At 61.7% G+C, this 96,873-nt stretch carries 101 protein-coding genes and 2 pseudogenes; 66 read left to right on the forward strand and 37 right to left on the reverse strand.

Annotated elements, in window-relative coordinates; all coding sequences use genetic code 11:
* The first annotated feature begins 526 nt into the window (after positions 1-526).
* From NPS46_RS23180 to NPS46_RS23370, 39 genes are all read left to right on the forward strand, one after another.
* A complete protein-coding gene (locus NPS46_RS23180; protein ID WP_274111392.1) occupies positions 527-877 on the forward strand; it encodes a flagellar protein FlaG in 351 nt (116 codons plus the stop codon).
* A gap of 82 nt (positions 878-959) precedes the next feature.
* Positions 960-2,321: a flagellar filament capping protein FliD gene (fliD, locus tag NPS46_RS23185; RefSeq protein ID WP_274111394.1), complete on the forward strand. Its 1,362-nt coding sequence runs from the start codon at positions 960-962 to the stop codon at positions 2,319-2,321.
* A 142-nt stretch (positions 2,322-2,463) separates the two neighbouring features.
* Positions 2,464-2,853 carry a flagellar export chaperone FliS gene (gene fliS, locus NPS46_RS23190; protein WP_274111396.1) on the forward strand — a complete coding sequence of 130 codons (390 nt, stop codon included), beginning with the start codon at positions 2,464-2,466 and terminating at the stop codon, positions 2,851-2,853.
* Between the two features lie 24 nt (positions 2,854-2,877).
* Positions 2,878-3,174 carry a flagellar protein FliT gene (gene fliT, locus NPS46_RS23195; RefSeq protein ID WP_274111398.1) on the forward strand — a complete coding sequence of 99 codons (297 nt, stop codon included), beginning with the start codon at positions 2,878-2,880 and terminating at the stop codon, positions 3,172-3,174.
* Positions 3,175-3,343: 169 nt separating this feature from the next.
* Entirely contained in the window at positions 3,344-4,819 is a 1,476-nt protein-coding gene (locus NPS46_RS23200) for a sigma-54-dependent transcriptional regulator (protein WP_274111400.1), read from the forward strand.
* Positions 4,820-4,915: 96 nt separating this feature from the next.
* Positions 4,916-6,118 carry a sensor histidine kinase gene (locus NPS46_RS23205; protein ID WP_274111402.1) on the forward strand — a complete coding sequence of 401 codons (1,203 nt, stop codon included), beginning with the start codon at positions 4,916-4,918 and terminating at the stop codon, positions 6,116-6,118.
* 5 nt (positions 6,119-6,123) lie between these two features.
* Complete coding sequence (locus tag NPS46_RS23210; RefSeq protein ID WP_274111403.1) at positions 6,124-7,524, forward strand: sigma-54-dependent transcriptional regulator; 1,401 nt, start codon at positions 6,124-6,126, stop codon at positions 7,522-7,524.
* A 131-nt stretch (positions 7,525-7,655) separates the two neighbouring features.
* A complete protein-coding gene (gene fliE, locus NPS46_RS23215) occupies positions 7,656-7,985 on the forward strand; it encodes a flagellar hook-basal body complex protein FliE (protein ID WP_274111404.1) in 330 nt (109 codons plus the stop codon).
* Between the two features lie 15 nt (positions 7,986-8,000).
* Entirely contained in the window at positions 8,001-9,788 is a 1,788-nt protein-coding gene (fliF, locus tag NPS46_RS23220; protein WP_274111405.1) for a flagellar basal-body MS-ring/collar protein FliF, read from the forward strand.
* A complete protein-coding gene (fliG, locus tag NPS46_RS23225) occupies positions 9,781-10,800 on the forward strand; it encodes a flagellar motor switch protein FliG (RefSeq protein ID WP_274111406.1) in 1,020 nt (339 codons plus the stop codon). Before fliF ends, fliG begins: the two co-directional genes overlap by 8 nt.
* A 10-nt stretch (positions 10,801-10,810) precedes the next feature.
* Entirely contained in the window at positions 10,811-11,605 is a 795-nt protein-coding gene (gene fliH, locus NPS46_RS23230) for a flagellar assembly protein FliH (protein WP_274111407.1), read from the forward strand.
* A complete protein-coding gene (gene fliI / locus NPS46_RS23235; protein ID WP_274111408.1) occupies positions 11,595-12,953 on the forward strand; it encodes a flagellar protein export ATPase FliI in 1,359 nt (452 codons plus the stop codon). The genes fliH and fliI overlap by 11 nt, the downstream gene beginning before the upstream one ends.
* 6 nt (positions 12,954-12,959) lie before the next feature.
* Positions 12,960-13,409: a flagellar export protein FliJ gene (gene fliJ / locus NPS46_RS23240; protein WP_274111409.1), complete on the forward strand. Its 450-nt coding sequence runs from the start codon at positions 12,960-12,962 to the stop codon at positions 13,407-13,409.
* A gap of 108 nt (positions 13,410-13,517) precedes the next feature.
* Positions 13,518-13,823 (forward strand): STAS domain-containing protein, encoded by a 306-nt coding sequence (locus NPS46_RS23245; RefSeq protein ID WP_274111417.1) that lies wholly within the window; start codon positions 13,518-13,520, stop codon positions 13,821-13,823.
* Positions 13,823-15,535 (forward strand): ATP-binding SpoIIE family protein phosphatase, encoded by a 1,713-nt coding sequence (locus NPS46_RS23250; protein WP_425312783.1) that lies wholly within the window; start codon positions 13,823-13,825, stop codon positions 15,533-15,535. The genes NPS46_RS23245 and NPS46_RS23250 overlap by 1 nt, the downstream gene beginning before the upstream one ends.
* A 31-nt stretch (positions 15,536-15,566) precedes the next feature.
* The gene (locus NPS46_RS23255; RefSeq protein WP_274111419.1) at positions 15,567-15,911 is read left to right on the forward strand and encodes an Hpt domain-containing protein; all 345 of its coding nucleotides are present in this window, start codon (positions 15,567-15,569) and stop codon (positions 15,909-15,911) included.
* A gap of 91 nt (positions 15,912-16,002) precedes the next feature.
* Entirely contained in the window at positions 16,003-17,301 is a 1,299-nt protein-coding gene (locus NPS46_RS23260; protein WP_274111421.1) for a flagellar hook-length control protein FliK, read from the forward strand.
* Positions 17,302-17,465: 164 nt separating this feature from the next.
* Complete coding sequence (gene fliL / locus NPS46_RS23265; RefSeq protein ID WP_274111423.1) at positions 17,466-17,957, forward strand: flagellar basal body-associated protein FliL; 492 nt, start codon at positions 17,466-17,468, stop codon at positions 17,955-17,957.
* A gap of 9 nt (positions 17,958-17,966) precedes the next feature.
* Positions 17,967-18,935 carry a flagellar motor switch protein FliM gene (gene fliM / locus NPS46_RS23270; RefSeq protein WP_274111425.1) on the forward strand — a complete coding sequence of 323 codons (969 nt, stop codon included), beginning with the start codon at positions 17,967-17,969 and terminating at the stop codon, positions 18,933-18,935.
* A gap of 56 nt (positions 18,936-18,991) precedes the next feature.
* Complete coding sequence (gene fliN / locus NPS46_RS23275; protein ID WP_274111427.1) at positions 18,992-19,459, forward strand: flagellar motor switch protein FliN; 468 nt, start codon at positions 18,992-18,994, stop codon at positions 19,457-19,459.
* Complete coding sequence (gene fliO / locus NPS46_RS23280) at positions 19,460-19,894, forward strand: flagellar biosynthetic protein FliO (protein ID WP_274111429.1); 435 nt, start codon at positions 19,460-19,462, stop codon at positions 19,892-19,894.
* A complete protein-coding gene (fliP, locus tag NPS46_RS23285) occupies positions 19,894-20,643 on the forward strand; it encodes a flagellar type III secretion system pore protein FliP (RefSeq protein WP_274111430.1) in 750 nt (249 codons plus the stop codon). The genes fliO and fliP overlap by 1 nt, the downstream gene beginning before the upstream one ends.
* A 21-nt stretch (positions 20,644-20,664) precedes the next feature.
* Positions 20,665-20,934: a flagellar biosynthesis protein FliQ gene (gene fliQ / locus NPS46_RS23290; protein ID WP_274111432.1), complete on the forward strand. Its 270-nt coding sequence runs from the start codon at positions 20,665-20,667 to the stop codon at positions 20,932-20,934.
* Between the two features lie 3 nt (positions 20,935-20,937).
* Entirely contained in the window at positions 20,938-21,714 is a 777-nt protein-coding gene (gene fliR / locus NPS46_RS23295) for a flagellar biosynthetic protein FliR (protein ID WP_274111434.1), read from the forward strand.
* Between the two features lie 3 nt (positions 21,715-21,717).
* Positions 21,718-22,854, forward strand: coding sequence for a flagellar biosynthesis protein FlhB (gene flhB, locus NPS46_RS23300; protein ID WP_274111436.1), 1,137 nt, complete (start codon positions 21,718-21,720; stop codon positions 22,852-22,854).
* A gap of 193 nt (positions 22,855-23,047) precedes the next feature.
* A complete protein-coding gene (flhA, locus tag NPS46_RS23305; RefSeq protein WP_274111438.1) occupies positions 23,048-25,177 on the forward strand; it encodes a flagellar biosynthesis protein FlhA in 2,130 nt (709 codons plus the stop codon).
* Positions 25,178-25,188: 11 nt separating this feature from the next.
* Positions 25,189-26,514, forward strand: coding sequence for a flagellar biosynthesis protein FlhF (flhF, locus tag NPS46_RS23310; protein ID WP_274111440.1), 1,326 nt, complete (start codon positions 25,189-25,191; stop codon positions 26,512-26,514).
* Between the two features lie 117 nt (positions 26,515-26,631).
* On the forward strand, positions 26,632-27,465 hold the full coding sequence (gene fleN, locus NPS46_RS23315; RefSeq protein WP_274111442.1) for a flagellar synthesis regulator FleN: 834 nt from the start codon (positions 26,632-26,634) through the stop codon (positions 27,463-27,465).
* Entirely contained in the window at positions 27,462-28,202 is a 741-nt protein-coding gene (gene fliA, locus NPS46_RS23320) for an RNA polymerase sigma factor FliA (RefSeq protein ID WP_274111445.1), read from the forward strand. Before fleN ends, fliA begins: the two co-directional genes overlap by 4 nt.
* Before the next feature lie 171 nt (positions 28,203-28,373).
* Positions 28,374-28,745 carry a chemotaxis response regulator CheY gene (locus tag NPS46_RS23325; RefSeq protein ID WP_024012118.1) on the forward strand — a complete coding sequence of 124 codons (372 nt, stop codon included), beginning with the start codon at positions 28,374-28,376 and terminating at the stop codon, positions 28,743-28,745.
* Positions 28,746-28,768: 23 nt separating this feature from the next.
* Positions 28,769-29,557, forward strand: a complete 789-nt coding sequence (locus NPS46_RS23330; RefSeq protein ID WP_274111447.1) for a protein phosphatase CheZ — start codon at positions 28,769-28,771, stop codon at positions 29,555-29,557.
* 11 nt (positions 29,558-29,568) lie between these two features.
* Positions 29,569-31,806, forward strand: coding sequence for a chemotaxis protein CheA (locus NPS46_RS23335; RefSeq protein WP_274111449.1), 2,238 nt, complete (start codon positions 29,569-29,571; stop codon positions 31,804-31,806).
* Between the two features lie 49 nt (positions 31,807-31,855).
* The gene (locus tag NPS46_RS23340) at positions 31,856-32,983 is read left to right on the forward strand and encodes a protein-glutamate methylesterase/protein-glutamine glutaminase (protein ID WP_274111451.1); all 1,128 of its coding nucleotides are present in this window, start codon (positions 31,856-31,858) and stop codon (positions 32,981-32,983) included.
* Positions 32,983-33,723 carry a flagellar motor protein gene (locus NPS46_RS23345; RefSeq protein WP_274111453.1) on the forward strand — a complete coding sequence of 247 codons (741 nt, stop codon included), beginning with the start codon at positions 32,983-32,985 and terminating at the stop codon, positions 33,721-33,723. Before NPS46_RS23340 ends, NPS46_RS23345 begins: the two co-directional genes overlap by 1 nt.
* Positions 33,724-33,735: 12 nt before the next feature.
* The gene (gene motD / locus NPS46_RS23350; protein ID WP_274111455.1) at positions 33,736-34,623 is read left to right on the forward strand and encodes a flagellar motor protein MotD; all 888 of its coding nucleotides are present in this window, start codon (positions 33,736-33,738) and stop codon (positions 34,621-34,623) included.
* Between the two features lie 51 nt (positions 34,624-34,674).
* A complete protein-coding gene (locus NPS46_RS23355; protein WP_274111457.1) occupies positions 34,675-35,463 on the forward strand; it encodes a ParA family protein in 789 nt (262 codons plus the stop codon).
* Between the two features lie 84 nt (positions 35,464-35,547).
* Positions 35,548-36,408, forward strand: coding sequence for a CheW domain-containing protein (locus NPS46_RS23360; RefSeq protein WP_274111459.1), 861 nt, complete (start codon positions 35,548-35,550; stop codon positions 36,406-36,408).
* Between the two features lie 76 nt (positions 36,409-36,484).
* A complete protein-coding gene (locus tag NPS46_RS23365; RefSeq protein ID WP_274111461.1) occupies positions 36,485-36,964 on the forward strand; it encodes a chemotaxis protein CheW in 480 nt (159 codons plus the stop codon).
* Entirely contained in the window at positions 36,965-37,357 is a 393-nt protein-coding gene (locus NPS46_RS23370; protein ID WP_274111463.1) for a DUF2802 domain-containing protein, read from the forward strand.
* 99 nt (positions 37,358-37,456) lie between these two features.
* Here the strand turns inward: NPS46_RS23370 and NPS46_RS23375 are convergent, their stop codons facing one another.
* The gene (locus NPS46_RS23375; RefSeq protein WP_274111465.1) at positions 37,457-37,786 is read right to left on the reverse strand and encodes an EscU/YscU/HrcU family type III secretion system export apparatus switch protein; all 330 of its coding nucleotides are present in this window, start codon (positions 37,784-37,786) and stop codon (positions 37,457-37,459) included.
* A complete protein-coding gene (locus tag NPS46_RS23380) occupies positions 37,783-39,354 on the reverse strand; it encodes a flagellar hook-length control protein FliK (RefSeq protein ID WP_274111467.1) in 1,572 nt (523 codons plus the stop codon). Before NPS46_RS23380 ends, NPS46_RS23375 begins: the two co-directional genes overlap by 4 nt.
* A gap of 208 nt (positions 39,355-39,562) precedes the next feature.
* Here NPS46_RS23380 and ccmA point away from each other — a divergent pair, with 208 nt between their 5' ends.
* The 11 genes from ccmA to NPS46_RS23435 all read left to right on the forward strand — a co-directional run bounded on the left by ccmA (position 39,563) and on the right by NPS46_RS23435 (position 47,487).
* Positions 39,563-40,198: a cytochrome c biogenesis heme-transporting ATPase CcmA gene (ccmA, locus tag NPS46_RS23385; protein WP_274111469.1), complete on the forward strand. Its 636-nt coding sequence runs from the start codon at positions 39,563-39,565 to the stop codon at positions 40,196-40,198.
* Entirely contained in the window at positions 40,195-40,863 is a 669-nt protein-coding gene (gene ccmB, locus NPS46_RS23390) for a heme exporter protein CcmB (RefSeq protein ID WP_274111471.1), read from the forward strand. Before ccmA ends, ccmB begins: the two co-directional genes overlap by 4 nt.
* A gap of 77 nt (positions 40,864-40,940) precedes the next feature.
* Positions 40,941-41,696: a heme ABC transporter permease gene (locus NPS46_RS23395; RefSeq protein ID WP_274111473.1), complete on the forward strand. Its 756-nt coding sequence runs from the start codon at positions 40,941-40,943 to the stop codon at positions 41,694-41,696.
* Positions 41,693-41,869 carry a heme exporter protein CcmD gene (ccmD, locus tag NPS46_RS23400; protein WP_274111475.1) on the forward strand — a complete coding sequence of 59 codons (177 nt, stop codon included), beginning with the start codon at positions 41,693-41,695 and terminating at the stop codon, positions 41,867-41,869. Before NPS46_RS23395 ends, ccmD begins: the two co-directional genes overlap by 4 nt.
* Positions 41,866-42,321 (forward strand): cytochrome c maturation protein CcmE, encoded by a 456-nt coding sequence (ccmE, locus tag NPS46_RS23405; RefSeq protein ID WP_274111477.1) that lies wholly within the window; start codon positions 41,866-41,868, stop codon positions 42,319-42,321. The genes ccmD and ccmE overlap by 4 nt, the downstream gene beginning before the upstream one ends.
* A gap of 3 nt (positions 42,322-42,324) precedes the next feature.
* Positions 42,325-44,313, forward strand: coding sequence for a heme lyase CcmF/NrfE family subunit (locus NPS46_RS23410; protein ID WP_274111479.1), 1,989 nt, complete (start codon positions 42,325-42,327; stop codon positions 44,311-44,313).
* Entirely contained in the window at positions 44,310-44,846 is a 537-nt protein-coding gene (locus tag NPS46_RS23415; RefSeq protein ID WP_274111481.1) for a DsbE family thiol:disulfide interchange protein, read from the forward strand. The genes NPS46_RS23410 and NPS46_RS23415 overlap by 4 nt, the downstream gene beginning before the upstream one ends.
* Complete coding sequence (locus NPS46_RS23420) at positions 44,843-45,313, forward strand: cytochrome c-type biogenesis protein (RefSeq protein WP_274111483.1); 471 nt, start codon at positions 44,843-44,845, stop codon at positions 45,311-45,313. The genes NPS46_RS23415 and NPS46_RS23420 overlap by 4 nt, the downstream gene beginning before the upstream one ends.
* The gene (ccmI, locus tag NPS46_RS23425; RefSeq protein ID WP_274111485.1) at positions 45,310-46,509 is read left to right on the forward strand and encodes a c-type cytochrome biogenesis protein CcmI; all 1,200 of its coding nucleotides are present in this window, start codon (positions 45,310-45,312) and stop codon (positions 46,507-46,509) included. Before NPS46_RS23420 ends, ccmI begins: the two co-directional genes overlap by 4 nt.
* A gap of 15 nt (positions 46,510-46,524) precedes the next feature.
* Entirely contained in the window at positions 46,525-46,917 is a 393-nt protein-coding gene (locus NPS46_RS23430; protein ID WP_274111487.1) for a hypothetical protein, read from the forward strand.
* Positions 46,918-47,088: 171 nt separating this feature from the next.
* On the forward strand, positions 47,089-47,487 hold the full coding sequence (locus NPS46_RS23435; protein WP_274111489.1) for a RidA family protein: 399 nt from the start codon (positions 47,089-47,091) through the stop codon (positions 47,485-47,487).
* A 98-nt stretch (positions 47,488-47,585) separates the two neighbouring features.
* Here the strand turns inward: NPS46_RS23435 and NPS46_RS23440 are convergent, their stop codons facing one another.
* The 8 genes from NPS46_RS23440 to gcl all read right to left on the reverse strand — a co-directional run bounded on the left by NPS46_RS23440 (position 47,586) and on the right by gcl (position 56,957).
* Positions 47,586-48,581, reverse strand: coding sequence for a sulfate ABC transporter substrate-binding protein (locus NPS46_RS23440; RefSeq protein ID WP_274111491.1), 996 nt, complete (start codon positions 48,579-48,581; stop codon positions 47,586-47,588).
* Between the two features lie 93 nt (positions 48,582-48,674).
* Positions 48,675-49,499 (reverse strand): ion transporter, encoded by an 825-nt coding sequence (locus tag NPS46_RS23445; protein WP_274111492.1) that lies wholly within the window; start codon positions 49,497-49,499, stop codon positions 48,675-48,677.
* Positions 49,500-49,542: 43 nt separating this feature from the next.
* The gene (locus NPS46_RS23450; protein ID WP_274111493.1) at positions 49,543-50,454 is read right to left on the reverse strand and encodes an urea transporter; all 912 of its coding nucleotides are present in this window, start codon (positions 50,452-50,454) and stop codon (positions 49,543-49,545) included.
* 88 nt (positions 50,455-50,542) lie between these two features.
* Positions 50,543-51,958 (reverse strand): pyruvate kinase, encoded by a 1,416-nt coding sequence (gene pyk, locus NPS46_RS23455; protein ID WP_274111494.1) that lies wholly within the window; start codon positions 51,956-51,958, stop codon positions 50,543-50,545.
* Positions 51,955-53,229, reverse strand: coding sequence for a glycerate kinase type-2 family protein (locus tag NPS46_RS23460; RefSeq protein ID WP_274111495.1), 1,275 nt, complete (start codon positions 53,227-53,229; stop codon positions 51,955-51,957). Before NPS46_RS23460 ends, pyk begins: the two co-directional genes overlap by 4 nt.
* A gap of 105 nt (positions 53,230-53,334) precedes the next feature.
* The gene (locus NPS46_RS23465) at positions 53,335-54,225 is read right to left on the reverse strand and encodes a 2-hydroxy-3-oxopropionate reductase (protein WP_274111496.1); all 891 of its coding nucleotides are present in this window, start codon (positions 54,223-54,225) and stop codon (positions 53,335-53,337) included.
* A gap of 107 nt (positions 54,226-54,332) precedes the next feature.
* Complete coding sequence (hyi, locus tag NPS46_RS23470; RefSeq protein ID WP_274111498.1) at positions 54,333-55,115, reverse strand: hydroxypyruvate isomerase; 783 nt, start codon at positions 55,113-55,115, stop codon at positions 54,333-54,335.
* 66 nt (positions 55,116-55,181) lie between these two features.
* The gene (gcl, locus tag NPS46_RS23475) at positions 55,182-56,957 is read right to left on the reverse strand and encodes a glyoxylate carboligase (protein WP_274111499.1); all 1,776 of its coding nucleotides are present in this window, start codon (positions 56,955-56,957) and stop codon (positions 55,182-55,184) included.
* Positions 56,958-57,222: 265 nt separating this feature from the next.
* On the opposite strand from gcl, the gene NPS46_RS23480 reads away from it, so the two are divergent.
* Positions 57,223-57,663, forward strand: a complete 441-nt coding sequence (locus tag NPS46_RS23480; RefSeq protein ID WP_274111500.1) for a GlcG/HbpS family heme-binding protein — start codon at positions 57,223-57,225, stop codon at positions 57,661-57,663.
* A 51-nt stretch (positions 57,664-57,714) separates the two neighbouring features.
* On the opposite strand, the gene NPS46_RS23485 is transcribed toward NPS46_RS23480, so the two are convergent.
* The 8 genes from NPS46_RS23485 to puuE form a co-directional block, all read right to left on the reverse strand.
* Positions 57,715-58,320 carry a TetR/AcrR family transcriptional regulator gene (locus NPS46_RS23485; RefSeq protein ID WP_274111502.1) on the reverse strand — a complete coding sequence of 202 codons (606 nt, stop codon included), beginning with the start codon at positions 58,318-58,320 and terminating at the stop codon, positions 57,715-57,717.
* Positions 58,321-58,737: 417 nt separating this feature from the next.
* Positions 58,738-59,523 (reverse strand): outer membrane protein OmpK, encoded by a 786-nt coding sequence (locus NPS46_RS23490; protein ID WP_274111503.1) that lies wholly within the window; start codon positions 59,521-59,523, stop codon positions 58,738-58,740.
* 464 nt (positions 59,524-59,987) lie between these two features.
* The gene (locus NPS46_RS23495) at positions 59,988-61,343 is read right to left on the reverse strand and encodes a nucleobase:cation symporter-2 family protein (protein WP_274111505.1); all 1,356 of its coding nucleotides are present in this window, start codon (positions 61,341-61,343) and stop codon (positions 59,988-59,990) included.
* Between the two features lie 151 nt (positions 61,344-61,494).
* Positions 61,495-62,748 (reverse strand): urate hydroxylase PuuD, encoded by a 1,254-nt coding sequence (locus NPS46_RS23500; protein WP_274111506.1) that lies wholly within the window; start codon positions 62,746-62,748, stop codon positions 61,495-61,497.
* Positions 62,749-62,800: 52 nt separating this feature from the next.
* Positions 62,801-63,304 carry an ureidoglycolate lyase gene (locus NPS46_RS23505; RefSeq protein WP_274111507.1) on the reverse strand — a complete coding sequence of 168 codons (504 nt, stop codon included), beginning with the start codon at positions 63,302-63,304 and terminating at the stop codon, positions 62,801-62,803.
* Positions 63,305-63,388: 84 nt separating this feature from the next.
* The gene (gene alc, locus NPS46_RS23510; RefSeq protein ID WP_274111508.1) at positions 63,389-64,384 is read right to left on the reverse strand and encodes an allantoicase; all 996 of its coding nucleotides are present in this window, start codon (positions 64,382-64,384) and stop codon (positions 63,389-63,391) included.
* A 90-nt stretch (positions 64,385-64,474) separates the two neighbouring features.
* Complete coding sequence (gene uraD, locus NPS46_RS23515; protein WP_274111509.1) at positions 64,475-64,990, reverse strand: 2-oxo-4-hydroxy-4-carboxy-5-ureidoimidazoline decarboxylase; 516 nt, start codon at positions 64,988-64,990, stop codon at positions 64,475-64,477.
* The gene (gene puuE, locus NPS46_RS23520) at positions 64,987-65,913 is read right to left on the reverse strand and encodes an allantoinase PuuE (protein ID WP_274111511.1); all 927 of its coding nucleotides are present in this window, start codon (positions 65,911-65,913) and stop codon (positions 64,987-64,989) included. The genes uraD and puuE overlap by 4 nt, the downstream gene beginning before the upstream one ends.
* Positions 65,914-66,351: 438 nt before the next feature.
* Between puuE and uraH the strand changes: the two genes are divergently transcribed.
* Complete coding sequence (gene uraH / locus NPS46_RS23525) at positions 66,352-66,705, forward strand: hydroxyisourate hydrolase (RefSeq protein ID WP_274111513.1); 354 nt, start codon at positions 66,352-66,354, stop codon at positions 66,703-66,705.
* 178 nt (positions 66,706-66,883) lie between these two features.
* Here the strand turns inward: uraH and NPS46_RS23530 are convergent, their stop codons facing one another.
* The 3 genes from NPS46_RS23530 to NPS46_RS23540 all read right to left on the reverse strand — a co-directional run bounded on the left by NPS46_RS23530 (position 66,884) and on the right by NPS46_RS23540 (position 69,624).
* Positions 66,884-67,510 carry a LysE family translocator gene (locus tag NPS46_RS23530; protein WP_274111515.1) on the reverse strand — a complete coding sequence of 209 codons (627 nt, stop codon included), beginning with the start codon at positions 67,508-67,510 and terminating at the stop codon, positions 66,884-66,886.
* Positions 67,511-67,572: 62 nt separating this feature from the next.
* The gene (locus tag NPS46_RS23535) at positions 67,573-68,922 is read right to left on the reverse strand and encodes an NCS2 family permease (protein ID WP_274111517.1); all 1,350 of its coding nucleotides are present in this window, start codon (positions 68,920-68,922) and stop codon (positions 67,573-67,575) included.
* Between the two features lie 261 nt (positions 68,923-69,183).
* Positions 69,184-69,624: a MarR family winged helix-turn-helix transcriptional regulator gene (locus tag NPS46_RS23540; protein ID WP_274111519.1), complete on the reverse strand. Its 441-nt coding sequence runs from the start codon at positions 69,622-69,624 to the stop codon at positions 69,184-69,186.
* 82 nt (positions 69,625-69,706) lie between these two features.
* Between NPS46_RS23540 and NPS46_RS23545 the strand changes: the two genes are divergently transcribed.
* Both NPS46_RS23545 and NPS46_RS23550 read left to right on the forward strand, forming a co-directional pair.
* Positions 69,707-70,873 (forward strand): PLP-dependent aminotransferase family protein, encoded by a 1,167-nt coding sequence (locus NPS46_RS23545; protein ID WP_274111521.1) that lies wholly within the window; start codon positions 69,707-69,709, stop codon positions 70,871-70,873.
* A gap of 14 nt (positions 70,874-70,887) precedes the next feature.
* The gene (locus tag NPS46_RS23550) at positions 70,888-71,490 is read left to right on the forward strand and encodes a glutathione S-transferase family protein (RefSeq protein WP_274111523.1); all 603 of its coding nucleotides are present in this window, start codon (positions 70,888-70,890) and stop codon (positions 71,488-71,490) included.
* A 50-nt stretch (positions 71,491-71,540) separates the two neighbouring features.
* Here NPS46_RS23550 and NPS46_RS23555 read toward each other — a convergent pair whose 3' ends face one another.
* From NPS46_RS23555 to NPS46_RS23575, 5 genes are all read right to left on the reverse strand, one after another.
* Positions 71,541-71,912: a glutathione S-transferase N-terminal domain-containing protein gene (locus NPS46_RS23555; RefSeq protein ID WP_274111525.1), complete on the reverse strand. Its 372-nt coding sequence runs from the start codon at positions 71,910-71,912 to the stop codon at positions 71,541-71,543.
* A 100-nt stretch (positions 71,913-72,012) separates the two neighbouring features.
* On the reverse strand, positions 72,013-72,558 hold the full coding sequence (folE, locus tag NPS46_RS23560; RefSeq protein ID WP_212760558.1) for a GTP cyclohydrolase I FolE: 546 nt from the start codon (positions 72,556-72,558) through the stop codon (positions 72,013-72,015).
* A 672-nt stretch (positions 72,559-73,230) separates the two neighbouring features.
* Positions 73,231-73,788 (reverse strand): Smr/MutS family protein, encoded by a 558-nt coding sequence (locus NPS46_RS23565; protein ID WP_274111527.1) that lies wholly within the window; start codon positions 73,786-73,788, stop codon positions 73,231-73,233.
* Between the two features lie 75 nt (positions 73,789-73,863).
* Positions 73,864-74,184 (reverse strand): hypothetical protein, encoded by a 321-nt coding sequence (locus tag NPS46_RS23570; RefSeq protein ID WP_274111529.1) that lies wholly within the window; start codon positions 74,182-74,184, stop codon positions 73,864-73,866.
* A 120-nt stretch (positions 74,185-74,304) separates the two neighbouring features.
* Positions 74,305-74,895 carry a cysteine hydrolase family protein gene (locus tag NPS46_RS23575; RefSeq protein WP_274111530.1) on the reverse strand — a complete coding sequence of 197 codons (591 nt, stop codon included), beginning with the start codon at positions 74,893-74,895 and terminating at the stop codon, positions 74,305-74,307.
* Positions 74,896-75,132: 237 nt separating this feature from the next.
* On the opposite strand from NPS46_RS23575, the gene prmB reads away from it, so the two are divergent.
* On the forward strand, positions 75,133-76,041 hold the full coding sequence (prmB, locus tag NPS46_RS23580; RefSeq protein WP_274111533.1) for a 50S ribosomal protein L3 N(5)-glutamine methyltransferase: 909 nt from the start codon (positions 75,133-75,135) through the stop codon (positions 76,039-76,041).
* Positions 76,042-76,095: 54 nt separating this feature from the next.
* Here the strand turns inward: prmB and NPS46_RS23585 are convergent, their stop codons facing one another.
* Both NPS46_RS23585 and NPS46_RS23590 read right to left on the reverse strand, forming a co-directional pair.
* The gene (locus tag NPS46_RS23585; protein WP_274111535.1) at positions 76,096-76,899 is read right to left on the reverse strand and encodes a hypothetical protein; all 804 of its coding nucleotides are present in this window, start codon (positions 76,897-76,899) and stop codon (positions 76,096-76,098) included.
* 100 nt (positions 76,900-76,999) lie between these two features.
* Positions 77,000-77,962 (reverse strand): alpha/beta hydrolase, encoded by a 963-nt coding sequence (locus tag NPS46_RS23590; RefSeq protein ID WP_274111537.1) that lies wholly within the window; start codon positions 77,960-77,962, stop codon positions 77,000-77,002.
* Between the two features lie 140 nt (positions 77,963-78,102).
* Between NPS46_RS23590 and aroC the strand changes: the two genes are divergently transcribed.
* From aroC to NPS46_RS23605, 3 genes are read left to right on the forward strand one after another with little or no spacing between them, the layout of a single operon-like run.
* Entirely contained in the window at positions 78,103-79,194 is a 1,092-nt protein-coding gene (gene aroC, locus NPS46_RS23595) for a chorismate synthase (RefSeq protein ID WP_274111539.1), read from the forward strand.
* Positions 79,195-79,222: 28 nt separating this feature from the next.
* Complete coding sequence (locus NPS46_RS23600) at positions 79,223-80,398, forward strand: MFS transporter (RefSeq protein WP_274111541.1); 1,176 nt, start codon at positions 79,223-79,225, stop codon at positions 80,396-80,398.
* Positions 80,395-80,940 (forward strand): 1,2-dihydroxy-3-keto-5-methylthiopentene dioxygenase, encoded by a 546-nt coding sequence (locus NPS46_RS23605; RefSeq protein ID WP_274111543.1) that lies wholly within the window; start codon positions 80,395-80,397, stop codon positions 80,938-80,940. Before NPS46_RS23600 ends, NPS46_RS23605 begins: the two co-directional genes overlap by 4 nt.
* Positions 80,941-81,010: 70 nt before the next feature.
* On the opposite strand, the gene NPS46_RS23610 is transcribed toward NPS46_RS23605, so the two are convergent.
* Positions 81,011-81,289 (reverse strand): DUF3509 domain-containing protein, encoded by a 279-nt coding sequence (locus NPS46_RS23610; protein WP_274111545.1) that lies wholly within the window; start codon positions 81,287-81,289, stop codon positions 81,011-81,013.
* Positions 81,290-81,742: 453 nt separating this feature from the next.
* Here NPS46_RS23610 and NPS46_RS23615 point away from each other — a divergent pair, with 453 nt between their 5' ends.
* The 4 genes and pseudogenes from NPS46_RS23615 (at position 81,743) to NPS46_RS23630 (ending at position 85,032) form a co-directional block, all read left to right on the forward strand.
* On the forward strand, positions 81,743-83,518 hold the full coding sequence (locus NPS46_RS23615) for an AMP-binding protein (RefSeq protein ID WP_274111547.1): 1,776 nt from the start codon (positions 81,743-81,745) through the stop codon (positions 83,516-83,518).
* Between the two features lie 94 nt (positions 83,519-83,612).
* Positions 83,613-84,146 carry an ankyrin repeat domain-containing protein gene (locus tag NPS46_RS23620; protein ID WP_274111549.1) on the forward strand — a complete coding sequence of 178 codons (534 nt, stop codon included), beginning with the start codon at positions 83,613-83,615 and terminating at the stop codon, positions 84,144-84,146.
* Between the two features lie 90 nt (positions 84,147-84,236).
* A complete protein-coding gene (locus NPS46_RS23625) occupies positions 84,237-84,767 on the forward strand; it encodes a hypothetical protein (RefSeq protein ID WP_274111551.1) in 531 nt (176 codons plus the stop codon).
* A 74-nt stretch (positions 84,768-84,841) separates the two neighbouring features.
* A pseudogene (locus tag NPS46_RS23630) lies at positions 84,842-85,032 on the forward strand (PLDc N-terminal domain-containing protein).
* Between the two features lie 7 nt (positions 85,033-85,039).
* Here the strand turns inward: NPS46_RS23630 and NPS46_RS23635 are convergent.
* Complete coding sequence (locus NPS46_RS23635) at positions 85,040-85,501, reverse strand: methylated-DNA--[protein]-cysteine S-methyltransferase (RefSeq protein ID WP_274111553.1); 462 nt, start codon at positions 85,499-85,501, stop codon at positions 85,040-85,042.
* A 369-nt stretch (positions 85,502-85,870) separates the two neighbouring features.
* Here NPS46_RS23635 and NPS46_RS23640 point away from each other — a divergent pair, with 369 nt between their 5' ends.
* Positions 85,871-87,955: an LTA synthase family protein gene (locus NPS46_RS23640; protein ID WP_274111555.1), complete on the forward strand. Its 2,085-nt coding sequence runs from the start codon at positions 85,871-85,873 to the stop codon at positions 87,953-87,955.
* Between the two features lie 76 nt (positions 87,956-88,031).
* On the opposite strand, the gene NPS46_RS23645 is transcribed toward NPS46_RS23640, so the two are convergent.
* The gene (locus tag NPS46_RS23645; RefSeq protein ID WP_274111557.1) at positions 88,032-88,184 is read right to left on the reverse strand and encodes a DUF3309 family protein; all 153 of its coding nucleotides are present in this window, start codon (positions 88,182-88,184) and stop codon (positions 88,032-88,034) included.
* A 341-nt stretch (positions 88,185-88,525) separates the two neighbouring features.
* On the opposite strand from NPS46_RS23645, the gene NPS46_RS23650 reads away from it, so the two are divergent.
* The 3 genes from NPS46_RS23650 (at position 88,526) to csrA (ending at position 90,070) form a co-directional block, all read left to right on the forward strand.
* Positions 88,526-89,341, forward strand: coding sequence for an SDR family oxidoreductase (locus NPS46_RS23650; protein ID WP_274111559.1), 816 nt, complete (start codon positions 88,526-88,528; stop codon positions 89,339-89,341).
* A gap of 65 nt (positions 89,342-89,406) precedes the next feature.
* A complete protein-coding gene (locus tag NPS46_RS23655; protein ID WP_274111561.1) occupies positions 89,407-89,739 on the forward strand; it encodes a YnfA family protein in 333 nt (110 codons plus the stop codon).
* Positions 89,740-89,881: 142 nt separating this feature from the next.
* Positions 89,882-90,070, forward strand: a complete 189-nt coding sequence (gene csrA / locus NPS46_RS23660) for a carbon storage regulator CsrA (RefSeq protein ID WP_274111563.1) — start codon at positions 89,882-89,884, stop codon at positions 90,068-90,070.
* Positions 90,071-90,076: 6 nt separating this feature from the next.
* Here csrA and NPS46_RS23665 read toward each other — a convergent pair whose 3' ends face one another.
* The 6 genes and pseudogenes from NPS46_RS23665 to NPS46_RS23690 all read right to left on the reverse strand — a co-directional run.
* Positions 90,077-90,304 (reverse strand): YheU family protein, encoded by a 228-nt coding sequence (locus NPS46_RS23665; protein WP_274111565.1) that lies wholly within the window; start codon positions 90,302-90,304, stop codon positions 90,077-90,079.
* 79 nt (positions 90,305-90,383) lie between these two features.
* Positions 90,384-91,568 (reverse strand): osmoprotectant NAGGN system M42 family peptidase, encoded by a 1,185-nt coding sequence (locus tag NPS46_RS23670; RefSeq protein ID WP_274111567.1) that lies wholly within the window; start codon positions 91,566-91,568, stop codon positions 90,384-90,386.
* Complete coding sequence (gene ngg / locus NPS46_RS23675; RefSeq protein WP_274111569.1) at positions 91,565-93,355, reverse strand: N-acetylglutaminylglutamine synthetase; 1,791 nt, start codon at positions 93,353-93,355, stop codon at positions 91,565-91,567. The genes NPS46_RS23670 and ngg overlap by 4 nt, the downstream gene beginning before the upstream one ends.
* A 3-nt stretch (positions 93,356-93,358) precedes the next feature.
* Entirely contained in the window at positions 93,359-95,131 is a 1,773-nt protein-coding gene (locus NPS46_RS23680) for an N-acetylglutaminylglutamine amidotransferase (RefSeq protein WP_274111571.1), read from the reverse strand.
* A gap of 36 nt (positions 95,132-95,167) precedes the next feature.
* On the reverse strand, positions 95,168-96,352 hold the full coding sequence (locus NPS46_RS23685; RefSeq protein ID WP_274111573.1) for a tyrosine-type recombinase/integrase: 1,185 nt from the start codon (positions 96,350-96,352) through the stop codon (positions 95,168-95,170).
* Between the two features lie 250 nt (positions 96,353-96,602).
* Positions 96,603-96,873 (reverse strand): annotated as a pseudogene (locus NPS46_RS23690) (hypothetical protein); the annotation flags it as partial.

The following is a 96,873-nucleotide window of genomic DNA, read 5'->3' on the forward strand; positions in this document are numbered from 1 at the left end:
ACAGGCTTCGACTGCGATCCTGTCCCAGGCTAACCAACTGCCATCGTCGGTACTGAAACTGCTTCAGTAATCGCGTAACAGGCTGGATCAGAACGGAAGGGCGCCTTGTGCGCCCTTCCGTTTTTTTATGGTCGTTGTTCTTGGATGGCCACTATGGCTATCGGCCGACACCATCCTGATGGCGGAATCACCTGCCTCCTGCTCGGTCGCCAGGATCCACAACTGGCTCCGTACATCTGCAATCCTGTGGTTTGTCGCGGCTAAATCCTTGAAAAATCACACACAAACCCGTGTCAGGGAAAAAAACCGCAGAAAATGCTCAAGCTGTGTACGTTGGCGACGATAACCTTTACGAAGCTTTGTAAAAACACGTCAGGCGGTTGCCGGGCTGCAAGCGGATATCCTGCATTGGGATGGCCGAACTGCCTGCCCTGGAGCTGAAGCTGCTTCAGTTGGGCAGGCGTGGCAATTGGCTGGCAAGCGCTGAGGCGCGGCCTTCTACTATTAGCTTGGTTAGGTGACAGACATGGATATGAGCGTGAAGCTGAACTTGTCTTACCCGGCGGCCGCACCGGCTCAGGTCGCAAAGGCGCCTGAAGTCGTTCCTCAGCCGCCCAAGGTCGAAGCATTGGCCAAGGCCTCCGGGGAGTCGACGCGTGACGACCTGGAAAAGGCGGTGACTGATATCCGCGAATTCGTCCAGGCGGCGCGGCGCGAGCTGGATTTTTCCATCGATGACTCCACCGGTAAGGTGGTGGTCAAGGTGATCGCAACCGGTAGCGGCGAAGTTATCCGCCAGATACCCTCGGAAACGGCATTGAAACTGGCTCAAAGCCTGACGGATGCCAGTAGCCTGCTGTTTGAAACGAATGCCTGAAGTGGCATGAAAATTGTTGCGGTCTTCGCTTCAGAGGCTTTTTGTCAAGAAAGCGGCGGCTGCGGGATAAGGAGTAAGGGAAATGGTCGGTTTAGTAAGTCAGGGCCTGGGATCGGGCGTCAAGGTTGGCGATATCGTGACGGCGCTGGTCGGGGCCGAGAAGGCACCCAAGCAAGCGCAGATCACCAGCCAGCAGAAAGATGCGACGACCCAGCTGTCTGCTGTCGGCACGGTGCAGGCGGCCCTGGAAAGCTATCGTTCGGCAATCGCCAAGCTCAATACCGCGACCGCCTTCAACGGGTTGACCGGTAGTTCTTCCGACGAGAAGACGGCCAAGGTCACGCTGGGCGATTCAGCGTCCAGTGGCACTTATGCGTTGGTGGTCGATAAGCTCGCCACAGCCTCCAAGACCACGAGTGACGTGTTCGCGGATGGCGCCTCCAGCGTCGTCAATGCGGGCAAGGAGTCTCAGGTCCTGACCATTAGCCAGTCGGGTAATGGCTATGATGTGACCATTCCCGCCGGGGCGACCCTGCAGCAGACCCGTGACCTGATCAACACCCAGTTGGCGTCCAAGGGTATCAGCGCCAACATCCTGACCGACGCCAACGGTTCGCGGATGGTCCTGACCTCGCAGAAAACCGGTAAAGACACCGAAATCACGGTGAGCGGTGCCGCAGCAACGGGCGGTTTCGGCGCGTTTACCGGCAATGTGCCGCAGAATGCGGAATACAGCATTGATGGCATCAAGATGGAATCGACCAGCAACACGGTGACGTCGGCGATCAGTGGCGTAAACCTGGAGTTGGTGGCGGCAAATACGGATAAGAATGTGCCGACCATGATCAAGGTCGGTAACAACACTGAAACGCTCAAGACTTCCGTGCAGTCGTTTATCACCGCCTACAACGCGCTGATGACGGCGATCAACACCCAGACCAAGGTCACTGCGACCGGTGACTCGGCGACCACCAAGGCGGGTACGCTGACGGGTGATGCGACCATGCGGCAGTTGGTCTCGACAGTCCGTGGCGAGTTGCTCAATGGCGCGGGCGGGACGTTGTCGCAGATTGGCATGAACACCGATCAGAAGACCGGCCTGCTGTCGCTCGACAGCAAGAAGTGGGATGCGGCAATCGCCGGCGGCAAGGTTGATGTCGCGGGTATGTTCACCGGCGAGACCGGCCTGGTGTCGCGCATGACCAAGGCCACCGCCGGTTATGTGGGGACCACTGGTATCCTGGCTTCGCGTTCGACCAACCTGAACAACAAGCTGACCGACCTGGACACTCAGCAGAAGGCCCTGGACCGACGTATCGAGACCCTGACCAAGACGTTGAACGACAAGTACAACGCCATGGACAGCCTGGTGGCCAAGCTGACGGCCAGCAGCAGTAGCATCATGACCACGCTCAACTCGCTGAACAATCCTAAGTCGAGCTGACCTGGGCGAGTAGGTTTTGGGCTCGGGTCTGTTGTCTTCAGCGGCCTGGGCCTTTTTATTTCGTGCTTAAAGTTTTTTGCAACACAGTCGACACAATGGTCAGAGCAACCTTTCAGTTATTGCCGGTAATAGAGGTAGAAACATGAATCCCATGAGAGCCCTTCGTCAGTACCAGAAGGTCAATTCCCACGCACAAATCTCCGAAGCCAGCCCACATCGCCTGGTGCAGATGCTGATGGAAGGCGGGTTGGATCGCATGGCTCAGGCCAAGGGCGCCATGGCCCGTGGTGATGTCGCTCAGAAAGGCCTGATGCTGGGCAAGGCGATTGAAATCATTTCCGGTCTGCGTGAAGGCCTGGACCCGGAGAAAAGCGAAGATCCGGCGTCGCTCAAGCGCCTGGATGAGCTGTATGCCTATATGACCGCACGCCTGGTCGAGGCCAACAGCGCCAACGATGCGCAGATGATCGATGAAGTCCAGGGTTTGCTGGTGACCGTCAAGAGCGGTTGGGATGCCATTGCGGATCAATAGGCCCGCGGGTCTGAGGAATGCGTTATGAGTCACGCACTGCAACGTATTGAAGAGAGTCGCGATGCCTTGATCGGTGCTTTGGAGCAGCGCGATTGGGATGCGATCGGCGAGCTGGATATCGCCTGCCGCTCCTGCATTGATGAAGCGTTGAGCGAAGCGCCGGTGGATGAAGCGGTGCTGCGTGAGCAGTTGGAGAGTCTGCTGGCGGTTTACCGACAGTTATTGGAGGTAACGAAGGGCGAGCGTCAGGCGATAGTCAACGAAATGTCGCAGATCACCCAAGCGCAGAGCGCGGCAAAGGTTTACCATCTGTTCGGTTAATGTCCCATTGACCGACACGTAGTGCGCCATAAATTTGACTATGTGCGGATTTTTGACTTAACTAGTGCTGTTTTCAGAATTCAGACGTTTATATGTAGGAAAATGCCTGTAGGCGTCTAGCTTGCCCTGTACTGACGGGCATTGAGTTGACTAGGGAAGTTGCTATTGCATGTGGCGTGAAACCAAAATTCTGCTGATCGATGACGATAGCGTGCGCCGCCGGGACCTGGCGGTGATTCTGAGTTTTCTCGGCGAAGACAATTTGCCCTGCGAGAGCCATGTCTGGCAGCAGGCGGTCGGCGCGTTGTCGTCCAGCCGCGAAGTACTTTGTGTGTTGATCGGCACAGTCAACTCGCCGGGCGGTCTGACAGGGCTTCTTAAGACACTGTCCGCCTGGGATGAGTTCCTTCCGGTTTTGCTGATGGGCGAAAATTCTTCCGTCGAATTGCCCGAGGACCAGCGCCGCCGAGTGCTTTCCAGTCTCGAAATGCCGCCCAGCTACAGCAAGCTGCTCGATTCGCTGCACCGGGCCCAGGTCTATCGCGAGATGTACGACCAGGCGCGCGAGCGTGGTCGGCAGCGCGAGTCGAATCTGTTTCGCAGCCTGGTCGGCACCAGTCGGGCGATCCAGCATGTGCGCCAGATGATGCAGCAGGTGGCCGATACCGAGGCCAACGTGCTGATCCTGGGCGAGTCCGGCACGGGCAAGGAAGTGGTTGCACGCAATCTGCATTACCACTCCAAGCGCCGAGACGCGCCTTTTGTGCCGGTCAATTGCGGGGCGATTCCGGCCGAGCTGCTGGAAAGTGAACTGTTCGGCCATGAGAAGGGCGCCTTTACCGGCGCCATCACCAGTCGTGCCGGGCGTTTCGAACTGGCCAATGGCGGCACGCTGTTCCTCGACGAGATCGGCGATATGCCGCTGCCCATGCAGGTCAAGCTGCTGCGGGTCTTGCAGGAGCGTACGTTCGAGCGGGTTGGCAGCAACAAGACCCAGAGCGCCGATGTCCGCATCATCGCTGCGACTCACAAGAACCTCGAGAGCATGATCGAGGTGGGCAGTTTCCGCGAAGACCTCTATTACCGCCTCAATGTATTCCCCATCGAAATGGCGGCCCTGCGCGAGCGAGTCGAAGATATCCCGCTGTTGATGAACGAGCTGATCTCGCGCATGGAGCACGAGAAGCGCGGCTCGATCCGTTTCAACTCGGCGGCGATCATGTCCCTCTGCCGCCATGGCTGGCCGGGCAACGTACGCGAGCTGGCCAATCTGGTCGAGCGCATGGCGATCATGCATCCCTATGGGGTGATCGGGGTGGCGGAACTGCCGAAGAAGTTCCGCTACGTTGACGATGAAGACGAGCAATTGGTCGACAGCCTGCGCAGCGACCTGGAAGAGCGTGTGGCCATCAACGGGCATGCGCCCGACTTCTCGGTCACGGCCATGCTGCCGCCGGAGGGACTGGACCTCAAGGACTACCTTGGCGGTCTGGAGCAGGGCCTGATCCAGCAGGCGCTCGACGATGCCGGCGGTATTGTGGCGCGTGCCGCCGAGCGCCTGCGGATCCGGCGTACGACCCTGGTGGAAAAAATGCGCAAATACGGCATGAGTCGCCGTGAGGGTGATGAACAGTCGGAGGATTGACGCCGGTTTTCCAGGTTCCTTCGATAAAACCCTTTTTTAGGCACGGGTATTGCTAAGCCTCACTCAACGTTCCGTTTACTGACGCGAGTGAGCACGATGCCCCTAGCCGCCCAGATATCTCCAGTCCCTGATGCCGAAAGGTCCGTCGAGCAGGCTAGCCGGCTTGGCCTGGAGCAGGCGTTCGCGCTGTTTAACCAGATGTCGAGCCAGCTGACCGATTCCTACGGGATGCTGGAAGCCCGGGTGACCGAGCTCAAGGGCGAGCTGGCGCTGGTCAGTGCTCAGCGTATGGAAGAGTTGGCCGAGAAAGAGCGCCTGGCTAATCGTTTGCAGCATCTGCTCGACCTGTTGCCGGGTGGGGTCATTGTGATCGACGGCCAGGGCATGGTGCGCGAGGCTAATCCGACCGCCTGCGAAATGCTCGGCCTGCCCCTGGTGGGCGTACTCTGGCGTCAAGTTATTGCCCGCTGTTTCGCCCCGCGTGAAGACGACGGGCATGAAATCTCCCTCAAGGATGGTCGACGGCTCTCGCTTGCTACCCGTTCGCTGGATGCCGAGCCGGGGCAACTGGTGTTGCTCAATGACCTGACCGAAACCCGTCATCTGCAGGATCAACTGGCCCGCCACGAGCGTTTGTCTTCCCTGGGGCGAATGGTGGCTTCCTTGGCCCATCAAATTCGCACACCGCTTTCCGCCGCGCTGCTGTACGCCAGTCATTTGACTGAGCAGGAGCTGCCGCTGGAAACCCAGCAGCGCTTCGCCGGGCGTCTGAAAGAGCGCCTGCACGAGCTGGAGCATCAGGTGCGCGATATGCTGGTGTTTGCGCGTGGCGAGTTGCCGCTTAACGATCGTCTCAGTCCCAAGCTTCTGTTGCAGGCCTTGCAGGCGGCCGCAGCGCCCCATGTCGAAGGGCTGCAGGTTCGCTGGCAATGCGACATCCATGCAGGCGAGTTGCTCTGCAATCGCGACACCCTGGTCGGTGCACTGCTCAACCTTGTCGAGAATGCGGTACAGGCCAGCCAGGGTGTCGTGCGCCTCAAGGTCCACCTTTACCGACGGGGCAGTAATCTGCGCCTGGTGATCAGCGACAGTGGCAGCGGCATCGAGCCGCGCGTGCTGGCGCGCCTCGGCGAACCCTTTTTTACCACCAAGACCACGGGGACCGGCCTCGGCCTGGCGGTGGTCAAGGCCGTAGCCCGGGCGCATCAGGGCGAGTTTCAGCTGGTTTCCAGGCTTGGGCGCGGCACCTGTGCGCAGGTGACCTTGCCGTTGATCTCGGGTCTGCCGGGGGGGCAATGATGGGCATGCCAATCAATGTACTGCTGGTCGAGGATGATCGCGCCTTGCGCGAGGCGCTGGGCGATACCCTGGCTTTGGCCGGGCACTCGTTCCAGGCCGTCGGCTCGGCCGAGGAAGCCTTGCAGGCGGCTTCGGCGCAGCCATTTAGCCTGGTGGTCAGCGATGTGAACATGCCGGGCATGGATGGCCATCAGTTGCTGGGGTTGCTGCGCCTGCGTCAACCGCAGTTGCCGGTGTTGTTGATGACGGCCCATGGCGCCGTCGAGCGTGCCGTGGATGCGATGCGCCAGGGCGCAGCGGACTACCTGGTCAAGCCGTTCGAACCGCGCGCCTTGCTCGACCTGGTGGCTCGGCATGCGCTGGGCTGCCTGGGCGCCAGCGAAGGCGAAGGGCCGGTGGCTGTCGAGCCGGCCAGCGCCGGGCTGCTGGATTTGGCCACGCGGGTGGCGCGCAGTGATTCCACGGTGCTGATTTCCGGCGAGTCGGGGACCGGCAAGGAGGTGCTGGCGCGGTTTATCCATCAGCAATCACAGCGCGCCAATCAGCCGTTTGTTGCGATCAACTGCGCGGCGATTCCCGACAATATGCTCGAGGCCACGCTGTTCGGGCATGAGAAGGGCTCGTTTACCGGGGCCATTGCCGCCCAGGCGGGCAAATTTGAGCAGGCCGATGGTGGCACCTTGCTCTTGGATGAGATTTCCGAGATGCCGCTGGGGTTGCAGGCCAAGTTGCTGCGGGTATTGCAGGAGCGCGAGGTTGAACGGGTCGGTGGGCGCAAGCCGATCAGCCTGGATATCCGCGTGGTGGCCACCACCAACCGGGATCTGGCGGGCGAAGTGGCGGCGGGGCGTTTCCGTGAGGATCTTTACTATCGCCTGTCGGTGTTTCCGCTGGCGTGGCAGCCGTTGCGCGAGCGTCAAGCCGATATTCTGCCGTTGGCCGAGCGTCTGCTCGCCAAGCACGTCAATAAAATGAAGCATGCGCCAGTCAGGCTGTCGCAGGAGGCGCGCGAATGCCTGGTGAGCTACCCGTGGCCGGGCAATGTTCGCGAGTTGGATAACGCCTTGCAGCGCGCATTGATTCTGCAGCAGGGCGGATTGATCCAGGCCGCGGATTTTTGCCTCGCGGGAGTGGTAAGCTGCGCGCCGCTCGCCGCCGTGCAGGCTGCGCCGATGCCGGGCGGGGCGGTGCAATTGCCGTTGCCCCAGGCTGAGCCGGGTAGCGGGTTGGGCGACGATCTGCGTCGGCGTGAATTCCAGATGATTATCGATACCCTGCGCGCCGAGCGCGGGCGGCGCAAGGAAGCGGCCGAGCGCCTGGGCATCAGCCCGCGCACGCTGCGTTACAAGCTGGCGCAGATGCGCGACGCGGGCATGGATGTCGAGGCGTATCTGTTTGCCAATTGAGGGGGCGCGTGGGTAGTGGCTTGTATTGTCTTTTGTTTAAGGGCGAGGCGTAGCTGGCACCCTTGTTGCTAACACCCTATCAATCGTTGTGTAAGCGTCAAAAAAATGCAGGCCGCCGAAGAGAGAAATCCATGAGCCAAGGTGTTGAGTTCAATCGATTGATGTTGGATATGCGCTCCATGCAAATGGAAGCCATGGCCAAGACCAAGTCGGTTACCCAGGTCCCCGAAATGGGCGCCAGCAGCTTTTCCGATATGCTCGGCAAGGCTGTAAACAAAGTAAATGACACGCAGCAGGCGTCGAGTCAGTTGGCCAGTGCCTTCGAGATCGGCAAGAGCGGCGTGGACCTGACGGACGTGATGATCGCGTCGCAGAAAGCCAGTGTGTCGTTCCAGGCATTGACCCAGGTGCGCAACAAGCTGGTTCAGGCGTATCAAGACATCATGCAGATGCCGGTATAAGGACGAGATTGAGTCATGGCAGAAGCAGTCGCCGATAACGTTCCGGCCAAGTCCGGCTCAGCAGATGGCAAGCCGCCGCTGTTTGGGTTGTCCTTTCTGGAAAACCTTTCCGAGATGACCATGCTCCGTCAGGTCGGCCTTATGGTCGGTCTGGCTGCCAGCGTGGCGATTGGTTTTGCCGTGGTGTTGTGGTCGCAGCAGCCTGATTATCGGCCCCTTTATGGCAGCCTGGCGGGTATGGACGCCAAGCAGGTCATGGACACCCTGGCTTCGGCCGACATTCCTTATACCGTTGAACCCAATTCCGGTGCCTTGCTGGTCAAGGCCGATGATGTGGCCCGCGCGCGGCTCAAGCTGGCGGCGGCCGGCGTCGCGCCCGGCGACGGCAATATCGGTTTCGAGATCCTCGACAAAGAGCAAGGTCTTGGCACCAGCCAGTTCATGGAAGCCACCCGTTATCGCCGTGGTCTGGAAGGCGAGCTGGCACGGACCATCGCCAGCCTGAACAACGTCAAGGGTGCGCGCGTTCACCTGGCGATCCCGAAAAGCTCGGTATTCGTGCGTGATGAGCGCAAGCCCAGCGCTTCGGTACTGGTCGAACTGTACTCCGGGCGCTCCCTGGAGCCGGGCCAGGTCGTGGCCATCGTCAATCTGGTGGCGACCAGCGTTCCTGAACTGAGCAAATCCCAGATCACCGTGGTCGACCAGAAGGGCAATCTGCTCTCCGACCAGGCCGAAACATCGGCCCTGACCATGGCCGGCAAGCAGTTCGACTACAGCCGTCGCATGGAAAGCATGCTGACCCAGCGCGTCCACAACATCCTGCAGCCAGTGCTGGGCAATGATCGCTACAAGGCTGAAGTCTCCGCCGATGTGGACTTCAGCGCGGTCGAATCGACCTCCGAACAGTTCAACCCGGACCAGCCGGCGCTGCGCAGCGAACAATCGGTCAATGAACAGCGCTCCAGCAGCAACGGCCCCCAAGGTGTACCGGGCGCTTTGAGCAACCAGCCACCGGCACCCGCGTCTGCACCGCAGACCACGGGCGGCGCGACGGCCTCGGCGGGCATGGTTCAGCCGGGCCAGCCGCTGCTCGATGCCAATGGCCAGCAGATCATGGATCCGGCCACCGGCCAGCCGATGCTCGCGCCGTATCCGGCCGACAAGCGTCAACAGTCGACCCGCAACTTCGAACTCGACCGTTCCATTAGCCATACCAAGCAGCAGCAGGGCCGGCTCAATCGCCTGTCGGTCGCGGTGGTGGTCGATGATCAGGTCAAGGTCAATGCCGCCAACGGTGAAATCACCCGTGCGCCCTGGACCGCCGACGAATTGGCGCGCTTTACCCGCTTGGTCCAGGACGCAGTCGGTTTTGACGCGAGCCGTGGCGACAGCGTCAGCGTGATCAACGTGCCGTTCTCCAGCGAGCGTGGCGAAGCCATTGCCGATATCCCGTTCTACTCGCAACCCTGGTTCTGGGATGTGGTGAAACAGGTGATGGGTATCCTGTTTATCCTGGTACTGGTCTTCGGTGTCCTGCGTCCGGTGCTCAACAACATCACCGGTCACGGTAAGAACCGTCAGTTGGTGGGCGCCGATGGCGACCTCGAACTGGGTGGTATGGGCGGTCTCGACGGCGAGCTGGCCAACGACCGCGTCAGCCTGGGCGGGCCGCAAAGTATTCTGTTGCCGAGCCCGAGCGAAGGCTATGACGCTCAACTGAACGCAATCAAGAGCCTCGTGGCTGAAGATCCGGGCCGTGTTGCCCAGGTCGTGAAAGAGTGGATCAACGCCGATGAGTGATAACCGAGCTGCCACGATGAAACTCACGCGCGTCGACAAGGCCGCGATCCTGTTGCTCTCCCTGGGTGAGACCGATGCCGCGCAAGTGCTGCGGCATATGGGCCCCAAGGAAGTGCAGCGGGTCGGCGTGGCGATGGCGCAAATGGGCAACGTGCACCGCGAGCAGGTCGAGCAGGTGATGAGCGAGTTCGTCGAGATCGTCGGCGACCAGACCAGCCTGGGCGTCGGCTCCGACGGCTATATCCGCAAGATGCTCACCCAGGCCCTGGGCGAGGACAAGGCCAACGGCTTGATCGACCGGATCCTGCTGGGCGGCAACACCAGTGGTCTGGACAGCCTGAAATGGATGGAGCCGCGGGCGGTGGCCGACGTCATCCGTTACGAGCACCCGCAGATCCAGGCGATTGTCGTGGCCTATCTGGACCCCGACCAGGCTGGCGAAGTGCTGGGTAATTTCGACCACAAGGTACGCCTGGACATCATCCTGCGTGTCTCCTCGCTCAACACCGTACAGCCGGCGGCGCTCAAGGAGCTCAACCAGATTCTGGAGAAGCAGTTCTCCGGCAACTCCAACGCTTCGCGTACCACCCTGGGCGGTATCAAGCGTGCGGCCGATATCATGAACTTCCTCGACAGTTCGATCGAAGGCCAGTTGATGGATTCGATCCGCGAAGTCGACGAAGACCTGTCGGGTCAGATCGAAGACCTGATGTTTGTCTTCAACAACCTGGCCGATGTCGACGACCGCGGTATCCAGGCGTTGCTGCGCGAAGTGTCTTCCGACGTACTGGTCCTGGCGCTCAAGGGCTCCGACGAAGGCGTCAAGGAAAAGATCTTCAAGAACATGTCCAAGCGCGCTTCCGAGCTGCTGCGCGACGACCTCGAGGCCAAGGGCCCGGTCCGTGTCAGCGACGTCGAAACTGCCCAGAAGGAAATCCTCACCATTGCCCGCCGTATGGCCGAAGCCGGGGAGATTGTTCTCGGTGGCAAGGGCGGCGAAGAGATGATCTAAGGATCGTGCCATGACTGATCCAACCGATCTGATCCGTGCCCGTGATGTCGAAGGTTTCGATATCTGGGCACTGCCCAGTTTCGACCCGCATGTGCCCGAACCCGAGCCTGAGCCGGTCGAAGAACTGCCGGTGGAAATGGAAGAGGTGCCGCTGGATGAAGTCCAGCCACTGACCCTCGAAGAGCTCGAGAGCATTCGCCAGGAAGCCTATAACGAAGGCTTCGCCACGGGCGAACGTGAAGGCTTTCACAGTACCCAGCTCAAGGTTCGCCAGGAGGCCGAAGTGGCCCTGGCCGCCAAGCTGGGCAGTCTTGAGCGGCTGATGGGCCATTTGTTCGCGCCGATCGCCGAGCAGGATACCCAGATCGAGAAGTCGCTGATCGAGCTGGTCCGCCATATGACTCGTCAGGTGATCCAGCGCGAACTGGTCCTCGATTCCAGCCAGATCGAGCAGGTCCTGCGCGAAACCCTCAAGTTGCTGCCCCTGGGTTGCGAGAACATCCGGCTATACATCAACCCGCAGGATTTCGCCCAGGTCAAAGCCCTGCGCGAGCGCCATGATGAAAGCTGGCGCATCGTCGAAGACGAAAGCCTGCTGCCGGGCGGTTGCCGGGTCGAGACCGAGCATAGCCGTATCGACGCCAGTGTCGAGACGCGCATTACTCAGGTCATGGCTCAGTTGTTCGATCAGTTGCACGAGCAGGCCCTGCATCCCGCTGCACCGGACCTGAGCGTCGATCTGGATGCGCCGGTGCCGCCGGATACCGCAGCGGATACCGTGCCGGACAGCCCCGATGCGCCTTGATCGCACCAGTTTCGCCAAGCGCCTGGGCGGTTACGCCCCCAGCATCGAGTTGCCTGGCCAGCCGATCCTCGAGGGTCGGCTGTTGCGTATGGTCGGCCTGACACTGGAGGCCGAAGGCCTGCGGGCCGCCATGGGCAGCCGCTGTATGGTGATCAATGATGACAGCTATCACCCGGTGCAGGTCGAGGCTGAGGTGATGGGGTTCTCCGGTTCCAAGGTCTTCCTGATGCCAGTCGGCAGTGTCGCCGGCATTGCCCCGGGTGCGCGGGTTGTGCCGCTGGCCGATAACGGCCGCTTGCCGATGGGCATGGGCATGCTCGGTCGCGTCCTCGACGGGGCTGGTCGGGCCCTGGACGGCAAGGGCGGAATGAAGGCCGAAGACTGGGTGCCCATGGATGGGCCGACCATCAACCCGCTCAATCGTGACCCCATCAGCCAGCCGCTGGACGTGGGGATTCGCTGCATCAACGGATTATTGACGGTAGGCCGCGGCCAGCGGCTCGGGCTGTTTGCCGGTACCGGCGTCGGTAAGTCGGTATTGCTGGGGATGATGACCCGGTTTACCGAGGCCGACATTATCGTCGTGGGCCTGATTGGCGAGCGGGGGCGTGAGGTCAAGGAGTTCATCGAGCATATCCTCGGTGAAGAAGGGCTCAAGCGTTCCGTGGTGGTCGCTTCCCCGGCCGACGATGCGCCGCTGATGCGGATGCGCGCAGCCATGTACTGCACGCGTATCGCCGAATATTTTCGCGACAAGGGTAAGAATGTCCTGCTGTTGATGGATTCCCTGACCCGTTTTGCCCAGGCTCAGCGTGAGATCGCCCTGGCCATCGGCGAACCGCCGGCGACCAAGGGTTATCCGCCGTCGGTATTTGCCAAGCTGCCCAAGCTGGTGGAGCGCGCCGGTAATGCCGAGGCCGGTGGCGGCTCGATCACCGCGTTCTATACCGTGCTGTCCGAAGGCGATGACCAACAGGACCCTATCGCCGACTCGGCGCGAGGCGTGCTTGACGGCCATATCGTGCTGTCCCGGCGCCTGGCGGAAGAAGGCCATTACCCGGCCATCGATATCGAGGCGTCCATCAGCCGGGTCATGCCATCGGTGGTCAGCGCCGAGCATATGACGCGGGCGCAACAGTTCAAGCAGTTGTGGTCGCGCTTTCAACAGAGCCGCGACCTGATCAGTGTGGGCGCTTATGTTGCGGGTGGTGATCGGGAAACCGACACGGCCATCGCCCTGCAACCTGCGATGGTGCAGTACCTGCGCCAGAGCCTGGACGCCAATATCAGTCTGGGGGAGAGCGAAGCGCACTTGGAGTCGATCTTCACCCCGATTGCCAGCAGCTAATCGGCCATGGCCAAGACCCGTGCAAGCCGCCTGGCCCCCGTCGTGGACATGGCCCAGAAGACCGAGCGCAATGCCGCGCAGCGCCTGGGGCACTTCCAAGGCCAGGTCCGGCTGGCGGAAAGCAAGCTGGGCGACCTGGAGCGGTTTCGCGGCGAGTACCAGCAGCAGTGGATCGAGCGCGGCAGCCAGGGGGTCTCCGGCCAATGGCTGATGAACTACCAGCACTTTCTCAATCAACTGGAAACCGCGGTCGGCCAGCAGCGCCAGAGCCTGGCCTGGCACCAGACCAACCTTGATCGGGCGCGCGACACCTGGCAGCAGGCTTATGCCCGGGTCGAGGGCTTGCGCAAGCTAGTGCAGCGCTATATCGACGAAGCGCGACAACTGGAGGACAAGCGTGAGCAGAAATTGCTCGATGAGTTGTCCCAGCGCCTGCCTCGCGAAAATCCCTACTGAGTCGACGATGGGCGGTTGCCGCCTGCCATGCTCGGTGCTACACCTTCTTACATCACGTCGGCGTGGTATTCCTCAGTAGCATTGCGCGCAAATCAAGGACTCGATGACATGGCCGTTCTTGCAGAACTTTCCTCGGACAAGAAAAAACTTACGATTTCGGTCAAGGGCCGTTTCGATTTCGGTCGCCACCAGGAGTTTCGTGAGTCCTACGAACGCCTGAATGATCGTCCGGAATTGGTGGTGGTCGATCTCAAAGAGGCAACCTACCTGGACAGCTCGGCGCTGGGCATGTTGCTGCTGTTGCGCGATCACGCCGGGGGCGACGATGCCGATGTGCGGGTGATCAATTGCAGCCCGGATGTCGGCAAGATTCTCGCCATTTCCAACTTCCACAAGCTGTTCGAAATCAGTTGATCGACCGGCTGAGGCTGGAGTCCACGCTGACGGTGCTGATCGCCGAGGACAGCGATGCGGACCGCCTGCTGCTCTCGACCATCGTTCGGCGCCAGGGACACGCGGTGCTGGCCGCCAGTAACGGCGCCGAGGCGGTGCAGGTGTTTGCCCGCGAGCGGCCGCAGTTGGTGCTGATGGATGCCATGATGCCGATCATGGATGGTTTCGAAGCGGCGCGCCAGATCAAGCAACTGGCGGGCGAGGCTCTGGTGCCGGTTATCTTTCTCACCTCATTGCGCGAGGGTGAGGCCCTGGCCCGGTGCGTGGATGCCGGCGGCGACGATTTTCTGGCCAAACCCTACAACCCAGTGATTCTCGCTGCCAAGATCATGGCCATGGATCGCCTGCGACGCCTGCAGGCCACTGTGCTGGAGCAGCGTGACCAGATTGCCCGGCACCACGAGCACCTGCTCAACGAGCAGCGCGTGGCCAAGGCGGTGTTCGACAAGGTCGCGCACACCGGCTGCCTGGGCGCGGCGAATATCCGTTACCTGCAATCGCCTTATGCGCTGTTCAATGGTGACCTGCTGCTGGCGGCCTATACCCCGGCGGGGGATATGCATGTGCTGCTCGGTGACTTCACCGGCCATGGTCTGCCCGCCGCGGTGGGCGCTATGCCGCTGGCCGAGGTGTTCTACGGCATGACCGCCAAGGGCTACGGGTTGGCCGAGACGCTGCGTGAGATGAACGCCAAGCTCAAGCGCATCCTGCCGGTGGATATGTTTTGCTGCGCGACGCTGTTGTGCCTGAGCGGCCAGCGGCGGTCCGTGGAAATTTGGAATGGCGGTATGCCTGCCGGCTATCTGCAGCGCCAGGGCAGTGGCGAGAGCTTGCCGCTGGTCGCCCAGCATCTGCCGTTGGGGGTGCTGGCGCCGAGCCAATTCGACGAAACCACCGAGGTACTGCCCATGGCGCCCGGTGATCGGCTTTTTCTGTTGTCCGATGGTGTGATCGATACCTGCGACAGTGCCGAGCAGTGTTTCGGCGCTGAACGCCTGCAACGGGTGCTGGCCGCCAATCGTGAGCCGCAGCGGCTGTTCGAGGAGATCGAGCGGGCGCTGCGCGATTTTGGCGGCCAGGTGCGCGACGATGTGAGTATGGTCGAGGTCGAGCTGCCGGCGCCGGTGCTGGTGACACCGCCGGTCATGGTCTATTCCGACAGCGGGGAATCCTGTCCCCTCGATTGGTCGGCCAGTTTCGAGTTTCACGCGACCACCCTCAAGCGTTTCAATCCGCTGCCTTCGCTGCTGCAACTGCTGCTTGAGGTGCATGGCTTGCGGGCTCAGAGTGGAGCGCTGTACAGCGTGCTGGCCGAGCTGTACTCCAATGCGCTGGAGCACGGTGTATTGGCCCTGGATTCGAGCCTCAAGCGCGATGTGCGTGGTTTTGCCGACTATTACCAGCAGCGTGCCGCCCGCTTGCAGGCGCTGGAGCAGGGGTGTGTGCGTGTGTGCCTGCGGGTCAGTCCCGAGGGGCGAGGTGGGCGGCTGTCTATCCGGGTCGATGACAGCGGGCCTGGCTTCGATGTGACGCGAGTGCTGGAGCGCCCCGTGGACATCGATCGGCTGTCGGGTCGAGGGATCAGCCTGGTACGCCAGTTAGGGCGCAACGTGCGCTGGAGTGATGGCGGGCGTAGCGCTCACGTGGAATTTTCTTGGGAGGCTGGTGCATAATTCCTACAGTTCTTGATCAAGGAGTGAACAAGTGACAGACATTCATCTCGACCCTACGGTGCTGGTCGCCCTGGCGGAAATCATGGAGAGCGAGTACCCGGTATTGCTGGATACCTTTCTGCGTGATTCGCAACTGCGCCTGAGCCAGCTTCGACAAACCCAAGATCCTGTTCGCCTGGGTCAGGCGGCCCACAGCTTCAAGGGCAGCAGCAGCAATATGGGCGCCGCACGGCTGGCCCAGCTTTGCGGGCTGCTCGAAGAGCAGGTCAAGAAGCAGCCACTCAGCGGTGTTGAAGAACTGGTCATTGCCATCGACCATGAGTTCGCCACCGTTCGCGGTCTCTACCAGGCCGAGCGTGCGCGCTTTCTCCACTGACGAGCTATTTACGGGGATTCGGGCAAGTTGGCGCGAACTTTGCTGTTAATCATCCGACTGCGCCCTTGATCTCGCGCAGCGGAGATTTTTTATGCCTCTTGCCCCGAATTCACTGCTTCAGCCCACGGCCAAGGCCAACGCTCAGACAGCTTCGGCCAATGCCCTGGCGGCCGCTGGCGAACCGAGCAAGAACAACGGTTCCAGCTTTGCCCAGGTCTACGAGAAAGAGTCACGTACCGTGCCGGCCAAGGCCACCGATGCTGCGCCCAAGAGCGCGCCGGGCAAACAGGACGACGCGCCAGGCAAACAGGAAGTGGCCAGCAAGGATGCCGCTGGTGCGCCAGCGGTTGCCGATAGCGGCAAGACCTTGCCTGTCGACAAAAGCGACAACAAATCGGCATCGCCAGACACGGATGACAGCAGCGCGACCGATGGACTTTTGGTCGATAGCCTGCCTGCTGATCCCCTGATCGACCCATTGCTTGCCCAGGTGCCGGTCGCGGTGCCTGAGCCTGCGCCCGAGGTATTGCCCGATGCGGTGGATGCCGAGCCGCTGTTGGCGGTGGTGGCAGCGCCCGTGGCCGCGACCGTCGATCCGGAGTTCGACCCGGCGGCTGATCCGCTGGATGCTTTGCCGGCCGTGCGCCTGGCCATGGAGCAGGGCGGTCATCTGTCGGCGGCCAGTCAGGGCAGCCATAAGCCCGCGCCGCTCGAAGCCGAGCCGACCCCGAGCCAGAACCTGGCCAATGGCGTGGCCAGCCTGATCGACCAGAAGGGCGAGTCCGAGACCACCGAGCAGGGTGGCGACAAGGCGTTCAAGGGGCTGATTGATGACGGTCTCAAGGACCTCAAGAGTGCTTCGAGCGACACCCGCGTCGATGACTTCGCCAATCGCCTGGCGGCCCTGACGCAGGCAGCGACGCCCAAGACCGCCAATGCCCTGCCAGTGAACCAGCCTTTGGCGATGAATCAGAGTGGCTGGACCGAAGAGGTGGTCAACCGGGTCATGTACCTCTCGAGTGCCAACCTCAAGTCCGCCGATATTCAGCTGGAACCGGCTGAATTGGGGCGCCTGGATATTCGCGTCAACATGGCCGCGGATCAGCCGACCCAGGTCAACTTCGCCAGTGCGCATGTCGGTGTGCGCGAGGCGCTCGAAGGCCAGATGTTCCGTCTACGGGACATGTTTGCCCAGCAGGGGATGGGGCAGGTTGACGTCAATGTCTCCGACCAGTCGCGGGGCTGGCAGCAGAACCAGGAACAGGCCGGGCAGGGTGGTCGTGGAGGCGATCGCCTGGACGCCGCCGAGGACGACGCCATTGCCGGCGTAGCCGAAGCGGCGGGGCCAAGCGTGTTGCTGGGGACCAGTGCCGTGGACTATTACGCTTAAAAATCAGCTGCAAGTCTCAAGCTGCACGCTTGAGGCCGCTTGTCGCTTGCCGCTAGGAAGGGCCCTCAGGGGCCCTTCTTTCGTCTCTTTGTCGAATCTGGCATAACACTTGCTCCTGCCTAGCCGTGCGACTGTGAAAACCCGATTAGTGACGGATTATTGGCATGGCGAAGAGCGAAGCAGTGAAAGACCCCGCCGGGAAAGGCAAACTCAAGCTTATCCTCTTGATAGTGCTAGCTTTGTTGCTGGCCATCGGCATGTCTGTGGGGGCAACCTGGTTCTTCCTGCACAGTCCCAAGCCTGAGCCGGCGCCGGTGGTCGACAGCAGCGTCAAGGCTGCGGCGATCTATGAACCGATGGCGCCCGCTTTCGTGGTCAATTTCAATCAGAACGGCCGCCAGCGCTATATGCAGGTCAGCATTACCCTGCTGGCGCGCAACCAGGCCGACCTGGATGCCTTGAAAGTGCATATGCCGGTGATCCGCAACAACCTGGTGATGCTGTTTTCCGGTCAAAGCTTCGAGGCCTTGGCCGCGCCGATCGGCCAGGAAATGCTGCGTCAGAAAGCTACTGCCAGCGTGCAGGAAGTGGCGCAGAAGGAAGTCGGCAAAGTAGTTGTCGAACAATTGCTCTTCACTAATTTCGTACTGCAGTAGGATCCCGAAATGGCCGTGCAAGATCTGCTGTCCCAGGATGAGATCGATGCCCTGCTGCATGGCGTCGACGATGGTCTGGTGCAGACCGATAACGCCGCCGAGCCTGGCAGCGTCAAGAGTTATGACCTGACCAGTCAGGACCGTATCGTCCGTGGGCGCATGCCGACCCTGGAAATGATCAACGAGCGTTTCGCCCGTTACACCCGTATCAGCATGTTCAACATGCTGCGGCGCTCCGCCGACGTGGCCGTGGGTGGCGTGCAGGTGATGAAGTTCGGCGAGTACGTGCATTCGCTCTACGTGCCGACAAGCTTGAACCTGGTCAAGATCAAGCCGCTGCGCGGTACGGCGCTGTTTATTCTCGACGCCAAGCTGGTGTTCAAGCTGGTGGACAACTTCTTCGGCGGCGATGGCCGTCACGCCAAGATCGAGGGGCGTGAATTCACGCCGACCGAGTTGCGCGTGGTACGCATGGTCCTGGAGCAGGCGTTCCTCGATCTCAAGGAAGCCTGGCAGGCGATCATGGCGGTCAACTTCGAGTACATCAACTCGGAAGTCAACCCGGCCATGGCCAACATCGTCGGGCCAAGCGAGGCTGTGGTGGTGTCGACTTTCCATATCGAGCTCGACGGTGGTGGCGGCGACCTGCACGTGACCATGCCGTACTCGATGATCGAACCGGTGCGCGAAATGCTCGATGCCGGTTTCCAGTCCGACCTCGACGACCAGGACGAGCGCTGGGTCAAGGCCCTGCGCGAAGACGTGCTGGATGTGGCGGTGCCACTCAGTGCCACCGTTGCCCGTCGCCAATTACGCTTGCGCGACATCCTGCATATGCAGCCGGGCGACGTGATTCCGGTGGAGTTACCCGACGACCTGATCATGCGCGCCAATGGCGTGCCATCGTTCAAGGTCAAGCTGGGCTCGCACAAGGGCAACCTGGCCCTGCAAGTGATCGAGCCCATCGAGCGCCGTTGAACGGCGCTCGCCAAACCCTGTTTTGTTGATGAATGACTGCTCGCCGAGGACAACTGATGGCTGACGAACACGAAATGACTTCCCCGGAAGACCAGGCCCTGGCCGATGAGTGGGCGGCCGCCCTGGAAGAAACCGGCGACGCCGGCCAGGACGATATCGATGCCCTGTTGGCCGCCGATGCGGGTAGCGCGCCGTCCTCCAATCGCCTGCCGATGGAAGAATTTGGCAGCGTGCCGCGAAACAATGAGCCGGTCAGCCTGGATGGTCCGAACCTGGACGTGATCCTGGATATCCCGGTGTCGATCTCCATGGAAGTCGGCAGCACCGATATCAACATCCGTAACCTGCTGCAGCTTAACCAGGGCTCGGTGATCGAGCTCGATCGCCTGGCCGGCGAGCCGCTCGACGTGCTGGTCAACGGCACGTTGATCGCCCATGGCGAAGTGGTTGTGGTCAACGAGAAGTTCGGCATCCGCCTGACCGACGTGATCAGCCCAAGCGAACGCATCAAGAAGCTGCGCTGAATGAAGGGTTTGCTGGCGGTACTGCTCAGCCTGCCGGGTGCCGTGCTGGCGGCCGAGCCTGTGGCGAATGCAGCGGCTCCGGCCTCTGGCGGGGGTGTGGTCGGGCAGTTGATGCAGTTGGTACTGGGGCTGCTGTTGGTTCTGGGGTTGATTTTCTTCCTCGCCTGGCTGCTGCGCCGGGTCCAGCAAGCCGGGCCGGCTGGCAAGGGCCAGGTCATCGAGCTCATTGGCTCGCGGGCTTTGAGCCAGCGTGATCGACTGGTCCTGGTGCAGGTCGGCAACGAGCAGATTCTGTTGGGGCTGACCCCGGGCAGTATCACGGCGCTGCATGTGCTCAAGGAGCCGGTGCAGGTGCCCAGCACCGAAGCGGCCACGCCGGAATTCGCCCAGCGTCTGATGGAGCTGCTGGGTAAAGAGCAAAAGGATAAGAAGTGATGCCGTTGCGCATTCTGTTGACGCTGCTGCTGATGCTGGCAGCGCCCCTGGCGCTGGCGGCCGATCCGCTATCGATCCCGGCTATCAGCCTGACCAGCGGGGCCGATGGCCAGCAAGAGTACTCGGTCAGCCTGCAGATCCTGCTGATCATGACGGCGCTGAGCTTTATTCCGGCGTTCGTCATGCTGATGACCAGCTTTACCCGGATCATCATTGTCTTCTCGATCCTGCGTCAGGCCCTGGGCCTGCAACAGACGCCGTCAAACCAGATCCTGACAGGCATGGCGCTGTTTCTGACCATGTTTATCATGGCGCCGGTGTTCGATCGGGTGAACCAGGATGCTCTGCAGCCCTACCTGAATGAAACCCTGACTGCCCAGCAGGCGGTGGCCAAGGCTGAAGTCCCGATCAAGGATTTTATGCTGGCGCAAACCCGCAGCAGTGATTTGGAGTTGTTTGTACGCCTGTCCAAGCGTACCGATATCGCCAGCCCGGACCAGGCGCCGCTGACGATCCTGGTGCCGGCCTTTGTGACGTCCGAGCTCAAGACGGCGTTCCAGATCGGCTTCATGATCTTTATTCCCTTCCTGATCATCGACCTGGTGGTTGCCAGTGTGTTGATGGCCATGGGGATGATGATGCTGTCGCCGCTGATTATTTCCCTGCCGTTCAAGATCATGCTGTTTGTCCTGGTGGATGGCTGGGCGCTGATTATCGGAACGTTAGCCGGCAGTTTCGGCGGTGTTTAGCACCTTGGCAGGTAGCGCAAAATGACTCCAGAAGTTGCAGTAGACCTGTTTCGCGACGCGCTCTGGCTGACCACTCTGATGGTGGCGGTGCTGGTGATTCCCAGCCTGCTGGTCGGTCTGTTGGTGGCGATGTTCCAGGCCGCGACGCAGATCAACGAACAAACCCTCAGCTTCCTGCCGCGTCTGCTGGTGATGCTGGTCACGTTGATCGTGGCCGGTCCCTGGCTGGTGCGCACCTTTATGGAATACATCCTGCAGCTGTACGGCAGTATTCCGCAGTTGATCGGCTGACCCATGCTGGCGCTCACCGACGTACAGATCAGTAGCTGGGTCGCGAGTTTTATCCTGCCGCTGTTTCGTGTCGCCGCGGTGCTGATGACCATGCCGGTGTTCGGCACTTCCCTGGTGTCGACGCGTGTACGCCTGTATTTCGCCGTGGCCATTACCGTGGTGATCGTCCCGGCCTTGCCGGCCATGCCGCCGGTGCACGCCCTGGATCTCAGTGCGTTGCTGTTGATCGCCGAACAGATATTGATCGGCGCGCTGATGGGCTTTTCTCTGCAGTTGTTCTTCCAGGCCTTTGTCATCGCCGGACAGATCGTCGCGATCCAGATGGGCATGGGCTTTGCCTCGATGGTCGACCCGACCAACGGCGTCTCGGTGGCGGTGATCAGCCAGTTTTTCACCATGCTGGTGACCCTGCTGTTTTTGGCCATGAACGGTCACCTGGTGGTGTTCGAGGTGCTGACTGAAAGCTTCACTACGCTACCGGTCGGAGGTGGGCTACTGGTCCAGAGCTTCTGGGAAGTGGCTGGCAAGCTGGGTTGGGTGCTGGGTTCGGCTCTGCTGCTGGTCCTGCCGGCGATTACCGCCTTGCTGGTGGTGAATATTTCCTTTGGCGTGATGACCCGTGCGGCGCCGCAGCTCAATATCTTTTCCATCGGCTTTCCGCTGACCCTGGTGCTGGGCATGGTGATCCTCTGGATCGGCATGGCCGATATTCTCAATCAGTATCAACCGCTGGCCGTCGAGGCCTTGCAGTTTTTACGTGAACTGGCACGGGCGAGCTAAGCCATGGCAGAGAGCGAGAGCGGTCAGGATAAAACAGAAGACCCCACGGAGAAGCGCAAGAAGGACTCCCGGGAAAAGGGCGAGATTGCGCGCTCCAAGGAGCTGAACACGCTGGCCATTATGTTGGCGGGGGCGGGCGGCCTGCTGGTTTTTGGCGGGGCCCTGGCCAACAGCATGATGGAGCTGATGCGCATGAATTTCAGCTTGTCGCGCGAGGTGCTGCTCGATGAGCGCTCGATGGGGATTTTCCTGCTGCATTCGGGGAAGCTGGCCATTATTGCCGCCCAGCCGGTGCTGATCACCTTGCTGATCGCCGCACTGGTGGGGCCTATTTCCCTGGGGGGCTGGCTGTTTGCCGGCAAGACCCTGGCGCCGAAATTCAGCCGGATGAACCCGGCCGCCGGGCTCAAGCGGATGTTCTCCGCCAAGGCGCTGGTCGAGCTGCTCAAGGCCCTGGCCAAGTTCTTTGTGATCCTGATTATCGCGCTGGTGGTCTTGACCTCGGATATCGATGATCTGCTGCGTATTGCCCATGAGCCGCTGGAAATGGCGGTGATCCACAGTTTGCAGGTGGTGGGCTGGAGTGCGTTGTGGATTGCCTGTGGCCTGTTGCTGATTGCCGCGGTGGACGTGCCGGTCCAGCTCTGGGAAAGCCACAAGAAGCTGCTGATGACCAAGCAGGAAGTGCGCGACGAGCACAAGGATCAGGAAGGGCGTCCGGAGGTCAAGCAGCGGATTCGCCAGACCCAGCGTGAAATGTCCCAGCGCCGGATGATGGCTGCCGTGCCGGATGCCGACGTCATCATCACCAACCCGACCCACTATGCGGTGGCGCTCAAGTACGATCCGGAAAAGGGCAGTGCGCCGGTGTTGCTGGCCAAGGGGACGGACTTCCTGGCATTGAAGATTCGCGAAATCGCCACCCATAACGACATCTTGCTGCTGGAGTCGCCGGCGCTGGCGCGGGCTATCTACCACTCCACGGAGATGGATCAGGAGATCCCGGGTGGCCTGTATCTGGCGGTGGCCCAGGTGCTGGCGTATGTCTACCAGATCCGTCAATTCCGCGCGGGCAAGGGCAAGCGTCCGGACCCGATCAAGGACCTGCCGATTCCGCCGGAACTACGGCGCGACGAGTAATCCCCGCGCGCGCCGATCCGGCGACGTGCTGCATCCTACCTGCTGTTTTATTGCCCAGCGGGAGTCGGGGTGCCGGTTTTCCGTGGGTTTCAAGCAAATTGGTCATTGTGGGAAAAGTTGGAAGGCTTTTTGCACAAGCAGCTCTGCGCTGCGCTTGGCGTCAAAAGTTTGCTTCGGGAAATAGGGAAAATTGGTGGATCGCACACAGCTACTCAATACTGCTCGCAGCAACCTGACAAGCCTCGGTCGAGGCAATCTGGGTGTGCCGCTGCTGCTGCTGATCATGCTGGCGATGATGATGTTGCCGGTTCCACCGTTTCTGCTCGATGTGTTCTTCACGTTCAACATCGCCCTGTCCATCGTCGTGCTGCTGGTCTGCGTCTACGCGCTGCGACCCTTGGACTTTGCGGTCTTCCCCACCATTCTGCTGATCGCCACCCTGCTGCGGTTGGCGCTCAACGTGGCCTCGACCCGGGTGGTGATGCTCCACGGCCATGATGGCCATGCTGCCGCGGGTAAGGTGATCCAGGCGTTTGGTGAAGTGGTGATCGGCGGCAACTATGTCGTAGGTATCGTGGTGTTCGCGATCCTGATGATCATCAACTTTGTCGTGGTGACCAAGGGCGCCGGGCGTATTTCCGAAGTGAGCGCACGCTTTACCCTGGATGCGATGCCTGGCAAGCAGATGGCGATCGACGCCGACCTCAACGCCGGCCTGATCGATCAAAACCAGGCCAAGAGCCGCCGTCTGGAGGTGGCCCAGGAAGCCGAGTTCTACGGTTCCATGGACGGTGCCAGTAAGTTCGTCCGTGGCGACGCCATCGCCGGCCTGCTGATTCTCTTTATCAACCTGATCGGCGGCATGGCGGTCGGGATCTTCCAGCACAACATGACGTTTGCCGATGCCGGCAAGGTATATGCCCTGTTGACCATCGGTGACGGTTTGGTGGCGCAGCTGCCATCCCTGCTGCTGTCGACCGCTGCGGCCATTATGGTGACCCGAGCCTCCGGCTCGGAAGACATGGGCAAGCAGATCAATCGGCAGATGTTCGCTTCGCCCAAGGCGCTAGGCGTGTCCGCCGGTTTGATGGCGGTCATGGGGCTGGTGCCGGGCATGCCGCACTTTTCCTTCCTGAGCCTGGCGGCCATCGCCGGCGGTATCGCCTACCTGGTCTGGCGCCAGCAGAACCAAGTCAAGGTCCAGGCCCTGGCCGAGGTCCAGCGCCAGCAGGAACTGCTGCCTTCGCCGGCGCGTGCCATGGAAACCAAGGAGCTGGGCTGGGATGACGTGACGCCGATCGACATCATCGGTCTTGAAGTGGGTTATCGCCTGATTCCCCTGGTGGACCGCAACCAGGGTGGGCAGTTGCTGGCGCGGATCAAGGGGGTGCGCAAGAAGCTCTCCCAGGACCTGGGCTTCTTGATGCCGACTGTGCATATTCGTGACAACCTCGACCTGGCCCCCAGTGCCTATCGCCTCACGCTGATGGGCGTGACGCTGGCCGAGGCGGAGATTTATCCCGATCGTGAGCTGGCGATCAACCCCGGCCAGGTCTACGGCACCTTGAGCGGTATTACCGCCAAGGACCCGGCTTTTGGTCTGGACGCGGTCTGGATCGAAATCAGCCAACGCAGCCAGGCGCAGTCGCTGGGCTATACCGTGGTCGACGCCAGTACGGTGGTTGCGACCCACTTGAACCAGATTCTCTACAAGCATTCCCATGAGCTGCTGGGCCATGAGGAAGTGCAGCAACTCATGCAATTGCTGGCCAAAGCCTCGCCCAAGCTCGCCGAAGAGCTGGTGCCGGGCGTGCTGTCGCTGTCGCAACTGCTCAAGGTGTTGCAGGCGTTGCTGGCCGAGCAGGTGCCTGTACGCGACATTCGTAGTATTGCCGAGGCCATCGCGAACAATGCCGCCAAGAGTCAAGATACCGCCGCTTTGGTTTCTGCAGTACGCGTCGGATTGTCCCGCGCAATCGTGCAAAGCATTGTAGGGCTTGAGTCTGAGCTGCCTGTTATCACCTTGGAGCCAAGGTTGGAACAAATATTGCTCAATAGTATGCAGAAGGCAGGACAGGGCTCGGAAGAGGGCGTTCTTCTGGAACCGAGCATGGCTGAAAAGCTTCAGCGTTCATTGATTGACGCCGCTCAGCGCCAGGAGATGCAGGGGCAACCGGTGATTCTGCTGGTAGCCGGTCCGGTCCGGGCCATGTTGTCACGGTTCGGCAGGTTGGCAGTACCCAACCTGCATGTACTGGCCTACCAGGAAATTCCTGACAACAAGCAAGTCACCATCGTTGCGACAGTAGGGCCCAACGGCTGAGGTAGTGGGTTATGCAAGTTAAGCGTTTTTTCGCCGCCGATATGCGTCAGGCCATGAAGCTGGTTCGTGATGAGCTGGGCTCCGATGCGGCCATTATCGGCAATCGTCGGATCGCCGGCGGTGTCGAGTTGACGGCTGCGCTGGACTATAAGCTTTCCGCGCTGGCACCACGGGTGCCGAATATCGAGCTCGAGGACGAGTTGCGCAAGACCCAATCGCGCATTGTCAGCGCCCAGGCCGAACTGAGCCTGCGTGGCGAGGGCGAAAGTGACGGCACTACCAATCGGCAGTTGTTTGCCGGCTTGCCGTTGACGGCCGCCGAGCCGTTGATTGAGCCGACGTTGCAAGAGCCGCCACGGCCAGTGCCGCCAGCCGCGCCGGCGCCGAGCGTCGATCAGCGTGCCTTCGATTCGATGCGCTTCGAACTCAATGGCCTGCGCGAGCTGCTGGAAGTCCAGTTGGGCTCCCTGGCCTGGAATCAACTGCGCGGCAGTCGTCCGCAGCAAGCCAATCTCTGGCGGCGTCTGCAGCGCATCGGGCTGTCCGGGCCGCTGTCGCGCGATCTGCTGGAACTGGTCAATGAAATCGACGAGCCACGCCATGCCTGGCGCATGTTGCTGGCGCACCTGGCACGGATGATCGTGACCCCGGAAATCGAGCCGCTCGAAGAAGGTGGGGTGATTGCCATGGTCGGTCCAGCCGGCATGGGCAAGACCACCACCCTGGCCAAGCTTGCCGCCCGTTATGTGCTCAAGTACGGCGCGCAGAATATTGCCTTGGTGAGCATGGACAGCTTCCGCATTGGTGCCCAGGAGCAGCTCAAGACCCTGGGGCGAATTCTCAATGTGTCGGTGACGCATGTCGATCCGGGGCAATCCTTGGTGCAGGCGCTCGACCCGTTGCTGCGCAAGCGCGTGGTGCTGATCGATACCGCCGGCCTGCAGGCCAGCGACCCGGCCCTGCGCATGCAGCTTGAAAGCCTGGCCGGGCGGGGCATTTGCGCCAAGAACTACCTGGTTCTCGCGACGACCAGCCAGAAGCAGGTCCTCACGGCCGCGTACCACAGTTACAAACGTTGCGGCCTGGCAGGCTGCATCCTGACTAAGCTGGATGAAACCGCGAGCCTGGGCGAAGTGCTCAGTCTGGCGATCAGCCATGAGTTGCCGGTGGCCTATCTGACGGATGGACCACGTATTCCGGATGACCTGCACCTGCCGCGTCGGCATCAGTTGGTAAGCCGCGCCGTCAGCGTGCAAATGCAGGAAGAACCCAGCGAAGAGGCCATGGCCGATATGTTCGCTGATATTTACCACAGCCCTTCCAAGCGGGTGGGCTGAGGCGTGATGAAGACTTTGCGATCTGTCAGCCCCGATGGCCTGTTTGGCATCCGCACGACAGTGAGCTCGCAGCCAGTTATGTGGCCTACGTCTAAGTAAGACAAGGTAAGAAAGAACATGGGTAGCATGCATCCCGTACAGGTGATCGCAGTGACCGGCGGCAAGGGTGGCGTCGGGAAAACGAACGTGTCGGTGAATCTTTCACTGGCACTGGCCGAGCTTGGCCGACGTGTCATGCTGCTGGATGCCGATCTGGGTCTGGCGAATGTCGACGTCCTGCTCGGGCTGACGCCCAAGCGTACTCTCGCCGATGTGGTCGAGGGGCGTTGCGACCTGCGCGATGTATTGCTGCAGGGGCCTGGCGGGGTTCGCATCATTCCGGCGGCCTCCGGTACCCAGAGTATGGTTCACCTGAGTCCGGCGCAGCATGCCGGGCTGATCCAGGCGTTCAGCGATATCGCCGACAACCTCGACGTGCTGGTGATCGACACCGCTGCGGGGATCGGTGACTCGGTGGTCAGCTTCGTGCGCGCGGCCCAGGAAGTGCTGCTGGTGGTCTGCGATGAGCCGACCTCGATCACCGACGCTTATGCGCTGATCAAGCTGCTCAACCGTGACTACGGCATGAACCGTTTTCGCGTACTGGCCAACATGGCGCAGAGCCCGCAGGAAGGGCGCAATCTATTCGCGAAGTTGACCAAGGTCACGGATCGTTTCCTGGATGTAGCCTTACAATACGTCGGTGCAGTTCCCTATGACGAGTGTGTGCGCAAGGCCGTGCAAAAGCAGCGTGCGGTCTATGAAGCGTTCCCTCGTTCGAAATGCGCGCTGGCGTTCAAGGCTATCGCTCAGAAGGTCGACACCTGGCCTCTGCCTGCTAACCCTCGGGGGCATATGGAGTTTTTTGTCGAGCGTCTGATACAGCAAACGAGTGCGGGACCGGCCTTATGACTGCCAGTGGCTATCGCATGTATTCCAAGTCATCGCGTGACAGCCAGTATGAGTTGATCGAGCGTTACGCTCCGTTGGTCAAGCGTATTGCCTATCACTTGCTGGCACGCCTGCCGGCCAGTGTTCAGGTGGAAGACCTGATCCAGGCCGGGATGATCGGCTTGCTCGAAGTCTCGACCAAGTACGATTCGAGCAAGGGTGCCAGTTTCGAGACTTATGCGGGAATCCGGATCCGTGGTGCCATGCTCGATGAAGTCCGCAAGGGCGACTGGGCACCCCGTTCGGTACACCGCAATACACGGATGGTCAGTGACGCAATCCGTGCAATTGAAGCAAAAACCGGTCGTGACGCTAAAGATCACGAGGTTGCGGCCGAACTCCAATTGAGTCTCGATGATTACTACGCGATCTTGAACGATACCTTGGGTAGCCGCTTGTTCAGTTTCGACGACCTGGTACAGGACGGCGAACATGAAGGGTTGCATGAGGATGGTGCGGGCGCTCATTTCGAACCGTCGCGCGATCTGGAAGATGAACGCTTCCAGGCTGCGCTGGCGGATGCGATTGCCAATTTGCCGGAGCGTGAGCGACTGGTGTTGGCGCTGTACTACGACGAAGAGCTGAACCTCAAGGAAATCGGTGAGGTCCTGGGGGTCAGCGAATCGCGAGTCAGCCAGTTACACAGCCAGTGTGCGGCCCGTTTGCGGGGGCGATTGGGGGAATGGCGCGCGCGCTGACCGGCCGTGTGGAAGTGCCGAGAGCGAGCCGTACAGGGGGTGAAAGCCTCATGTCGGCTCGTTCTTTCGTAGCATCCATATAGTCGTTGCGTGTTGTGCCGGATTGATTGAATGGCGCACTCAGGTGCTGAGTGCGTTTAAGACTGCTTGGAGGTCGAATTGGACAAGAACATGAAAATCCTCATCGTTGATGATTTTTCGACGATGCGGCGGATCATTAAAAACCTGTTGCGTGACCTTGGTTTCACTAACACGGTCGAGGCGGACGACGGTACTACCGCGATTCCTGTCCTCAACAGCGGGAGCATCGACTTTCTGGTGACTGACTGGAACATGCCCGGGATGACCGGCATCGACCTGCTGCGTCATGTGCGTGCGGATGAAAAGCTCAAGCATTTGCCTGTCCTGATGGTGACGGCCGAGGCCAAGCGCGAGCAGATCATCGAAGCGGCCCAGGCCGGTGTGAATGGCTATGTGGTCAAACCCTTCACCGCTCAGGCGCTGAAAGACAAGATCGAGAAGATTTTTGAGCGCATCGGCTGATGGCATCCACTGCGGGGGAAGCTATGGAGCATAACGAATCGTCACAGGGCGACTTTGAGTCGACCCTGAAGAAACATGCGCATCAATTGGTCGACAGCCTTGAAAAGGGCAAATTCGGCGATGCAGTGCAGTTGATCCATGAGCTCAACCAGACCCGTGATCGCGGCCTGTATCAGGAGGTCGGCAAGCTCACGCGCGAACTGCATAGCGCTATCGTCAATTTCCAGATTGACCCGCATATGCCGCAAGCCGAAGAGGTGTCGCAGATCACGGACGCCACCGAGCGTCTGTCCTATGTGGTGCGCCTGACCGAGAACGCGGCCAATCGCACCATGGACCTGGTCGAGAACAGCACGCCGCTGGTCAACGGGATCAATTCCGAGGCCAAGGCGCTGAGTACCGACTGGGCGCGCTTCATGCGCCGTGAGGTCGGTGCCGAAGAGTTTCGCGAGCTGGCCCGGCGGGTCGAAGGGTTCCTGGCACGCAGCGAGCGTGATGCGCGCACGGTGACCGGCAACCTCAATGACATTCTGCTGGCGCAGGATTACCAGGACCTTACCGGTCAGGTCATCAAGCGTGTTACGCAATTGGTTACAGAAGTCGAGAGTAACCTGCTCAAGCTGGTGCTTATGGCCAGCCAGGTTGATCGCTTTGCAGGTATTGAACATGACCGTGAGGCCATCCTCGCGGAGAAAGACCCACAAAAACACCTTGCCCAGGGTGAAGGTCCGCAGATTCATGCCGATAAACGTGAAGATGTCGTGTCCGGTCAGGATGACGTAGACGATTTGCTATCCAGCTTGGGTTTCTAAGGAGCACCTAAATGAGCTTCGGCGCCGATGAAGAGATCCTCCAGGATTTCCTAGTAGAGGCCGGCGAGATTCTAGAGCAACTGTCCGAACAACTGGTTGAGCTGGAAAGCCGGCCTGATGATTCTGATTTGCTCAATGCAATTTTTCGCGGTTTTCACACTGTAAAAGGGGGCGCCGGCTTCCTCCAGCTCAATGAGCTGGTGGAGTGCTGCCACATCGCCGAGAACGTTTTCGACATCCTGCGCAAGGGTGAGCGGCGCGTCGACTCCGAGCTGATGGACGTGGTTCTGGAAGCGCTGGATGCGGTCAATGGCATGTTCGGCGAAGTGCGCGAACGCAGCCCGATCACGGCGGCAACGCCTGAACTGCTGGCGGCTTTGGCCCGTCTGGCCGAGCCGGCTGCGGCTGTCGAAGCCGTGGCGGCCGAACCTGAGCCGGTGATCGAAGCGCCAGCCGAAAGCGGCGATGTCACCGACAACGAATTTGAAATGCTGCTCGACTCGCTCAATGCGGTCAAAGCCGAGGCGGCTGCACCCGCAGCGGTGGTCGGTGGCACCGAGGTGGGCGCAGCGCAGGGCGATGAAATCACTGACGCCGAGTTCGAGTCGCTGCTCGACCAGTTGCACGGCAAGGGCCAGTTTGCCGCCGATGGCGTGCCGGCGGCTATTGCCCCGGCAGCTGCGGCCCCAGCGCCGGTCAGCGGTGATATCACCGACGATGAATTCGAAGCACTGCTCGATCAGTTGCATGGCAAGGGCACATTCGCCGTCGATGCACTGGAGAGCGCGGGTGCTGCGGCGCCTGCGGCTGCCCCGGCTGCTGTAGCGGCGGGTAGCAGCGATCTGATCAGCGATCACGAGTTCGAATCGCTGCTCGACGAATTGCACGGCAAGGGCAAGTTCACCGAACAACCGGGTGCGGCCAAGGCCGCTCCTGCACCGGCTTCTGCTGCGGCCCCTGCTGCTGCGGCGGTCGTGGCGAAACCCGAAGTCAAGAAAGTCGAAGCAGCGAAGCCAGCGGCAGCACCTGCGCCTGCACGGGCTGCAGCACCGGCCCACGACAAACCGGCGGTGGCCGAGACCGAAACCACGGTACGGGTCGATACCGCGCGCCTCGACGAGATCATGAATATGGTCGGCGAGTTGGTGCTGGTGCGTAACCGCCTGGTCCGCCTGGGGCTCAACAGCGGCGACGAGGCCATGTCCAAGGCCGTGTCGAACCTGGATGTGGTCACGGCCGACCTGCAGACCGCGGTGATGAAGACCCGCATGCAGCCGATCAAGAAGGTCTTCGGGCGCTTCCCGCGCCTGGTACGAGACCTGGCGCGTCAGCTCAAGAAAGATATCAACCTGGAACTGGTCGGTGAAGAAACCGACCTCGACAAGAACCTGGTCGAGGCCCTGGCCGATCCATTGGTCCACTTGGTGCGCAACTCGGTCGACCATGGCGTCGAAGTGCCGGACGAACGCGAGGCGGCGGGCAAGTCGCGTAGCGGTCGGGTGATTCTTTCCGCCGAACAGGAAGGCGACCATATCCTGCTGTCGATCTCCGATGACGGCAAAGGCATGGACGCCGATATTCTGCGCGGCATCGCCGTGAAGAAAGGCTTGATGGACAAGGATGCGGCCGATCGCCTGAGCGAAACCGACTGCTTCAACCTGATCTTTGCGCCGGGCTTCTCGACCAAGACCGAGATTTCCGACGTGTCCGGGCGTGGCGTGGGCATGGACGTGGTGAAAACCAAGATCGCCCAGCTCAACGGCACCATCAATATCTATTCGACCAAGGGCAAGGGCACCAAGATCGTCATCAAGGTGCCGCTGACCCTGGCGATCATGCCGACGCTGATGGTCATGCTGGGCAACCAGGCGTTTGCCTTCCCGCTGGTCAACGTCAACGAGATCTTCCACCTGGACCTGTCGCGCACCAACGTGGTCGACGGCCAGGAAGTGGTGATCGTGCGCGACAAGGCCTTGCCGCTGTTCTACCTCAAGCGCTGGCTGGTCAGCTCGGCTGCGCATGAAGAACAGCACGAGGGCCATGTGGTGATTCTGTCGGTGGGTACCCAGCGCATCGGCTTTGTCGTTGACCAGTTGGTCGGGCAGGAAGAAGTGGTGATCAAACCCTTGGGCAAGATGCTGCAAGGCACCCCGGGCATGTCCGGCGCGACTATCACAGGTGATGGCCGTATCGCACTGATCCTGGATGTCCCGAGCATGCTCAAGCGTTACGCCGCACGGCGTATTTGATTCTGGTGGTGCAGGGCGGTCGCGTCTTGCGCCGCCTAACGGAGTGTTTATGGTAGTCAAGGTCCTGGTGGTGGATGATTCGGGTTTTTTCCGCCGCCGTGTCACGGAAATTCTTTCCGCTGATTCGAACATCCAGGTCGTCGGGACGGCGACCAATGGCAAGGAAGCGATCGATCAGGCCCTGGCACTCAAGCCGGACGTGATCACCATGGACTACGAGATGCCGATGATGGATGGCATCACGGCTGTGCGTCATATCATGCAGCGCTGCCCGACCCCGGTGTTGATGTTCTCCTCGCTGACCCACGAAGGCGCCCGGGTGACCCTGGATGCGCTGGACGCTGGCGCGGTGGACTTCCTGCCGAAGAATTTCGAAGATATCTCGCGCAACCCCGACAAGGTCAAGCAACTGCTGTGCGAGAAGGTTCACAGCATTTCCCGCAGCAACCGTCGTTTCAGCGGCTATGGCTCGTCTGCACCACAGCCGGGGGCGGCCCCTGCGCCTGCGCCGAGTTCCGCTGGCTACGCAAGCCCGGCCCCGGCTCCGAGCCGGACCACACCGATCCCGAGCCGTGCTGTTGCCGCACCGATGTCCTCGCCTGCGCCCAAACGCAAGCCGTACAAGCTGGTTGCGATTGGAACGTCGACAGGTGGCCCGGTGGCGCTGCAGCGCGTGTTGACGCAGTTGCCGGCCAGTTTCCCGGCGCCCATCGTGTTGATCCAACACATGCCGGCGGCCTTTACCAAGGCCTTTGCCGAACGCCTGGACAAGCTGTGCCGGATCAGCGTCAAGGAAGCGGAGGACGGCGATATCCTGCGTCCCGGCCTGGCCCTGCTGGCACCGGGTGGCAAGCAGATGATGATCGATGGCCGTGGCGCGGTGAAAATCCTGCCGGGCGATGAGCGTCTGAACTACAAACCTTGTGTTGATATCACCTTTGGCTCTGCGTCCAAGTCCTACGGCGACAAAGTGCTGGCCGTGGTGTTGACCGGCATGGGTGCCGATGGCCGCGAAGGCGCGCGCCTGCTCAAGCAGGGCGGCAGTTCGGTCTGGGCCCAGGATGAAGCCAGCTGCGTGATCTATGGCATGCCCATGGCCATTGTCAAAGCCAACCTGGCCGATGCGGTCTACGGCCTGGATGACATAGGCAAACACCTGGTCGAGGCGTGCAGCTGATGGATGTTTTAAGTCTTATCGGGATCATCCTCGCGTTTGTCGCCATTATCGGCGGCAACTATCTGGAGGGTGGTCATCTGGGGGCGCTGATCAACGGCCCGGCGGCCCTGATCGTACTTGGCGGGACTATCGGCGCGGCCTTGCTGCAGGCGCCGCTGAGCGCCTTCAAGCGGGCCATGCAGATTTTGGTCTGGATTCTGTTTCCGCCCCATGTCGACCTGGCCGGCGGCATCGACCGGATCGTCAACTGGAGCCTGATCGCGCGCAAGGAAGGCCTGCTCGGGCTGGAAGGTGTGGCGGACAGCGAACCGGACAGTTACTCGCGCAAGGGCTTGCAATTGCTGGTCGACGGCGCCGAGCCGGAAGCCATCCGCGGCATTCTTGAAGTCGATTTCTATACCCAGGAAACCCGTGATATCCAGGCCGCCAAGGTCTTCGAGAGCATGGGCGGCTATGCGCCGACCATCGGGATCATCGGTGCGGTCATGGGCCTGATCCACGTGATGGGCAACCTGGCCGATCCGTCGCAGCTGGGCGATGGTATCGCGGTCGCGTTTGTCGCGACTATCTACGGTGTGGCCAGCGCCAACCTGTTGCTGCTGCCTATTGCCAACAAATTGAAGTCGATTGCCATGCGTCAGTCACGTTATCGGGAGATGCTTCTGGAGGGCATTCTGTCGATTGCCGAGGGTGAGAACCCGCGCTCCATTGAATTGAAGCTCCAGGGCTTCATGGATTGATGGAGAAGCCTTATGCGCCGTCGTCGCCAACCTGAAGAACACGAAAATCACGAGCGCTGGCTGGTTTCCTACGCTGACTTCATCACGCTGCTGTTTGCCTTCTTTGTGGTGATGTATTCGATCTCATCGATCAATGAAGGCAAATACAAGATCCTGTCCCAGGCCCTGGTCGGGGTGTTCAATGACCCCGAGCGCAGCCTCAAGCCCATTCCCATTGGTGACGAGCGCCCGCTGACGGTCAAGCCGGCCGAGCCGTTGATCAGCGATAGCGAGCAGACCGACGCCGGGCTCTCGCAGAGCACCAGTGATCCGCTGCAAACCATTGCCGACAGCGTCACCGAGGCGTTCGGCGATCTGCTCAAGTCCGACCAGATGACGGTGCGCGGCAACGAGCTGTGGATTGAGATCGAGTTGAACTCCAGCCTGCTGTTCGGCAGTGGCGACGCCATGCCGAGCGATATCGCGTTCACGATCATCGACAAGGTGGCGAAGATCATCAAACCTTTCGATAACCCGATCCATGTCGAGGGCTTCACCGACGACCAGCCAATCCGTACCGCGCAGTACCCGACCAACTGGGAGCTGTCTTCGGCGCGGGCGGCAAGCATCGTACGGATGCTGGCGATGGAAGGGGTCAACCCGGGGCGAATGGCGTCGGTCGGCTATGGTGAGTTCCAGCCGGTGGCCAATAACGCCACGGCAGAAGGCCGGGCGAAGAATCGTCGGGTGGTGCTGGTCATCTCGCGCAACCTCGATGTGCGCCGCAGCCTGACCGGTACCGGAACCGCCAATGCCAAGCCGGATGCGGCCCTGCGCCGCGCTGGCACACAAACTGCACCGAGCGGTGCCACGCAGTCGGTGCGCGCAAGGACCGTCAATTCTCCGTCACCGGCCCTATAACGAGTGTATGTTCTCGACAGGGCCACGCCTTGCCGGGAGGTAAAGAACCGAATGAGAGTCTGGGCAGTAGCCAATCAAAAAGGTGGTGTCGGTAAGACCACCAGCTCCATCGCTCTGGCCGGGTTGCTGGCCGAGGCGGGCAAGCGCGTGGTCGTGGTCGATCTCGACCCCCACGGCTCGATGACCAGCTACTTCGGCTACGATCCGGACAGCCTGGAGCACAGCAGTTTCGATCTGTTCCTGCACAAGGGCGGCGTGCCTCAGGGCCTGCCGGGCCAGTTGTTGCTGCCGACCAGTCATGAACGTATCTCGCTGTTGCCATCGAGCACCGCCCTGGCAACCTTGGAGCGGCAATCACCGGGCCAGAGCGGCCTGGGCCTGGTGATCGCCAAGAGCCTGGCGCAACTGTGGCAGGATTTCGACTACGCGGTGATCGACAGCCCGCCGTTGCTCGGCGTGTTGATGGTCAACGCCCTGGCGGCGAGCCAGCAACTGGTGGTGCCGGTTCAGACCGAGCATTTGGCGGTCAAGGGCCTGGAGCGGATGGTCAACACGCTGGCAATGATCAATCGTTCGCGTAAGCAGCCGCTGGCCTACAGCATCGTTCCCACCCTGTTCGATCGGCGGACCCAGGCCTCCCTGGGCACCCTGCGAGTGCTGCGCGACAAATTTCCCGAGACTATCTGGCAGGGCTATATCCCGGTCGACACGCGCTTGCGCGATGCCAGCCGCGCTGGGGTCACACCCTCGCAGTTCGACGGCAAGAGCCGCGGCGTGCTGGCGTATCGAGCCTTGCTCAAGCATTTGCTGGCCCAGCAACTTGTTCCCCAGGTGGCGTGAAATGGCCCTGTATTCAAGTCGTGCGCCAGGTCAGCCGATAACCTCTTTACGCAAGGGTGATGGTCCTTGTTCGTGGGCCCGCTTATGAACCGTCCACTGGATATTACGACCCGGCCCCAGATGGCCTTGCAGTCCTATCTGGATGCGTTGTTGCAGGAAGCGACTGAGGAGTTGCTCGAGGCGGTTCCAGAACTGGTACCGGTTTCGGTCCCGGTGGCAGTGGTCGATGCCCCGCAGATTGTGACAAGCAGTGTCGAAATTGATGAGTTTCAGGCCGCAGTGCTTGAGGAGCAGGCACGTGACGCGGTCCAGGCCAAGGTTCAGGTCGCGGTTGCCGAGGTGGTTGTTCCGGTGGTTGTTGCACCGGTGGTGGCTGTGCCGGCGCCGGCATTGATCGAGCCGGTGGTTGAGGTTCATTTGCCCTCGGTGGCAGGTCATCCGCCACCGCCGAAGGCGGGTTCTGATCGTCCGGCCTGGGCGGCTGAGCCGTTTGAATGCCTGCTGTTCGATGTCGCGGGCCTGACCCTGGCGGTGCCGTTGGTGTGCCTGGGTTCGATTTATCCACTGGCGGGTCACGAGCTGACGCCGTTGTTTGGCCAGCCGGAATGGTTTCTCGGCATTCTGCCGAGCCAGGCCGGCAACCTGAAGGTGCTGGACACGGCGCGTTGGGTGATGCCAGATCGCTATCGCGATGATTTTCGCGAAGGCTTGCAGTACGTCATTTCGGTTCAAGGCTATGAGTGGGGATTGGCGGTGCACCAGGTCAGTCGCTCGCTGCGCCTGGACCCTAACGAGATCAAGTGGCGCAGCCATCGTGGGCAGCGTCCGTGGCTGGCCGGTACGGTGATCGAGCATATGTGCGCGCTACTCGATGTTGCCGAGTTGGCCGAGCTGATTGCCAGCGGTGCGGTGAAACAGATGAAACTGGACAAAGCGAACAAATAACCGCTGCACCGCACGATGAATGCGGGCAGCCAGACAGCTCATACCGTCATCGACGGTTTTTTCAGAGGTTGGGAGTATGAACAAGTCGTCCGTACAGGGCTCCGAAGATCCGATTCTGCAATGGGTAACCTTCAAGCTCGATAACGAATCCTATGGCATCAATGTGATGCAAGTGCAGGAAGTGCTGCGCTACACCGAGATCGCTCCGGTGCCGGGTGCACCCAGCTATGTACTGGGGATCATCAACCTGCGCGGCAATGTGGTGACCGTGATCGACACGCGTCAGCGCTTTGGCCTGATGTCCAGCGAAATCACCGACAACACCCGTGTGGTGATTATCGAGGCCGACAAGCAAGTGGTCGGTATCCTGGTCGACAGCGTGGCGGAAGTGGTTTACCTGCGTCAGTCCGAAGTCGAGACCGCGCCGAATGTCGGTAACGAGGAATCGGCCAAGTTTATCCAAGGCGTGTGCAACAAGAACGGCGAGCTGCTGATTCTGGTTGAGCTGGACAAGATGATGACCGAAGAAGAATGGTCCGAGCTGGAGAGCATCTGATTGTTTTTCGAGGTGGGCGTTATCGTGCTGGGCATCCTCTGGGCCGTGAGCGTGGGCCTGTTTGTGGTCTATGTTCGAGGCCAGCGGCGGCTCGCCGTACAGCAGGCCGAGGCGGATGCCCTGCGTGACCAGCGCATCCGCGACCTGGGTCGGCGCCTGGACCATTATCAGAACGGTACGGTGCGCATGGGCGAAGACCTGCACGAACTGCGGGCTGTGGTCGCGCCGCTGCCGGACAAGCTGGTCCAGTTGGAGCAGCGTGATCCGTCCAGCCTGTCCTTTGCCCAGGCAGCACGCCTGGTCGGCATGGGCGCAAGCATCGATGAGTTGACTCAATCCTGTGGCCTGACCCAGGCCGAAGCCGAGTTGATGAGCAAGCTGCACAAGGGCTGAGGCGGCTGCCACGTTGTTTCGCCTGGCCCGTGCAGGGCGAGGGGCCTGTCTACCAGGGCCGCCTGCATCAAACCCCGGTGTCTGTCGTTCGACAGGCCCTCAATAATCATCCCCCAGGGCCGTGATGTCCTTTTCCCGAGTCTCGGCCTCATGGTCGAAGCCCACCGGGAACTTGCCCTTGAGTTGCCAGGCAAAGGCGATGATCTCGGCAATGGTCAGGTACAGCTCCTGGGGAATGCTCTCGCCCAGCTCCATGCGGGCCAGTAGCTTGACCAATTCGGCGTTTTCGTAGATCGGCACTTCATAGTCGCGGGCCAGCTTGAGGATCGCCTCGGCCAGTTCATCGTCGCCCTTGGCGGTGAGGGTGGGAGCTTGCTGGCCGTCGTACTTGAGGGCGATGGCCTGGCGCGGCGGGTGCGGATTCTTCATGCGGTTTCATCCACCCAGCGTTGTTCAAGACGGGTTTGCGCACCCTGGGGCGGGACGCCCAGATGGCAGTCCAGGTCGCCGACATTCAAGCCCGAAGCGCTGAGCCTGGCGCGCAGGGTGCCCAGATGGGTTTCGATTAGGTTGGCGGTGTAGGGGCGTTCGGCCCAGAGCTGGCTGGACAGGCGACCGGCCACCAGTTGCGCCTGTACTTGCAGGGGGCCGAGGGGTTCGACGTCAAAGGCCAGGTCCAGCCGCCAGAGCTGTTCTTTCGGTTCGCGGCGGGCAGTCTTTTCTTGGGGCTCGCGTTCGGGCGGCTCTTCACGCTGCAACTTGACCTGCAGAGGCACAATGTCCTGCAGGTTGCGCATGGGGATCTCCAACTGCCAGGTGGTTTGCAGGTTGCCATTGGCGGTGGTGCCGGTCTGCTCCAGGCTGGCCAGTTGATGGCTCTGCAGGCGCGAGATGGCGGCAGCGGCCAGGCGCAGGAGGTTCTCCAGGTCGCCTTCGCCTTCCAGGCTTTGCAGCAGGCGCGAGGGCAGGGGAAAGCCGGCCGGCTGCGGGCGGGCGCCAACCTGGCCGAGCGTGCCCAGGGCGCTGCGGACAAAATTGGGCAGTGACTGGGCCAGAGCCGTTGCCGCGACGCCGGGATTGAAGGTCGAACTGGCGGGGACGCCCGGTAGTGTCTGGGCAATCAGGCGCAGGAGGTTGCCCTTGAGATCGGGCGTCAGCCCCGGGTTCTGCGCACCGAGCAAGCGTGCTTCAAGAAACACCCCGCTGTTTTGCAGGGCCTGGGCCAGGCCTTTGGGGGTGCTCAGTTGTGCGGCGTCGGGCAGCCCGCTCAGCAGCTTGTCGATAGCGCTGCGCAGCCCCGCCGGAACCTGGGCGTCTGCCGGCAGGCGTTGCAGCAGCTGGATCAGGCCTTCGATGGAGGCCTGGCGGCCCTGCTGGGCTGCGAGCTGCTGGGTAATCGCCAGTTGGTCCTGGCGGCCGCTCAGGGGGACGAAGGAGAGTGTTTGCGCGTCCTGTACCTGGGCGCTGAGCAAGCTGCCGATACGCAGCGGCTGCGCGCTCTCCAGGATCAGGGTCGCACCGCTCTGGGCGCTATTGAGCAGGCTGACCAGGGAGCGATAGATCGCTGGCTGGCCGCTGCCCTGGGGCAAGGCCTGGGTGGTCAGTACTTTGCCTTGTAGCAGGGTGCCAGCGGGCAGTTGGCCGGTATCGAGGCGGGTCAGCGCGGCGACGCTGGCGCTCAGCGCCTGCTGTACGGTGATCGCCAGGTTGCCTGCGCTCGGCTGGCTGACCAACACGCTGGTGCCCAGCGGCAGTGGCTGGCTACTAGTGGCCTGGACCGTGGTTTGCCGGCCATTATCGAGGGTCAGCTTGAGCAGCAGCTGAAAATTCTGCTCGGCCTGTTTTAGCGACAGGACCTCGGCCTTGGCGGTTTGCCCGGTGGCGATCAACCCTTCGGCAGGTTCCAGCAGCTTGAGCAGCTCACCCGTAGCGACCAGCGGACGGCCGCCATTGGCGACGGCTGCCGGGAGGGGAAGGGGGGTTATTTCGCCTGTCATCGGGTCGTGGCCTGTTGAAATTGCCCTCTTGAGAGTAGGACATGACATGTATAATGCTGCGCCGTTCCCGTTGGTGCGTCAAAACGTTGTCGATGTTTGACGCAGCTCTCTAGTCCGGCAGGTAAAAGCACTTAATCTGCATCTCTTTGTAACGGCCGCACACGGGCCGACTTGAACCGATATTTGAACCGAAAAGGCCGTCCCTGTTTTGACCAGCCCACTTCTAGAAGCCGTAGCGCTGGCCTGTGAGCGCGACTGGCGCACGCTTTTCGAGAACCTCGAATTGCGCCTGAGCGCCGGCGATATGTTGCAGATCAGCGGTCCCAACGGCAGTGGCAAAACCAGTCTGCTGCGGTTGTTGGCCGGGCTGATGCAGCCGACCGCCGGTGAAGTCCTGCTCAATGGCCAGCCGCTGGGGGCTCAGCGCAGCGAACTGGCGCGCTCGTTGTTATGGATTGGTCATGCCGCCGGGATCAAGGACCTGCTTAGCCCCGAGGAAAACCTCAGTTGGCTCGGCGCACTGCACCGTCCGGCGTCCCGCGAGGCGATCTGGCAGGCCCTGGCAGCGGTGGGGCTGCGCGGTTTCGAAGATGTGCCCTGTCACACCCTGTCCGCCGGCCAGCAGCGCCGCGTGGCCCTGGCGCGGTTGTACCTGGACAGCCCGCCGCTGTGGATCCTCGATGAACCCTTCACGGCCCTCGACAAGCAGGGCGTGGCCCAGTTGGAAGCGCACCTGGCCGATCACTGCGAGCGCGGCGGCATGGTTGTGCTCACCACTCACCACACGCTGACCCGGACTCCTTCGGGCTACCGCGATATCGATCTGGGGCGTTGGGCCGTATGAGTGTGTTCGGATTGCTGGTGGCGCGCGAAGCTCGCCTGTTGTTTCGCCGTCCGGCGGAATTGGCCAACCCCCTGGTTTTCTTCGCCATTGTGATTGCTTTGTTTCCGTTGGCGGTCGGCCCGGAGACTCAATTGTTGCAAACCTTGTCTCCGGGACTGGTCTGGGTCGCCGCGCTTTTATCGGTTTTGCTCTCGCTGGACGGGCTTTTTCGCAGTGATTTCGAGGATGGATCGCTCGAGCAGTGGGTCCTTTCGTCGCACCCCCTGCCTCTTCTGGTTCTGGCTAAGGTACTGGCACACTGGGCGTTTTCCGGCCTGGCGCTGGTATTGTTGGCGCCGTTGCTGGCCCTGATGCTCGGTTTGCCGACCGCCTGCCTGCCGGTACTGCTGTTGTCATTGCTGCTCGGGACACCGGTGCTGAGCCTGCTCGGTGCGGTCGGTGCGGCGCTGACCGTGGGGCTCAAGCGCGGTGGATTGTTACTGGCGCTGTTGATCCTGCCCCTGTATATCCCGGTGTTGATTCTGGGCAGTGGTGCCTTGCAGGCGGCATTGCAAGGCATGCCGGCCATCGGTTATCTCCTCTGGCTTGGCAGCCTGACCGCCTTGGCGGTAACCCTGACACCTTTTGCAATAGCCGCTGGCCTGAAGATTAGCGTCGGCGAATAATGAGGTCTGGTCACTTTTTGACCAGTAAAGACCCTGGCCCTTCGTCATAACGACGGGCAACCGTGATGGAAACAGTAATGAACTGGACTTGGTTTCATAAGCTCGGCTCACCCAAGTGGTTTTATGGCATCAGTGGCCGGATGCTGCCCTGGTTGAGTGTCGCCGCGGTGCTGCTGATCGGCGTCGGTGTGGTCTGGGGCCTGGCATTTGCGCCGCCGGACTACCAGCAGGGCAACAGCTTTCGGATCATCTATATCCACGTACCGGCCGCCATGCTGGCCCAGTCGGTGTACGTGATGCTGGCGGTCTGCGGCATCGTCGGGTTGGTCTGGAAAATGAAACTGGCCGACGTCGCCCTGCAATGCGCGGCGCCCATCGGTGCCTGGATGACCGCCGTGGCGCTGGTCACCGGGGCAATCTGGGGCAAGCCAACCTGGGGCTCGTGGTGGGTCTGGGATGCGCGACTGACCTCGATGCTGATCCTGCTGTTCCTGTACTTCGGTCTTATTGCCCTGGGCAACGCCATCAGTAATCGTGACAGCGCGGCGAAAGCCTGCGCGGTGTTGGCGATTGTCGGTGTGATCAATATCCCGATCATCAAGTACTCGGTGGAGTGGTGGAACACCCTGCACCAGGGCGCGACCTTTACCCTCACCGAAAAACCGGCCATGCCGGTGGAGATGTGGCTGCCGCTGCTGCTCACCGTGCTGGGTTTCTACTGTTTCTTCGGTGCGGTGTTGCTGCTGCGCATGCGCCTGGAAGTGCTCAAGCGCGAAGCCCGCAGCAGTTGGGTCAAGGCCCAGGTGCTGAGTGAACTGGAGGTGACACGATGAGTTTCGCGTCCCTGGGTGACTTTTTTGCCATGGGCCATCACGGCCTGTATGTCTGGTCGGCCTATGGCATCAGCCTGGCGGTCCTGGCCCTCAACGTGGCGGCGCCGATCCTGGCTCGCCGGCGTTATCTGCAACAGGAGGCGCGTCGTCTGCGCCGGGAGACCTTGAAGTGAATCCGCTGCGTAAAAAGCGTCTATTGATCATCCTCGCCATCCTGGTCGGGGTCGGCGCCGCTGTCGCCTTGGCCCTGAGCGCCCTGCAGCAGAATATCAATCTGTTCTACACCCCGACCCAGATCGCCAATGGCGAAGCGCCGCTGGACACGCGCATCCGTGCCGGTGGCATGGTCGAGGCTGGTTCGCTGCAACGCTCGGGCGACTCCCTGGATGTGACATTCGTGGTCACTGACTTCAACAAGTCCGTGACCATCACCTATCGCGGCATTCTTCCGGACCTGTTCCGCGAAGGGCAGGGCATCGTCGCCCTGGGCAAGCTCAACGCCGAGGGTGTGGTGGTCGCCGATGAGGTACTGGCCAAGCACGACGAGAAGTACATGCCGCCGGAAGTCACCAAGGCGCTCAATGAAAGCGGCCAGTCCGCCCCTGTCCCTGCGAAGGAGGGCTGACCCATGCTTGCCCAACTGTATATCCCGGAGCTCGGCCAGTTGGCGATGATCCTCGCCCTGTGCTTCTCCGTGGTGCTGGCCGTCGTGCCGTTGCTCGGTGCCTGGCGTGGCGACCGTCTGTGGATGAGTCTGGCTCAGCCGGCGGCCTGGGGCCTGTTCGCCTTCCTGGCGTTTTCCTTCGGTTGCCTGACCTACGCCTTTATGGCCGATGATTTCTCCGTGGCCTATGTGGCCAGCAACTCCAACAGTGCCTTGCCCTGGTACTACAAGTTCAGTGCGGTCTGGGGTGCCCACGAAGGTTCCCTGCTGCTGTGGGCGCTGATTCTCGGGGGCTGGATCTTTGCGGTATCGGTGTTCTCCCGCCAACTGCCCCAGGTGATGTTGGCACGGGTCCTGGCGGTCATGGGCATGATCAGCACCGGCTTTATGTCGTTCCTGATCATCACCTCGAACCCGTTCGTACGCATTCTGCCGCAGATTCCGGCCAATGGCCGCGACCTCAACCCGCTGCTGCAGGATATCGGCCTGATCGTGCATCCGCCGATGCTCTACATGGGCTATGTCGGCTTCTCCGTAGCCTTTGCCTTTGCCATTGCCGCCTTGCTCGGCGGCCGCCTGGATGCCGCCTGGGCCCGCTGGTCGCGGCCGTGGACCATCGTGGCCTGGGCTTTCCTGGGGATCGGTATCACCCTGGGTTCCTGGTGGGCCTACTACGAACTCGGCTGGGGCGGCTGGTGGTTCTGGGACCCGGTGGAAAACGCTTCCTTCATGCCCTGGCTGGTCGGCACTGCGCTGATTCACTCCCTGGCCGTGACCGAAAAACGTGGCGTGTTCAAGAGCTGGACCGTGTTGCTGGCGATCGCCGCGTTCTCCCTGAGCCTGCTGGGCACGTTCCTGGTGCGTTCCGGGGTGCTGACTTCGGTTCACGCCTTTGCGTCCGACCCGGAGCGCGGGGTGTTTATCCTGATTTTCCTGCTGTTTGTCGTCGGTGGTTCCCTGACGCTGTTCGCCCTGCGGGCACCGGTGGTCAAGAGCCATGTCGGCTTCAACCTGTGGTCGCGTGAAACCCTGCTGTTGGGCAATAACCTGGTGTTGGTGGTCGCTGCGGCGATGATCCTGCTCGGTACGCTCTATCCGCTGGTACTCGACGCGCTGACCGGGGCCAAGCTGTCGGTCGGCCCGCCGTACTTCAATGCGCTGTTTATCCCGTTGATGGCCTTGCTGATGGTGGTCATGGCGGTCGGTGTGCTGGTGCGCTGGAAAGACACCCCGGTGAAGTGGCTGGTGGGCATGCTCTCGCCGGTGCTGCTGGGTAGCGTGGTCCTGGCGGTGGTCGCCGGGTTCGCCTATGGCGATTTCAACTGGGCGGTGCTGGCGACGTTCCTGCTGGCGGCCTGGGTACTGCTGGCCGGCGTGCGCGACATTCTCGACAAGACCCGCCACAAAGGCCTGATCAAGGGCCTGCCCAGCCTGACCCGCAGCTACTGGGGCATGCAGGTGGCCCATATCGGGATCGCGGTGTGTGCCCTGGGCGTGGTGCTGTCGAGCCAGAACAGCGCCGAGCGCGACTTGCGCCTGGCCCCGGGCGAGTCCATGGACCTGGCCGGCTACCAGTTCGTCTTCGAGGGCGCCAAGCACTTTGAAGGGCCGAACTTTACGTCCGACAAAGGCACCATCCGAGTGCTGCGCGACGGCCGCGAAATCAGCGTGTTGCATCCGGAGAAACGTCTGTACACGGTGCAGAACTCAATGATGACCGAAGCCGGCATCGATGCCGGTTTCACCCGCGACCTCTATGTCGCCCTCGGCGAGCCGCTGGGCGATGGCGCCTGGGCGGTACGCGTGCACGTCAAACCGTTCGTGCGCTGGATCTGGTTCGGCGGTCTGCTCACCGGTTTTGGTGGCTTGCTGGCAGCGCTGGATCGGCGCTATCGGGTCAAGGTCAAGAGCCAGGTGCGCGAAGCACTGGGCATGAAGGGAGCGACGGCATGAAACGCTGGTTGATGATTGTGCCGCTGGCGGTGTTTCTGTTGGTGGCGGTGTTTCTCTATCGGGGCCTGTACCTGGACCCGGCCGAGTTGCCGTCGGCGATGATCGGCAAACCGCTGCCGGAGTTTTCCCTGCCGAATGTACAGGGCGACCGCACCCTGACCCAGGCTGACCTGCTGGGCAAGCCGGCGCTGGTCAACGTCTGGGGCACCTGGTGCATTTCCTGCCGGGTCGAGCACCCGGTGCTCAACAAGCTGGCCGAGCAGGGCGTGGTGATCTACGGCATCAACTACAAGGACGACAATGCCGCGGCCCTGAAGTGGCTGAGCGAGTTCCACAACCCTTATCAGCTGGATATCCGTGACGAAGACGGCACCCTGGGCTTGAATCTGGGGGTCTACGGCGCGCCGGAGACGTTCCTGATCGACGCCAAGGGCATCATCCGCCACAAGTTTGTCGGGGTGATCGACGAAGTGGTCTGGCGCGAGCAACTGGCCAGCCTGTACCAGGGCCTGGTTGACGAGGCGCGGCCATGAAGCGCTGGATCGCTGCGATCGCCCTGGGGCTGAGCCTCGCGGGCGTGGCCCATGCGGCCATCGACACCTATGAGTTCGCCAACGAGGCCGATCGCGAGCGTTTTCGCGACCTGACCAAAGAGCTGCGTTGCCCCAAATGCCAGAACCAGGACATCGCTGATTCCAATTCGCCGATTGCCATGGACCTGCGCCGGGAGATCTTCCGCATGCTTGGCGAAGGCAAGGACAATGAGCAGATCATCGGCTTTATGGTCGACCGCTATGGCGATTTCGTCCGCTACAAGCCGGCCCTGACGGGCAAGACCGCACTGCTCTGGTTCGGTCCCGCCGCGCTGCTGCTGGGCGGTGTGCTGGTGATCGGTCTGATCGTTCGCCGTCGCCGTGCCGAGCACGCCGACACTTCGGACACGCTTTCCGTTGAGGAGCGTCAGCGCCTCGACCAACTGTTGGATAAAGACCACCCATGATTGATTTCTGGCTCGCAGCAGGCCTGCTGTTACTGGTAGCCCTGAGTTTTCTGCTGATTCCGGTTTTGCGCGGCCGTCGTGCCCAGCGTGAAGAGGATCGTACCGCGCTGAACGTGGCGCTTTATCAGGAGCGCCTGGCTGAACTGCAGGCCCAGCAGGCCGAAGGCGTGCTGAGCGCCGAGCAGATGGAAAGCGGCCGCGCCGAAGCGGCGCGCGAATTGCTGGCCGATACCGAGGGCGGCGAGCCGACCCGCGTGGCCCGCCTGGGCAAATGGTTTCCCGTGCTGGCCGCGGTACTGGTGCCGGTGGTGGGGCTGGGCTTGTACCTGCATTTCGGGGCGAGCGACAAGGTCCAACTGACCCAGGAGTTCTCCCAGCCGCCGACCTCCCTGGCGGACATGACCCAGCGCCTGGAGCGTGCTGCGCTGGCCCAACCGGATTCCGCCGAAGGCCTGTACTTCCTCGGGCGTGCCTATATGGCCCAGGAACGGGCCGCCGAAGCGGCGAAAGTCTTTGAACGCGCCGCCGCCCTGGCCGGCCGTCAGCCGGAGCTGCTGGGCCAGTGGGCCCAGGCCCAGTATTTCGCCGACGGCAAGCAATGGTCCGACAAGCTTCAGGCGCTGACTGACGAAGCCCTGAAGGCCGATCCCAATGAAGTCACCAGCCTGGGTCTGCTCGGGATCGCGGCTTTTGAGGCCGAACGCTATCAGGACGCTATTGGCTACTGGGAGCGGCTGCTGGCCCTGCTGCCAGCAGGCGACAGTTCCGCTACGGCGTTGCAGGGCGGTATCGACAAGGCGCGCGAGAAACTCGGTGCCGGCGGTCAGGTAGCGGCAACGCCACCGGCCAAGGCGGCCGCAGTGCTCAAGGTCCGGGTCGACCTGGCGCCAGCGCTCAAGGCCAAGGTTCAGCCGGGCGACAGTGTGTTTATCTTCGCGCGCGCCGTGTCCGGCCCGCCAGCGCCATTGGCCGCCAAGCGTCTGACGGTGGCCGATCTGCCGGCCACGGTAGAGTTGGGCGATGCCGATGCAATGATGCCGCAACTGAAACTGTCGAACTTCCCTGAAGTCCAACTGATGGCACGGATCTCCCGCGCCGGTCAGCCGACTGCCGGCGAGTGGGTCGGACGCAGCCAGCCATTGGCGAGCAGCACCACCGCGCAGCAGCAACTGATCATCGACAGCCCGGACCAATAACCTAGAGAAATCCTTATGACCGCCATCGCTCGCATCACCCTGTTAAGTCTGGTTCTGGGGTTGAGCGCTTGTGCGGTCCAGCGGCCAGGCGCCCCCGGTGCGCCGCCGCTGCCACCGGCCACTCGGCCGACACTGCCGCCCTCGGTGCCGGACAAGCCCATTCCCCAGGCACCCAAGGCGCTGCCCCGCACCTCCGCAACCTTCGCCCCGCCACCGGGCGGTGCCAGCCACTGGGATGCCCAGTTGGGTGTTTACGTGCTCGACACACAGCCCAATACCTTCTACCGCCAGCGCACCTACTACCGCTGGAGCAATGGCTGGAGCCGTTCGATCAGCCCGCAGGGACCGTGGGAAGAAACCAACATCAACGGTGTGCCCGCCGGACTGGGGCGCAAATTCGGACAGTGAGGCCAGGGGCGAGACACAGAGACGACGGATGGCAGGTTTCCTGACCATCGACGTCGTGAGGGCTTTCTCTTCAGGGCAATGATTTCAAGGTGTTGCGCGGTATTGCGAGTTGCTGGCCAAGGCGCTATCAACGCTGCGCGCTGTTCAGACCTTGCCCCTTTGGAGTTGCCTATGCACAAGACTGCACTCAACCCGCCCACCGTCTTCAACACCCTGCAATACGGTTTCAGCCAGGCCATGGAGGTCCGAGGCGGGCGGCGGCTGTTGCTGTCCGGCCAGGTCGGCGTCGATGCCAACGAGCGCACCGTCGGCCCGGGTCTGCTGGAGCAGAGCCGGGCGGCGCTGGCAAATATTGCCACGCTGCTGGCGGAAGTGGGTGGGGGGTTGGAGCATGTGGTGATGCTGCGTATCTATATCGCCGAGTCAGCGCGCGAAGAGCAGGACGCCCTAGTCAGCGTGTTGCGCGAGTGCTTCCCGGTGGATCCGCCGCCTTCTTCCTGGATCATCGTCAGTGGGTTGTCGTTGCCGCAATGGCTGATCGAAATCGAGGCCGAAGCGGCCTTGCCCTGATCCTGGCACATAAAAAACACCCTGCGCAGGCAGGGTGTCGGATGGAGGTATTTGCCTTACCTGTAGGCAGCAGCGCCTACAGGTTTTTTTGGGCGGGCTTACTGGGCGTAGATCTGGTCGAACACGCCACCATCATTGAAGTGGGTCTTCTGCACGGTGCGCCAGTCACCAAAGGTCTTCTCTACCGAGAGGAAGTCGACTTTCGGGAAGCGGTCGGTGTACTTGGCCAATACGTTCGGGTCACGTGGACGCAAATAGTTGTTGGCGGCGATTTCCTGGCCTTCCGGAGACCAGAGGTACTTCAGGTACGCCTCGGCGACGGCGCGGGTGCCTTTCTTGTCGACGACTTTGTCGACCACGGTTACCGGCGGCTCGGCTTCGGCGGAAACGCTTGGGTAGATCACCTCGAACTGATCGCGACCGAACTCGCGCGCGATCATCTCGGCTTCGTTTTCGAAGGTCACCAGCACGTCGCCGATCTGGTTGGTCATAAAGGTGGTGGTCGCTGCGCGGCCACCGGTATCGAGCACCGGCGCCTGCTTGAACAGTTTGCCGACAAAGTCCTTGGCCTTGTTTTCATCGCCGCCGTTCTTCAGCACATAGCCCCAGGCGGACAGGTAGGTGTAGCGGCCGTTACCCGAGGTTTTCGGGTTGGGTACGATCACTTGCACGCCATCCTTGAGCAGGTCGGGCCAGTCTTTCAGAGCCTTGGGGTTGCCCTTGCGCACGATAAACACCGTGGCGGAGGTGAACGGTGCGCTGTTGTTCGGTAGGCGGGTGACCCAGTTGTCCGGGACCAGTTTGCCGTTGTCGACCAGGGCGTTGATATCAGTGGCCATGTTCATGGTAATGACATCGGCTGGCAGCCCGTCGATCACCGAACGCGCTTGCTTGCTCGAGCCGCCGAAGGACATCTGCAGGGCGATATTTTCCTTGTGCTCGGCCTGCCAGTGTTTCTGGAACGCGGCGTTGTAATCCTTGTAGAAGTCGCGCATCACGTCGTAGGACACGTTCAGCAGGGTCGGTGCGGCCTGGGCCATGCTGCCCAAAGCCAGGCCTGCGGCGAGAAGAGAGGCACTAACGAGTTTTTTCACTGCGCGATCCTTGTTGTAGTTGGAAATGAGGGCAATTTGCCAGTGACTATAGCGGGCCTTGCATAGTCGTTTAAAGATTAAAAAGTACTGTGCTTATTCCAATTTCTTAAATAGCGCATTTCCGCATCGCGAGCAGTAGGCCGCGTGCTGTTCGTGCTGCTTTTTACGGCACACCGGGCAGTCGTGCTTGAGCTCTTCGCCGCGCATGGCGTTGGCCAGTTCGGCCGTAAAGATCCCCGTCGGCACGGCGATAACCGAGTAGCCGGTGATCATCACCATGGAGGAGATGACCTGACCCAGCGGCGTCTTGGGCACGATATCGCCGAAGCCGACCGTGGTGAGGGTCACGATAGCCCAGTAGATGCCGACGGGAATGCTGGTAAAGCCGTGTTCCGGGCCTTCGACCACGTACATCAGGGTGCCGAATACGGTGACCAGGGTCGAGACGCTGGCCAGGAAGACGATGATTTTCTGCTTGCTGCCCCGCAGTGCCGACAGCAGGTAATGGGCCTGCTTGAGGTAGGGCCCTAGCTTGAGTACGCGAAAGATGCGCAGCATGCGGATGATACGGATGATCAACAGGTACTGGGCGTCACTGTAATACAGGGCGAGGATCCCCGGCACGATGGCCAGCAGGTCGACCAACCCATAGAAGCTGAACGCATAGCGCAATGGTTTGGGCGAGCAATAGAGCCGTAGGCCATATTCGATGGCGAAGACCAGGGTAAAGCCCCATTCGATATAGGCCAGCAGCTTGGCGTAGTCGCGGTGGATGCTGTCGATGCTGTCGACCACCACCACTGCCAGGCTGGCCAGGATAATCAGGAGCAGGGTGCTGTCAAAGCGCCTTCCCGCCAGGGTATCGGTCTGGAAGATCACGACGTAAAGACGTTGGCGCCAATCGGTGTTGCGGCTCATAGCACAGGGGGGTCCAAGCGGGGTGTGTGGCAAGCCTGGGCGATTAACGGTCAATGCGCAAGCCAGCCACGGTCGCCGGTTTGTCCTTCACGGGGCAGAACAGCCGGGCGCTGGCACGGGCCAGCCAGCAGGCCAGAATAAAGGGCGCGGTCAGGGCCGGCAGGCCGAGGCTGGCAAAGCCGGGCGCCAGCAGGATGGCCAGGGTTATACCGCTCAGCGGCCACCAGGGCCGGCGGCTGACCTGGCTCAATGCCAGGGCGGCCAGCGCCGGGTTGTAGCCGGTGAGGCCGAGCAGGGCACCCTGGGCATCGTGGTAGAGCACGCCGAACGCCAGCCCGGCAGCGGAGCCGCACAGCGCCCAGAACGCCGCCCGACGGCTGGCCAGGAATAGGCCGAGGACAATCAGGCCGCCGGCCAGGGGCCGCTCCAGCAGCATGATCTGGCCCAGGCCCTGGAACAGCGCCGCCAGCAGGTTGGGCCCACTGATGGCGAGTGTTGAGGGACTGCTGGCAGGCTGCACCTCTGCGAGACTCAACAAGAGCCAGGCAAGGGCTACGAACGGGGTGGTATAGGTCGGCAGGCTGGCGGGATCGCGTGCGCGCTTGAACCATTGCTGGGTGAAGATCGCGCTCAGGCCGCCGGCGGCGATGATCAGTGGCCAGAGCAGGACGGACCAGGCCAGTTGCTGGCTGAGCAGTAGGCCTAGCAACACGCCGTTGTAACTGTAGAGCCCGGCCTGGCGTTCGGCCTTGGCATAGCCGCGCCGCTGGGCGGTCAGCAGGCCGGCGACGCCACCCAGCAGCGCGCCGCCGAGCAGGCTCGGGGCGCTGAAAAGAATGGCCAGTAGGCAGAGCAGGCCACACAGGGGGTGGCGCTGGAGAAAAATCTGGCTAAAGCCGTTGAGCAGGGCTGTGGCCCAGTCGGGGCAGTGCTGGTTGAAATGGTGTGAATACATGAAGGGCGCGTCTGGGGAATGGAGAGCGGCTCGCGGGCCCTTTCGTGCCTACCGATGCGGTGAGGCGCGAGCGGGCTCGCGAGACTTTTTAGACCAGGGTTTCGATACGCAGCGAATTGGTCGAACCCGGCTGGCCAAACGGCACGCCGGCCGTAATCAGCAAGGTATCGCCGCGCTTGGCGAGGCCCTGGGCCTGGGCGATTTCCAGGGCGGTGGAGCAGATTTCGTCGACCTGGCGCAAACGGTCATTGACCACCGAATGCACGCCCCAGGCCACGCTCAGGCGCCGTGCGGTCTGCAGATTGGGCGTCAGGTTGAGGATCGGCACCGCCGGCCGTTCGCGGGCGGCGCGCAGGGTGGAACTGCCCGATTCGCTGTAGTTGACCAGCACCGCGACCGGCAGGATCCGGCTGATCCGACGGATCGCGCAACTGATGGCGTCCGACACCGTGGCTTCGGCCTGGGGCCGGCTGACATCGAGCTGGTTCTGGTAGTCGGGGCCGCTTTCGACCTGGCGAATGATCTTGCTCATCATCTGCACCGCTTCTAGCGGGTAGTCGCCCGAGGCGGTTTCGGCCGAGAGCATCACGGCATCGGCGCCTTCGGCCACGGCATTGGCCACGTCGGTGACTTCCGCTCGCGTGGGGGCCGGGGAAAAGCGCATCGACTCGAGCATTTGGGTCGCGACCACCACCGGCTTGCCGAGTTGGCGGCAGGTGCTGATGATGTTTTTCTGGATTTGCGGCACGCTTTCGGCCGGCACTTCGACGCCCAGGTCGCCACGGGCCACCATGATGGCGTCGCTGAGCTCGGCGATTTCACGCAGGCGTTCGACTGCCGAGGGTTTCTCGATCTTGGCCATCAGGTAGGCCTTGTCGCCAATCAGCGTGCGGGCTTCGAGCATGTCTTCCGGGCGCTGGACAAACGACAGCGCCACCCAGTCCACACCCAGCTCCAGGCCGAAATTCAGGTCACGGCGATCCTTGGCGGTCAGCGGGCTGAGTTCCAGCAGGGCCTGGGGCACGTTGACGCCCTTGCGATCGGACAGCTCGCCGCCATTGAGTACGGTGGTGTCGATGGCGTCGGCGTATTTGGTGGTCACTTTCAGGCGCAGGCGGCCGTCATCGACCAGCAGTTCCATGCCCGGCTCCAGTGCCGCGATGATCTCCGGGTGAGGCAGGTTGACACGGTGCACGTCGCCGGGCGTCGGATCCAGGTCCAGGCGCAGGGCCTGGCCGCGAACCAGTTGCACCTTGCCCTCGGCCAGGCGCCCCACGCGCAGCTTTGGCCCTTGCAGGTCCATCAGGATGCCCAGCGGGTAGTTGAGTTGGCGCTCGACTTCACGGATCCACTGGAAGCGCTGGGCGTGGTCGGCATGTTCGCCGTGGCTGAAGTTGAGGCGGAAAATATTCACGCCGGCTTCCACCAGCTCGCGGATATCCTCGATGCCATGGGTGGCTGGACCGAGGGTGGCGAGGATCTTGACCTTTTTATTCGGTGTCATTGTTCTGGGCTCTCAAGAATCAGGATGGCGCGCAAGTCGTTGACATTGGTCCGGGTCGGCTCGGTCACGATCAAGGCATCCAGCGCGGCGAAATAGCCGTAGCCATTGTTGTTGTCCAGCTCGTCGCTGGCGTTCAGGCCCAGGGCCTGGGCGCGACCGTAGCTGTGGGGTGTCATCAGGGCGCCGGCGTTGTCTTCGGAGCCGTCGATGCCATCGGTGTCGCCGGCCAGGGCATAGACCCCGGGCAGGCCCTTGAGGCTGTCGGTCAGGCTGAGCAGGAATTCGGCGTTGCGCCCGCCGCGGCCGTTACCGCGCACGGTTACGGTGGTCTCGCCGCCGGACAGGATCACGCAGGGCGCGGCCAGTGGTTGGCCGTGCTGGATGATCTGGCGGGTGATGCCGGCATGGACCTTCGCCACTTCCCGCGCTTCGCCTTCCAGGTCGCCGAGGATCAGCGGGCTGAAACCGGCCTGGCGGGCCTTGACTGCAGCCGCTTCGAGGGACTGCTGGGGCCGGGCGATCATCTGGAAGTGGCTACGGGCCAGATGGGGATCGCCGGGTTTGACGGTTTCCGAGTCGGGGTTATTCAGCCAGTTGCGCACCGCGACCGGCACCTCGATGGCATAGCGCTTGAGGATCGCCAGGGCATCGGCCGAGGTGCTGGGGTCGGCCACGGTGGGGCCGGAAGCGATGACCGAGGCTTCGTCGCCCGGTACATCGGAAATGGCATAGGTGTAGACGCTGGCTGGCCAGCAGGCCTTGGCCAGGCGGCCGCCCTTGATGGCCGAGAGGTGCTTGCGTACGCAGTTCATCTCGCCGATGGTCGCGCCGGATTTGAGCAGGGCCTTGTTGATCGTCTGCTTGTCCGCCAGGGTGATACCGGCCGCCGGCAGGGCGAGCAGGGCGGAGCCACCACCGGAAAGCAGGAAAATCACCCGGTCGCTGTCCTTGAGGTCGCTAATCATGGCCAGCACCCGCTGGGCCACGGCCAGGCCGGCCGCATCGGGGACCGGGTGCGCGGCCTCGACCACTTCGATCTTCTGGCAACTGGCGCCGTGGCCGTAGCGGGTGACGACCAGCCCGCTGACCTCGCCCTGCCAGCAGCGCTCGACCACCTGGGCCATGGCAGCGGCCGCCTTGCCGGCGCCGATGACAATCACGCGGCCGCTGCGATCGGCGGGGAGGTAGGGTTCGAGGACGTGTTGCGGGTGCGCGGCGTCGATGGCCGTGGCAAACAGCTGGCGCAGGAATTCTTGCGGATCGACCGACATGGCGGGCTCCCGGATTTATTGTTTTTGGAGGTGGCGCGAGGGTCTGGGGCAATCGCGAGCCCGGCAGCGCCAATAGGCGCGGGCTGGCTCGCGATCAGACCCGGCTTACTGCTCGCGAATCGAGAAGTTCGCCATGTGTTCCAGGCCCTTGATCAGTGCCGAGTGGTCCCAGTTCGCGCCGCCGATGGCCGCGCAGGTGCTGAAGACCTGTTGTGCGTTGGCGGTGTTGGGCAGGTTGATGCCCAGCTCGCGTGCACCGGCCAGGGCCAGGTTGAGGTCCTTCTGGTGCAGGTTGATTCGAAAGCCCGGATCGAAAGTGCCCTTGATCATGCGCTCGCCGTGGACTTCGAGGATACGCGAGGAGGCAAAGCCGCCCATCAGCGCTTCACGCACCTTCGCCGGGTCAGCACCGTTCTTCGCGGCGAACAGCAGGGCTTCGGCCACCGCCTGGATGTTGAGTGCGACGATGATCTGGTTGGCGACCTTGGCGGTCTGGCCGTCGCCATTGCCACCGACCAGGGTGATGTTCTTGCCCATGTTCTGGAACAGCGGCAGGGCGCGGGCATAGGCCTGGCTATCGCCGCCGACCATGATGCTCAGGGACGCGGCCTTGGCCCCGACTTCGCCGCCGGAGACCGGCGCGTCGAGGTACTGGGCGCCGGTGGCGTTGACTTTCTGGGCGAAGGCTTTGGTCGCGGAAGGCGAGATCGAACTCATGTCGATCACGATCTTGTTCGGCCCCAGGCCTTCGGCTACGCCATTGGCGCTGAACAGCACGTCTTCGACATGGGGGGTGTCGGGGACCATGATGATAATGAATTCAGCTTCCTGGGCCACTTCCTTCGGATTGGCCAAGGCGATGCCGCCGGCGGCGATCAGGTCAGCCGGTGGCGCGTCGCGCTGGGACGACAGAAACAGGCTGTGACCTGCTTTCTGCAGGTTGGATGCCATGGGATGGCCCATGATGCCGGTGCCGATAAAACCGATTTTAGCCATGAGTAAGTCCTCTTTTTATTGGGTGCCGCGCGAGCGAGCGGGATTGCGCTCAGCGCTGTTCAGATGGATCGCTGTCGCGCGTTCGCGCCTGCCGGGAATGGGGCGCGTTAGATTGCGTTGTGGCTTTTCAGCCAACCCAGACCCGCTTCGGTGGTGGTCAACGGTTTGTATTCGCAGCCGACCCAGCCCTGGTAGCCGATGCGGTCCAGGTGTTCGAACAGGAAGCGGTAGTTGATCTCGCCTGTGCCGGGTTCGTTGCGGCCCGGGTTGTCGGCGAGCTGGATATGGTTGATCTCGCCCAGGTGGTTGGCCATGGTCCGCGCCAGGTCACCTTCCATGATTTGCATGTGGTAGATGTCGTACTGCAGGAACAGGTTGGCGCTGGCGACCTGTTCGCGAATCGCCAGGGCCTGGCGGGTGTTGTTCAGGTAGAAGCCGGGGATGTCGCGGGTGTTGATTGCTTCCATCACCAGCTTGATGCCGGCGGCCTGGAGTTTGTCGGCGGCGTACTTGAGGTTGTCGACAAAGGTTTTTTCCACCAGGGCGTCATCCACGCCTTGCGGGCGGATACCGGCCAGGCAGTTGACCTGGGTATTGCCCAGCACCTGGGCGTAGGCGATGGCCAGAGTGACGCCGGCGCGGAATTCTTCGATGCGGTCGGGGTGGCAGGCCAGGCCGCGTTCGCCCTTGGCCCAATCGCCGGCCGGCAGGTTGAACAGCACCTGGGTCAGGCCATGGGCGTCAAGTTGCGCCTTGAGCTCGGCGGAGTTGTATTCGTAGGGGAAGAGGTACTCGACACCACTGAAGCCGGCCTCGGCGGCGGCTTTGAAGCGGGCCAGGAAATCCTGTTCGGTGAACAGCATGGACAGGTTGGCAGCAAAACGCGGCATGGTGGTCTCCTGTAAAGCGGCTGAATCCGTGGCCGCCGCCCAGGGCAGGCGGCCACGGTAGAGGGATCAGTCGAGCAGCGAAATCGCGGTCGGCGCGTCGTTGCCGACCAGCGCCAGGTCTTCGAATTCGTTGACGGCGTTGATCTCGGTGCCCATGGAAATGTTGGTCACGCGCTCCAGAATAATCTCAACGATCACCGGAACCTTGAATTCTTCGATCATGGCCTGGGCCTTGCGCAGCGCCGGCTGGATCTCGGACGGTTCGAAGACGCGCAGGGCTTTGCAACCCAGGCCTTCGGCGACGGCCACATGGTCGACGCCATAACCGTTGAGCTCGGGGGCATTGAGGTTATCGAAGGACAACTGGACGCAATAGTCCATGTCGAAGCCGCGCTGGGCCTGGCGGATCAGCCCCAGGTAGGAGTTGTTCACCACGACGTGGATGTACGGCAGCTTGAATTGTGCGCCGACGGCCAGCTCTTCGATCATGAACTGGAAGTCATAGTCGCCGGACAGGGCCACGACCTTGCGGCTCGGGTCGGCCTTGACCACGCCCAGTGCCGCCGGAATGGTCCAGCCCAGCGGGCCGGCCTGGCCGCAGTTGATCCAGTGGCGCGGCTTGTAGACGTGCAGGAACTGCGCGCCGGCAATCTGCGATAGACCGATGGTGCTGACGTAGCAGGTGTCCTGGCCGAAGACTTGGTTCATCTCTTCGTAAACGCGCTGCGGTTTGACCGGCACGTTGTCGAAGTGGGTCTTGCGGTGCAGGGATGCCTTGCGCTGCTGGCAATCCTGCAGCCAGGCGCTGCGGTCCTTGAGCTTGCCGGCGGCTTTCCATTCGCGGGCCACTTCGATAAAGACTTTCAGCGCGGCGCCGGCATCGGACACGATGCCCAGGTCCGGGTTGAACACGCGGCCGATCTGGGTTGGTTCGATATCGACATGGATAAAGCGCCGGCCTTCGGTGTACACGTCGACCGAGCCGGTGTGGCGGTTGGCCCAGCGGTTACCCACACCCAGGACCACATCGGACTTGAGCAGGGTGGCGTTGCCGTAGCGGTGGGACGTTTGCAGGCCGACCATGCCCACCATCAACGGGTGATCGTCAGGGATAGTGCCCCAGCCCATCAGGGTCGGGATAACCGGAATCCCGGTCAGTTCGGCGAATTCCACCAGCAGGTCGCTGGCGTCGGCATTGATCACGCCGCCACCGCTGACCAGCAAGGGACGTTCGGCCTGGTCGAGCAGCGCCAGGGCCTTTTCCACCTGGACGCGCGTGGCGCTGGGCTTGGCCAGTGGCAGTGGCTCGTAGGCGTCGATATCGAATTCGATTTCAGCCATCTGCACGTCGAACGGCAGGTCGATCAGCACGGGGCCGGGACGCCCGGAGCGCATTTCGTAGAAGGCTTTCTGGAAGGCGTAGGGCACCTGGCCGGGTTCGAGGACGGTGGTCGCCCACTTGGTCACCGGCTTGACGATGCTGGTGATATCCACGGCCTGGAAGTCTTCCTTGTGCAGGCGGGCACGGGGGGCCTGGCCGGTGATGCACAGGATCGGGATCGAGTCGGCCGAGGCGCTGTAGAGGCCCGTGACCATATCGGTACCGGCCGGGCCGGAAGTGCCGATGCAGACGCCGATGTTGCCGGCTTTGGTCCGGGTGTAACCCTCGGCCATGTGCGAGGCGCCTTCGACGTGGCGAGCGAGCACGTGATCGATGCCGCCGACCTTCTGCAGGGCCGAATACAGCGGGTTGATCGCGGCGCCTGGGATGCCAAAGGCCGTATCGACCCCTTCGCGGCGCATCACCAGAACGGCGGCTTCGATTGCTCTCATTTTGCTCATGGTTTTGTGCCTCTTACGTTTTGTAATTGTATACAAGTGGCTTTTCGCCGAGTTTATTCACGGCCGATGGTGCAGGTCAATCCATTTTCTCTGGCAGCGAGTGCTTTCATCGGAACCCCCTGAAAATAGGGTTCTGAATCGGTTTGATTTGCCATGGCGAAATTATTGTATACAAAAACATCTTCTATTGTGTTCTATTTATTCCATCGGGTTTTCCACGGAAGATCCCCAGGCTTTCCGATTCACACAAATAAGGACGGCACCCATGAGCGCTTTAACCTTGAAAGTCGCAGTCAACCTGGCGAACCAGGCCATCGCTGCGGGTCGGCAGATTGCTGCAGCCCCGCTGACCATTGCGGTACTCGACAGTGGCGGGCATCTGATTACGTTGCAGCGCGAGGACGGCGCCAGCTTGCTCCGGCCACAGATCGCCATTGGCAAGGCCTGGGGCGCGATTGCCCTGGGCAAGGGCTCGCGTCTGCTGGCGCTGGACGCGCAGCAGCGCCCGGCGTTTATTGCTGCGCTCAATAGCCTGGGCCAGGGCAGTGTGGTGCCGGCGCCGGGTGGGGTGCTGATTCGTGATCAGGCGGGCAGGGTTCTAGGCGCCGTGGGGATCACGGGGGATACCTCGGACATCGACGAGCAATGTGCGATCAGCGCCATCGAGGCCGAAGGGCTGTGTGCGGACGCCGGGGCGACTGCCTGAAGGCAGGCGCATACAGAAGGTGCTGCCGGCGGTTGACGCTGGCAGCGTCGCTCAGTCGGGTGCGCAGCCCTTGAGGACCAGGCGGATAATGGTTTGGGCAGCGGCTTCGTAGTCGCTGTCATCGAGCTTGGCTTTGCCGGTGATCGTGGAGATCTGCCAGTCGAAATCGGCGTAGGTCTGGGTCGCGGCCCAGATGCTGAACATCAGGTGGTGAGGGTCGATGGGCGCGATCTGGCCACGGTCGATCCAGCCCTGGATGCAGTCGATATTATGCCGGGCCTGGGCATTGAGTTGCTCCACCAGGTCGGGGCTCAGGTGCGGTGCGCCGTGCATGATTTCGCTGGCGAAGACCTTCGAGGCAAACGGCAGTTCGCGCGAGATGCGGATCTTCGAGCGGATATAGCCACTGAGCACTTCACCGGGTACGCCATCGGCGTTGAACGGGGTCGAGGCCTGCAGAATCGGCTCGATAATGCTTTCCAGAACCTCGCGATAGAGGTTTTCCTTGGATTTGAAGTAGTAGTACACATTGGGCTTGGGCAGTCCGGCCTTGGCCGCGATATCGCTGGTCTTGGTGGCGGCGAAACCCTTGTCGGCAAACTCCTCGCTGGCTGCGCGCAGAATCAGTTCTTTGTTGCGTTCACGGATAGTGCTCATAAGCCGGGGAAATCCTTGCCTGTACGGGCGGTTGCCCATGGTAGCACCGGGCTTCTAGGGGGCTCAAGAATGCCTGGCGCCGGGGTTTTGATTAGAGTCCTACGCATCTGTCTTACTTCTGTCTGAGCGAAAAAGTCCGGGCGCTGAATGGGTGGCCGGCGCGTGGCTCACGCTCAGTGCCGCGACTGGGCCCAAGGGCAATGGGCTGGACGGTTTATGCAGAGCAACGGGGTGGACGTAAGTTGGGTCAGGCCGAGGGCGTCCTGGCGTCGCTGGCGTTTACCGACGGGGGCGCAAGGGGCAGGTCATGGCGGGTCGACGGTCGCGCGCTGAAGGCGCCATTGGTTCTGATCCAGAGCCTGGAAGGCGATGGGGGAGCGTGGCACGAACGGCGACCGTTCGTGCCAGCGATGTGGCTTAGAAGTGGAACTTGACCAGCAGGCTGGCGGTGTTCTGGTCGGTGTCGAAGTTCGGGCTGTCCTTGATCCCGTACTTGTTCTTCCAGTAGTCGTATTCGATACCGACATACAACTGCTTCTCGCCCCAGCTCATGGCCTTGCCCAGGTCGTACTTGATCTGCGGGTTGATGTGCAGGTTGGCCTGGTACGTGCCCTTGCGGGTCTGGTCGTTGTCGACCACCCAGTCGATAAAGCCGTCGATCAGGATGTCCGATTTGCCCACGGGCAGGGTGTAGGCCCAGACCGGGGTGATCTGCCAGACGCCATCACCGGCGCGGCTGCCTTCGGTCTGGCGCTGGTAGAAGTTCAGCTGGAAGTAGTCGAAACCGGGGATTGCCAGGTCGAAGCCCGGGCCGATCAGGTAGGACTCGTTGTCGCCTTCGCCGAACTCGTAGGTCATGGCCAGCAGCACATCCTTGATCGGGCCGAACTCCAGCTTCTGGTCGAAGATCTTGCCAAACGACAGGCGTGGGCTGAACTCGCCGTAGTAGGTGCTCGGGCCGACGTTACCGTCAGCCTTGCCGTTGTAGAAGATCCGGTCGACGAAGAAGAAGTTGTCGCCGTACTTCCAGGCATCGGCGTGCTCGAAGGTCACGGTCTGCTGGATCTGTGGATTGACTTCGAAGTTCTGGCCGTAGAGGTAGGTCAGGCTGTTGTTCTGCCATTGCAACCATTCGCCAGCCATGGCCTGGCTCCCCGTCAGCAGGCTGGCGGTCAGCATCAGGCTTGTGGTGATGCGCTTCATTCGGTGACTCCCAAAAGTAAGTGGTTCTGCCGGTTATCCGCAGGTTCGGTGCTCTGGTGTGGCACCTTTTCTTCGCTGTCAAAATCGTCCGATCGGTCAGCTTTGTTGCTTGTAGCAAGAGCTGAGCCAAGGCTTGGGTAAACCCTGAAAAGCCCGTTCACTTGTGCGCGGCACAGGCGGGTACGGGCTATTTGGGAAGGCCTTGGAGGCAGGCCGCAGCCACGGTAAGTTGGCTTGGCGGTCAACATTCATGGGGTCTGGGCCTGTGCGCCTGGCGCGAGCGGCCGCGGAGAATACTGGCTCGCGCGCAATGGCTCAAGTGCCCTGCAACGGAGCGCCCCTCGCAAAATTGGGGCAGGGGATGGCGGACCAGGAAAGGTTCTTTCCATTGTGGGCGGCCTGCGCTTGTCTTGCTGGGAGGCTGTTGCCCGACGAAACGTGCGTCGGGCAACAGCAGGCAGGCTTCAGTGCTGCTCGATGTGGCCGCTGAGGGCTGCACGCTCGGTGCCGCCGAGCACGTTGAACAGTAGGTTCAACGAGACTGCGCTGACGGTCGCCATGGCGATGCCGCTGTGGGTGATCGGGTCCATCCACTGGGGCAACTGGGCAAAGAACTCCGGACGCACCACGGGGATCAGGCCCATGCCGACACTGACTGCCACCAGCAGTTGGTTGCGCCGATCGCCAATATCGGCTTCCTGCAGGATCTTGATCCCGGTGGCCGCGACCATGCCGAACATGGCGATGGCTGCGCCGCCCAGTACCGCTGGCGGGATCGAGGCGACCAGGTAGGCGGCCTTGGGCAGCAGGCTGAGCACGATCAGGAAACCGCCGGCGACAATGGTCACCGAGCGGCAACGCACGCCAGTCATCTGCACCAGGCCAATGTTCTGGGCGAACGAGGAGTGGGTGAAAGTGTTGAAGAAACCGGCGAAGAACGAGGCTCCGGCGTCGCACAGCAGGCCGCGGCGGAGCATGCGCGGGGTGACTTCCTGGTCGGTGATCTTGCCCAGTGCGATAAACATGCCGGTGGACTCGACAAAGATGATCACTACCACCAGGCACATCGACAGGATGGGCGCGAGTTCAAAGGTCGGCATGCCGAAGTGCATGGGGGTCACCACCTGCAGCCACGGCGCCTGGGCCAGGCCGCTGAGATCGACCATGCCGATCATGCCCGACAGCAGGTAACCGATGGCCATGCCGATCAGTACCGAGATATTGACCCAGAAGCCACGCATAAAGCGGTTGATCAGCAGGATGGTCGCCAGGACCAGGGCGGCGACGGTCAGGTAGATGGGCGAGCCGAACTGCACCGCCGTGCTACCGCCGCCGGCCCAGTTGACCGCGACCGGGAAGAGCGAGAGGCCGATGGCGGTGATGACTGTGCCAGTGACCAGAGGGGGAAAGAAGCGCACGATCCTGGACATAAAGGGTGCGATCAGCATGCCGAAGAAGCCCGCGGCGATGGTTGCGCCAAAGATACCGGTCAGGCCGACGCCGGGCATGCCAGCCATGGCGACCATGCTGCCGACGGCGGCAAAGCTGGCGCCCATCATGACGGGCATGCGAATGCCGACAGGGCCGATGCCCAGTGACTGGACCACGGTCGCAATCCCGGCGACCAGCAGGTCGGCATTGATCAGAAAAGCGATTTCTTCACGGCTCAGGCCGGCGGCCTGGCCAATGATCAGAGGAACGGCAACGGCGCCTCCGTACATCAGCAGAACATGTTGCAGGCCTACCAGCAGCAACTGCAGAAAGGGCAGGCGCTCGATGGCGGGCGCGGCGCAAACGCGCGTTTCGGTTGATACGGACATGCAACACCTCGAATCTTTTTTATTCTTGTGATTAACCGCTGCGTCGTTGCGCACAGCTTTTTAACGGTGTGGCGTGGGCGACCGAAGCGCCGCTCGACTTGCGCCCCCGGGATAGTGTGATCCCCGGGGGCGCAAGTGGGTGTAGCCGGTGTCAGTTGGTGCGGGCTCCCTGGCTGATCCAGGTGCCGATCAGGTCACGTTCCTGCTGGGTCATCTGAGTGATGTTGCCCAGGGGCATGATCTGCGTGGTCACCGCCTGGGCCTGGATCCGCGCGGCCATCTGCTGGATCTGCTGCGGCGTATCGAACATCACGCCGCCGGGTGCCGCGCTGAACAGGGGGCTGGTCGGCGTGGCCGAATGGCACACCGCGCAGCGTTCCTGGATCACGCTATGGACCTTGTCGAATGCGTTGCTGGCCACGGCCGGGGCGCTCGCTGGGGTTTCGCCGGTAGCGGCTGCCTGAGGCTGGACAGCGGCAGGCTGTTTGGCGACATCCGGGTTGGTGGACATCGGCGTCGGGCCGGTGACATAAGCCAGGCAGATCATGCCCAGGGCTGCGACGGGCAGGGTCCAGGCGAACTTGTGGCTGTCGTGGCGGGTGTTGAAGTAGTGGCGTACCAGCACGGCCAGAACCGCGATACCGGCCAGGATCAGCCAGTTGTAGGCGCTGCCGTAGGTGCTCGGAAAGTGGTTGCTGATCATGATGAACAGCACCGGCAACGTGAAGTAGTTGTTGTGCCGCGAGCGCAGCAGGCCCTTGGCCGGCAGTGCCGGGTCCGGGGTGCGGTTCTCGGCGATGGCGGCCACCAGTGCACGCTGGGCTGGCATGATGATGCGGAACACGTTGCCAACCATGATGGTGCCGATGATCGCGCCGACATGCAGGTAGGCGCCACGACCGCTGAACACCTTGCTGAAGCCATAGGCGGCGGCAATCAACAGCACGAACAGGATAAAGCCCAGTAGCGCCGGGCGCTTGCCCAAGGCCGAATCGCAGAGGAAGTCGTAGACGAACCAGCCGGCGATCAACGAGGCGATACCGATGCCCACGCCTTCAGGGCCGGTCAGGCCACTGCCAGGGGCAACGAGGTAGAGCAGGGGGTTGGAGTAGAACACCACGCACAGCAGCGCGATCCCTGACATCCAGGTGAAGTAGGCTTCCCACTTAAACCAGTGCAGGTTTTCCGGCATGCTCGGCGGCGCCAGTTTGTATTTTTCCAGGTGGTAGATACCGCCACCGTGGATTGCCCACAAATCGCCGGCCAGGCCGTCTTTCGGGTTGACCCGATTGAGGTTGTTTTCCAGCCAGACGAAGTAGAACGAAGCGCCGATCCAGGCGACGCCAGTGATCATGTGAATCCAGCGCACGCTCAGATTCAGCCATTCCAACAGATGTGCTTCCACAGTCTTTACCTCTCACCCGTCTCTGCCGGGTCAGCAGAGATCGAGTCTTCTCTTATTGGTGGGGGGCGAGGATCAACAGCTCATCCTCTTGGAAAAAATGCTCATCGCAGTTGTTGCCAGTGCCACTGCGATCAACCACCAGGAAGTCATCCCGCTTTTCGATCGTCAGCACCGGGTGGTGCCAGACGCCGCGATGGTAATTAATGCCCTGCCTGCCATTACTGACAAAGGCGCGGACCAGACCCGATACAGGTGCATCGCCAACGGGCGCGACCACGATCAGAAAGGGATTGCCGAGCAGCGGGATAAACGCCTGGCTGCCCAGCGGATGGCGCTCCAGCATGCGAACGGTCAGCGGCATGTCCTGCGCGTCGGCGCGAAAGATGCTGATGATCGCCTTGTCGTCCGGCAAGGCGGTCTGCACCTCGGCCAAACGGTGGAAGCGCATGGTCGAACCGTTGTTGATCATGAAATGATCGCTGCCGTCGGTTTCGATCACGTCACCGAAAGGGGCGAAGGCTTCTTTACTCAGCGGTTCAATCGTCAATGTGCGCATGCTGTTCTTCTTGTCTTGGAATTCATGTGTGGCCGATAGGCGCGAGCACGCTCGCGCCTATCGAGTGGAACGTGAAGCGGGCGCTTACTTGGCGACTTTGCCGAGGATGCGCAGGCGGCTTACACCACCGTCCGGGAACAGGTTCAGGCGGATATGGGTGATCGGGCCCAGGTTGCGGATTTGCTCGGAGAAGGTGTGTTCTTCGTGCATTTCCAGTTTCTGGCTCGGCAGCAGTTCACGCCAGAACAGGCTCTGGGTTTCGATCTGGCTGTCGGTGCCGCCCTTGACGAAGGCGCCCTGGATCGAGCAGGTGTCCGGGTAGTTGCCCTTGAAGTGCAGGGTGTCGACGATGATTTTTTCGATCTCGCCCGGATGACCCAGCGCGACGATGACCCAGTCGTTGCCCGGCGTGCGGCGGCGTGCGGTTTCCCAGCCATCGCCCATGTTGATGCCACGGCCCGGGTTGAGGATGTTGCCCATGCGGCCGAAGTGCTCGTCGGAGCAGGCCAGCGCACGGCCGCCGTTCAGGGCGGCTGCCAGGTCGACCTGTTCGTTGTCGCCGACAGCCGACCAGTCACGGAACGGGATGCCGTAGACGCGCAGACGGGCTACGCCGCCATCCGGGAAGATATTGAAGCGCAGGTGGCTGAACGCCTGGTCGTTGCTGATCTCGTGATAGTGATGGCTGTTGCCTTGCAACTCGACGGCGGACAGCACTTCGACCCACTGGGTGTGCTCGGTAGGCTCGCCTTCAGCCAGGAAACAGGCTTCCAGGGAGGCCGATGGCGGGAAGTTGCCGGTGAAGAATGAGGTGTCGATATCCACGCCCTTGATCGAGCCGGGCACGCCCAGGCGGATCACGGCGCTGTCGAAACCTTCGAAGCGCTTGCGGCGTGACTCCCAGCCGTCCATCCACTTGCCGTTATCATCGAAAACGCCCTCCTTGAATACGGCCGGGGTCGGCTGGAACAGGCGGTTGGCGTCGGCAAACCAGTCATCGGTAACCGAGATGATCTTGGTGCCCAGGCGGGCGTCGGCCAGGTTGACGAACTTCTCGAAAGGTACGGCGTAAGCTTTCATTCTTCTTGTCTGCCTTGAATAAAGTGGCTGGGGATATTCGCCAGGCCCTGGGTCCGCTTGGCGTTATGCCGCGGACTCGGGCCAGGCGTGCTAGAGCTGCAGTAGTCGGAACAGGGCGATCTTGTTGATCTCTGCCAGCGCGCACTTGAACTCGGTTTCCACCGGGTTGTGGATGCGCGTTTCGAACGCGGCGAGGATCTGGTGCCGGTCGCTGCCTTTTACCGCCATGATGAAGGGAAACGCGAACTTGGCTTTGTAGGCCTCGTTCAGCTCGGTGAAGCGTTGGAACTCTTCGGCCGTGCATTGGTGAATACCGGCGCCAGCTTGTTCATTCGTGCTGGACTCGGTCAGTTGGCCCTGGATGGCAGCCTTGCCCGCCAGGTCCGGGTGAGCGTTGATCAACGCCAATTGGCTGGCGTGATCGGCGCTCAACAGGATGTCGCTCATGCGTTGGTGCAGGGTCTCGATCTCGTCGATCGAAGGGTCCTGGCCGAGGTCGAAGGCTTTCTCGGCGACCCATGGCGAATGTTCGTAGATGTCGGCGAAGGCCTCGACGAAGGCGTCACGGCTCAGGGTCGAGGGCTTGAGTGTCTTGAATGCGCTCATTTGCAGGTGCCTGCTTGAAAGGGGTGGGTCGCGTGCCAGTGGCGGGCGATATCGACGCGGCGGGCAAACCAGACCTGTTCGTGGCCCTTGGCGTATTCAAGGAACCGCTGCAGGGCCGCCAGGCGCGCCGGGCGGCCGATCAGCCGGCAATGCAAGCCGATGGACAGCATCTTCGGCGCCTCGGCGCCTTCGGCGTAGAGCACGTCGAACGCATCCTTGAGGTACTGGAAAAACTGCTCGCCGGTGTTGAAGCCCTGGACTTGGGTGAAGCGCATGTCGTTGGTGTCCAGGGTGTAGGGAATCACCAGGTGCGGCTTGCCGGTCGGGTTGTTCGGTTCCCAGTAGGGCAGGTCGTCGTCATAGGTGTCGCTGTCGTAGAGGAAACCGCCTTCTTCCATCACCAGCCGCCGGGTATTGGGGCCGGTGCGCCCGGTGTACCAGCCCAGCGGCCGTTCGCCGGTAAGTTCGGTGAGGATGCGGATGGCTTCGAGCATGTGCTCGCGCTCCTGGGCCTCGTCCATGTACTGATAGTCGATCCAGCGATAACCGTGGCTGCAGATCTCATGGCCGGCCTCGACCATGGCGCGGATCACGTCGGGATGGCGCTGGGCGGCCATGGCCACGGCAAAGACAGTCAGCGGGATGTCGAAGGTCTTGAACAGCTTGAGGATGCGCCACACGCCAGCGCGGCTACCATATTCGTAGAGCGACTCCATGCTCATGTTGCGAGCGCCCTGCAGGGGCTGCGCCGAAACCATTTCCGAGAGAAAGGCTTCCGATTCGTTGTCACCATGAAGGATGTTGCGTTCGCCGCCTTCTTCATAATTGAGCACGAAGGACAGGGCGATGCGGGCATTTCCCGGCCAGTGTGGATGAGGAGGGTTGTTGGCGTAACCGATCAGGTCGCGTGGATAGTCGCTCACTGCAGTCTTCCTTCTTGTTCGTGATAACGATTGCGTGGCGGCCGGAGAGCTCGGGGTGCGTCACAGCGATGGAGTGATTGTATACAAGTTTAATGTCGGTTTGTAAGCCTGAATTTTCGCATTTATTTTCTCCATTACGGCGATTTACCCCATTTTTGCTCTGGGATTGGCTGTGCAAGAAACCTGCCTGATTAGTCAGTTAATGGACTTTTGGTCGTTATAGCCTATGGCTTGAGGGTTTTTTAGACAGGAGCGTTCCGACGGATGGTTTTCAGAAAAAAGACGCTGATTATTGTGTACAATTTTTTATGAAAATGTCTTAATTGTTCATCCGCCGCGGATTTCCATGCCCTAAAAGGGGGCGGCGTTTCTTTTATCCACTGACACCGGGAGGCGCGAGGCCTGAATTGCCCCAGGGCAGGCAGGTACGCGAAATCAATGGGACGTTTGACTACGCATGTTTTGGATGCCGCACATGGCTGCCCCGGCAGCTCGATCAAGGTCGAGTTGTATCGGGTCGAAGGGACGCAACTCGAACGCGTTGCCACGGCGCTGACCAATAGCGATGGCCGTTGCGATGCGCCGTTGCTGCAGGGCGACGACTACCGTTCCGGGGTCTACCAGTTGCAGTTCCATGCCGGTGATTACTATCGCGCCCGTGGCGTGGCGCTGCCGGAGCAGGCCTTTCTCGATGTTGTGGTATTGCGCTTCGGGATCAGCGCCGAGCAGGACCACTACCACGTACCGCTACTGATTTCGCCCTACAGCTATTCGACCTACAGAGGAAGTTAGATTTCCCCCAAGAATCTGCGCATAAACTTCTTTGGTCTTTTGCCCGCTCACACTGCGGGCTTTTTTATGCCTGGGGAAAAGCGCGCGGGGGGGTAAAGGAGTGCGCGAAAAGATCGCGAGCAAGCTCGCGCCTACCTCAACGAGGAGTTGAAGTAGGGCGAGTGGGTAGAGGGGGAGGTCAGCGGCTCAGCAGCGAAGCGGCGCCGGCACCGCTGAACAGCCCGGCGCTGATGCGGTTGAACCAGCTCTGGCCCTTGCCGCTACGCAGGTAGCGCGCCGCGCCATGGGCACCCAGGCCGTAGGCCAGCTTGCAGAGCAGGTCGAGGACGGTCCAGGTGGCGATCATGATCAGCAACTGGCTGAGAAACGGCTGTTCGGCACTGAGAAACTGCGGCAGGAAGGCGGCGAAGAACAGAATGTCCTTCGGATTGCTTGCGCCCAGTACAAACGCGCGTCCGAACAGTGCCCGGAAACGTGGCACCGGAGGCGCCTCGGGGACTTCGGCAGCGCTGGCCGGTTGCCGCGATTGTTGCCAGCTTTGCCAAGCGAGGTAGAACAGGTACAGCGCGCCGACAATCTTCAGGGCGCTGAACAATTGTTCCGAGGCCAGCAGCAATGCCCCCAGACCCAACGCCGAAGCGCTCAGCAGGCAGATTGAGGCGAACACACCGCCCAGAAAAGCCGGATAGGAGCGGCGCAGGCCAAAATTGAGGCTGTTGCTGATCATCAACAACGACAGCGGTCCCGGGATCAGGATCACCACCAATGCTGCGCCACTGAACAACAGCCAGGTTTCCAGACTCATCATTTCCTCCATAAGTACAAAAGCCCCATCTACGCCGATGGGGCCGGTTGCTATCGCCGGTTCTACAGAAACACGAACTTGGCGATAAAAATGGCGCACAACACCCATAGGCTGACGGATATTTCCCGGTACTTGCCCGTGCCGGCCTTGAGCGCGACATAGGTGATAAAGCCCAGGGCGATGCCGTCGGCGACCGAGAAGGTCAGGGGCATCATGATGGCGGTGACAATCGCCGGAATGCTGTCGGTGGCCTCGTCCCATTCGATATGGGCCATGCTGCCCATCATCAGCATGGCCACGTAGATCAGTGCACCGGCCGTAGCATAGGCGGGAATCATGCCGGCCAGCGGGGCAAAGAACATCGCGGCGATAAACAGCAGGCCGACCACCACGGCGGTCAGCCCGGTACGCCCGCCTGCCGCCACGCCCGCGGCGCTTTCCACATAGCTGGTGACCGGCGGGACACCCACCAGGGCGCCGAATACGCTGGAGGCGCTGTCGGCTTTCATGGCTTTGGAGAGGTTGTCGATCCGTCCGTCGGCCTTGACCAGCCCGGCCCGCTGGGCGACGCCCATCAGGGTGCCGGCCGTGTCGAACATATGGACGAACAGGAAGGCCAGCACCACGCTGATCATGCTGATATTGAAGACCCCGGCGACATCCATTGCCAGCCACGTGGGGGCCAGGCTGGGTGGCGCGGAAAAGATGCCCTGGTATTCCACCAGCCCCAGGCCCCAGCCGGCGAGGGTCACGCTGATGATGCTGATCAGGATCGCGCCGAACACGCGGTGGTAGCTGAGTATGGCGATCATCAAAAAGCAGATGGCCGCCAGAAGCGGGCCGGGCTCATGCAACGAGCCGAGCTTGAGCAGCGTGGCGGGGCTGTCGACTACGATACCGGCGGTTTTCAGGCCGATCAGGCCGAGGAACAGGCCGACCCCGGCGCCCATGGCATGGCGCAGGCTGACCGGGATGCTTTGCAGCAGCCATTCGCGCACCCGGGAAAAGGTCAGGATCATGAACAGCACGCCGGAAACGAAGACCGCGCCCAGGGCTGTTTCCCAGTTGTAGCCCATGGTGCCGACCACGGTGTAGGTGAAGAACGCATTGAGGCCCATGCCGGGGGCCAGGCCCACGGGCCAGTTGGCATACAGCCCCATCAGCAGGCAACCCAGGGCGGCGGCGATGCAGGTGGCGACGAACGCGGCGCCGTGGTCGATACCGGCATCGGCCATGATATTGGGGTTGACGAAGATGATGTAGGCCATGGTGATAAAAGTGGTCAGGCCGGCGATCAGTTCGGTTTTGACCGTGGTGCCGTGCAGCGTGAGTTTGAACAGGCGTTCCAGCAGTCCGTTATGGGCAGGGGGCGCGAGGTCTAGGGGCGAGGCTTCGGATTTGCGACTTTGCACGGTGGTCACTCCTCAAGCGTTTTATTGTTATGGGCGAAGCCGCAGGCCAGGGTGGGGCGGTGGCGGTTCGAGGTAGCAGGGTGTGCTTTTTATTGACTGAAAAGTCAGGAACTGGCACGCAATGAATTATGCTTTTGTATACAGATAATGCAAATAATGTTTTATAAGTTGTGTGCGATTTTTTTGACGAAGTGCTTATAGCGGCCACGAGAGGGCCGCGCGTAACGTCATGACGCGTAGGAAGGGGTGTAGGAGGGGGGATCAGAGTGGGCGGTTTTCGCCGAGCGCCTGGTTGATTGCCAGCCAACCATTGACCGCCGTTTCGCCGGCTTGGGCGAACACCCGCTGTAGCAGCTTGACCTGCTCACGGCGCAAGGCCTGTTCCAGGCGTTGGCCTTCGGCGGTCAAGCCGAGCAGGCGTTTGCGTTTGTCGGTGTCCGGGGCAACGCTCTGTACCAGGTTCATTTCCATCAACTGGCGCAGGGGAATATTCAGCGCCTGCTTGCTCACGCCCAGCACGTTGAGCAATTCCTTGATGCTCAGTCCCGGGTAGCGGGCGATAAAAAACACGATGCGTTGGTGCACCCGGCTCAAACCCCTGCGCGCAAGCATTTCGTCGGCCTTGGCGGTGAACGCCTGATAGCCGAAGAAGAACGCCTCCATGGCGGCCTGCTGGGTGGTGGGATTTTTAAGGTCAAGCATATTGACGTATCTATGCCGGGCATCGTAATTTCGGTCAAGCAGTTTGACTTATTTTCCTTTATCTCCGCTACCGGTGACCTCCATGGCTTTCTCCGAACGTGTCTCCCGCCTGAAAAGTTCCTTGATTCGCGAAATTCTGGCTGCGGCGCAGCGTCCTGAAGTCATGTCGTTTGCCGGTGGCTTGCCCGCCGAAGCCATGCTGCCCAAGGTCGAGTGGGACGGCATGCCGGCCTCGATCAGCCAGTACGGGATGAGCGAAGGCGAACCGCAACTGCGCGAATTGCTCGCCACCGAAGCCCGCCAATTGGGTGTGCCCTGCGAAGCGAGCCAGGTCCTGGTCCTGAGCGGGTCGCAACAGGCCCTCGACCTGGCTGCCAAGCTGTACATCGACAAGGGCACCGAGATCATGCTCGAGGCGCCGACCTACCTGGCCGCCTTGCAGATCTTCCAATTGTTCGGCGCCGATTGCCTGACTTTCCAACTGCAGGCCGACGGTCCTGACCTGGCGGACTTGCGTGCTCGCCTGGAGAAACACAAGCCGGCCTTCATCTATCTGATCCCGACCTTCCAGAATCCTTCGGCGGTCCGCTACAGCGAAGCCAAGCGCGATGCCGTGGCGGCGTTGCTGGACGAGTTCGGCGTGACCCTGATCGAAGATGAACCCTACCGCGAGTTGACCTTCGATGGCGGCAGCGCGACGCCCATCGTCAAACGCTTGAAGAAGGCCAGTTGGATCTACACTGGCACCGTATCGAAAACCCTGCTGCCGGGCCTGCGCGTGGGCTATCTGATCGCCAGCCCGGATCTGTTCCCGCACCTGCTGCGTCTCAAGCAGTCGGCTGACCTGCACACCAACCGCATCGGTCAGTGGCAGGCCCAGCAGTGGATCGGTACCGAAAAATTCCGCAACCACCTGACCGAACTGCGCGACTTTTACCGTGTACGTCGCGATGCGTTCCAGCTGGCGCTGGAGAAACACTTTGGCGATCTGGCCGATTGGCAAGTGCCCCAAGGCGGGCTGTTCTTCTGGCTGACCCTCAAGCAGCCACTGGATACCCGGACCCTGCTCAAGCCGGCCCTGGAACAGAATGTCGCCTTTATGCCAGGCGAACCGTTCTTTGCCGAACCGGATCAGAACCCGGGCAGCCTGCGGCTGAACTTCAGCCATATCGATCCGGCGCGCCTGGACGAGGGGCTCAAGCGTCTGGCGGCCGTTGTCCGTCAAGCACAGGCTGCTGAAGCGGCTTGATAGAGGAGGGGGTCATGTACAAGGTTTATGGCGATTACCAGTCGGGGAACTGCTACAAGGTCAAGCTGATGCTGCATCTGCTTGGGCTGGAGTATCAGTGGGTGCCGATCAATATCCTCAACGGCGAAACCGAGACCCCCGAATTTCTGGCCAAGAACCCCAACGGCAAGGTGCCGGTACTCGAACTTGAAGACGGCACCTGCCTGTGGGAATCCAATGCGATTCTCAACTTCCTCGCCGATGGCAGTCAGTTCTTGCCCAGTGAGCCGCGTTTACGCACGCAGGTGCTGCAGTGGCAGTTTTTCGAGCAATACAGCCATGAGCCGTACATTGCCGTGGCGCGGTTTATCCAGTTTTACCTGGGGCTGCCGGCCGAACGACGGGCCGAGTACGAGAAGCTGCAAAAGCGCGGCTACAAGGCGCTGGACGTGATTGAGCAACAGCTCAAGCGCACGCCCTTCCTGGTGGGCGAGCAGTTCTCGATTGCCGATGTCGCCTTGTATGCCTATACCCATGTGGCACACGAGGGTGGCTTCGACCTGAGTCGCTACCCGGCCATTCAGGCGTGGCTGGCCAGGGTGGCCAGCCAGCCGGGTTATGTCGGCATGCTCGATTGAATAAAAAAACCGGCCTTGGGGCCGGTTTTTTTATGGGCGTTCGTGACGCCTCAGGCGTTGGCGAAGCGCGTGTCCAGGTAGTCGATGATCACCTTGGATTCGTACATCCAGGTGGTCTGGCCGTTTTCTTCGATGCGCAGGCACGGCACCTTGATCTTGCCACCCTGTTCGAGCAGGGTCTGGCGATCCTGTTCGTTATTCTTGGCGTCGCGCAGGGCCACGGGCACGTTCAGGCGGTGCAGGGTCCGGCGGGTCTTCACGCAGAACGGGCAGGCGTGGAACTGGTACAGGGTCAGATCCTTGGCCGCGTTGTCGACCTGGGCCTGGGCTTCGCCAGAGCGCTGTTGCTTGCGTGGGCGGGTGATGAAGTCGATGAAGATGATGAGTTGGCCCAGGCCGACTCGAAGCGCTTTGACGATCACGGTTACAGTCTCTTGCCATGAATGATGGGGTCGCAGCTTACCTGATTTCCCCGGGCGAAAAAAAACCGGCGATAAACGCCGGTTTCCTTGCGTTGCGAGCCTACTTGATCAGGCTGAGGAACTCGCTGCGGGTCGCTGCATTTTCGCGGAATTCGCCGAGCATCACCGAAGTGATCATGGACGAGTTCTGCTTTTCGACACCGCGCATCATCATGCACATGTGCTTGGCTTCGATCACCACGGCGACGCCCAGGGCGCCGGTCACCTGCTGGACCGCATCGGCGATCTGGCGGCTGAGGTTTTCCTGGATCTGCAGGCGGCGCGCATACATGTCGACGATACGTGCCACCTTGGACAGTCCCAGCACCTTGCCGCTAGGGATGTAGGCCACGTGCGCCTTGCCGATAAACGGCAGCAGGTGGTGTTCGCACAGCGAGTACAGCTCGATGTCCTTGACCAGGACCATTTCGCTGTTGTCGGAGCTGAACAGGGCGCCATTGGTGACTTCTTCCAGGGTCTGTTCATAGCCGCGGCACAGGTATTTCATAGCTTTGGCGGCACGCTTGGGCGTGTCGAGCAGGCCTTCGCGGGAGACGTCTTCGCCCAGTTGGCCAAGGATCGCGGTGTAATTCTGTTCCAGTGTCACAGGGGCTGATTCCATAAGGGTTTCAGTGGGGCACATTGTCTGTCTGTACCAATTTTGTACCAATTAGGCTGAGTGCCTGCTGGCCAGCGTCACCTCAGTCTGGGCTGAAGTTGTTGAGCCGGCCTCGGGGTCGACAGTCGTGCTTGCACGCCGAGGCCGAGCCAGTTGAGCGTGAACCCGAGTGTTCATGCCCGCCATTGGGGCGACATAGTAGCCCAGGTCCGCCGGCAGTTGTATGGCTGGCAGCCGGGGAACGTGCAAATCACCCCGGTTGCGGCGCTTGAAGTGGCTAGCACGCAGGCCGCAAAACCCCGTCTGGAGGTGGCATAAATGGAACACTCTGTTGGCGTGAGCGGGACGGACGGTGCTGCTGGTGGACGGTGCCATACGGTATGGTGGCGCCCCCTGGCGTCGGCGCGAAGCGAGCGCGTGTCGGCTTTTTTACCTGGTTGATACGGATGATCGACGATTTGCTGAAGTCTCTGCCGGCGCTGTTGTTGGCCGCATAGTTGGTCGCCAAGTGCTGCACCGCCGCGGCGCCCGGTGCCCATTGACCCAAGCTATGCCTTTGCTGGTGCGCTGCTCAAACCGGCTGACACTGAAGTGTTACTGGCCTTGACTGCTGCCTTGCTGCCGACGTCCATGCCGGCAATGTCCTGAGTGTGTCGCTGACTACTCGTCGCGGCCTTCCATCATCGTGCGTTTGAGCATCACGTAGACTGCACCGGTGCCACCATGCCGGGCCTGGCAGGAGGTGAAGCCCAGTACCTGGGCGTGCTGGCGCAACCAGGTGTTGACGTGGCTTTTGATCATGGGGCGCTTACCGTCCAGGCGCACAGCCTTGCCATGGGTCACACGTACGCAGCGAATCTCGAATTGGGTCGCTTCGGCCAAAAAGGCCCAGAGGGTTTCCCGGGCTTTCTCGACCGTCATGCCATGCAGGTCGAGGCTGCCTTCGAAGCTGATCTGGCCGAGCTTGAGCTTGCGCATCTGGCTTTCCTGGACGCCGTCGCGGGCCCAGTGCAAATCATCTTCCGGACCGACGTCGATGACGAACTGATCGGACAGGCCGTCGACGGTGGTCACATCGTCACGCACGGTCGCTGCCTGGCGCAGCTTGGCGATTTGTGCGCGGTCAGCCTTGGGTTTACCGGTGTCGGCGCGATCGTGCTTGATCGGCTTGACGCCGCGGATCTCGCTTTTGAATAGGGAAAAATCGTCGTCTTGCATGTCAGCCTCCGCGAAGGGCGGCTAGTTTACCCAAGTTGTCCGCGCAAGGGCGGACTCCTGGGCAATGGATGCGGGTCAGTCGCGCTTTTTCAGCAGGTGCGGGGCCATGTTCAGGTCGCGGGGACGGCGCATGCGACGTCGGCTCAGGCGCCAGAGCCAGACACCCAGGTACAGCAGCACCAGGCCTGCGACCAGTACGGCAGACGCGCCGGCCGGGTTGCTATTGAGCTCATCCACCGCCGGTGAATGGCCCAGCAGGCTGGCGACGCCGGCCAGGGTCAGGAGCACACCAACGGTGGCCAGCAGGGCCGAACAGGCTGCGCCTAAGCGCAAGCGCCAGTTGCTTGGGGTTTTGGGCCGCAAGCGACGAGCGTCAAATCCATCGGATATCTTCATTCCGATTTCCTCTATGGGTATCGGGCCTTCGACCGGAAGATCGACGGGTTGTTCCTGATGTGCGGCTTAAACGCTGGGAACGGGATGGGCGACCCTTGCGACCGCCCATCGATGCTGGCTCTAGAGCAGGTCGCGAGTCTGGGCGAGGGTGGCGAAGTTGTCGGCCATGATCGCCATTTCAGTTTGCTGGACCTGTTCAGCACTCAGCACGCCGCCTTTGTAGGGCAGGTCGCGAGTGGCGCAGGCGTCTTCCACCAGTGTGCAGCGAAAGCCCAGGTTCTTGGCCGCACGCACGGTGGTGCTGACACTGGAGTGGCTCATGAAGCCGCAGACGATCAAGTCCAGCGAGCCGATTTCCTGCAGGCGTTTTTCCAGGTCGGTGCCGTGGAAGGCGCTGGGCAGCAGTTTGCCGATCAGGGTTTCGTCGGCTTCAGGTTCCAGGCCGGGAATAAACTCGCCGCGCTCGCCCTGGGGGTCGAACAGGCCACCGACCGTGCCAAGGTGGCGCACATGTACCACGGGGCGGTTGGCGGCACGGGCGGCAGCCAGCAGTTGGGCGATGTTGGCAGCGGCGGCCTCGATACCGGTCAGGGCCAGTGGGCCGCTCAAATACTCTTTCTGGGCGTCGATGATCAACAGGGTCGCGTGGTTCGGATTGGCAGGCGCATAGCCACGGCCGCTGAGTTGAAACATCGTCTTTGGAACGGACATTCGGGGGCTCCTTCGGGTGGGGCTTTTACCGCATTGTCCTCTGGCTGAGCACTTATGTGAATCGCTACCGCCGTAAGCTGCGTGCTATTTGGCTTACAGCGATGTCAAGGGGGGCCGGCAAAGCCGCGAAAACCGCGAAAACCGTCGAAGCCGTTCACCGGTTCGGGGTTTTCACGGATCGTCGTGCGCCGCTTTGGCTGCTAGAATCGCCGGTCGATATTTCAGGAGTTCCACCCCGTGATCACTTCCCGCCTGCGCACCCTGCGCGACCATATCCGTTGGGCTGTCAGCCGTTTTCATGGGGAGGATCTGTTTTTCGGCCATGGGACCGACAATGCCTGGGACGAAGCCCGCCAACTGGTGCTTGGCGCCCTGCATCTGCCTTGGGAAATTGCTGACAGCTATCTCGATTGCCGTCTGGAAGACGATGAGCTGGTCCATCTGCAGCGGCTGCTGCGCCGGCGTATTGAGGACCGTGTGCCGACAGCCTACCTGTTGGGTGAGGCGTGGTTCTGCGGGCTGCCGTTTATCGTGGATGAGCGGGTGCTGGTCCCGCGTTCGCCCATCGGTGAATTGATCGAGAAACGCTTCGAACCCTGGCTGGGTACCGAGCCCGCGCGGATTCTCGATCTGTGCACTGGCTCCGGTTGTATCGGCATTGCCTGTGCCTACGAGTTCAAGGACGCCGAGGTGATCCTGGCCGACCTGTCCTTCGAGGCGCTGGAAGTGGCGAATCAGAATATCGAGCGCCATGGCCTTGAAGATCGGGTCTTTACGGTCCAAGGCGATGGTTTCGAGGGTTTGCCCGGCCAGCGTTTTGATCTGATCGTGTCAAATCCGCCGTATGTCGACGCCGAGGATTTCGCCGATATGCCCGCCGAGTACCAGCATGAGCCGGAGTTGGGGCTGGCCTGCGGGGATGATGGCCTGAACCTGGTACGCCGGATGCTGGCCGAAGCGGCGGACCACCTGACGCAGAAAGGGTTGCTGATTGTCGAAGTCGGTAATAGCCAGGTGCATGTCGAGGCGTTGTACCCGCAGGTCGACTTTGCGTGGCTGGAACTCGAGCGCGGTGGTCACGGGGTCTTTATGCTCACGGCCGAGCAATGCCGCGAGCACCAGGCACTCTTCGCGTCGAAAATTTAAACCACAGCTGCCAGCTGCCCCGCGCGCCCGGCAACTGGCCTTGCCCCGCACCGCTTAGCGGTGCGTTGCAATCCAGATCAATAGCCCGGCCTGAAACACCGAGAACGCCACCAGGCAGGTAATGGTGAAGCGCAGGCTGACATCTTCACGCTTGAACTTGGTGACCTTCTCCTCCTGTTTGCGCAGTTTGACTTCCTGCTCCAGGAGATTTTCCTCGGCTTGCTGGAGCATCTGCGCTGCTTCGAGAATCTCCACGAACTGCACTTTCTCGGTGTTCCAGCTTTCGAGCAGATCGCCGACCCGCACGTCTTCGTAGGTCGCCTTCATATGCTGTGCATCGGCATAGACTACGTCGAAACCCTGAATGCGCAGGAAGTGATCGCGGCGCAGGCGCGTGTCTTCGTTCAAACCGTCCTTGCTGGCCAGTGCTGCGCCGTCAATCTGATAGCGCGGCCAGTGCCTTTTCGCCCAGGCAATGCCCTGGGCGGCGAGGAAGCGTCCGAGCCCGCGGTTGGCGGGCTCGATCTGCAAGCTGCTGCTCTCGCCGAAATGCACCTTTTGCGTGGCGTGATCGGCCCAGATATCCAGGTGGTTCTGTTCCTTGCGCACGCGCTGGTTAGGCAGTTGGATGTTCATGCGCAGCAGGCTGAAATCCTTGTTGTTGCGCTCGGCGTAGCCGAACTGGACAAAACGCAGGGCGCGCGCGCCTGTGTTGCGATCCGTCGGCAACGGGGCCAGGCGCAGCATCTTGAAATGCTCGGGGTGGATGTCCGCCCACGGCAGGTTCAGTGCTTCGGGGGCTTGCGCCTCGGCCTCAGCCTCAGGGGTCGTTTCGGGTGCAGCTTGGCTATCGGTCATGAGGGCAAGGTCCTGTGCTTTTCCTGCTTGCGGGTAACATTTTCGTTACCAGCAATGACTTATCGGCAGCAATGGCCAGGACTGGAGGACAAAAAGTGGTTCAACGCCGGGGAAGTCCTGCAATAAAGTCGACAATTCGCGTTCCCAGCTCGCTGGCCAGGGGCCGCTGCGGGTCCTTGTAGGAGGCCAATTGTTGCGACAGGTCGCGGGGGACGATACGCAGCACATGGTTCATGCCCTCGATCAACGCCAATTCGGCGTCCGGCCTGGCGACCTTGAGGCGCTGGGCATCCTGAACGCTGACCTGGATATCGTTGCGACCCTGCACAATCAGCGCCGGGGCCTTCACCCGGGCAAAGGCTGCGGCCGGCTGCTGGCGAAACAGGCTGATCAGGTAGGGCTGCACGCTGGGGCGAAAGATGACCTGCAGCGCCGGAGGGACGTTGGCATCGGTGCGCCCGGCCACGAGGCTGTCGAGCAACTGCTCGCTACGCGGGACAAGCTCCGGCGGCAGGCGGTCGCGCAGTTGTTCGCGCAGTACCTGATCGATAGGGCGGGCACTGCCGGCAATCGAGATCAGGGCCGCCGGTTCCAGTGGCGCGGCGGCCAGGCTGGCGATCAGGGCGCCTTCACTGTGCCCCAGGAGGATTAGCGGACCGAAGCGCGGGTCCTGTTCCAGGCGCCGGCCCCAGGCCACGGCATCGGCGACATAGGCCTCGACACTCAGGTCACGTTCATCGGGCGCGGCGGCGAGGCTGGCGGCGACGCCACGTTTGTCGTAGCGCACGCTGGCAATGCCATTTTGGGCGAGCACCCAGGCCAGCCGCTTGAGGGCATCGTTGCGCCCGCCTTCAGGGTTGTTGCCATCGCGGTCGGTGGGGCCGGAGCCGGCGAGCATCAGGACCACCGGCACTGGCGTGGTACTTCTGGGCAGCAACAGCGAGCCGTGCAACACCCCATGGCCGGTGTCCAGGTCGATGGGGCGTTGCAGCACACTCGGCGTGGCGGCCTGGGCGCTGAGCGTGAAAAGGGTGAGAAGCAGGAGCAGAACACGCAACATCATCGGGCCATTATCGAGGAGATGCCGTTTGGACCGGGCGCGACGGCTAAGGTTCGAGGATGAACTCAGCGGTTAGCCTGCGTATACTGGCGCGCTGAATTGTCCAGTGGACTGATCTAGACCGATTTCGCGGAGCGCCCTGCATGTCCGGCAATACCTACGGCAAGCTGTTCACTGTCACCACCGCTGGCGAGAGCCATGGCCCGGCGTTGGTCGCCATCGTCGACGGCTGCCCGCCAGGGCTTGAATTGTCGCTGGACGATCTGCAGCGCGATCTCGACCGGCGTAAGCCCGGCACCAGCCGACACACCACCCAGCGCCAGGAAGCCGACGAGGTCGAAATCCTGTCCGGCGTGTTCGAGGGACGCACCACCGGTTGCGCCATTGGCCTGCTGATTCGCAACACCGATCAGAAGTCCAAGGACTACTCGGCGATCAAGGATCTGTTCCGCCCGGCCCACGCCGACTACACCTATCACCACAAATACGGCGAGCGCGATTATCGTGGCGGCGGCCGTAGCTCCGCCCGGGAAACCGCCATGCGTGTGGCCGCCGGGGCCATTGCCAAGAAGTACCTGGCCAGCCAGGGCATCGTGATTCGTGGCTACATGAGCCAGTTGGGCCCTATCGAAATCCCGTTCAAGACCTGGGATTCGGTCGAGGAAAATGCCTTCTTCAGCCCCGATCCCGACAAGGTGCCGGAGCTCGAAGCCTATATGGACCAACTGCGCCGGGACCAGGACTCGGTCGGGGCGAAGATCACCGTGGTCGCCGAAGGTGTGATGCCAGGCCTGGGCGAGCCGATTTTCGACCGCCTGGATGCCGAACTGGCCCATGCGCTGATGAGCATCAACGCAGTCAAGGGGGTGGAGATCGGCGCCGGGTTTGCCAGTGTGGCCCAGCGCGGCACCGAGCACCGTGACGAGCTGACTCCCGAAGGTTTCCTCAGCAACAACGCCGGCGGCATTCTGGGCGGTATTTCGTCCGGCCAGCCAATTGTGGCACACCTGGCGCTCAAGCCGACGTCGAGCATCACCACGCCGGGGCGGTCGATCGATGTCCATGGCAACCCGGTGGAAGTGATCACCAAGGGCCGTCACGATCCGTGCGTTGGCATCCGCGCTACGCCGATTGCCGAGGCGATGATGGCGATTGTCCTGATGGACCATCTGCTGCGCCATCGGGGTCAAAACGCCGATGTGCGGGTCGCGACCCCGGTGCTGGGCCAACGCTAATGGCGCTGCCTGCCGATGCCGCGGTCTGATGGCCGTGGCATCGATTCCCTACTGGCGACTGTCCAGCTTCTACCTGTTCTATTTCGCGTTGCTCGGTGCAACCGCGCCGTTTCTTGCCCTGTATTTCCATCACCTCGGTTTTGCGCCGGCGCGTATTGGCGAGCTGGTGGCGATTCCCATGCTGATGCGCGTCGTCGCGCCGAATATCTGGGGATGGCTGGGCGATTACACGGGCCAGCGGCTGGCGATCGTACGGTTTGGCGCGGTGTGCACCCTGCTGAGTTTTTCGCTGATCTTTCTCAGCAAGAGCTATGCCTGGTTGGCGCTGGTCATGGCCCTGCATGCGTTTTTCTGGCATGCGGTCCTGCCCCAGTTCGAAGTCATCACCCTGGCGCATTTGCAGGGCCAGACCGCCCGTTACAGCCAGATCCGTCTGTGGGGCTCGATTGGTTTTATTCTCGCGGTGGTCGGGCTCGGACGGCTGTTCGAATGGCTGAGCCTGGATGTTTACCCGGCCGGTATCCTGTTGATTATGGCCGGGATCGTGCTGTGCAGCGCCTGGGTGCCCAATGCCCAGCCACCGGTCCAGGGCGACGCCGCGCCGGAGGATGGCTTTGTGCGGCAACTGCGCAGGCCTGGCGTGCTGGCGTTCTATGCCTGCGTGGCGCTGATGCAGATGAGCCATGGTCCGTACTACACCTTTCTGACACTGCACCTTGAGGACCTAGGCTATAGCCGTGGCGTGATCGGGTTGCTCTGGGCCCTGGGGGTGGTGGCGGAAGTGCTGATGTTCCTGGCGATGAGCCGGATCCTGCTGCGGTTCTCGGTGCAGCAGGTGCTGTTGGCGAGTTTTCTGCTGGCGGCGCTGCGTTGGTTGCTGCTGGGTTCGTTCGCCGAGTACCCGGCCATGCTGTTGCTGGCGCAGTTGCTGCACGCGGCAACCTTCGGCAGTTTCCACGCGGCGGCCATTCATTTTGTGCAGCGCAGTTTTGGCTCGCGCCAGCAAGGCCAGGGCCAGGCGCTGTATGCCGCGCTGGCCGGTACGGGCGGCGCACTGGGTGCACTGTACGCTGGCTACAGTTGGAAAACCTTGGGGCCGGGTATCACCTTTAGTATTGCCAGCGTCGCAGCCATGGCCGCAGCCGTTATCATGGCGACCACTTGCCGCCAGGCCCAGACCCGAGTCCAAGGAAAAGCACCATGAGCAGCCTGTCCGTTTACCACGTTTCCAGCCCCGACCTGCCGAACAAGGTGCTGACCCATTTCGACGATATCGCCTCGACGCTGGCTGAACTTGGGGTGCGTTTCGAGCGTTGCTCAACGACCCTCGGCGTGCGTGCGGGTACGTCGCCAACTGAGGTGATCGAGCTTTACCAGGCACAGATTGACCAGCTGAAAAACGAGCGCGGCGGCCAGGCCTTCGACGTGCTGAGCCTGGCCGAGGATCACCCGCAGAAAGCCGAGCTGCGCGCAGGCTTGCTTGACGAGCACCGGCTGGACGGCGATCTGGCCTGTCTCTTCGTCGCCGGCCGCGCACTGTTCTATGTGCACAGTGGGGACTACGTTTATGCCGTGCGCTGCGAAAAGCACGACTTGATTTCCCTGCCTGCCGGCACCGCGCACTGGCTGGACCTGGGTGAGCAGCCGCAACTGGTGGCGATCCGTTTGTTCGGCAATCTCAAGGGCTGGGTGGCACAGTTCACCGGTGACGCTATTGCCTCGCAGTTCGAGCCGCTGGACGACTAGTTCACGGGCTGGATAAAAAACGGGCCGCATGCCTTGAAGGTGTGCGGCCCGTTTTTTTAGGCGCGGATGATTAGCGGCTGTGATAGGTCGGCAAGGCAAAGCGGTTCTGGCTTTGCAGGCGGGAAATCGCTGGCAGTTCGCTGGCTTGTTCAGCCAGGTCGCGACGGATGGCGCTGATCGCCCAGGTCAGTTGGTCGGCGGTATGCAACTGCGCGTAGGAAAGCGACCTTTTTGACAGCTTGCCTTCCTTGTCGCGCAGGGTCAGCAGAATGCCACCGTCTGGGCGAGCTTGCGTGGTCACCTCGTACTCGGAGAATACGCTAGAGAATTTTTCCTGGATCAGGTCCATGTCGATCGGCTCCATCAGCTATGTAAGGTTAGCGTGGAGTAGAGGTTGCAGTGATTGTGCCAGCATCTGATTTTAAAAAAATTACTTATAAAACAATAGGTTGTATTTTTTGACGATTTGCTCGTTCGTGCAAATTGCATGAATGGCTATCGTGCATCCTGCATTTTGCCCACTGGAGGGGAGGATTCCGGCCCGCGGCATTCGGCAGAATTCCCAGTAGATCAAGGAGATACAAAACTTTTCAAATACCTTCTAGGCAGTCGCTCGGCGCCTATCGTATTTTCCCGTGCAACCCGCTGCATAATTTCAAACCGATATCACCGAAATTGCCCTTGGCAGTGGCGCAAGCCCTGTTGAATCAAGGCGCCAGGTTGTGCTCGGCATGTTTGCCCAGGCGACTGGACGTGGTCCGAAGAACAATACCCGAAGAACAATAAAAGACGGGGTGCCCGGATGATCGAGCCCAAGCAAGACCTGATTACCTGGCCCATGTTGCTGAGTCGGTTACCGGCGCTCGCTCGACTTGTTCCACGGTTGATCAAGGCCCGGGGTTTTATCAAGGCCCGCAATCGGGGGCTGATAGGGCTGTTCGAGCAGGCACGCCAGCGTCACCCCGAGGGTACGGCGCTGCTGTTCGAGAATCGTCGCTACAGCTATGGGCAGCTTGACCAGTGGGCCGATCGCCTGGCCAGGACCTTGCAGGCCGACGGGGTTGGCCAGGGCGATGTGGTTGCGGTGTGGCTCGACAACCGTCCCGAATTGCTGGTGACGGTGTTGGCGGTGGCGAAACTGGGCGCGGTCAGTGCCTTGGCCGGCGTTGAGCCGTTCCAGCAATCTCTCGATTCACTGGCGCCCAGTGCCGTGGTGGTGGGTGAGGAATGGCTGCACAACCCGGCCCATGCAGGCGAGCAACATGCCGTCGGCGCGCGGCGCTACTTTGTCGCCGACCGGGATACCTGGCACGACCCCGGCCAGGCGCCTTCGGGTTATCACAACCTGATGCAGATCGATGGCGAGGCCCCAGCGGCGCCGCTGCCGAGGCTGGATGAGGTCGCCGCCGATGGGCCCTGCTTGCTCCTGTACAGCGGCGCTACCAGCGATTCACCGGCGTTTGTGGCGATCAGCCATGAGCGGCTGTTCAAGACCGCGATCAAGATGGGCGTGGTCACGCTCGATCTGCGCGGCCCCGATATCGTCTATTGCCCCTTGCCACTTCAGCAGGTCAGCGCGCTGTGCCTGGGCTGGGGCGCGGCGCTGGCAGCGGGGGCCGGGCTGGCCCTGCGGCGGCAATTCAGTGCCAGTCAGTTCTGGGGCGATGTCCGGCGCTTCAAGGCCACGACCCTGGTGTACGCCGGAGAACTGTGCCGCTACCTGGTCGAGCAGCCGCCCAGTGCCGACGATATCGACCATCCGTTGCGCAAGATGCTGGGCAGCGGTTTGCGTCCGGACCTCTGGGCCGTGTTCAGGGCGCGCTTTGGCCTCGCCCATATCGCTGAGTGCTATGGCGCCAGTGATGGCGCCGTCGGGCTGGGCAATGTGCTGGATTTCGACAATACCTTCGGCTTCTCCCGGGCGAACTGGGCCCTGGTCGAGTATGTCGGGCCACTACGCGGGCCGGACGGCTTTATGCGGCGAGTCACCCGGGGGCGCGAAGGCTTGCTGTTGACCCGCCTCGAGGGCCCGGCGCCACTCGATCCCGGCCGCGTGTTGTGCGATGTATTTGAAGCGGGCGATCGGTATCTCAATACCGGCGACCTGCTGCGCGATATCGGCTATGGCCATGGTCAGTTTGTCGACCGCCTGAGCGATACCTTCTGTTGGCAGGGGGAAAGGGTGTCGAGTCGTGCGGTGGAAAATACCTTGCTGCGCCACCCGCAGATCGCCGAAGCGGTGGTCTACGGGGTCACCCTTGGGCAACTCGACGGCCAGGTGGGCATGGCCGCCATCACGCCGGCCGAATCGCTGGCCACCCTGGACTTCAGTGAGTTGCTGCAATTTGCCCAACGCTGGCTGCCGGCGGGGGCGATACCACGGTTCCTGCGGATCAAGCTGAAGATGGAGATCAGCAGCACCTTCACGTACCACAAGGCTCGCCTGCGTGAAGAGGCCTTTGATCCGCGCAGGGCTGGCGAAGACCCGCTGTTTGCCTGGCTACCGGGTTCACACACCTATGTGCGGGTCACCGAGCGAGTCGCGCAGGAAATCAATGATGCCAAGTTCGTCTATTGATTCTGGCTATCGAGGGCGTTGGTAAAAACTGGGTGACACCCGTCCGGTGGCTGGAGAAACTACCTGCCAATACCGATGCCTGATGGAGAGCCCGATGTCTGATAGAACCCCGCCCACCGAGCAACCGCGGCAGATGAACGAAGAAGAGGCGGCGGCCTTTGTCGAGCAGGTCTTCGATCTGGCTCGCCATGGCGACGCGGCCATGCTTGCCGCCTTGGTCAGCAAGGGCCTGCCGGTCAATCTGCGTAATCACAAGGGCGATACCCTGCTGATGCTTGCCAGCTATTACGGGCATATCGATGCCGTCCGCGTGCTGATCGAACACCAGGCCGATCCGGACCTGCGCAACGAAAGCGGCCAGAGCCCGCTGGCCGGTGCGGCCTTCAAGGGCGACCTGGCGATGGTCAAGCTGCTGCTCGAAGCCGGGGCGCAACTCGACGGCGCGTCGTTCGATGGGCGCACCGCCTTGATGATGGCGGCGATGTTCAACCGCACGGAAATCGTCGACTACCTGCTTGGCCAGGGCGCCGATCCCCACGCCAAGGACGCCAATGGCGTGACCGCCCTGGCGGCAGCGCAGACCATGGGCGCTGCGGACACGGTCGCGCAACTGGGCAAACTGCTTTAGGCGACGGGTCACCACCTGCCCGGCTCGCTCCGTTAGGGCATGTCGGGTATTCTGCGCGGCCTCATTTTGTGTCCAGCGCAGGAATTGCCCATGAAAGCCCTACTCGTCGAACTCATCAGCAAAATCAGCTCCGGCTGCATGAGCGAACTCGAGATCCAGCGCGTCGCAGACGAGGCCAGCCAGGCCTATAGCGATGCCGAGGGCTTTCTGGCGGCCAATCCCGATATCAACTACGACGACAGCTTCCCCATTCCCCTGGGCGAGTGGGTGGTGGTTGGCAGCCTGCCGGAGACGGTGCTGTTCCAGGCCGACAACTATGTGGACCTGTTTGCGCAGATCGTCGATTCGTTTGGTCCGGATGTCGCGTTCAACTTCAAGCCCAAGCAACTGGCCAAGGTCGAGGCACTGACGGCGCTTAACCGGATCCAGGTCCAGCTGTCGAGCATGAACAAGGAGCAGGGCGGGTATGTGCTGCTCAACTTCAGCCAGCTGCTCGATGATGAGATCCAGGCCGTGCTGGTGTATGGCAATGACCTGCCACGGGTGCTGGAGCTGTGCGAGCAGGTTGGCATCGCTGGCGCGCCGTCGCTCGAAGCGCTGCGGATCGCCTTGCACGTCTGAGCCGTGAAATAAACGGAACCCTGGCCAGGGCTGACTATCCTAAGGGAGTACTTTATTTCCTGGGAGCATTCGATATGGGTTCAACGTTCAATGGCCTGATTGGCCTGATCATTCTTGCCCTGGAATCTGGGCCATCCTCAATGTGCTCAAGAGCGGCGCCGAAACCGGTATGAAGGTCCTGTGGATCCTGCTGATCATCCTGTTGCCGGTGCTGGGCCTGGTGATCTGGGCCATCGCCGGCCCGCGGGGTAACGTGCGGATCTGAGTCGGTCTTAAAGCAGCCAGGCGCCTTCGAGCACCAGCAGTTGATGCTTGCGCTCGATGCCGCTGGCGTAGCCGGTCAGGCTGCCATCGCTGCCGATCACCCGATGGCAGGGGATAATGATCGCAATCGGATTGGCGTTGTTGGCCATGCCGACGGCACGCATGCCGCCCGGGTTGCCGATCCGCTGCGCCAACTCCCCATAGCTGCAGGTCTGGCCGTAGGGAATGGCCTGTAGGCCCTGCCAGACCTGCTGCTGGAACACGGTACCGCGGGGCGCCAGGGGCAGGTCGAAGACCCGGCGGCGGGCGGCGAAGTATTCATCCAGTTGCCGACACACCTCATCGAAACGAGCGCCTGCCGGCTCGCCATCGGCAGGCGGCTCGGCGTCCATCTGCAGGGCCTGCAAGCCCTGTTCATTGCCGGCGAGCAAGAGTTCGCCCAGCGGGCTGGGGTGCAATCGATAAAACATTCAGGGCTCCTGGGCAGGCGAGGCATAGGGCGTTCGAGCCCTCTAGTCAGGCGGGTGACTTAGCATGCACGCCTTTGTGCGGCGAATCGAGTGCTGGCCGGCTGCGAGAGCGGTCGCCGGCGCTCTGGACGAAATTTTCACATTCTCTCGCAGACAATTCGCCCGGCTTTTTTTTCGCTGATGCCTATGCTGTTTGCCGGTGCCAGCGTCCTCGCGGGTGTTTGAGTGAGAAATAATCGCGTTGGCGTGATGGTAAACCGTGAGTGTTCATGCAACATTTGCCGACCGCGTATTCCACGGCGAGCGCCGCTCGGGCGCCGATGCACCGTTCACTATTCCAACCTTGAATCCAATGGGTCCTAAAACGATATGGCAAACCCGGACGCCCTGAACGCGCAGCGCGCTGCAAAGCGCATGCTGCAACCGACGGTCAAGTCGCACCTGGCCTACACCTTGCTGTGTGCCCTGGTGATGATGCTGATGTTCACCCTGTTGCGGGTGGCACTGCTGGCTTACAACCGCGAGATGATCCTCGACACCCCGGCCTCGACCTTTATCGAGGCCTTTCTCAATGGCCTGCGCTTTGACCTGCGCATCGTCGTCTACCTGATCGCGCCGTTGCTGCTGGCGTTGTTCAGCGTGCGGGCCATGGCGGCCCGGGGCGTGTTCCGGTTCTGGCTGACCGTCACTTCGAGCATCGCGCTGTTCCTTGGCCTGATGGAGATGGACTTCTACCGCGAGTTCCACCAGCGCCTCAACGGCCTGGTCTTCCAGTATGTGAAGGAAGACCCGAAAACCGTGATGAGCATGCTCTGGTACGGTTTCCCGGTGGTTCGCTACCTGCTGGCCTGGGCGGTGGGGACGCTGGTCCTGAGCTGGCTGTTCAAGGGGGCCGATCGGTTGACCCGTTCGAGCGCCTCGTTCAACACCGTGACCAGCTCACGGCCCGTCGCGCCCTGGTACACCCGTATCGCAGTGTTCGTGGTCTGCCTGCTGATCGCAGTGGTCGCGGCACGCGGTACCCTGCGCCAGGGCCCACCAATGCGCTGGGGCGATGTGTACACCACCGACTCCAACTTCGCCAACCAACTGGGCCTCAATGGCACGTTGTCGCTGATCGCGGCGGCCAAAAGCCGGATGTCCGAGGATCGCGACAATATCTGGAAAGCCACGTTGCCCCAGCCCCTGGCCCAGCAAACCGTGCGTGACCTGCTGCTGACGCCGAACGACACGCTGGTGGATGCCGAGACGGCTGCCGTGCGCCGTGACTTCCTGCCGCCGGCGCAGAACACGCTGGCGATCAAGAATGTCGTGGTGATCCTGATGGAAAGCTTCGCCGGGCACTCGGTGGGCGCCTTGGGGGCCTCGGGCAACGTGACCCCGTACTTCGACAAGTTGGCCCAGGAAGGCCTGTTGTTCGACCGCTTCTTCTCCAATGGCACCCATACCCACCAGGGTATGTTCGCGACCATGGCGTGCTTCCCCAACCTGCCGGGTTTCGAGTACCTGATGCAGACGCCGGAAGGCAGCCACAAGCTGTCTGGCCTGCCGCAGTTGTTGAGCGGGCGTGACTACGATGATGTGTATGTCTACAACGGCGACTTTGCCTGGGACAACCAGGCCGGGTTCTTCAGCAACCAGGGCATGACGACCTTTATCGGACGCAATGACTTCGTTAACCCGGTGTTCTCCGATCCGACGTGGGGCGTGTCTGACCAGGATATGTTCAACCGTGGCCTGGAAGAGCTGAAGGCCCGCGAAGGCAAGAAACCGTTCTATGCCTTGCTGCAAACCCTGTCCAACCACACCCCGTATGCCTTGCCAACGCCGTTGCCGGTCGAACCGGTTACGGGTCGTGGCAGCCTGGACCAGCATTTGACGGCGATGCGTTATTCCGACTGGGCGCTGGGGCAGTTCTTCGAGAAGGCGCGCAAGGAGCCGTACTTCAAGGACACCCTGTTCGTGATCGTCGGCGACCACGGCTTTGGTAACGAGCAACAGATCACCGAAATGGACCTGGGACGGTTCAACGTGCCTCTGTTGCTGATCGGCCCGGGCATCCAGGAGAAGTTCGGCCAGCGCAACCACACCGTGGGGACGCAGGTCGATATTGTGCCGACCATCATGGGGCGGGTTGGTGGCGAAGTACGCCACCAGTGCTGGGGGCGTGACTTGCTGAACCTGCCGGAAGGCGACAAGGGCATCGGCATTATCAAGCCGTCGGGCAGCGACCAGACGGTGGCATTGCTGACAGCGGATCGGGTGCTGGTACTGCCCAAGGAAATGCCGCCACGGATCTATCGTTATGAGCTGGGGGCCAAGCCCAATGGCGAGTTGATTCCGAATGCGGCCGACGAAGCCGAGCTGCGCCAGAAACTGGAGTCGTATCTGCAGACCGCCACCAAGAGCCTGCTGGATAACACGGCCGGCGTGGTGGATGGCAAGCCGGATTGATCGGTCGAAAGTGATCCATCGAGCGTGACTCAAAAAAACGCCCTGACTTGTCAGGGCGTTTTTTATTGCGGGTAGATCATATCTTGCCAAGTAAGAGCAGGATCAACAGAACAATCAGAACGGTCCCGATAATACCGGACGGGCCATAACCCCAACTTCTGGAGTGCGGGAAGACTGGCAAGCCACCAATCAGCAGGAGGATAAGGATGACGATCAGGATAGTGCCCATGGTGTATTCCTTATTGGTTTTCGTGGGAGCGTGACGCGGCTGCAATCATGGCAAGCGTTGCAGGTACAACGGGCCGCTTAATAAGTCCGACTGATCGGGTGAAAAGAAAATTCCCTGAATTTTTAAAGTATTTCGCTCAAACCGTTATTTCTTTTAAAGCCCTGGGAAGTTGCACTTGAACGACCTGCTTAGTTGTTCCTGGCAGTGAACTTTGCCGGCCTCGCACGTTCGCACCGGGCCTGGGGTTTGCCTGCGCCATTCAGCGCTCTGATGGTACGTGGGGGCGGCCGGGGCCTTCGCTACACTGCGGTTCATCTCTCCAGAACAGCAAGGCAGTTCCTATGCAAAATCGCATGATGATCACTGGCGCCGGCTCGGGTCTGGGCCGTGAAATGGCCCTGCGTTGGGCGCGCGAAGGCTGGCAACTGGCCTTGTCCGATATCAGTGAACCCGGCCTGCAGGAAACCCTGCAGAGGGTACGTGCCGCCGGCGGTGACGGGTTTATCCAGCGGTGCGATGTGAGGGACTACAGCCAGCTCACCGCGCTCGCCCAGGCCTGCGAAGTGAAACTGGGCGGTATCGATGTGATCGTCAACAACGCGGGAGTCGCTTCGGGCGGGTTCTTTAGCGAATTGTCCCTGGAAGACTGGGATTGGCAGATCGCAATCAACCTCATGGGCGTGGTCAAGGGGTGCAAGGCCTTCCTGCCCTTGCTGGAAAAGAGTCATGGCACAATCATCAATATCGCCTCGATGGCGGCCTTGATGCAGGGCCCGGCCATGAGCAACTACAACGTGGCGAAGGCCGGGGTGGTGGCGCTGTCCGAAAGCCTGCTGATCGAACTGGCCCATCAGGAAGTGGCGGTGCATGTGGTCTGCCCGTCGTTCTTCCAGACCAATCTGCTCGACTCGTTTCGTGGGCCGACGCCAGCCATGAAGGCCCAGGTCGGCAAGTTGCTGGAAAGCTCGCCCATCAGTGCTGCCGAGATTGCCGACTATATCTACCGCCAGGTCGCGGCCGGTGAATTCATGATCCTGCCCCACGAGCAGGGGCGCATGGCCTGGGCGCTCAAGCAGCAGAACCCGCAGTTGCTGCACAGCGAAATGATTGCCATGGCCGACCGGATGCGCAGCAAGGCGCGCCAGGGTAGCCAGTAGGCTTGCCCGGCGCGGCAGGGCTGGTTAGGGTGGCGGCCATCCGATCTCCCTGACGAGTACTACGCGTGCTTAATTATCTGTGGTTCTTTCTGGCGGCGCTGTTTGAGATCGCCGGTTGCTATGCGTTCTGGATGTGGTTGCGGCAGGGCAAGAGTGCCTGGTGGATCGCGCCGGCCCTGTTGAGCCTGACGCTGTTCGCGCTGCTGCTGACCAAGGTCGAGGCGACCTATGCCGGGCGAGCCTACGCTGCCTATGGCGGGATCTACATCGTGGCCTCGATCGCCTGGCTCGGCCTGATCGAACGGGTGCGCCCGCTGGCGTCGGATTGGCTGGGCGTTGTGCTGTGCGTGGTCGGTGCCAGCATCATCCTGTTCGGTCCGCGCTTCTCCGCACCATAACGGCTTGCGCGAGTGATGCAGTCCCCGTCTGTAGGTCGGATCGAGAGAGCCTGTCGTATTGGGCTGATTCGGCGCTACTGGATTGCCCGGGCGTGCGCTGGTTGTGCAGTCTCCAGAGTCCGCTCACTACAAGGACTGTTCCATGCTGGTTTTGACTCGCGCCGTCGGCGAAACCCTCGTTATCGGCGATGACGTTACTGTGAAAGTGTTGGCTGTGACTGCGTTCGGGGTTCGGCTGGGGATAGAGGCGCCGCGGCATGTCGAGGTGCACCGCAGCGAGATTTATCGCCGTCTGCAACTCAAGCGCGAGGACGCTGAGCCCAGGCGCTGACGGCGTTCAGTCGAAGTATTCCTTGGGCACGCTATGGCGAGCCATCAATTGGCATTGCTGGCTCTCCAGGTCGAAGAAAATCACGGCCTGGCCCTTGCTCAACGCATGCCGCACGCGCAGCACGCGGGTTTCCTGGGGCGTGTCATCGCCGTTGTCGGTGCCGTCGCGGCTGACGAAGTCCTCGATCAGCCGGGTCAGGGTGTCGGGTTCCAGTTGGTCGTAGGGAATCAGCATGGGGCATTTCTCCGAAAAAATCCGCACGATGCTAACGGCTTGCCCGGTCCTCGTCACGCGTGATTCCCCTGGCCGGGTGTCAGGAGCGCTGGCCGATCAGGCTGTCGACTGCTGGCACCCGGGTATCGCTTTCCATCTGGGTGTCGTGCTCCAGTTGGTGGCTGAAGCGGTCGAGCGAACCGCTGGCCGGCTGCGCGTCGCTGGCAAACACCGGTGGGCTGAGCATATAGGCGCCGAGCAGGCGGCTCAGGGCCGCCAGGCTGTCGATATGGGTGCGTTCGTAGCCATGGGTCGCATCGCAGCCGAAGGCCAGTAGGGCGGTACGGATGTCGTGGCCGGCGGTCACCGCAGAATGGGCATCACTGAAGTAATAGCGAAACAGGTCGCGGCGTGCCGGCAACTCGTGCTCTGTCGCCAGGCGCAGCAGATGGCGGGACAGGTGGTAGTCATAGGGCCCGCCAGAGTCCTGCATGGCCACGCTGACCGCATGTTCGCTGGAGTGCTGGCCCGGCGCGACCGGCGCGATATCGATGCCGACGAACTCACTGACATCCCACGGCAAGGCGGCCGCCGCGCCGCTGCCGGTTTCCTCGGTGATGGTGAACAGCGGGTGGCAGTCGATCAAGGGTTGCGCGCCGCTGTCGACAATGGCCTTGAGGGCGGCGAGCAGGGCGGCTACCCCCGCCTTGTCGTCCAGGTGGCGGGCGCTGATATGGCCGCTTTCGGTGAACTCCGGCAGGGGGTCGAAGGCCACGAAATCACCGATGCCGACACCCAGCGATTCGCAATCGGCGCGGGTGGTGCAGTAGGCATCGAGGCGCAGTTCGATATGGTCCCAACTGATGGGCAACTCATCCACGGCGGTGTTGAAGGCGTGCCCCGAGGCCATCAGCGGCAGCACGCTGCCGCGGATCACGCCGTTGTCGGTGAACAGGCTGACGCGGCTGCCTTCGGCGAAGCGGCTTGACCAGCAGCCGACCGGGGCGAGTGTCAGGCGGCCGGTATCCTTGATGGCGCGCACGCTTGCGCCGATGGTGTCCAGGTGGGCGGAGACGGCACGGTCCGGGCTGCTCTGCTGGCCTTTGAGGGTGGCGCGCAGGGTACCGCGGCGAGTCAGCTCGAAGGGGATACCAAGCTCGTCCAGCCGCTCGGCGACGTAGCGCACGATGGTGTCGGTGAAGCCGGTGGGGCTGGGGATGGCCAGCATTTCCAGGAGGACTTTTTGCAGGTAGTGCAGATCCGGTTCGGGCAGTGACGGGGTCATGGTTGCTCCAGGGCTAGGGGCGAACGCGGGCAGCCGCCGCTGACATCAGGGAGTCGGCTGGCAGGAAACAGCAGGTCGATAAAGCGCTCGGCCGTCGGTTGGGGTTCATGGTTGGCCAGGCCAACCCGTTCATTGGCTTCGATAAACACGTAGTCGGGCTGGTCGGCAGCGCTGACCATCAGGTCCAGGCCGACCACTGGAATATCCAGTGCGCGGGCGGCGCGGATCGCGGCCTCGGCCAGTGTGGGGTGCAGGATCGCGGTGACATCCTCCAGCGTACCGCCGGTATGCAGGTTGGCCACGCGGCGCACCGCCAGTTGCTCGCCGGCTGGCAGCACGCTGCTGTAGTCGTAGCCAGCGGCTTGCAGGGTGTGCTGGGTTTCCCGGTCGAGGGGAATGCGACTTTCGCCCTGGGTGGCGGCCTGGCGGCGCCGGCTCTGGGCCTCGATCAGTGCGCCGATGGCATGCAGGCCGTCACCGACAACCTGTGCCGGCCGGCGAATCGCGGCGGCGACGACCTCGAAGCCGATCACCACAATGCGCAGATCGAGGCCCTCGTGAAAGCTCTCCAGCAGCACCCGGCTATCAAAGCGCCGTGCGGCCTCGATAGCCGCCTGCACGGATTCGATGCAGCGCAGGTCCACCGCCACGCCCTGGCCTTGCTCGCCATCCAGGGGCTTGACCACCACCCGCTGGTGTTCGTCGAGAAAGGCCAGGTTGTCGTCACCATTGCCCGCCAATTGCTGGGCTGGCAGTTTCAGGCCGGCGGCGTCCAGGGTGCGGTGGGTCAGGCTTTTATCCTGGCACAGGCTCATGCTGATGGCTGTGGTCAGGTCGCTCAGCGATTCACGGCAGCGTATCCGCCGGCCGCCATGGACCAGGGTAAACAAGCCGGCGGCGGCATCGTCGACCTGTACTTCGATCCCGCGTCGATGGGCCTCTTCCACCAGGATGCGGGCATAGGGATTGAACCCGGCCTGCGGCCCGGGGCCGAGGAACAGCGGCTGGTTGATACCGTTCTTGCACTTGATGGAGAAGGTCGACAGGGTTCGAAAGCCCAGCTTGGCGTAGAGGTTTTTCGCTTGCTGATTATCGTGCAGTACCGACAGATCGAGATAGCTCAGGCCACGGCTCATGAAATGCTCGATCAGGTGACGCACCAGTACTTCGCCCACGCCCGGCCGGCTGCAGCCGGGATCGACCGCGAGGCACCAGAGGCTGCTGCCGCTTTCCGGGTCATGAAAGGCCTTTTGATGGTTCAGGCCCATCACGCTACCGATCACCGCGCCGCTGTCTTCATCTTCGGCCAGCCAGTACACCGGTCCGCCCTGATGGCGGGGTGTCAGCCGCTGTGGGTCAATGGGCAGCATGCCGCGGGCCTGGTAGAGCTGGTTGATGGCCTGCCAGTCGTCCTCGTTTTGCGCACGCCGGATGCGAAAACCGCGAAAGACCCGAGTGGCCTGGCGATAGTCACTGAACCACAGGCGTAGGGTGTCCGAGGGATCGAGGAACAGTTGGTGCGGCGCTTGGGCCAGGACCTGCTGGGGCGCCGCGACGTACAGCGCGATATCGCGTGCGCCGGGGCGTTCGTTGAGCAGCTCGGCCGCCAGCGCAGCGGGCTCTGCAAAAGTATGGCCCAGCAGCAGCCGGCCCCAACCGCAATGCAAGGCAATGGGCTGTTGGGTCGGCGCACTACCGTCCTCGGCAAAGCGCGCCTGCAGTCGTTCATAGGACGGTGCCTGGCCGCGCAGCAGGCGTTGGTTGTAAGCCGTGGCGTGGGGTTTCATCGGTCAGATTCCTTGTTCGCTAAGCCACAGGTTGAGCGCTGCCAGTTGCCACAGCTTGGAGCCGCGCAGCGGGGTCAACTGGCCGTGGGGATTGCTCAGCAGGCGGTCGAGCATGGCTGGGTTGAACAGGCCGCGATCCTGGCTGGGATCCAGCAGCAGGTCGCGGACCCAGTTCAGGGTGTCGCCCTGCAAGTGCTTGAGACCGGGGACCGGGAAGTAACCTTTCTTACGGTCGATCACGGCGCTGGGAATCACCCGGCGTGCGGCTTCCTTGAGCACCTGTTTGCCGCCGTCGGGCAACTTGAAACGGGCCGGCACCCGGGCCGAAAGCTCCACCAGGCGGTAGTCCAGAAACGGCGTGCGAGCCTCCAGCCCCCAGGCCATGGTCATGTTGTCGACGCGCTTGACCGGGTCATCGACCAGCATCACCGTGCTGTCCAGGCGCAAGGCCTTGTCCACGCCGGCCGCGGCACCGGGCATGGCGAAATGCTCACGGACGAAATCCCCGGCCGCGTCGTGCTCCACCAGCCATTGGGGTTGCACGGTGGCGGCGTAGTCGTCGTAGCTGCGGTCGAAAAACGCCTCGCGATAGGCGCTGTAGGGATCGGCGGCGCCGTCCACCTGCGGGTACCAGTGATAGCCGGCGAACAACTCGTCCGCGCCCTGGCCGCTTTGCACCACCTTGCAGTGCTTGGCCACTTCCCGGGACAACAGATAAAAGGCGATGCAGTCGTGGCTGACCATCGGTTCGCTCATGGCTTGGAACGCCGCAGGCAACTGCTCGATGATTTCCTGTTCGGCGATGCGTAACTGGTGGTGGTGCGTGCCGTAGTGCCGGGCGATCAGGTCCGAGTACTGGAACTCATCGCCGCGTTCGCCGCCGGCATCGGCAAAACCAATGGAAAAGGTCGACAGTTGCTCGACACCGACCTCGCGCAGCAAACCGACCAGCAGGCTCGAGTCGACGCCGCCGGACAGCAAGACGCCCACGTCCACCGCCGCCCGCTGGCGAATCGCCACGGCTTCGCGGGTGCTGTCCAGCACCTGGTCGGTCCAGTCCTCCAGGCTCAGGTCGAGTTCATCGGCCCGGGGGCCGTAGGGGAGCGTCCACCAGGTCTTGCGCTCACGAACGCCCTTGGCGTCGATACGCAGCCAACTGGCGGGCTCGAGCTTTTCGATACCTGCCAGCAGGGTACGGGGCGCGGGTACCACAGCATGGAAGTTGAGGTAATGATTGAGGGCAACCGGGTCGAGCACCGGCTGGATATCGCCGCCCTTGAGCAGGCTGGGCAGGGTCGAGGAAAAACGCAGGCGCTGGGCGTTTTGTGCCAGATAGAGCGGTTTGACGCCGAGGCGGTCACGGGCCAGAAACAGGCTTTGCCGGTCTCGGTCCCAGATGGCGAAGGCAAACATGCCATTGAGCTTGGGCAGCAGCGCTTCGCCCCAGGCGTGATAGCCCTTGAGCAGGACTTCGGTATCACCGTGGGAGTGGAAGCGGTAGCCCAGGTCCTCAAGTTCGCGGCGCAACTCCGGGAAGTTGTAGATCGCACCGTTGAAGGCCAGGGACAGGCCCAGTTCGCTGTCGACCATAGGCTGGGCCGAGCCGTCCGACAGGTCCATGATTTTCAACCGCCGATGGCCCAGGGCGATTGGCCCGTGGCTGTAAAAGCCCCAGGCATCCGGCCCGCGTGGCGCGAGGTGGTGGGTCATGCGTTCAATGGCGGCCAGGTCGGCCGGTTGAAAGTCGAAACGTAGTTCTCCAGCTAATCCGCACATGTTGCGTAAGCCCTTTGTATTTCGGCATGTGTGTCGCTACTGGGGTTTTGCTTGTACCAATTTCGTACCGCTTTGCGGTGCATTCAGTTTATCCAGCTCAGCCCAGTCGCTTGATGAGCTGATCCACTTCGCATATGTCGACAGCAGTACCTGGACGCTGTGCCCGAGCTGGGCGGCGATGAATGCCGGGTTCATGCCGGACATCAAGCACATCGTCGCGTACGTGTGGCGCGTGTCGTACATCCTGCGATGCCTCATTCCAAGCTTGCGCATAGCGCTTACCCAGTAGCGTTTGGCCCCGGTTTCGGAACGAATGTAGAGCTCCTCCCTAGCACCCGTCCCCTCTGGCGCGAAGACATAATCAGACCGCGCCGCCGTCAATGACCTAGCTTTATCGAGTGCCCGAAGCGCCTGATCGTTCAATAAAACTTCGCGTACCGTTTTGGTTTTGGTCCTTTCCTTGATCTGTCCGAAGATCCTGATACGACACACCCTGGCAGTTCTGTTGCGCGTGTCTACCTCGCTCCAACGCAGCGCCATCGCCTCGCCTGGGCGCATTCCCGTATAGAAAGAAAACTCAAAAAATGCTGCATAGATTTGCTGAAGACCGCTTGTGATTTCGTACAGTTTGGCTACCAGCGCGTCTGCCTCTTCTCTGCTGAACGGATCTATCTCCCGCTTGGTCACCCGGCTCTGAGGAATGGATAGGGCCGGGTTCCTTAGAATCAGCTCGTCGCTCATTGCCTGCTTGAAGATGCTGGTGACCAGCCGCACTGCGCCCTTGCGCCGGCTGGGCGAAGACCACTGGATCTCTTGCGCGATTTTGCGCATCAGCATTGGCGTGATTTTGTCGATGGGCGTGCTGGCCAGGTAGGGAATCCAGTATTTTTGCAGTGCAGAGCGATAGCTTTTGCGGGTCACCTCAACGATCTGAAGCCCATCCAGCCACTCTTGGGCGTAGTCGAAGAAGATCGGGACCCTGTGTGTGACTGCGGAGCGGGAGCCGGGGAATAGCTCGGCGTACTTTTCCTCGGTGAGCATCCCCAGCTTATCGAGTTGCTTTACTTGAGAACAAAGGCCCGCTGCTGCTGCGATTCCCTTCGGGGTCTGAGGGTAGGGGAGCGTTTCGCAACGCCGCTTTTTGTTCCAGGAGAATCGAATTCGGATTGATTTACCGACGAACTCAACGCCCTTGGGCAGCTCCACAGGCTCTCTAGCCATTCATCGTATCTCCACTTGCTGTACATAATCCGGCCGTCGACTTTCAGCCATACATCTGGCGGTATGATGTTCCGCTCTCTCTTTCGCTGTAGGGCTTTTGGCGTGGTGCCGAGCAGTTCGGCCATTCGCTTTTCGGAAACCTTATCTTGGCCGGGCTCGTCGGCCAGCTTTTCTAGTGCTGCCATATCGGCTACCTCTGCCCGGAGTGGGCGCTACTGCTCCATGCCGCCCTATGGCGGCAGAAGGTGGGTTATTTGGTCGCGCTGCTGATTGCAGCGCGTAGAGCGTCCGCGTCGAAGGAGGTGACGCTGTGGGTTGGGTGGTCAAGTTTTGAGAGGACGTGCTGGGCGGCGGAAAGCAGCTCCCCGTTCATTGCGCCTTCTTCCCGGCCTATATCCCAAAAGCGCTGACCCCAGTGATCCGCCGGCGGCGGGTTGACGTTCTGGGCGCCCATGGCCAGGCCCCCCACAATCGCGTCACACAGGTCGCGCTTGTAGGCGTTGTCGCCGTCGATGCTCAGG

Source organism: Pseudomonas putida, from assembly GCF_028682395.1.
Taxonomy (GTDB): Bacteria; Pseudomonadota; Gammaproteobacteria; order Pseudomonadales; family Pseudomonadaceae; genus Aquipseudomonas; species Aquipseudomonas putida_AB.

What these genes read in the sequence shown, in the direction of transcription:
- NPS46_RS23180 (WP_274111392.1), top strand. Translation starts at nt 527, where the DNA reads ATGGATATGAGCGTGAAGCTGAACTTGTCTTACCCGGCGGCCGCACCG.
- fliD (WP_274111394.1), top strand. Translation starts at nt 960, where the DNA reads ATGGTCGGTTTAGTAAGTCAGGGCCTGGGATCGGGCGTCAAGGTTGGC.
- fliS (WP_274111396.1), top strand. Translation starts at nt 2,464, where the DNA reads ATGAATCCCATGAGAGCCCTTCGTCAGTACCAGAAGGTCAATTCCCAC.
- fliT (WP_274111398.1), top strand. Translation starts at nt 2,878, where the DNA reads ATGAGTCACGCACTGCAACGTATTGAAGAGAGTCGCGATGCCTTGATC.
- NPS46_RS23200 (WP_274111400.1), top strand. Translation starts at nt 3,344, where the DNA reads ATGTGGCGTGAAACCAAAATTCTGCTGATCGATGACGATAGCGTGCGC.
- NPS46_RS23205 (WP_274111402.1), top strand. Translation starts at nt 4,916, where the DNA reads ATGCCCCTAGCCGCCCAGATATCTCCAGTCCCTGATGCCGAAAGGTCC.
- NPS46_RS23210 (WP_274111403.1), top strand. Translation starts at nt 6,124, where the DNA reads ATGCCAATCAATGTACTGCTGGTCGAGGATGATCGCGCCTTGCGCGAG.
- fliE (WP_274111404.1), top strand. Translation starts at nt 7,656, where the DNA reads ATGAGCCAAGGTGTTGAGTTCAATCGATTGATGTTGGATATGCGCTCC.
- fliF (WP_274111405.1), top strand. Translation starts at nt 8,001, where the DNA reads ATGGCAGAAGCAGTCGCCGATAACGTTCCGGCCAAGTCCGGCTCAGCA.
- fliG (WP_274111406.1), top strand. Translation starts at nt 9,781, where the DNA reads ATGAGTGATAACCGAGCTGCCACGATGAAACTCACGCGCGTCGACAAG.
- fliH (WP_274111407.1), top strand. Translation starts at nt 10,811, where the DNA reads ATGACTGATCCAACCGATCTGATCCGTGCCCGTGATGTCGAAGGTTTC.
- fliI (WP_274111408.1), top strand. Translation starts at nt 11,595, where the DNA reads ATGCGCCTTGATCGCACCAGTTTCGCCAAGCGCCTGGGCGGTTACGCC.
- fliJ (WP_274111409.1), top strand. Translation starts at nt 12,960, where the DNA reads ATGGCCAAGACCCGTGCAAGCCGCCTGGCCCCCGTCGTGGACATGGCC.
- NPS46_RS23245 (WP_274111417.1), top strand. Translation starts at nt 13,518, where the DNA reads ATGGCCGTTCTTGCAGAACTTTCCTCGGACAAGAAAAAACTTACGATT.
- NPS46_RS23260 (WP_274111421.1), top strand. Translation starts at nt 16,003, where the DNA reads ATGCCTCTTGCCCCGAATTCACTGCTTCAGCCCACGGCCAAGGCCAAC.
- fliL (WP_274111423.1), top strand. Translation starts at nt 17,466, where the DNA reads ATGGCGAAGAGCGAAGCAGTGAAAGACCCCGCCGGGAAAGGCAAACTC.
- fliM (WP_274111425.1), top strand. Translation starts at nt 17,967, where the DNA reads ATGGCCGTGCAAGATCTGCTGTCCCAGGATGAGATCGATGCCCTGCTG.
- fliN (WP_274111427.1), top strand. Translation starts at nt 18,992, where the DNA reads ATGGCTGACGAACACGAAATGACTTCCCCGGAAGACCAGGCCCTGGCC.
- fliO (WP_274111429.1), top strand. Translation starts at nt 19,460, where the DNA reads ATGAAGGGTTTGCTGGCGGTACTGCTCAGCCTGCCGGGTGCCGTGCTG.
- fliP (WP_274111430.1), top strand. Translation starts at nt 19,894, where the DNA reads ATGCCGTTGCGCATTCTGTTGACGCTGCTGCTGATGCTGGCAGCGCCC.
- fliQ (WP_274111432.1), top strand. Translation starts at nt 20,665, where the DNA reads ATGACTCCAGAAGTTGCAGTAGACCTGTTTCGCGACGCGCTCTGGCTG.
- fliR (WP_274111434.1), top strand. Translation starts at nt 20,938, where the DNA reads ATGCTGGCGCTCACCGACGTACAGATCAGTAGCTGGGTCGCGAGTTTT.
- flhB (WP_274111436.1), top strand. Translation starts at nt 21,718, where the DNA reads ATGGCAGAGAGCGAGAGCGGTCAGGATAAAACAGAAGACCCCACGGAG.
- flhF (WP_274111440.1), top strand. Translation starts at nt 25,189, where the DNA reads ATGCAAGTTAAGCGTTTTTTCGCCGCCGATATGCGTCAGGCCATGAAG.
- fleN (WP_274111442.1), top strand. Translation starts at nt 26,632, where the DNA reads ATGGGTAGCATGCATCCCGTACAGGTGATCGCAGTGACCGGCGGCAAG.
- fliA (WP_274111445.1), top strand. Translation starts at nt 27,462, where the DNA reads ATGACTGCCAGTGGCTATCGCATGTATTCCAAGTCATCGCGTGACAGC.
- NPS46_RS23325 (WP_024012118.1), top strand. Translation starts at nt 28,374, where the DNA reads ATGAAAATCCTCATCGTTGATGATTTTTCGACGATGCGGCGGATCATT.
- NPS46_RS23330 (WP_274111447.1), top strand. Translation starts at nt 28,769, where the DNA reads ATGGAGCATAACGAATCGTCACAGGGCGACTTTGAGTCGACCCTGAAG.
- NPS46_RS23335 (WP_274111449.1), top strand. Translation starts at nt 29,569, where the DNA reads ATGAGCTTCGGCGCCGATGAAGAGATCCTCCAGGATTTCCTAGTAGAG.
- NPS46_RS23340 (WP_274111451.1), top strand. Translation starts at nt 31,856, where the DNA reads ATGGTAGTCAAGGTCCTGGTGGTGGATGATTCGGGTTTTTTCCGCCGC.
- NPS46_RS23345 (WP_274111453.1), top strand. Translation starts at nt 32,983, where the DNA reads ATGGATGTTTTAAGTCTTATCGGGATCATCCTCGCGTTTGTCGCCATT.
- motD (WP_274111455.1), top strand. Translation starts at nt 33,736, where the DNA reads ATGCGCCGTCGTCGCCAACCTGAAGAACACGAAAATCACGAGCGCTGG.
- NPS46_RS23355 (WP_274111457.1), top strand. Translation starts at nt 34,675, where the DNA reads ATGAGAGTCTGGGCAGTAGCCAATCAAAAAGGTGGTGTCGGTAAGACC.
- NPS46_RS23360 (WP_274111459.1), top strand. Translation starts at nt 35,548, where the DNA reads ATGAACCGTCCACTGGATATTACGACCCGGCCCCAGATGGCCTTGCAG.
- NPS46_RS23365 (WP_274111461.1), top strand. Translation starts at nt 36,485, where the DNA reads ATGAACAAGTCGTCCGTACAGGGCTCCGAAGATCCGATTCTGCAATGG.
- NPS46_RS23375 (WP_274111465.1), bottom strand. Translation starts at nt 37,786, where the DNA reads ATGAAGAATCCGCACCCGCCGCGCCAGGCCATCGCCCTCAAGTACGAC.
- NPS46_RS23380 (WP_274111467.1), bottom strand. Translation starts at nt 39,354, where the DNA reads ATGACAGGCGAAATAACCCCCCTTCCCCTCCCGGCAGCCGTCGCCAAT.
- ccmB (WP_274111471.1), top strand. Translation starts at nt 40,195, where the DNA reads ATGAGTGTGTTCGGATTGCTGGTGGCGCGCGAAGCTCGCCTGTTGTTT.
- NPS46_RS23395 (WP_274111473.1), top strand. Translation starts at nt 40,941, where the DNA reads ATGAACTGGACTTGGTTTCATAAGCTCGGCTCACCCAAGTGGTTTTAT.
- ccmD (WP_274111475.1), top strand. Translation starts at nt 41,693, where the DNA reads ATGAGTTTCGCGTCCCTGGGTGACTTTTTTGCCATGGGCCATCACGGC.
- NPS46_RS23410 (WP_274111479.1), top strand. Translation starts at nt 42,325, where the DNA reads ATGCTTGCCCAACTGTATATCCCGGAGCTCGGCCAGTTGGCGATGATC.
- NPS46_RS23415 (WP_274111481.1), top strand. Translation starts at nt 44,310, where the DNA reads ATGAAACGCTGGTTGATGATTGTGCCGCTGGCGGTGTTTCTGTTGGTG.
- NPS46_RS23420 (WP_274111483.1), top strand. Translation starts at nt 44,843, where the DNA reads ATGAAGCGCTGGATCGCTGCGATCGCCCTGGGGCTGAGCCTCGCGGGC.
- ccmI (WP_274111485.1), top strand. Translation starts at nt 45,310, where the DNA reads ATGATTGATTTCTGGCTCGCAGCAGGCCTGCTGTTACTGGTAGCCCTG.
- NPS46_RS23430 (WP_274111487.1), top strand. Translation starts at nt 46,525, where the DNA reads ATGACCGCCATCGCTCGCATCACCCTGTTAAGTCTGGTTCTGGGGTTG.
- NPS46_RS23435 (WP_274111489.1), top strand. Translation starts at nt 47,089, where the DNA reads ATGCACAAGACTGCACTCAACCCGCCCACCGTCTTCAACACCCTGCAA.
- NPS46_RS23445 (WP_274111492.1), bottom strand. Translation starts at nt 49,499, where the DNA reads ATGAGCCGCAACACCGATTGGCGCCAACGTCTTTACGTCGTGATCTTC.
- NPS46_RS23450 (WP_274111493.1), bottom strand. Translation starts at nt 50,454, where the DNA reads ATGTATTCACACCATTTCAACCAGCACTGCCCCGACTGGGCCACAGCC.
- pyk (WP_274111494.1), bottom strand. Translation starts at nt 51,958, where the DNA reads ATGACACCGAATAAAAAGGTCAAGATCCTCGCCACCCTCGGTCCAGCC.
- NPS46_RS23460 (WP_274111495.1), bottom strand. Translation starts at nt 53,229, where the DNA reads ATGTCGGTCGATCCGCAAGAATTCCTGCGCCAGCTGTTTGCCACGGCC.
- NPS46_RS23465 (WP_274111496.1), bottom strand. Translation starts at nt 54,225, where the DNA reads ATGGCTAAAATCGGTTTTATCGGCACCGGCATCATGGGCCATCCCATG.
- hyi (WP_274111498.1), bottom strand. Translation starts at nt 55,115, where the DNA reads ATGCCGCGTTTTGCTGCCAACCTGTCCATGCTGTTCACCGAACAGGAT.
- gcl (WP_274111499.1), bottom strand. Translation starts at nt 56,957, where the DNA reads ATGAGCAAAATGAGAGCAATCGAAGCCGCCGTTCTGGTGATGCGCCGC.
- NPS46_RS23480 (WP_274111500.1), top strand. Translation starts at nt 57,223, where the DNA reads ATGAGCGCTTTAACCTTGAAAGTCGCAGTCAACCTGGCGAACCAGGCC.
- NPS46_RS23485 (WP_274111502.1), bottom strand. Translation starts at nt 58,320, where the DNA reads ATGAGCACTATCCGTGAACGCAACAAAGAACTGATTCTGCGCGCAGCC.
- NPS46_RS23490 (WP_274111503.1), bottom strand. Translation starts at nt 59,523, where the DNA reads ATGAAGCGCATCACCACAAGCCTGATGCTGACCGCCAGCCTGCTGACG.
- NPS46_RS23495 (WP_274111505.1), bottom strand. Translation starts at nt 61,343, where the DNA reads ATGTCCGTATCAACCGAAACGCGCGTTTGCGCCGCGCCCGCCATCGAG.
- NPS46_RS23505 (WP_274111507.1), bottom strand. Translation starts at nt 63,304, where the DNA reads ATGCGCACATTGACGATTGAACCGCTGAGTAAAGAAGCCTTCGCCCCT.
- alc (WP_274111508.1), bottom strand. Translation starts at nt 64,384, where the DNA reads ATGAAAGCTTACGCCGTACCTTTCGAGAAGTTCGTCAACCTGGCCGAC.
- uraD (WP_274111509.1), bottom strand. Translation starts at nt 64,990, where the DNA reads ATGAGCGCATTCAAGACACTCAAGCCCTCGACCCTGAGCCGTGACGCC.
- uraH (WP_274111513.1), top strand. Translation starts at nt 66,352, where the DNA reads ATGGGACGTTTGACTACGCATGTTTTGGATGCCGCACATGGCTGCCCC.
- NPS46_RS23530 (WP_274111515.1), bottom strand. Translation starts at nt 67,510, where the DNA reads ATGAGTCTGGAAACCTGGCTGTTGTTCAGTGGCGCAGCATTGGTGGTG.
- NPS46_RS23540 (WP_274111519.1), bottom strand. Translation starts at nt 69,624, where the DNA reads ATGCTTGACCTTAAAAATCCCACCACCCAGCAGGCCGCCATGGAGGCG.
- NPS46_RS23545 (WP_274111521.1), top strand. Translation starts at nt 69,707, where the DNA reads ATGGCTTTCTCCGAACGTGTCTCCCGCCTGAAAAGTTCCTTGATTCGC.
- NPS46_RS23550 (WP_274111523.1), top strand. Translation starts at nt 70,888, where the DNA reads ATGTACAAGGTTTATGGCGATTACCAGTCGGGGAACTGCTACAAGGTC.
- NPS46_RS23565 (WP_274111527.1), bottom strand. Translation starts at nt 73,788, where the DNA reads ATGCAAGACGACGATTTTTCCCTATTCAAAAGCGAGATCCGCGGCGTC.
- NPS46_RS23570 (WP_274111529.1), bottom strand. Translation starts at nt 74,184, where the DNA reads ATGAAGATATCCGATGGATTTGACGCTCGTCGCTTGCGGCCCAAAACC.
- NPS46_RS23575 (WP_274111530.1), bottom strand. Translation starts at nt 74,895, where the DNA reads ATGTCCGTTCCAAAGACGATGTTTCAACTCAGCGGCCGTGGCTATGCG.
- NPS46_RS23585 (WP_274111535.1), bottom strand. Translation starts at nt 76,899, where the DNA reads ATGACCGATAGCCAAGCTGCACCCGAAACGACCCCTGAGGCTGAGGCC.
- NPS46_RS23590 (WP_274111537.1), bottom strand. Translation starts at nt 77,962, where the DNA reads ATGATGTTGCGTGTTCTGCTCCTGCTTCTCACCCTTTTCACGCTCAGC.
- aroC (WP_274111539.1), top strand. Translation starts at nt 78,103, where the DNA reads ATGTCCGGCAATACCTACGGCAAGCTGTTCACTGTCACCACCGCTGGC.
- NPS46_RS23600 (WP_274111541.1), top strand. Translation starts at nt 79,223, where the DNA reads ATGGCCGTGGCATCGATTCCCTACTGGCGACTGTCCAGCTTCTACCTG.
- NPS46_RS23605 (WP_274111543.1), top strand. Translation starts at nt 80,395, where the DNA reads ATGAGCAGCCTGTCCGTTTACCACGTTTCCAGCCCCGACCTGCCGAAC.
- NPS46_RS23610 (WP_274111545.1), bottom strand. Translation starts at nt 81,289, where the DNA reads ATGGACCTGATCCAGGAAAAATTCTCTAGCGTATTCTCCGAGTACGAG.
- NPS46_RS23615 (WP_274111547.1), top strand. Translation starts at nt 81,743, where the DNA reads ATGATCGAGCCCAAGCAAGACCTGATTACCTGGCCCATGTTGCTGAGT.
- NPS46_RS23620 (WP_274111549.1), top strand. Translation starts at nt 83,613, where the DNA reads ATGTCTGATAGAACCCCGCCCACCGAGCAACCGCGGCAGATGAACGAA.
- NPS46_RS23625 (WP_274111551.1), top strand. Translation starts at nt 84,237, where the DNA reads ATGAAAGCCCTACTCGTCGAACTCATCAGCAAAATCAGCTCCGGCTGC.
- NPS46_RS23635 (WP_274111553.1), bottom strand. Translation starts at nt 85,501, where the DNA reads ATGTTTTATCGATTGCACCCCAGCCCGCTGGGCGAACTCTTGCTCGCC.
- NPS46_RS23640 (WP_274111555.1), top strand. Translation starts at nt 85,871, where the DNA reads ATGGCAAACCCGGACGCCCTGAACGCGCAGCGCGCTGCAAAGCGCATG.
- NPS46_RS23645 (WP_274111557.1), bottom strand. Translation starts at nt 88,184, where the DNA reads ATGGGCACTATCCTGATCGTCATCCTTATCCTCCTGCTGATTGGTGGC.
- NPS46_RS23650 (WP_274111559.1), top strand. Translation starts at nt 88,526, where the DNA reads ATGCAAAATCGCATGATGATCACTGGCGCCGGCTCGGGTCTGGGCCGT.
- csrA (WP_274111563.1), top strand. Translation starts at nt 89,882, where the DNA reads ATGCTGGTTTTGACTCGCGCCGTCGGCGAAACCCTCGTTATCGGCGAT.
- NPS46_RS23665 (WP_274111565.1), bottom strand. Translation starts at nt 90,304, where the DNA reads ATGCTGATTCCCTACGACCAACTGGAACCCGACACCCTGACCCGGCTG.
- NPS46_RS23670 (WP_274111567.1), bottom strand. Translation starts at nt 91,568, where the DNA reads ATGACCCCGTCACTGCCCGAACCGGATCTGCACTACCTGCAAAAAGTC.
- ngg (WP_274111569.1), bottom strand. Translation starts at nt 93,355, where the DNA reads ATGAAACCCCACGCCACGGCTTACAACCAACGCCTGCTGCGCGGCCAG.
- NPS46_RS23680 (WP_274111571.1), bottom strand. Translation starts at nt 95,131, where the DNA reads ATGTGCGGATTAGCTGGAGAACTACGTTTCGACTTTCAACCGGCCGAC.
- NPS46_RS23685 (WP_274111573.1), bottom strand. Translation starts at nt 96,352, where the DNA reads ATGGCTAGAGAGCCTGTGGAGCTGCCCAAGGGCGTTGAGTTCGTCGGT.